This window comes from Alkalihalobacillus phoenicis, from assembly GCF_047302405.1.
Lineage (GTDB): Bacteria > Bacillota > Bacilli > Bacillales > Bacillaceae_D > Alkalihalobacillus.
Genome location: NZ_CP154853.1, coordinates 1,672,472 through 1,787,814, shown reverse-complemented (window position 1 = coordinate 1,787,814; position 115,343 = coordinate 1,672,472). Strand labels below are relative to the sequence as shown.

The window sequence follows — 115,343 nt, the reverse complement described above, 5'->3', positions numbered from 1 at the left end:
TCATGCTTGAAATGACTGTTTTATTTGTGACACCTTTCTTACTTCTAATAGTGCTAAGATTTTCCACAGATAACCTTGTTTTGATGGATTCCATCAAGCAATCCTTGACTTATATCATGCATTTACCAAGAATGAATTCGATTGTATCAAGTTTATTTGTTTTTACAGGATTTACAAATTTATTAGTCTTTAGTAAACATATCGAACCTTTTAGCAGGAAACATCTATTGATTATTTTTCCGGTTATTTGTATCGTGCTATATGCAGCTTATTTTATACCAATTGGATATTTCGGGCTTAATGGAGTAGGAGCAGAAAGCTACGTATGGGTCACAACAATCGATAGTATGCGGATTGATTACTTTTTTTTAGAGAGGCTAGTATTAATTTTTATTTTAATTCTCATTGGCGTAACTTTAGTCTATATCATCATTTCATTCCACTCATCACTAAAGTTTTTTCAGATAATGACAAGCGATTTTGGAGGTAATTTAAGATGGATTGTCCTATTCATTATTGTATTATCAGGATTAATGACTCAATATTATCTCGAAGAATTCAGTTTGTTAAAGTTCTTTCATTACTTTTTTATTTTCCGAATTATTTCAGACCTATCTTTATTAGGCCTTCTTTTTTACGCTTCCAAAAAGCAAATAAAAACATAATACTTATTCTTTTGTCATTACTGCTCATCCCGATTTTTTTAAATGGATGTGCATTTAAGGATATTGATAAACGTGCATTTGTTACGGCAATCGGAATTGATGAATCGGATAATATTGAAAAAAAATATAAAGTGACGCTCAAGATTTCACTTTCAACAGGTGATCCAGCGACTACGGGAGCCGAATTTACCTTACTATCCTTTGATGCCAATTCTATCTCAGAAGCTTTAAAACATATGAAGTCTATGTCAGATAAAGAACTATTTTATGGACATGCAAAAACGATTCTAATTGGTGAAGAAATTGCTAGCGAGGATATTCAACCTTTATTAGATTACTTTATAAGAAGACCAGATATACAAAGAACAGCTTATTTAGGTGTTGCTGTTCCAACCGCCCATCAAGTATTAGAACTTAGACCTAAAATAGAACAAATAGCAGGTAGTTATTTATTTTTAATGTTTGAAGAAAGTAGCACAGACTCGCCTTTTGAAAAAGCACTAACTTTATTTGATGCATATAGAAGGGAGACGGAATTAGGAATCAACATTGCCATGCCCATTGTGGAAGTGCAAAATAAAAACATTCAGGCTGACTCCATTGCTCTTTTTAGTAAAGTGGGAATGGAATCGAAACTTTCGCCGAGGGAATCTGAACTATTTAGACTTTTGACTTTAGGTATTAAGAGTGGAAGTACAAACATTTTGACAGAAGAGGGGTCTTATGCGATTGAAATGACAAAGGGAAGGGCTCATTTCAAAATTAGGCAAGAAGAAAATCGGAAGTTCACAGCGGTGATTAATATTAAATTAGTTGGAAATGTAGAAGAGATTATGGACAATCAATTAGGTCTTTCTAGAGAGCAAATGGAAGCCATACAAAATAAAGTCGAAAAAAAATTACAAGAAGAAGTTGAGACACTGTTAGATACTATACATAAAACAACATTAGATCCATTTGGATTAGGGCTCAAGTTCAATTCAAATAATTTTCATCATATAGAATTAAGTGATTTTTATTCTAATCTGAAGTTTGAAGTAAATGTGAATTGTCATATAAAAGAAGTTGGTTTAGTGGAATGAGCTTGGATTTACGGGGGTTCTCCAACATTACGTGGTTTGTTGGTAGAACCCCATATTTGTGTAACCAAATTGGGTAAGCTTAGTAATTTTGTTTTGTTTCTGGGCTGTAGATATGCTTATAGTGGTTCACTCAATGGACGCTGCTTTTTTCATTGGAAGAATCCATGGGAGTGCTGCTTGTAAATCATCAAAGACGGCATCTGCGTCATAGGTATCTTTACTACGTGGGTTTACTAATACCGTTTTGCAGCCGGCACTTTGTCCCGCACGTATGTCTGGCTCGCGATCCCCAACCATCACACTTGAGTGTAAATCCACTTGATATTTTTTGGCTAATTCCACTAACATATGTGCCTCTGGTTTACGACATGGACAGCCTTCATCAGGTTTGTGAGGGCAATAGGCAATGTCATCTACTGAGGCCCCAAATGTGGATAAATCCTCAGTCATTTTTTTGTGAATCTTTTGGAGCATAGTCTCTTTCATGTAGCCAAGCCCAACTCCTCCTTGATTTGTGACAACAAAGACGAGAAAACCAGCCTCATTTAGGAGCTTTATGGACTCTCCAACTCCCTCAAGTAAAAGAAAATCAGTTGGAGTATTGACGAATTTTACCCTTTTCGTTAACACCTCATTTACGACGCCATCCCGATCTAAAAAAACAGCTTGCCTCATCTGAGCACCCACTTTTAAATTTGGTTTGATGTTGCTCACTTTCTAAAAAATAGAAATGAACATTTTATCTTTAGTAATATGAGTAAATTGGAGTGGTTTTATGTGTATAAAGAAAGACTAACGCCTCCTGTTTTGGAGAGAAGAAAAGTTGAGCGTCTATTATAGATTTCGAGGAGTTGGTTGGTCATAGTTTTAAACGGTTTTTCCTTTATCGAAAACGAAGGGAGCTGCATACCTCCATCCCTGAGAGAGCTCATATTCCTCTACTAACTCTCTGTTCGTTTTCCTTTAAGTAAGCGGAGCAATGAAATATAATAGTAGAATAAATTTATATTTATAACATTTAAAAATTGTATGACTAGCTCGTATTGAGGAGGCCAACTATGATCGATTTAAGAAGTGATACAGTGACCAAACCGGATGAAAAGATGAGAAAAGCAATGTATGAAGCAGAGGTAGGAGATGATGTTTATCAAGAAGATCCTACAGTAAAGGCATTAGAAGAAAGAGCAGCAGACCTTTTAGGAAAAGAATCCGCTTTATTTGTAACGAGTGGTACCCAAGGAAATCAAATTGCAGGTTTGGTTCATTGTAAGCTGGGAGAAGAAGTGATATTAGAAGCACAATCACATATCTTCCTTTATGAAGGGGCGGCGATGTCAGCATTTGCAGGTGTTCAGCTTCAAACATTGACAGGGGAACGAGGGGCGCTGAATATCGAGGACGTTCGGAATGCGATTAGAAGTGATGATATTCATGAACCGAGAACGAGCCTTATTTGTTTGGAAAACACACATAATAAAGCAGGTGGAGCGATCATTCCACTTGAAAATATGAAAGAAATTTATTCACTGGCTGAGTCGAAAAGAATTAAAGTTCATTTAGACGGGGCGAGATTATTTAATGCTTCCGTCGCTTCAGGAATTCCGGTTAAAGATTTTGCTCATTATACGGATACGGTTCAATTTTGCTTATCGAAGGGATTAGGTGCACCAGTAGGCTCTATTATCGCTGGGTCATTAGATTTCATTGCAGAGGCGAGAAGATGGCGGAAACGACTTGGTGGCGGACTAAGGCAAGTCGGGGTATTAGCTGCTCCTAGTTTGATCGCTCTAAATGAAAATGTTGAGCGACTCCAGATAGATCATGAACATGCTCAGTTATTAGCAGAAGGCTTACAAAATATTGAAGGAGTTTCCTTAGAAAATAAGGTGGATACCAATATCATCTTAATAAGCCTAAAGAATAATAACATACCTGCTTTTTTAGAAAAATTAAGTAGCAAAGGCATCCGTGCAGGACAGTTTGGAGCAAATAAAATTCGATTTGTCACTCATAAGGATATTAGTTCAGAGGAGATTAATACGGCATTGCTGAAAATTCAACAAGTCTTACTTGATAGGTAGTCAACCCTAATGAAGAGCTCTTAAGTATAGAGCTTTTTTATGATCGAATTTGAGCAAATTTTTGTTCCCGCTCAAGTGGATGGGATAAATATAGTGTAAGTGGATGGTTTTTTATCGTTCGTTGCCTTGTATACTAATAGTAGGTGCAGTGCTTAATAATAATTGAGGTGATAGCATGGTCGATATCCACTCTAAAGGAAAAGTTGCTGTTATACAAGCGGCTTCTGTTATTTTTGATTTACATGGAAGTATTAATAAGGCGATAAGCTTAATAGAAGAAGCAAGCGAAAAAGGAGCAAAGATTGTGATTTTTCCTGAATCTTTTATACCTGCTTATCCGCGTGGACTTAGTTTTGGGACGAAAATTGGCAGTCGTTCAGCAGAAGGGAGAGAAGATTGGCTACGCTATTTAAATAACTCTATCATTGTTCCGAGTGATGAAACACGCCTTTTAGGGGACGCAGCAAAAAAGGCAGGTGTTTATTTGATAATGGGAGTGACCGAGCGGAGTAATGGTACCTTATATTGTACTGTGTTATTTTTTGGTCCTGATGGCACACTTCTTGGTAAACATAGAAAGTTAAAACCAACTGGGTCAGAAAGAATTGTTTGGGGAGAAGGAGATGGCAGTACACTTCCTGTATTCGACACACCTTATGGAAAAATTGGGGCTTTAATTTGTTGGGAAAATTATATGCCGCTCGCAAGGACCGCTATGTATCAAAAAGGAGTACAACTTTTAATTACGCCAACAGCGGATTCTCGAGAACTTTGGCAAGCGACCATCCGTCATATTGCGGCTGAAGGTAGATGTTTTGTTTTATCCTGCAACCAGTATGTGACGAAAGAGATGTATCCAACTGATTTAGTTTGTTATCATGAATTAGATGATTGTCCCGAAGTAATGTGCAGAGGTGGAAGTGCAATTGTGGGACCAAATGGCGATTATCTTGTAGAACCCGTCTTTGGTCAAGAAGAAATGATTATCGCGGATATTTCTTTAGATGAAATTGGAAAAAACCAACTTGATTTTGATGGAACTGGTCATTATTCTAGGCCTGATGTTTTTACACTTGTTGTTAATGAGAAACGACAAGAACAAGTTAAATGGGTGAGGGCTTAAAAACGGCTAAAATGCTTTCTTTTTTAAATTCGACTTATATAGAGGAGCATATTAAGAGGTTACGATCTGAACTTTTGAAAAGAAGAGATGAGCTTGACGTCAGTTTAAGAAATTTTTTGGATAACAAGGTATCTTATCATTTGCCTGAAGGTGGTATTCATTTATGGTGTAAACTGAATCAGCCAATTAATGAAAATAAACTGATTGAAGAATCGATAAAAAATGGTGTTGCTTTTGTGCCTGGCAAAATTTTAGGGAATATGGAAGGTAGCTATGTACGCTTTACATACGGAAGAGAAGATGTAGGGAGGGTTAGTGAGGGTATTTATAGGTTTTCTGAAACGATGAAGAAGTTAGTATCTGAATAAAAGCAAACGATTGGAAAATAGGAGATAAACATGACCTTTTTAATTATTTTTGCAGCAATTGTGTGTGTTGTTGGACTTGTTATTACTTTACTTGTGACTAAACAAGAAGACACAAGTTATTCTCAAAAAAAGAGCATTTCAAATCAACTTATTTTATATATTATTCTCATCCCGGTGATTGCGATTATTACGATTGCGACATTTTGGCTTTTAAGCTAAGGATAAAAATTGTAAAATGAATCATTGAGGAGTTGGATATCTCTTAATGGAGGGATATCCTTTTTTGAAATCTAGTGTTCTATAAGTAAGGAGGAGATTCTGTCTTTGATGACAGTGAATGATGTACATATTACAAGTTAGTTTACAAATAGGGTTTTTAATGGCGTTATCCGTGTTGGGTATGTGGATTAAAGAATGGTTTTCATTGCCGATTCCAGGCAGTATTATTGGTTTTATTCTCTTATTACTCTTATTAAGTTTTCGAGTGGTTCCGGAGCGGTTTGTTAGTAAAGGATCAGCTGTTCTCTTATTTTTATTACCGGTTCTGCTCATTCCATTTAATTTAGGGATTATGGAATACCCTGAACTTTTATCAATGGCTGGAGCTGTGATGATTTTTTCCGTTATAGTGAGTACACTTGTATCCATGATTATCATTGGGCATATCTGTCAGTCAATTGAGAAAAAGGCCACACGAGTAGGAGGAGTGGAAAGTGATTAATTTTCTCATTTCTTTTAGTATAATCTTTCTGACACTGGCTACTTTCTGGGGCATGCGTAAAATTTATTTGAAATACCCTCATCCATTATTAATGCCTGTGTTAACAACAACCGTTTTTTTATTCCTTTTGTTATTAATTTTTGGAATCCCTTATTCAACCTATATGGAAGGTGGCAGGTGGCTTAGTAAGATGCTAGAACCAGCGATTGTTGCCCTAGCCTACCCTTTATATAAAAATAGAAAAATTGTTTTACAGTATAAGTCGTTCATAATAGCTGGGGTATTAAGTGGCTTTATGATAAGCATCGGTTCTATGTATATATTAGCCGATCTTTTCGCAATCGAAAAAGAATATATGGCGTCAATGTTGCCTAAATCAATCACTGCTCCTGTCGCGGTAGAAATATCAAACTCTCTATCTGGTATTCCATCGTTAACCGCCGCTTTTGTATTAGTGGCAGGTTTTTCAGGCATTCTTATAGGCCCAAAAGTCATGGAGTGGGTTGGGATCAAAAATCGAAAAGCGATGAGTATTGCACTTGGAACAACTGCGCATGCACTAGGTATTTCCAAAGCAACTGAATATGGAGAGATTCCGCTTTCGATGAGCTCAATTGCGATGACGTTTAGTGCGATATTAGGGGCACTCATAACCCCTATTTTAGTTTGGCTTATTTGAAAATGAGTTGTTCGACTTAATGGTATGAGTCGTTTAATAACAAACGAGTGAATCGATGTTCAATCAAAAAAAAATTCGAGATTACGGTATCAAAATCGGACAGCTGGAACGGTGAATCCTGTCGTTGGTGAATGTAATGACATGATGTTAGAGCCAAGTTTGTACAGTCAGACGATATTTTTCAAGCAATAGAAAGTTAGTGAGCGGTCTTTCCTTTGATTGTACGGAACTAATTCATCGAATCCTTCCATAGACGTTTTCAACTCGATTTTGTAGACCACTCACCGAAACATACTACCCCTTTCCAGTGGCAAATTGCAAGTCATTAGAATGAATTATATTTTGAAGAGGAGTGCGTTGTTGCATTCCTTTTTGTAGTTTAAGCTTCTTCAATTATGATGTTTAGGAGCCGGTATAGTATATAAACCCCAAGATACCCGCCGGATGTTAAGAAAAAGGGGTTTAAGAAAAGCGAGTGAATATTGGTCATAAAAACAGTGTGATCTTTAAGAATAGTATGGATCGATAAAGAGGCAATGTTTCCAAACACAAGGGCTGATACAATAGCAAACAAGTTAAATAGAAGTCGCAACTTCATCCACCGTTTTTGAGAAAAGTACATGACCAAAGGAAAAAAAAGACTGGATAGGACTATAAATACCTTCATACGCTCACCTTTAAGTTAAGATTTTCAAATATTATGCCCAATATATTAATAATTGATTATGATCTATTAGTTAATCTTGATAGAATATTGCCTTTGTATATGTGTCTAAAAAAAGAAAGTTATCAAAAAGCCCTCCTTTATATTAGAAATAATCATTATTGGGAATTACAATTAGTAATGAATACAAAAGGAGGGGTTTCACAATGTTAAAGAAGATGCTCGCACAATATCGAAAAAATCTCCTCCTAATGGCTGTATTGGCATTTGGGGTGTCAATCGCGATTCTTGGCCAAGGGTATTTGATCGTGACGATTATTGATCGTATTTTTTTGCAAGGTGTTCAATTCGTTGATGTCATTTATTTAATCGGTATCTTAGTGTTCGCCTTATTGATTCGGACGATTTTACGTTCTTCTATTAATAAAATCGGAATGTCTGTGGCAACAGATGTCAAAATAAATCTTCGCGTGCAATTATTAGATCATTTTACGAATCGGCCAGCCATTGCGAATGTAAAAAGAAGATCAGGTGAAAGAACGAGTTATTTTTTAGATATCGTAGACGAAATTGATCGCTATTTTAGTCAATATATCCCACAAATGATTCAATCAATGATTATTCCGCTTGTCCTTTTAATCGTTATTTTTGTGGAGCATTGGGCGACAGGGGTTATCATCTTAATAACCGCTCCATTTATCCCCATTTTTATGGTGATTATTGGCGTCAAAACGGGCGATAAATCAAAAGAGCAATTAACGAAAATGGCGGCCTTTTCAGGTACTTTTCTTGATACATTGCAAGGTTTACAAACATTAAAGTTATTTGGGAGGGCGAAACAACAAAGAGAGCGTATTAAGCAAAGTAGTTTAAGCTTTCGAGATGCCACAATGGAAGTATTAAAGGTTGCTTTTACGAATTCATTAGCTTTGGAATTCATTTCGATGCTTAGTATCGGATTAATTGCTTTAGAAGTTGCGATTCGAATGATCATTATTCAAGATACATCTTTTGCAACAGGATTTTTAATGCTCATATTAGCCCCAGAATTCTTTAATAAGTTAAAAGAACTTGGCTCGGCGTTTCATTCAGGGAAAGCGAGTATGGGAGCTGCGAAAAAATTAGAAGAACTATTAGAGGAAACGAGTGAACCGGTGAAGTGGGGAGCGGAAGAACTAGATAAAAATCAGCCACCTACACTGGAATTAAGCGAAGCAGCATTTGGATATGACGAAGGTTTTCAATCGAAGCCCCTCTCTGTTTCCATTCAACCGTTCGAGAAAGTGGCGATCATTGGAGCGACAGGGGCTGGGAAATCGACTTTATTAAATGTTCTTTCTGGTTTATTTCCACTTAATAGCGGTTCTTATCTTATCAATGGTCTCTCGCAGCATCAAGTCTCAGAGAAAGCTTGGTTTGACAAGCTAAGCTATATTACTCAAGATGCGTATTTATTTTCAGGCACGATTGAAGAGAATATCTCATTAGGTTCTAGTCAAAAACATTCTCAACATGAAATTAAATTGGCCGCTGAAGAAGCGGGAATCTATGAATGGATTCAATCCTTGCCAAATGGACTGCAGACGAGCATCGGTGAAGGAGGGCGTGGCCTTTCTGGAGGGGAAAAGCAACGAGTCTTAATGGCGAGAGCCTTTTTGAAAAAACCAGCCATTATCCTCTTTGATGAACCAACGACTGGATTGGATTTACAAACAGAGCGGATTTTACAAACATCAATGCAAAAACTATCCGAACAATCGACCGTTATTACGGTAGCCCATCGTTTGTATACGATTCGTTCTGCCGATAAAATTATTTTACTTGAAGCTGGAGCGATTCGGGCAATCGGTACACATGAAGAGTTATGGCGACAAGATAAAATGTACCGAGAAATGGTTGATGTCCAGCAAGGGAGGACGATGTGATGCGACATTTAAGTATGGTCATTTCCATTATGCTTCAGGAAAAACGCGATATCCTCTTATCGATTGTCTTTGGGTTTGTAGCGGGAATCACGGCCGTTGGACTTTTTTCAGCTAGTGGGTATTTAATCTCACAAGCCGCTCTTGTTCCACCCATTTACACTTTGATGATCATTGTCGCTATTGTTAAGCTTCTTGGGATTACATCTGCTGTGAGTCGGTATGGAGAGCGATATTTTTCTCATCGTGCAACTTTTACGATGTTAAGTAATATAAGAGTCTTTGTTTATCAAAAAATTGAACCACTCTCTTCTACGATATTGCAGCGTTACCGTAGTGGAGATTTGTTAGCTCGAATTGTCGGAGATGTGGAATCTCTACAAAATTTTCTCTTGCGTGTTTTTTATCCACCTGTTGTGACAGCGACCGTTTTTATCGCCACAATCGCTTTTACAACGATTTTCTCAATCGGAACGGCGATTATTCTTTTAAGCGGGATGCTCCTGTTGACCATCATAATTCCAGCCTTATTTTTATTAAAACAAAGTCGTATTGATCAAGAAAATCGACAAATTCGCGGGAACTTGTCATCTGAATTTACGGAGTTCTTATATGGCTATAAAGATTTAAAAATCAATCAGCAAGCAACAAGCCAACGAGATCAATTAATCAAAACGGTAGAAGCCTATGAAAAAGAGCAGAAAAAAGCTCATGAAGTCCAATTATTTAATGAATCGGTTATTGGCTTTTTATCCTTATTTATATCGGTCATTGTGTTAGCTTTTGCTGGTTATCAAGTTGTTCAAGGGAATTTAGAGGGCATCTTATTAGCAATGCTCTTTATGATATCCATTACTGTTTTTGAACAGACCGCCCCTATGGCCCTTGTTCCAAATTTTTTACAACAAAGTAACGTGGCAACGAAGCGTTTAGTTCATGTATGGAATCAAGAGCAACCACCCGAGCAAGAATCCTATGTGAAATGGGAAAATGATCAAGTGCCTTCTATCCAATTTGAGGATGTTTCTTTTACGTATATGGATGAAACACGGCCAACGCTCGATCGGATTTCTTTTGAATTACCAGCAGGCTCTAAAACAGCGATTGTCGGAGCGAGTGGTTCGGGGAAAACGACGATCTTACAAGTTTTATTAAAGGTTCAGCCGTTAAATAGTGGGAAAGTGACTTTTAATGATTGGGATGTCGATAAAATAAATGAGGAAGAGATTTGGAAGGCAAGCAATGTCTCCTTACAATCCAATCACTTTTTCTTTGGAACGATTCGAGATAATTTAGAACTAGCCAACCCAGAAGCGAGTGATACCCAATTCACACAAGTATTACGAGATGTACAATTAGATCATTTGAAGTTAGAAGACGCCGTTCAAGAAAAAGGAGCCAACTTATCAGGGGGAGAAAAACAAAGATTAGCCCTTGCTCGCTTGTTCTTAAAGGAAGCCCAAATATGGGTATTGGATGAGCCGACCTCATCGATGGATGCCTTAACAGAGGAGAGAATGCTTTCGCACATTTTCAAAAAAGCAGGTTCGGCTACGCTAGTTATCGTTAGTCATCGGCTGACTGGGTTGGAGAAAATGGATCAAATTATCGTGATGGACCATGGAAAAATCGTTGAGAGCGGTAGTTACAAGGAATTAATGGGTAGAAACGGTTATTTTAAACAAATGAAGGATTTAGAAAAAGAAATCTTTATTTCGTGAAAGGAATTAAATTTTTATAAAACGAAGAGAGCTGTTCCTAAAGGTCATGAAAATTACCTTTGGGGAATCGGCTCTTTTTTCTTTATAAAGTAAGATTAGTTGATTTAGAATCTGAGTCGAGTAAAGAATAAATTAGTTCCAAGATTTTGGAGATCAGTTCTCTTATTCTCGTTCAAGGTATTTGGAGGTAACTTCATAAATTATTACAAATATTGCTTTGATATGGGATTTTTTGTGAGTTATACTTAGTATTACTAAATACTAGATAGGAAGAGGTAGTTGAGATGCTAGATTTATTGTTAATAGTTACTGTGTTTATCGTGGCGATTTTAACGGTGGTGACATTATTCGGTAAGAAAAAAGAGTCAAATTTGATAGAGGATACTTCTGATGATTATAAAAAAAGTCTAAAGAGGCAAGAAGAATCTTTGCAAATCCAAAAAGAAATGTTAAAAACAGCATCCATTGCTGGCACCGCCATTTTGAGTTTAGGTCTTGTTTTAGGCGGATGTCTTGCATCATCAGCTGTATCTTCTGATGATGCAGAAAGGAATCAGTTGAACGAGGAAGGGAGTTTAGCTGTCGGTGAAGGAATAGATAAAATAAAAATGGATTCGGGTCTAATGGTGGTGAAGAAGTCGATATAAGTTATATAGATGAATACATTTATATCCATGAAAAATATCTTACACAAGCTGTGAGAGATGGCGAATAAGTAGAAAGAGTTCTTGTAATTATTCAAAACAAGTTCTGATTTTGTACCTTTTCATTCTGTCTGCTAATTCTTCACACCTTAGTTATGGTATTGGTCGTTTAAAATTTATGATCTTGTCGCTACTCCAAGCGTGCTAAATTGTCCTATTTACATAACCGATTCAAATTGCGAAAAGAGGGTGATAACATGAATATTAGATTAATCGAAAAAACAGAAATCAATAAAATCGTAGAAATATGGTATGAAGGCTCTGTAATATCACATGATTTTATTGATAAAGATTATTGGGAAACGCAGCAAATAGAAATGAAAGAAAAGTATATCCCGATGTCTGAAACGTATGTTGTAAGTAATGAAAAAGAGGTAGTCGGTTTCGTATCTATGTTAGATAATTATTTGGCTGCCTTATTTATTGATGTTAAGCATCAAGGTGACGGATATGGAAAAGGATTGTTAAATTTTATCAAAGAAAAAAGGGAAATGATTCAATTAAAAGTGTACAAGAAAAATAACAATGCTGTTGACTTTTATTTGAAAAATGGTTTTATCATAACAGAAGAATCTGTAGATGAACAGACTTCCGAGAATGAATATTCGATGGAATGGGAAATGAGGTAATTATCGTTTGGACGATATTATTACAGTAAATGAACACATTTGTTGAACAACACAAACTTTCAGGCTCCTTAATTGAACCGGTAGATTAAAAAGCATGTTCGGTTCAATTAAGGTATAAAAATAACTGAAATTTCAAACATATTAGTAGAAATTATAGAAAAGATTGTATAATTAAAAGGTGTAATCAATGCGATAGGTGGATTTTTGTCTGACGTTTTTGTACAAGGACGTATGGATAATGTTCTAGAATCATAGATAAAAAATATCATTAGAGGATAGAAGGGAGTAATTTAATGGCCATATTAATTTTAAACGGTTACTCACACGAGCATATGCCTTACGAAAAATGGTTAAAGGATTCAAGTGAGGATTTGGTATTAGTCACCTGTCGTAAGCATATGAATGAGTTCCCAGCAGATAAGTATATAGAGATTATTGGGTTTAATAATTATGAAATAAACTCGAATGTCGAATTGACCGCAATAGAATTGAATAAAAAATATAATTTCACTAGAATTATTTCCACATACGAATTTGATTTAGTACGTGCGGCAAGATTACGTGAAGTCCTAGATATTCCTGGTCAAAAGTATGATAGTGCTATTTATTTTAGAGATAAACTTCTAATGAAACAGCTAGCTAAACAGAATCATTTAAAAGTACCCTTATTCACAGAGTTAGATTCTTCCATTTCATTATTAGAATTTATAAACCTTAATGGTTATCCAGTTGTGGTGAAACCGAGAGATGGTGCCGGAGCTGAAGGTGTGAAGATTATAAAAAATAATGATGATTTAACAGATTTTCTAAGTGAAGGCATTCCAAGAAACTATATGGTTGAGGAATTTATAGATGGACAAATGTTTCATATCGATGTTCTTACCTTTAAAGGCGATATCATATTTAACTGGCCAAGCACTTACCTAGTAAGTAATTTAGACTTTAATGATGGAGGGTATGCTGGTAGTCATTTAATAGAGGAAGGGCACGTATATTTCAAAGAACTAATTAATTATTCTACTCAATTAATTAATAGCTTTCCATCTCCTTCACATGGAGCTTTTCATATAGAGGTATTTGTAAATAAGGAGGAGGAAGTAATTTTATGTGAAGTAGCTTCAAGAGCAGGTGGAGGAAAAATAGTTGAACAAATTTATCATGCTTTTGATATAAATTTATGCGAAATCTCTGTCCGCTCTCAAAGTAATCTTTATTCAAAACAAGAAGTAACGATGATAAGGACAAGTCCTAAAAAAATGACAGGTTCCCTTTTAATTCCGCCATTCAACAAACACATTAATCGTTTGCCAAGGACAAATCCACCAGAAAATGTTCTAGAGTATTTAACTTATATTAACCTCGATGAACAAAAGAAGAAAGCAGATAGTTTAATTGACCGTATCGCTACTTTTGTGGTAGAAGCAAAGGATGATATGAGCATTCAAGACAGTATGAATATTGCATACAAGTGGTTTATTAATCATCTAGAAGTAGATGAAAAACAATCTTAATTCAATCCCATTAACTAGTTAAGACAGGCATATACGGGGAAACCAATTAATTAGTAGGAAAAGACTTGCTCAAAAATCAAGTTAACAATGGAGGATATAAATGGAACATACATTTACGGAAAAAGATGAGAAGCGATTAATAGCCTTGGAAGGAAGCTTTAACTTTCGTGATCTAGGTGGATACAAAACGAAGTCAGGTCGGACGGTAAAATGGGGGAGAGTGTTTCGCTCTGGTGATTTAAGCAAAGTAACAGCCAATGATCTAAAGAAGTTGGAGCAGCTGGGGATTAAAACTATTTGTGATTTAAGAAGTCAAGATGAAGTGGAAAAAATGCCGGATCCACTATTAGCAAATGTTCGTGCACTTCATGTTCCAGTTATTCCGAATGGTGACGAGACGATGGTACGGCAAGTTGGTGATTTAGCAGATTTACAGCGAGAATGGCTTACAAATCCTGGTGATATGCTAACATATATGAATAAAAAAATGGTCACATTTGCAGAGGTGTATAAAACGATCTTTCGCTCTTTGCTAAATTATCCAGAAGAGCCATTACTATTCCATTGTGCAGCAGGGAAAGACCGAACCGGTGTTGTCGCAGCACTTATTTTAAGTTTACTAGACATAGACCGCGAGACGATTCTAGAAGATTATTTGTTAACGAACCTTTCAAAAGAAAAAATGCGTCAACAGCTGGCCGGCAGCGATTTAGATGCCTTTTCACATCTAAGTGGAGAAGCGATAGAAGCGATGCTTGAAGCAAGAGCTGAGTACATCGAGGCATTCTTTGCCGAACTTGAACGCCACTATGGAACCGTTGAGCATTATTTCGAACGAGCTATCGGTTTGACAAAAGATGAAATAACTCAATTAAGAGAGAATTTGTTAGAAGCTTAGTTTTGTAGAAAGTGAGGATAGAATCAATCGAATAAGGGTGTTGTGCGACAAATTAAAATGAATCAGAAAAGCCGAGACAATGATCTAGGCTTTTTATTTTTTATTAAAGTAACCGAAAGCTACTGCTATTTATATTAGGCTATTTTCGTAAATTTTGTTGCTTGTGATTATTCATTTTTTGATTAATAGGAACAAAAGTTCTATAATGGAAATAAATAACTATGGAGGTGTAATATATGAGACCAAATCTAACAAAAGATATTAGTATAGATAGTTTTAAAGATTTCTATTGGTTGAAAGAAGAGTTACAATTTTTTTGCAGAGAAAATGGAATAAGTGCTTCTGGTTCAAAACTAGAGATTTCGGATAGAATCGAAACATTTCTTCGCACTGGTGAGATAAAAAAACCTATTAGAAAATTAAAAGTACATAGTAAGTCCGAGCCACAGGTCAATTTAAGCCTAGAAACAGTCATTTTGGAGAATCATCGTTGTAGCCAAAATGTAAGAGCCTTTTTCAAAACCGTTATTCCTGGTTTTCATTTTTCTACCTATATCCAAAACTATTTTAAAAACAACAGTGGAAAAACGTATCAAGATGCTGTAGATGCTTGGTATAAAGAAGAAGAACGAAAGAAAGACCCTGCATACAAGAAAAAAATTGCTCCTCAATTTGAATACAATCAATTTATTCATGATTTTTTTGCCGACCCGAATAATCAAGGGAAAAGTCGTGAAGAAGCAATTGAGGCTTGGAACAACATCAAAAAACTCCCTGGAAGCAATAAATATATGATTAAGAATTAGTTAAGCACATCAGGCCATTTCTCCTGTGGTGTGATTTGATAGTTTTAAGCTTATTTTTGGTTCACCCTTGAAAACGTTCTTTCCATTCCTTCAAATGTTTATGAGAGTTATTGCTGTGGTGAATACGATATATGCTTTTTTCACACGTTATTTTGGTGTTCAGTATGTGGAAAGGTGTATATGAAGATTTCAGCGATTTAACTAAAGCAGAGCAGTTAGCATTGTTTAACTCTATGAAAGAAGATTTTTTGCCAGAAGAACCAGACAAAATCACAAAATTGCTCAAAACCATTCGTAAGGCACGATTTGCTTCGGGTATGACTTGTGTTCATTGTGGTAGCACATATTTCTTATTCAACACGTTAATAACTCTCATAGTCGTCTAATAGGTTGGATGGATTGATTTTAAGGGGACGACTAAATATACTGAGATAACTACCTCTATTGGTTCCTTTGGCTCGAAATAGATAAAGACTTAGCAGGTTGAGAAACGAGTGGAACAAATGGAACAAATGCTTATGTCAGTGTATCAGAAATCCATTCACAGAACTGTTCAAATGTTAAGAAGCACTAAAAAAGACCCCGATTTTGAGGCCACTAACGATTCTTAATAGTTTTTCTTGTTCTTGTTGATATAAAGAAATACACTCCCGAAAACGCTCAACAAAAGTGTGAAATATAACAATATATCAGGAAGGTACTGGGTTGAAACAATTTCAAGCAAATGAAGTACAATCAATAAAATAATACCTAGATATAAGAAATTAAATAGCATATTATTTGTTTTATACGTTATCTCCTTACCTCTTTCATCTTTTGCTTCATCACTTGATTGGAATTTCAATATATATATTTGACTAAGAAATATTAAAACAATGAATAAAATCTTTAACATTAACATTCCTACACCTCTTCCTTATAATCAAAAACTTCAGTTAATGGCTTATCAAAAGCATTTGCAATTTTGAAAGCAAGGATAAGGGATGGGTTATATTTGTTTTTCTCAAGAGTTGCAATGGTTTGGCGACTAACACCAACCCTCTTTGCAAGTTGTTCTTGTGTCCATTCCTTTTCTGCTCTGAAAACTACTAACCTGTTTTGTAACAATAGCATCACCTCTGAAAATAATTGTAATCTATTTCTTACAATTTGTAAATTATTTCTTACAAAACTTTGGAGGCTCCATGTTCAAAAGATTTACTATAAAGCAACAATCTTTTAGAAAACAGCCTTATCTAAAAAAGATTCGAGAAGCTAAACTTCTCGAATCTTTTCTATTTAAGGACCTACCCTTGAATCAAATATGAATTTATTTCAAAGCGATATAAAACGATACACCTATCGCGGCAAATAAGACTAAAAACGGAGCAACAAATATTAAAAAGTTGTTTAACATCGTTTCATCACTCCCTTTTTCCTTTTATATATTTTTTGTCAAACAAGAACAAACGTAGTAGCAGGTACAGGGAAGGAATGAGTAACATCATTCCAAGTACAAAAGCAATAATTAAAGCAATCGCCATCGCTTCATTCGTGAATCCATCATAGATTGTTAAATACGGATACAATAAGTAAGGATAATGAGAAATACCATATCCGAAGAAAGCGAAAGCAAATTGTCCAATTAATAACCAAAGGGAAAGGGCATAATTTCTTTTTTTCCATAACAACCAAACGGTACCAAGCCATAAAATAAAGGAGATCGCGAACATCCACCATAAGTCGAGAATGCGAGTATAGTGCTCGAAATTATGGCCTCTTAGCTCAATGATAATGCCTGAAGCCGCCACAATTAATGGGATTGCCCAAATAAGAGCATATTTCCTCATCAGAGAGGTCGCTTTTTTATCGCCTGTTTCATTGGCATACCAAGTTAAAAAGACGGCCGAGATATAAAGAACAGCGATAATGCTCAGAACAACGATTGCCCAAGTGAGTGGACTTGTAAATAAGGCTAAATAATCAAGTGTAGGATTGCCTGTCTCCATAGAAACAAATCCACCTTCTGAGATCGTTAACACAATTGAAAGGGAAGCAGGAATGAGGATTCCAGAAGCCCCATACATAAAGGCGTAACCCTTATGTCCCTTTTTCCCATATGATTCAAATGCGTAATAGGAGCCACGTATCGCCAGTAATATTAAGGCGATACTTCCTGGAATTAATAAAATCGTGCCAAAATAGTAAGCTGTCTCTGGAAAGAAACCGACAATTCCTACAAAGAAAAAGACAAAGAAGACATTCGTTACTTCCCAGACCGGTGATAAATACCGTTGAATAACGTTAGAGACAATATGTTGTTTTCCAGTCAAAATGCTATAAGCATTAAAGAAACCCGCCCCATAATCAATCGAAGCGACAATCACGTACCCAAATAAAAATAACCAAAGTACGGAAACACCGATAATTTCTAAACTCATGATGGCTTCCCTCCTGAGTAACGTTCTAAGTCCTTTTCAATTGGGTTATCACGGAACATTCTTCTTAAAACCACAATTGTCCCAATTCCTAAAACGAGATAGAGAAGAATAAAGAGAATAAACATTAAACCAACATAATCACTCGTTGTAGCGGCTTCGTCGATCGTCATAATCCCTCGTAATATCCACGGTTGACGGCCAACTTCTGCCATCCACCATCCAGCTTGTATCGCAAGGAAGGAGAGCGGTCCACCCAAGACAATTAACCATCGATACCATCTTTGTTGAATAAAGGGCCATTTTCTCCAAGTTGCGACCCAATAAATAAAGGAGAGAGCTAACATAAAGACGCCAATCGTGACCATTGTGTCAAAGAAATAATGAATCACAAGTGGTGGTTGAACCTCTTCTGGGAATTGGTCTAACCCAATGACCTCTGCAAAAGGATCGCCATGAGCTAAAATACTTAAAGCATATGGGATTTCTATCGCAAATTGTGCTTCATTATTTTCATCAAGAACTCCCCATAAAATAAGCGGTGCTTCGGACGTTGTATCAAAATGCCATTCGGCAGCCGCTAATTTTTCTGGTTGATATTCCGCTAAATACTTACCAGATAAGTCGCCAATAAGGGCTGTAGCTAAGGCAAAAACAAAGCCAATTTTCATTAATAACGTTAAAGACTTCTTATGATATGTCTGATTCGCTCCTTGTAAAAGGCGGAAGGCTGCAATTGCTGCAAGCACAAAGGCAACTGTCATATAAGCCGTTGCTAGAACATGGGTAACCTTTGTTGGCATAGATACGGTAAACATAGCGGCTATCGGGTTTACATTGACGAACTCGCCATTTATAAGTTCAAAACCGCCTGGAGAATTCATAAATGAGTTCACAACGGTAATAAAGTAAGCCGACATCGCCCCTCCAATAGCAACCGGAATCAAAAGTAATAAATGCTTTTTCTGATTATCAAAACGATCCCAAGTATATAAATAAATGCCCAAGAAGATCGCTTCAAAAAAGAAGGCAAATACTTCCATAAAAAGTGGCAGGGCAATAATATTACCAGCTAGCTCCATAAAACTTGGCCATAATAACGCTAATTGCAGACCAATCGCCGTCCCAGTTACAACTCCGACAGCAACAGTAACGACAAATCCCTTTGCCCATCTACGAGCCATGAGCATATAGTGCATATCATTTTTTTTGATTCCAACCCATTGGAATATCATAATCATCAGTGGCAGCCCGACACCGACCGTTGCATAAAAAATGTGAAAGGATAATGTGAGTAGTGTAAGCATTCTACTCATAAATACTGGATCTTCAAATAACATCTAAAAAACACCCCTTTATATAGGAATAAAAATCTATGATTCACTCATCATAAAAAAATACCTGCTTATCGAATAGATTCCTTAAATCAGGTACCCTAACTTTTTAGTTATTAATCAAAAGTGTAATAAAATCCTAACATGAATTTAAGCTGATTTTATAAGGAAAATGTTAAATCTCTATGAAGTGAAGGTAAGGTTTGAAAATATGACACAAATAAGGAGAGGTGTAAAGGCTTACTTTATTTACATTCATTTATATCATTGAAAAGTGTTACTTTGTCCTTAAGTTTATAAACACTTATATAATTGATCTTATCCCATTTGGCATATCTTAATCAGTTAGAGGAGGACTTTATAGAGGAACATTAGAGGTTGTAGGCTAATAAAACATCTTAATTTTTTGTGAATTTTTAGTGACGAGATTCGACTAATACATAAATGAATGGGAAGGTGAAATCCCTCTAAGGAATGGTTCCTTAGAGGGGTTTTATCTAAAGTGTGTGGGTGCTGAATAGGTTGGTCAATCACACTTAGATGGAAATTATACCATCTGCTTTCTCTTCATTGCATATTGGATCGTATATTCTGCATGTAATTTCGTCGAGTCAAAAAGTGGAATTTCTGAATCGTCAGCGGATAATAATAGTGGAATTTCCGTGCATCCTAAAATAACCCCTTGTGCACCTTGTTCCGCAAGTCTTTCAATAATCGCTTGGTAGGAAGCTTTCGATTTTGGACAGATTCTACCTTGGCAGAGTTCCTGATAGATGACATTGTGTACAGTAGTACGATCTTCATCTGTTGGAATAATGGTTTTAATTCCATGTTTAGCAAGTCTTTCTTTGTAGAAATCTTTCTCCATAGTAAAACGTGTGCCTAATAACCCGATACTAGAAAGGCCTTGTTCCTTAATTGAGTTTGCAATGACATCAACGATATGAATGAGCGGCACAGAGATCGCAGCTTGCACCTCTTCTGCCATTAGATGCATGGTATTTGTACAAATAATGACAAGGTCAGCTCCTGCTTTTTCTAATGACTCGGCAGCATGAATCATTTCATTTGTTGCTTCCTCCCATAAACCGTTGTTTTGAAGCTCTACAACTTCATGGAAATTAAATGAATACATAAGGCATTTTGCTGAATGAAGTCCACCATACTGCTTTTTCACATATTCATTGATTGTTTTATAATAATCTGCTGTTGATTCCCAGCTAAGACCACCGATAAGTCCAATTGTTTTCATTATTTATCCACCTATCTTTCTAAGTCGTTTATGATATATCTAAATTTACCATGTTATACTGGTACGATATAGAGCCAATAAATAGATAAATTTATAGTACCAGATGAATAGGAGGGACCATAGATGCTCTGGTTTGAGGTAAATAGAAAAGGCGATATTAGCCTTACGAAACAAGTGTATCAGCATATTCGTCAATTAATTTTAAGCGAACAATTAACCGGACAATCCCGATTACCATCCACACGTGAATTGGCGAATCAAATAGGTGTATCTAGAAACACGGTGTTAGCTGCTTATGAGCAATTATTATATGAAGGGTATATTTATATGAAAGAGAAATCTGGAACGTATGTAACTCCTGGTATTGCTCTACAAATGGAGTCGCCAAAAGTTGTTGAGGTTCTGAATGAGCAACAACGAATTCAAGAAGAGATCATTGATTTTCGAGCTGCACATCCAGCGATGGATCATTTTCCGAGAAGAGTATGGGGAAAGTTAGTGAAGGAAATTTGTTACGATATTGATAATCAAATTTTTGGCTATGGTAACCCAAGTGGTGATGAGAAATTACAAATAAGTTTAGCAAATTACCTCTTGCGTACTAGAGGGGTAAAATGTCACCCGAATCAAATTGTCATTACCTCAGGGGCAACACAAGGGTTATACCTTATCACAAGGTTGTTAGATGGAAAGGAAAACTCAATTGCTGTAGAGGACCCAGTAACAGATGAAATGCGAGGGATTTTCTTACAAGCAGGTGCAAAGGTTTTACCGATTCCGATGGATGAGGAAGGGATAGTTCCGGGAAAACTTCCAAGAAACTATGCCCCTAACTTTATCTTTGTTATTCCATCTCATCAATTTCCAACGGGAATTACATTAAGTATTCAAAGGAGAATTCAACTTGTAGAATATGCGAGAGAAATGGGATGCTATATAGTGGAGGATGACTATGATAGTGAATTTACATATGAAGGGACAGCCGTTTCCTCTATGCAAAGTCTTGATTCTAATAAGGTTATATATGTAGGAACCTTTAGTAAAATCCTCTCGCCAGCTATAAGAATCGGATATGTTGTGTTACCCCCTGCACTCATTAAACCATTTCAAACGTTAAAGTGGTATGCAGATCGTCATACAAGTACGATAGAACAATTAGCAATGGTAAGGTTTATAGAGGAAGGGTATTTAGACCAGCATATTAGAAAAATGAAACGAATTTATAAGCGAAGAAGGGCGGCATTGGTCAAAGAACTTAAGCAACATTTTCCTTACTGTCATATTGTCGGAGAGGCAGCTGGCATGCATTTAGTCGTAGAGTTTAAACAGATCCAGTTTAATAAGGCTGTTTTAGACAAATTGAATGCCGCTTGTGTACAAGTTTATCCGGTTGAGCATTATTCATTAAAAAAGGGGAGTTATCAAAATCAGATTGTCTTAGGTTACGGGAGTTTAACGGAGGAACAAATAAGGGAAGGTGTTTTGCGTATTGCGGCCGCTTTGCAGGAATTTGCACAAAAACAATAATCAAAAACGGTAAGGGTATTAGATGAGCAGTTAATGAAATACATCAAGGTTGGATTCAAATAGGAAACCTTTGAAGATTCTCGTAAAATCATTCAAGCTTACGAGAATCAGAAATAGTGAACGAAATACAAAAGAAGGCTCCTACAAATTAGGAAAATGATTAATTTGTAGGGCTTTTGTTCACTTGTAAACACTCGGTCAAAGTAAGGTTGTGAAAACATGGGGATGATAATAAAAAAGGTCGTTTCAACCGACGTTATACTTATTCTGAACATTACTATTTTTTCTCAATAGTGGACTCGCTTTTCAGTTGGGCTACTTCTATGAAATTTATTTTTTTTATTAGTTGATGTATCAGTTTTGGAAAAAAGAAAGCTCCAAAGAAAGCACATATAAAGGCTTGCGGCCAAAGTTTTAACCAAGTAAGCAAAAAAGTATTACTAAAACCAAAATTTAATGAGACTAAAATAAATGTAATAAACAAAGACATAGAAAAAGCCATCAATAGAGCAAAAATAACGTTTTTGTATTTAACATTAATATTAATAAAACTCACCTACTTATTATTGAAATAGAACTTTCTCAAGAGTAATAATCATCATATACAATAGAATCATTTCTATATCTTTATGGGTAGATACAACCTTTGATACAGCTCATTAGAATTAAATCTTAGCATCCAATTATGTATTAGTAAAACAAATATTTATAATACAACCATTAGATATTCTAATGCCATTTGTTTAATAGTCACTTTTTTATTATTCGACATTTCCAAATATCCCTTCATTTACAAAATCGTTTCTATTTAAAATTTTCCATAATGTTAAATATACCATATTTTGATTAATTATTGACAAGAACTGACTTCCTTCGCTTCAATGAATTATGTTTTGGACTTTCATTTATTTTTTGTGAATTTAAATAATCAAATGTACTTGACCTTTCGTATAATCATGCATTAAAGGGAATTAAGCCAATCGTGCATTTTCATTTCCTATAACAATTAATATTGATTTACTTCAATTATCCTAATAGCTATAATAGGAAATTAGAATTATGAAAACAAAGGAGGTTGAGCATATGAATTCATATTATGCTTTTATTAAATCAATTGAAACAGGGAGTTTCACTAAAGCGGCGGAAGAACTGGGCTATACTCAATCTGCTATTAGTCAAATGATATATTCACTAGAGAAAGAGCTTTCCTCTACTTTAATTTTACGATCTAGAAAGGGAATTTCATTGACGCCAGATGGGGAAGAGTTTTTTCCATATATTAAAAAAATATATAATTCACATAGGGAACTATTAGAAAAACAAAAAGAGATGGAAGGACTACAAAGTGGGCTTATTCGCATTGGCACATTCACTAGTGTTACGTGTCATTGGCTACCAAAGTTAATAAAGGATTTCAAACAACAATACCCAACTGTTCAGTTTGAGTTAAATCAAGGGAATTATTCTGAGATTTCAAAATGGATTATAGAAGGCAGTGTAGATTTTGGCTTTGTGAATTCTAATACGGCATCAAATCTTACGACCACCGCCTTACAAGAAGATGAAATGCTTGTAGTAATGCCAGAAAATCACCCTCTAGCCGAACACAATAACATCTCAATAAAAGAATTAATGAATGAACCTTATATTTTATTAGATGAGGGTTTAGTAAATGAGCCATTAACAATTTTTAAACAAAATAACATTGAACCAAATATCCATTATCGAGTACATGATATTTTTGCCATTATGTCCATGGTTGAACAAGGTCTTGGTATTTCTATTTTACCAAGGTTAGTCTTAAATAGATGCCCCTATAATATTGTGTCGAGATCCATTTCAACACCTGTTATTCGGACCATTAGTCTTTCTGTTAAGGATAAAAAAGTTTTACCAATTTCAAGTAGATATTTTATTGACTTTATTATTGAAAGGTATGCAAGTTTATCACTTTAATAGTTCAAACAGAAGTCCCCCTGCTCAAAATAGAAAAGATTTAGGTGGGGGACGAATGCTTGCTCTTACATTTTCATTTTGTAGAATATATGTTCCATCTTCAGTTTCGTTAACATAGAAACGTTCTACAGTATCTTTACGTGTTTAGGTGAAAGTTCCGTAATAACCGTAAGATGTATAATATTATCGCACTATTCAGCGAGAGAAAAAACAAAACTTAGTGAATTTTACGATGCTAGGGCATATAGACAAAGTGGCAAGTTATATCGTAAAAAGGAGGGAGCTTGTGTTGAACACTGAGTAAATGAATTGAATCGCATCAAGAAACGATTACTCTAAGTACGTCTTGGATTCATGTACCGGGATTTTTTTGAAAACGAATGAATGGTGTTTGATTCTTATATTTAGTATAAAAAGATAGTTGAAATTTATAAACTCGTTATCCGGACGAGAAAAAGGCAATCCGAATTTTAGCGGACTTCTTTGGGGAAATTCACCACCATACTTATCAGAAAAATTAAGCAATTAAAACCGGAATTGAAATGTGGACGATTATGACGTATTCCTTATATGATATAGGAATACGAATCGATGATATGTTTGAAACTAGCATGGATATTTACCAGGAAATCAAGCAATTTCAGTCATGGGCTGAGTTGGAGAATTTTTTACAGGATAAAGTGAAAGTGATTTGTCATCACCAGCAATGGGATGAAAATTTAAAGCATCGACAACTAGTTGAGCAAATGGTAGATTTTGTTCAAAATCGTATAAGTGAGAATATAACGCTACAAGATATCGCGGATGAGTTATATATTTCGAGAAACTATTTAGGGCAAATTTTCAAGCGAATTGTTGGAGAATCATTTAAAAGTTATTTAACAAGAATTCGAATGGAAAAGGCTAAAAAAATGATTCAAGAAGGGAATTTTCTCATTTACGAAGTTTCGGAGATGGTTGGTTACATTAACCCTGCTTATTTTACTACAACATTTAAAAAGTATACAGGGTATACGCCTACTGAATTAATTCATCGGAAATTATCACAAACATAGTAGGGATTAATCGATAAAAAGATAACACAAAAAAGATATGAAACAAACTTTACCGAGTTTAATAACTGAATCGTAAATAGTTAAGAAGATTGTTTAGCTTTAGAGCGTACAACTTTTGAATTAAATGAAACAAACAGGAGCGTAAAGATGGAAATAATATATTTTGCAGGTGGATGTTTATGGGGAGTACAAGCTTTTATTAAAACGTTACCCGGAGTTAAGTTTACAGAAGCGGGAAGGGCTAATGGAACAAGTTATACACTTGAAGGGGATTATGATGGTTATGCTGAATGTGTCAAAACAGGCTTTGTTCCAACGGTTGTAACGATCAGGGAATTAATGGACTATCTATTTGAAATCATTGATCCATACAGTTTGAATCAACAAGGCGAGGATGTAGGGGAGAAATACAGAACAGGAGTATACAGTGAAAACCCTGAACACTTAAAAGAGGTACAGGCTTTTCTTAATGGGAGAAAGGATAAGGAGCGTATCGTTGTTGAAGTAATGCCTCTTACAAATTATGTGAGAAGTGCTGAAGAACATCAAGATAGGTTAACTAAATACCCAAATGATTATTGTCATATTCCAGAAAAAATATTAACTAAATATAAGTAAGGGATCAAATATGACAGTTGTAAGCTAATCTCCTATAAAAAATATAAAAGTTCATTTAAACCTCCATTATAAGAACGTATGTTTGTTACAATAAGAGTGGAGGCGCTTTTATGAGAAAAATAAAATGTATACTTGCAAAAGAAGAAATTGTAAAAAGATATCTAGAAGGGGAAAGCACATTAGAGATTAGCAATATTGCTAATGTATCACAAAGAAGGATACGAACCATTTTAAACGAAATGAATGTTCAATTTAGACCAAGAGGCAGCTGAAAAAGAAAATATCCATTAAATGAACATTTCTTTAAAGAATGGTCAAACAATATGGCTTATATTCTTGGCTTTTTCGTTGCAGATGGAACTGTAAATGAAATAACTCAAACTGTGAGCTTTGCACAAAAAGATCCAAACATATTGTTAAAAATAAGGGAAGAAATCGGCTCCAATCAACCATTGTATTATAATAAAAAGACAAATGTTCATTTATTAAACCTTAATAGCAAAATATTAAAAGAAGATTTAATGTATATTCATGGGATCCTACCCAATAAATCAAGAACAATCGAGTTTCCAAAAGTTCCAAAAGAGTACTTGAGCCACTTTATTAGAGGATATTTTGATGGCGATGGGCATATTTATCCGTCTAGACATTATTTATGTTTTGTTGGAGGATCTAAAAGCTTTATGAATAGCTTAGTGAATATTTTTAAGGAAAAAGGATTTAAACATAAGTTAATTGAAGTGGATAAGAATTATCGTTTGTATATCACAAATACTAAATCTGTTCTTAATTTTGGAAATTGGATTTATCAGGATAAAGAACTTTATTTAGCCAGGAAATTTGATAAATTCAGATTGTGTCCGTCGAAGACAATATCATGACAAGAAGATCCTTATGTAATAAGGTTTTTTTTAGTTTGTCATAACATTGTCTTCAATTTTTTATTGAAGACAATGTTATGACTTCTCGGTTAATGAAGACAATGTTACGACTTCTCAAATATAAATATGCTTGTTTTTGTATTTTTATACAACGGTGATAAGTTGAAGCGTTTTTGTTATTTAAATGCTTATTCCCTTTAGAAATATTCCTATAATTGAAATAAAATTTATTGTATTTATTCAACAATTCCGAGACAATTATACTAGCCGTTTAGTTGTACATTAACTATTAAGAGGATTATTATGCTAGATTTACCAAAGTCATTAGACCTAAAAGTAAAACGATGTTTACTAACATCATTTAGGGAGGTGGTAATAAACCTTAGGATTGTTTGCAAGTTAATCAACATTTGTTCTTGTCTATTAAAAAATCTTTAATGGAATTACGCTTTGTTGTTTTTTTGAAAAAAACTAATTAACGAAGTTTAACATAGGTCGCTTCCGTTGAGAACAGGCTTCTTTCAAAACTACTTTATGAAGCGTAATATAGTTGACGAATAAAAAGGTATAAAGATATAATGGTAGAATAGAAACGCGATCATACGTTCTTGTCGTTCTGCCATCTAGATGAATTTCTCTTCTCACTTAGCTTTTTGAATAAACCTACACCAAAATAAAAACATCCCAGAACATAATATGAATTAGGAGGTACAAAGGATGAGGAACCTGCAATCTTATTTTCTTGATTTTCATGGTGCAATCAAGTTAGAAATCGATGATAACACAGTCCTGCGTGAAAAACGTGAGGAGTTGCTTGATGTCTTAAAAGAAAACATCGATTTTGAAGAAGGCAAGTATGATATTTTTCATCAAGGTAGTTATACAATGCACACTGGAGTTAAGTCATTAGAGGGCGGCGATTATGATATAGATGTCGGCCTTTTGTTTAACATCTCGACTGAAGACTATCCAAATCCAGTTGTAGCAAAGAAGCTTGTATATAATGCATTAAAGGATGATTATGAAGACACTGAGATGAAGTATCCTTGTGTGACTGTAAAGTTCGAAGGGGAAGGTGATGAAGAGGACCTAAATTATCATGTGGACTTTACGATATATTCAACTGAAAATGATGATGGTCAAACGTACCTTGCAAAAGGGAAGCTCGGAAGTGGGAGTGATAGCAGGATCTGGGAGCATTCTGATCCAAAAGAGTTGGTAAGAACCATCAAAGAAAACCTTACCGATAAAGAAGACCGTAAGCAATACAGAAGGGTTATTCGATATTTAAAGCGATGGAAAGACTTGAAGTTTAAGGGTGTCGTGAACCGTCCTTCAGGAATTGGGTTAACAGTAGCTGGTTTAACTCACTTTCATCCGCATTTTTCTTATAACGCATTTACTAAGACATACGATGACTTGGACGCAGTGAAATCGTTTGTTCAAAATATGATTAACTCATTTAGTTATAGGTTTAATGATGACTCTGAATTGGAAGAGCGGTTAGAGGTGAATCTACCTACTCCTCCATATAACGATATTTACGAGAAGATGACAGGCGGCCAAATGAAGAATTTCAAGACCAAGCTGGAATCCTTGCGTGATATTTTGAAAGAGGCAAGAGATGAAACGGACCCAGTAAAGGCATGCGAAATATTACAAAAAGAGTTCGGAGAAGACTTCCCTGTTCCGACCAAGAAGGAATCCGCTCAGCAGAGAGGACCAGCCATCATGGTAGACCATTCTTCTGCATGAGGTGTGTTTATGTCAGATGTTTATACTATTGAAAACCTGGACTTGGGGAAGCTCTTTGCAGAAGTGCAGGTAGTAGATGTACAACAATTAAAAAGTGAACGGAGTCAGTTTCTCTATGCATTTGAGGGGAAGATATGCGTGTTGGATGACCAATTTACGATTCAGCTTGCTCTTCCTTCTCACTTTCCTTTGAAAAAACCTATGTATTTCTTGAAAAATCGTCAAGAAGCTGGTTTTATTCCTCATATAGAACCAGATGGATTTATATGCTATTCACATGACGAAGGTGTACTGCTCGATAGGAACAACCCTAAAGGGATTATATATGAATCGTTTCAGCGTGCAAAAAGAACGCTGGAAGAGGGCGTTCTTAAATTGAACTCAGAGGACTTCTTGATTGAGTTTGAAGCATTATGGTCAAGGCAGGAAGGGATTTGCCGTACTGATGCTATTATCACTCCTGAAGAACACTTTAAAAAGATATTGGTTTTTCAGGATGAGAAGCGAAGAAAATCAATTTTATTAGATAGCATTAATGATAGTACAGTTCAATATATGAACAATTTATATAGCAGCAGAGTGTTAGATGAATTTAAAGAGAGCAAAGGAATATATATTCCCTTGAGAAAATCTTCTTCCATAAGACCACCTGCATTTTGGGATACATGGGATATAAAGGACTATCGTCAGCTTATCAACAACAACATTACGGCTTCAACCAAGAAGAGCCTCAAACAATATTTGAAGAAGAAGTTAATGCAAAAGGGGGATGAAGAGTATATTGTACTTGGAATTCCTATTCTAAAAGAGCAAAGAGCTCTTATAGGGTTAAGGCTTTCTGCTTTCCGTGCTGAAAAGGGAAAAGGAAAAAATTTTCCCTTTCTTCACCCTTTGAGAAAAAAACAGGCCGCATTTGAAATTACTCCATTGGATATTAAACGACATGATAAGGGTTACTTGCTAAATAGAACCCAGGGGCATAGTAGAATTTCTGATAAGAGAGTGACGGTCGTAGGGATCGGTTCATTAGGAAGTAGGATATGCTTTGAATTAGCAAGAGCGGGGATTGGTAGGTTTACTTTGGTTGACAAAGACAGCCTAGATATCGATAACATTTATCGGCATGAATTAGGTATAAGTGATGTTTATTTTAAGGGTACTGATAGATATTATCATTTTCCTAAGACAGAAGCGATGAAAAGAGCTATGGAGAATAAATTTCCGTTTATCGAGGTTGAATATGAAACCTCGGATATTCTAGAAATCCTTTACCGAGAACCTCAACTATTGCTTGAATCTGACTTAGTTATCATCGCTCTCGGCTCCCCGACGGAAGAGCTATTTGTAAATGAATTGATGCGTCAAATGGACGGTGCGCCACCTATCATTTTCACATGGCTGGATCCCCTTGGATTAGGCGGGCATGCCTTATCAACAAAAAAAGGAACAAAGGGGTGCTTTCAGTGTCTATTTTCTCGACCAGATGCTCCGCGACGATTAATTGCAAACCAAGCGTCCTTTGCAGCCCCAGATCAATATTTCAGAAAATCTTTGGCAGGATGTCAATCTGTTTTCACTCCCTATGGTTCAATAGATGCCCTTGAGACTGCCGTTATGGCGACTAGATTGGTTTTAAGGGTTTTGACAGGTGAAGAAAAGGACAACCCTCTCATGTCTTGGAAGGGTGATCCTTCGGAACTCCTTAGTCAAGGGTATCACTTAAGTCAGAGATATGAATTTTCTTCCAAAAGGTTGTTTGATACTCGTTATCTATATAAGAACGAAAATTGTGCAATATGTCAGGCTGGTGAAACACCATGATTTTCTCCTTAAGTCCAACCTCAAAATTAAAGATAAACGATGATGTTCTAGATAGGTTACATGTGTATCGTCAACTAGGAAGCACGGATACGGAAGCAGGCGGAGTTTTAATGGGAAGATTTTTAGAAGGCTCTGATAATATCATCATTGATTTAATAACAGAACCGATGGAAAAAGACACACGAGAAAGATGCTTCTTTAAAAAACACCTAGCAATCCATCAGGAAATTGTTGATAAAATTTGGGGAGAAAGTGATGGTACCTGTAATTATGTGGGAGAATGGCATACTCATCCTGAGAAGCACCCTTCCCCTTCTTTCCACGATAAAAGGGAGTGGAAGAAAGTGTTGAGAAAGACACAGTGTGAATCAACATTTCTTTTTTTCTTAATTATTGGGACCGAATCTATCGGAGTTTGGGTAGGTAATCGGAAGAATGAAAAAATAAAAAAGTTAGAGGTGTGGAACAAATGAGCAGAGACCCTTTTAAATTTTCCACGGTGGATGACCGTTCTTTATGGGTAAGTTCAGGTGGAATGTGTGCCAAGTGTAAGACAGCCTTAATTCTGGATGATGTTGATGCAAAAGTAAATATTGGAGAGAGAGCTCATATTATTGGTAAAGCAAAGGGGAAAGGAAAGAAAGGTGGACCGAGGCGAGAATTTGCTGAAGAATTCAGCATAACGGATGAAAATGTTGATTCTCTTGAGAACCTTATGCTTATGTGCAGTCCATGTCACCATACAATTGACACAAATGTTAAGGCGTACCCTCCTCAAGATTTGTTTGATATGAAAGAAGATCATGAAAGCTGGGTGAGAGAACAGCTTTCTAAGAAAAATAAGGCAATCGTGGTGGTTCACAAGCGCAAGAACCCGATGCCCGTCGATTCCATCCTTTTGTCAAAGGAGACGAACTGTTTATTGTTGGATGCGGTTTCTTTTCAGGAGGAATTTATTGATTTTACTGATGAAGGGTGGGGTGCTGGCAAAAAAGATAATGAAGATTTCTTTCATAAAGTGGTGAATTCAAAGAGAGAAAATGAGGGTACCTATCTTTATGTTTTCCCACTATCTCCGATTCCGTTATTAATTCATTTGGGAAGTTTAATATCCGATACAACAGCTGCTGTCGTTCATCAGTTTGATAGGGACACTCAAATGTGGTGTCATGAAAATATGAATCCTGATAAAAATGTCCGTTTGCCAGAAGTTAAGATAGCGGAAAACGTTCATGATAAATTAGTGGTCACTGTTCAAGTGAGCGGAAATATTAATGAAAAGGATATAAAAGATACAGTTGAAGGTTCATTCCAAAGGTTTGATATCAAAATTGATGAGCCTAAATTAAATGCTGTTTTATATGAGAATGATGTTGAAGTTCTGAAAAGTGTCTTCCGAAAAGAAATATACCGATTACAAAATGAAAATCAGTATTCAGAAATTCACTTGTTCTATTTCGGTCCAGCAGGGTTGGCTGTGGAAATCGGCCGCTGCATTAATCAAAACATGCTACCCGAAGTTCACTTGTATGAATATAACAATAGGTCTGATACAAAATATCAAAGAGCAATCACTATTTAATGAGTATTAAAAGTCCCACAGGATCTTTAATTGAGTAAGAGTTATGTTTTAATACTGCATTTTTTGATTCCTAGTACAATGATACTATTCAATATAAATGGATATTCCTTAATTGTCGCGATTGTGGAAGAACAAAGCCTAATTCCTTGTTAAAACTAAGAGAAATAGGCTTTTTTACTTAAAAATCGTTGACGTTCTTCTATTAGTAAACCTGTTGACATTAAGTGGTATATTTGAGCAGTTACCTAATGAAGGGGATCTATTACTGCTCTTATATTATTAACAAATTTAAAGAGGTAATGTTATTGGAAGTTATATAGAACCTGAATTTATGCAAATATGCAGGTAAGATTAAATTAATAAACGCTATATTATTCTAAAAAATATTAAGCTTGGATTAAGATAAAAGTTTATATATTTTGGTATTAAATTGAATTAAACGGTTCACACTGTTCTATTATAAAGGTGGTGAACCGATGATAGTCATTAAGCAAAATAAAATTACATTTAATAAAAATTGGATAAATAAATATGAATCTATTTGGTGTATTCTGGAGAAACTCTCCTGGGCTAATATGGTTAAGACAGCAGAAATTGTAGCACTATTTGATAGAAATAGTCTTCAGTTAAAAAAGAGTGCAACCCTTCTAACAGTTGATAGATTACCTTCATTTATAAGAGAACACCAACAAAATATCATAAATGATTTATTTGGAAGAAATTACATCCTTAATAAATCAGATTTTTTTAGTGGTCATTTAAAGTATTGTCCTAAATGTATTTTAAATGGATATCACAGCATTTTTCATCAATTGATTTTCTTAAACAAATGTCCATATCATAGTACAGAAACACTCCAAACTTATTTAGGCAATGGTAGTTACTCTTTAAGTAATAATCCTTTGAATCTATTTTATAAACATAAAAATATATTATTAAAGATACCAGATTGGTTTATAACAAAAAAATTGCCTTTAATTAATAAAGAAGTGTTGGATTTTTTAAGAATAACTGATAAAAAACAAAAATATTCATTAGTTTATGCAGTCCTGCCACCAAAACATAATATAACTTTATCTCTATTAAACAAAAAGTTTAATAAAGTTACAGAAAATAGGGTAGTTAAAAAAAATAAAAAGATAAATTATGGTAAATATCATTTTCATTATGAAAAAAATTGTAGTAACTGTCAAAAGAAATTATTTGATGCTACATTTTCTGTGTTTAAATGTTATGCAAGATTTTTAAGAAAGAAATATTTATTACAACATAAAAAGTGTATTCATTTTATTACACGTTTACACCCTACATTTAGCGGTTGTAATATAGCATATGCCTATTTAAAATGGAGAATGATTAATGAGAATAGTAGTATTTATAACATACACAATAAAAAAACAAAAAGACAAATGCACAATATAAATCAACAGATTTTCACTAAAAACTATAATAATTTCATTATGAACATCATTACAAATATTACAGATATCGACAATGATATTAAATGGAGCTTTCAAACTGTTGAGTGGATTATTAATAATGTTTATTTATTATCTTTAGAAAATGAGTGGGAAGAAATAAAAGGTTTAGAAAGCTTATGTACTAACGAAGAAAAGGGAAGGGCTAGTGAAAATTTCTTATTAATTGAGGTTAATTTATTTAAAAATTCAATCACGATTCACTAAGAAATCTATACACAGGAAGGCAAGTGAAATTTTGAAAGTCAAAGAGGTCTTTCAATAAAAACATTAAACGACAAAGCCAAGAAGTTTATTGAAAGATTAATGTAAATCAACCAAATTCACCTGTTTATTATGAATAATTAGTATTATTGATTAAAATGAGTTTAAAACAAACATACAGAAAAAAGGAAGGAGGGTGGTAAAATAAAATTTTGTTTTCAAAACGATACTGAGAGATTAATATCAATTCATCCTGCGACATTTACTTCCGGCTGTACAACAGATAATAGTCCAATAAAACACTTAGATGAAAGAGAATTTATTCTGCCATACAATACTTACCCTAAAGTGAAATTATGGGATTACGGAGATGAAAGGGGTCTTCAAATATTAGTTACACCTGTGAAGAATTAAAGTAATAATTTCTTGCTACAACATTTTACATGTATCAGTAGTACTGAATCAATAAATAATAAACTATAAATAATCTCAAAAAGGTTGTCAGTTTAGTCTCGACAGCCTTTTTAATGTTTCATAAATACCTAACAAAACTATTATCTATATGCTAAAATTAGACTAATTTCTAAATATTCTTTCATTTAATTTGTGGTTAAGTTTTGTAAAACCTGATCACATATTAGTAAACAAAAGTACCAAATAAACCTTATAAGGTTAGTCTAGTCGTTTATTATAATAATAGGAGAAGGGTAAAATTAATGGAAAATAAAAAACAATATACTTGGTCAAATAATTGGATACAACCTTATGAATCGCCTTGGGGAATACTAGAGAAATTTATGTGGGCTAATGTTATAAATGGAAACTCAGTTTTAGCGTTAATTGGGAACGAGAAAATTCAGCAATTAAAAAACATTTCAAGAGCAAGTATCCATCAACGAGATTTGATTAATTTTTCCAGCATTGATTCAAAATTGAGTCAAAAGATAATTGGTATAGACTTAAAAAAATACCATAACAAATTAACAGATAAAACACTTCATCTTATTCCAAATATTGATCATGAACGTAGTTATTTTCACTCTTATATAGCATACTGCCCTCTTTGTTTAAGTAAAGGATATCATAGTATTTTACATCAAATTAAACTTTTTGACCACTGTGCTTTTCATCCATCTCAAATTCTATTGGACAGGTGTGTAAAATGCGATCAATTAATGCCAGAATATCTTATAAATAGAGGCAACCAACCGGCTTTTCATTGTGCCTGTGGCCACAATTTTTTAAATTCAAATATAAGTTTAATATTTTTTTCGTGGCAAAAACATCTAAAAATTAAGAACAGGATCATAAGTGCTTGGCTTAAATTACCACGCAATGAAGTTCATAAATATCATATAATTTACCCTTTTGATAATTATAATATAAGTTTTGAAGTCGATAAAAAAGAGACGGATTATCTAAGACTAATACCAAAATTATTAATTAATGCTTTTAATGAAGATATTCTAAACAATGAAGTAATAAAAATTTCTTCTAAGGTTGATATCTTTAAGATTAAAAATAATTATCAACAATTAAAAGATAACTATATAGATGCTTTTCCTACTCTATTTCCACTTTATAATTTTACAAAAAAAGATAGAATTGACAGTGTTTTTTTTGAAATTTATAAACAAACGAGAATTATTTATAAAGCAATAACTCGATTTATTCTCCAAAAAGTGATTAAAGACCATAGCAAATGTGTAAAAATTTTTAATAAAGCAAGGCAAGCCGGCGATTTGTGTCCTCATGCGTATGCTTTTATATTATGGAAAATGGAATGTGAAGGCATCGATGCTTTTTGGAAAATTCGATATTTTAGTAAGACATCTAAAAATCATGAATTTAAGTGTATGAATAAAAAGTTTAGTATTTTTCTTCAGGGTACTTTTATCTCGCATTTAGAAGAAATATTAAATCCTTTCGGAAGAAAAAACGGATTTAATATCATGGAGTGTAATATTAGTGGTATTAAATATATTGTTGACAAAATTATTTCTCATTTGTTAATTGAGCGATATGTTAAATGGCTGGAGCTAGTACAAGATCCAGAAAAATATAAGAATCCTGATGATTCAATACCAATGTATATTGCTAAAATTCCACAAAACTTAAATGGAGAAGTAAGTTTTCACTTTCAAAAAAGTAGAATCGATTACATGAACTACATTGTTAAGGATTTAAATGAAAAATTCACTTGTCCTTTTAACAAGCGGACTAAATATCCAACTTATGAATCTCCATTAAAAATTCAAATAGATGCATTGGATTTTTAATAATACATGGGAAATGAGTTTAGACTATTCCAAAAGTTTAGTACCATAAAATTGTAAAAGAACTAAAAAATTAATAGTTAGCCACCTTTTATATTATTAATCTAAGTTGCGAATTTTCATTAACTTCACAGATACTTTACAACCTTCATTTATAATTATCTTGAAATGGAGATTGTTTATGAACTAGTCAGAATAAAAGATGACTATGAAAGCAAAAGCATCAATTTATCAAACAGTTGGTGTTGGTGCTTTTATGCAGGATTAATTTTTGCCCCATTTAATTTTATCTTAGTATTTAGTGGGAGGGGAATTTATTCAAACTACAGGTTGAAGCATATCTATATCAAGATTTAATTAATGTAAGTGAAGAAGGCGAAACGAATTATCTTATTGTAACCACTTGTTAGGGCCGCTTAGTTACTTAGTACTTATTTTGACCTTCATCAGTTAGGAGCTCCTCCACAATCAATAAATAACAATTAATTATTGGCGCTTGGTTAATAATGCTTGTTTGGGGGCTTTTAATACCATTACTTCTAAGATTAAGACATGCTAAATAAAGTACTGGTGAGGTGAATTGAGTTGAGGCGACATCATTTTATATGTTTGTTTTTGGTAGTAATTGCTATTAGTGGGTGTTCTGAAGAAAAACAAGATTTAACTCGAATTGATACACCACTCGCGGTTGTCAGTCATGCCAAAGAACCCAAATTAATGTATTTAGATCTTGAGCAAGGCAAAGTTGTCAATGAAGTAAACACAGATATAGTTGTCTCCTATATGATTAGAAAAAATCAACATCAATATCTAGCAATTAATCAATTATCTGACCATATCTATATATTTGATAGTAGAGATCAATCATTTCAGCCTTTCGTAACCATTAATCAAGGGTTAAATAAAATAGTTATAAGTGAAGTTGGAAATAATTTATTTATAGCTGATAAGAAAAATAATGTTGTTCATGTTGTAGATAGTAATAATGGAATTCGGATTCAATCAATTCCTATCGCCGAATACCCTTCCGATATGATTTTAGATGAGAACAATAACCGATTAATAGTTCTAAGTGTAATAGATCCAACAATAAGTATCATTGATTTGAATACTCTTACGGTTGTTAATGATTTCCCCGTTAATGAATATCCAGCTGGTTTGTTTTACGATGCTGATGAGGAATTCGTATGGACAGGTGGGCACGGAACGTTGGAAAAAAGGAACAATTTTATTTATGCTTATAACATCCAAGAAGGACAGTTAATGAAAGAGGTTTCTATTGGGTTTATGCCTATGTATATAACAGGAAACCCAACAGGAAAGTACTTCTATGTACTAAGTCATGGTGATAGGATGCTAACAAAATTTAATAAGGTTGAAAGAAAAACAGAAGCTAAGGTTGAAGTTGGACAGAACCCTAATTATGTTTCGATTTTTAGTGGACAGATTTTTGTAACCAGTTTAGATGACAATGTGATAACGGTTATTGATGAGCAAAAAATGAATATCATAGAAAATATTAAAGTTGGTCAAGGGCCTTATTCCATAGTTTTTCAAGAATAACTCATATCATGGTGGAGAAGCCAGAAAAGAATAAAATATAGAAAAGAAAAGAGAAATTGACCAACTCTTTTCTTTTTTTGTCATATATTCAATTATTAACGATTTAGATTTAACATCCAATTGTTGGACTATTTTTTTAAAATTTTTTTAAGTACAGCAATCAAACTTTAAAACTAATAGCCTCCATACTTTCTATACAGTTGGGATTTATACTGATAAAAAGGTTAGCAGGAGGAGGTATGAAATGAATCAAAAAAAGAATAATATTGTGATATGTAATTTAATAAATGGAACTTCAGTAAGAATTCCTAAAATAATCAGAACGAGATTAGGGATTTCATCTGGTGATGAGATTGTTATTAAGACTAATAATAAGTTAGATGGTCTAATTCTCTTCAAGTCTGGTGGTAATACGAAAGAAAACCAAGTAGTTTTAAGCGAAGACGGAAGAATATGGATTCCCGTAGAATTAAGACGACAGTTACAAATAGAAAAAGGAACCGATTTTGAAATTCATATAAACTATAATCATGAGATTACTCTAAAAGTTATAAAAATCAAATAATATTTATTCTCAAAAAGCATTTAAAGAGGCTTATAAAAAAATAGCCTCTTTAATACAGTCCATTCTACATTGAAAGTTCTTCACCTCTATTTTGTTCTTCTTCTTTTTGTGCTTCAATAAAAGCAATTCCTATCATAAAACAATAAATCAGCATTTGCATGATTTTCATGGCTACTCCACCAGCCTGTTGATCATTTAGTAACAGAGTTTCAGAAAGGTTTGTAACACTATACGTATTATATAGAATCTGATTTGTGAAAATCAAAAAAGCAGCAAGCGGAGTCATAAATGCACCCATTCCAACTATGTAAATAATCTTCATCAATGGTGGGAGTGTTGTACCATTTTTAACAGGTGCTGCGATAGGCCACCACATAACAAATGATAATAGAATAAAAATAATTGTTAGTATTATTGTCAATAAAGGACTACCCATGACCGTATCAAAAATAGCTGGAAAGAAATAAAGGGAAAATAAAATATTAAACAAAGGCAATGAGATAAAAGGATTTGTAATTATTCTCCATATTTTATTAATATGTGGATGTATATGAAAATTCATCAATAAACTTTCATTTAGTCCAAATAAAATTAGTATCGGGACTAAGAAATAAAGGGTAGTCTGCTGAAGCATATAGACCAAAAAATACGATTGACTGAAATTTAACATAGGATAAGAAAAAATGAATACTAAGAGAAAAAGCCCCGATATGAAGGAGACTTTTCTTGCAATATTAGTGTCATTTTTTTTTCGTTTTGTTAAATTGTGATAAAACTTTAATGTAGTAGCAAATAAGAGTAGTTGAATAACAGTCCACATAATACTCACTTATTCATCCTCCAATATATCAGTAGTCGTTTTTTTGTTTTTTATAAAGATAAGTAGTAATGTAATAAGTGAGAATGCTACTAAAGCTAAAAATGGGATGGTAATAAATCCAAACCAATTAATGTATTGAACATTACAAGGTACACCATTTGCACAAGGCTTTATGGCTCCGATGGAAGGTACTTTTTGCATGAGATAATGATAGAAAGAAATTGACCCACCGATTATTGAAAGGGGTAGCACATATTTTTTTATGTTGAAATCACTGTTAAATACGGCAATTCCAAGAATAATTGATAAAGGATACATAAAAATTCGCTGATACCAACAAAATTCACAAGGAATAAAACCTCGTATTTCACTAAAATATAGGCTTCCTAAGGTAGCCACAATGGAGACTACCCAGGATGCATATAAAAGAATTTGATTTTGTTTGTATTTATTCACGTTCGTTTTCCTCCAAATTCTCCTCTATTAATTTCACAATCGTATCATAGTCAAAAGGATCCTCTACCATGGTGTCGTTAATGAAAATACTTGGTGTTAACGATACGTTGAATTTTTCAACTTGAGCTTGATCATTTAGAACTTCATCTACGTATGTTTGATTTACAATGTCATTCATTAGCTGGTCTAAGTCTACATTTACATTTACTTGCTCTGCTATTTCTATAAGCTTCTCAGGTGTAATCCAAGCATCATCGTGGTTTTGTACATCAGGCTGTTGTTGGAATACTTCTTTATGGAAATTCCAGAATCCTTCTGGGTCCTGGTCCCAAACAGACTCACTTGCTAGTGCAGCTAAAACTGATTCTTCACCATGGAAAGGAGTATTAATGTAGGAATAGTTGACTTTCCCTGTATCAATATAACTTTCTTTCAATAGTGGAAAGATAGATTCATCCCAAGCTTTACATGCAGGACATTTGTAGTCACCAAATTCAATTACTGTTACTGGAGCACCTTCATTACCTAGTGTTGGTTGCCCCTCTATATTAGGTATTTCCTCAAACTCGTTGGTTGGTGCTACGGCATCATTACGAGTTAATGAATAGAATGTTGCAATTACTAGTCCTACGATAATTAATGTAATTACAACCATTGTTTTAGGGAATTTGTTCTTCTTATTTGTCATATGTACACCTCTAATGTTTATTGAAACTTTGAATAAGGTAAAGTTCCTTTTTTGAATTTACACTTTAAGTGTGTAGAAATCATGGAGTTTTATTATCAACCTTAATATTAAACACAAGTAATTGTTTTGTAACAAAATCGTAATTAAAATTACCTACATACTTAGCCTCGTATTCTTTTATATTAAGAAATGTAGCCGACAAATTTTGCAAAAGTTTAACTTAATAATAGTAATTGTTATTGAACGGAGGATATTTTGGTGAATTTAAATAGTCTGAAGTTAATACTACTAATAATAGTATTAGTCATGATAAGTGCGAATGCAGTTTATGCTGATGATGTACAGAGAGTTAGTGAAATTAAGGAAAAACAACAAAAAAATCAAGAAGAAATGGATGTTGCCGGTGAGGAATTAAAGCAAATTAGGGAGGAAATTAAAGAAATCGACCAAGATATAGAGCTCATGGATAGAGAAACAACGGAGTTAAATCAAAATATAAGAGATAAAAATAGTGAAATTGAAAAGTTAAATAATGAAATCGATAGTCTAAATGATGAAATTGAGGTATTAGAAGAAAGAGTTGTGGAACGTGAAGAGTTGCTAAAGAGACGTGCAAGAGTTCTTTATCAAACAGAAGGGTCTAACAACTTCCTGGCAGTCATTTTAGGTTCTGAGAGTTTTTCAGATTTTATTAGCCGTGTACAAGTTGTCACAAAAATAGCTGAACAGGATAGAAAATTGGTTGAATTATATACAAATGATGTTGATGCTCTTACTATCAATAAACGCCAAGTTGAGTTCAAAAAAACAACAAATGAAAATATGGTATATGAATTAACGGAAATGAAAAAGAACTTAGAGTTACAACGTCTCGAAAAAGAAGATTTGTTACTAACGGTAGAAGAAAAAGAAAAAAATCTTATTAGTAAATTAGAGGATTTAGATCAACAAAAAATATTACTACAAGACGAAGAGATAAAAGCTATCCAAGCAGAATATAGAAGTGTTCAATCAACAAGTGCACCTGTATCTGAGCTTCAAACGATTGTTGATAGTACGGAGTTCATGAGACCCACCACTGGACGTTTGACTTCGGGGTACGGACCTCGTAGCGGAAGCTATCATTATGGGGTTGATATTGGTAAAAATGGCCGTACTGGAGATGTTCCAATACAGGCAGCTAATGAGGGAGAAGTAACACTTGCTCAATATTCTACGAGTTATGGAAACTATGTTATTCTTACGCATCAAGTTGATGGTCGACAAATTCAAACATTATATGCACATATGGATAGGCTAGATGTCTCAAAAGGAGACTATGTATCAAAAGGTCAACAAATTGGCTTGATGGGGAATACCGGTCGGTCATTTGGTGCACATCTTCATTATGAGGTTCATTTGGGTGGATGGAATAATGCTAAATCTAACTCGGTAGACCCACAGAAGTTCATTCCTTAACAGTACAGTCAATAAAAAAGACGTTTGTGTAAAGATAACTACACAAACGTCTTTTCCTTTAAATATTTGGATGTTCAAACTCCCTCATATCATCAGTTTCAATTTGAATCGTACTGTGTTTTATGTCAAGCGTTTCTCGTACATACTGATTAGCTTGGATAAGAGCGTCTTGTTGACTGATATATTGAGGATTAACAATAAGGTGCACGGTTAAACTATTAATTCCAGATGTGATGGTCCAAATATGCAAATCATGTACATTTTCAACACCTTTCATTTGTAGTAAATCTTGTTTGACTTGTTCGATATCAATATGAGCTGGAGTTCCTTCTAATAATACATGGACAGTGTCTTTAAGTAATCGGAATGCTGAGAAAGCAATCATGAATGAAATAAGAATACTTAGAATAGGGTCTGCGATGTTCCAGCCAGTAAAGTAAATGATAAGAGCAGCTATAATGGCTGCCACTGAACCTAATGTGTCACTCAATACATGTAAATAAGCTCCTCGCATATTTAAATTGTTCTTAACATCTCCTCGTGTTAAAGCAAACATAGCACCAATATTGGCGATGAGACCGATTATGGCGATAATCATCATGGCACCGCCCATAACATCTTGAGGAGAAATGATACGATCAATCGCTTCTTTAACAACAAAGAAAGCAATAGCTAACAAAGCTAAGCTGTTTAGCAGAGAAGATAGTACTTCGTAACGATGATTACCAAACGTTCGTCTTTTCGTGGCTGCTTTTGCTGCAAGGATAATGGCAATCAAGCTAATAAATAAATTAGAGAAATCATTAAACATATGGACTGCATCGGCTAATAGTGCCAAACTTCCTGTCCAAAGTCCTCCTAAAAATTGAATGAACATCCAACTTCCTATAATGATCATGGCTATAATAAGTTTTTTTTTGTTCGCCTGACCAGTAGAATGATGGTGGTGGTGTCCCATAGTTCCAACTCCTTTAAATCATTATATGAACATATAATCATATAATGAGTGTATCACAAATACTTTTCTTTTGAACACTTTATTTCAAAATTTCATTTTTACTTTTAATCATGAGAAGAGTGTTGAATCGTTTTTTCAAGTAAATTAATAACATGTTCATCTTCCGGAGAATAATACATAGAAGTACCAACTCTACGAGATTTTACCAACCTTAAGTTTTTAAGAAATCTCAATTGATGTGAAACGGTGGATTGGCCTAGGGAAAGTTGCTCGACAATTTCACCTACAGAACATTCTCGGTTAGCTAACAAGTGTAAAATTCTAATTCGAGTAGGATCTCCAAGGGCTTTAAATGTTTGTGAAACTATAAATAAGGTTTCTTTATCAAGATCGTTATATTTGTTGTGCATAAAATCATTCTCCTTTAGCTTTGTGATAATATTTATGTTGTAATCATTTTTATATCTCCACGTTTTTTACACATTTATACTATATGTTAGTTTGAGATGATAATAAAGGAGATAGCGTGATGAAGGCTAGAAAAAATATATTAATTATTGATGATGAATGGACAATGCGCAATTTGTTAAAAATTTACCTTTCTGATAATGAATATAACATATTTGAAGCATCCAATGGAGAAGAAGCATTAGAGCAAATCAAATTACTATCCGATCGATGTGATCTTGTTATATTAGATTTAATGATGCCGATCATGGACGGTTTTGAGTTCTGTCAAAAAGTAAGAATGACTTCTTCTATCCCTATTCTCATGTTATCTGCAAGAAAAGATTTACACGATAGGGTGATGGGGTTAAACCTAGGAGCTGATGATTATATAGTTAAACCATTTGAACCTGAAGAATTAGTAGCAAGAGTACAAGCACTCTTGAGGAGAGTATCTTATCAGAATAAGAATGAGGACAGAGGAGATTTGATATTAACAAACGGATTACAGGTTTTATTTAAAAAACGACAAGTTTATTATAAAAATAATCAGATCACCTTTACGGCAAAAGAATTTGATTTGTTATATAAGCTTGCTTCAGCTCCAGGCAGAGTCTATTCTAGGGAAGATTTACTTCAATTGATTTGGGATGACGAATATATAGGTGCTACACGAGCAGTAGATTCCCACATCAAAAATATTCGTTCTAAGCTAGAATCAGCAGGTATTTTAGAAGAGATCATTACCACAGTTTGGGGAATAGGTTATAAATTTAATTAAAGAAGTGATATCTATGAATCGAATTAACATAAAACTAAGTGCTACAATGATTATATTACTCGTCTCAATCTTATTTCCTCTAGGTTTTGTTATTAATCAAATTTTTTATCAATTTAATTTACAGCAAGCTCAAGATGAGTCTCTTTATCTAGCCACACAATATGCATCTTTAATTAGTGATAGCGGTGTTGAAAGCCGAATGGAAGTTGTCGAAGTTTCAGCAAAATTAGCCAACCAAAAGTTAATTGTTATGATGGAGGATAACGAGATTTTGGCTAATGCTAATATTGCGTTAGATAATGAAAGCATCCTTTATTTGTTCAATTTACTTGAAAATGAACACCACTCATACTTAACAAACTCTTTCCAAACACCAGATGGATTGACGTATTTAGCGACAGCATCACCCATTTTATATAATAATGTAAGAGGACATGTTATTATGTTTTCATCGCTAGAAAGTATTTTACATTCTATGGAAACTATACAGTGGTTATTAATGATTGCCATTATTGGCTCAATCCTTTTAGGTGTTGGGTTCGCTATCTTCTTTTCAACCAAACTTTCACAACCGCTAGTGAGCATGGAAAAAGCAGCCCGACAAATGGCTAAAGGTGACCTTGCTATAAGAGTTCGAGAAGAATCAAACGATGAAATAGGCTCATTAGCTGGTGCTATTAATGACCTAGCAGCTGAATTAGAAAGAGTTAATGACCAAAGAAAAGAATTTATAGCCAATATTACACATGATTTACAAACACCCATTACTTATTTAAAAGGATATACAAAAGCTCTAAAACAAAAACTTTGGAAATCTGAGATAGAACAACAACAATATTTTGAAATTATTGAAGAAGAAGCTAATCGTTTGTCTTCATTAGTGAATGATTTATTTGATTTAACTAAAATGGATGAAGGACGGCTTACACTTCATAAGGGGCAAGTAAATGTGGATGAATTCCTACATTTTGTCGTAAAGAAGCCATCTTTACATGCATTAGAACGCAATACTTCTATACAAATTAATAATCATATAAAGCAAAACATATATGTGTACGCTGATCCATTACGTTTAGAGCAGGTTTTTATTAATCTATTAGAAAATGCTGTAAGGTATACAAAAGATGGCGTAATTACCTTATCCGTTCATGCTGATGAAGAATTAGTCCTTATTGAAATTACTGACACAGGTGTAGGTATGCATAAAGATGAGTTACCTTTTATTTTTGATCGATTTTATAGAGTAGAGAAATCTCGTAATCGGAAATATGGTGGGTCTGGTTTAGGGTTACCCATTGTTAAACAATTAATTGATTTACATGATGGTGAAATATTCGTTACAAGTGAGCTTGGTAAGGGAACAACGGTCTCTATTACATTACCACGGCAAAACAAAAAACTGGAGATTTTTAAAGATGAATAAAAAAGAATTGACCATTGTAATCGTATTTATAGTAGCAGGATTAGGGTGTTTAACTTTTCCTGCTGTTTGGCTCTTTCCGGACTTTCATAGGCAAGTCAGTTTTATGTTTTTTACTATTTGTGTATATGCACTCGTACCACTTATTATTGGTTTTAGTTTCTTTTTCTATTTTCGTTTACGCCGTAAAAGAAGTAGTGATTCATTAAAATAAAATGATGAAAATGTACCTGAGAAATTACTTCTCAGGTACATTTTTTGTTTTAGGATCTCTCTTAAAATAATTATGCTCGTAAAAATATAGAAATTTTTTGGTATATGAATTTTTTATCCTCCATATTTTTTACACATTCTTTGCTTACCATAAAAATGAATAGGTCATAAGAAGTTGGAGGTATGAATGAAAAGGAAAAAAAGATTAGTTATTCGGACTATTGTCCTTTTAATTATTGCCGTAGCGGTTGGTTATATGCTTTACACTAGTATGAACTCAAACAAAGCTTCAACCGTTAGAGTCGGTGACCAAGCACCTAATTTTATTCTGTCAGACTTGGATGGAAATGAAGTTGAATTAGCCGACTATCGAGGTATGGGAGTATTTCTCAATTTTTGGGGAACATATTGTCCACCATGTGAGCGTGAAATGCCGTATATGCAAGAGCAGTATGAGGTTTACAAAAGTCAGGGTGTTGAAATATTAGCTGTGAATGTTCGGGAAGGAAAATTACCAGTGAAAAGGTTTGTAGAGCGGTATGGTTTAACTTTTCCAATCCCTATGGACCCGAATGCTGATGTAGTCAGAAAATACGGCGTTATTCCATTACCAACAACCTTTCTCATTAATGCTGAGGGAACGGTGACCCAAGTCATTACGGGACTAATGTCAGAGAGTGATATTCAAGAATATATGGAAAGCATCAAACCTTAGGAGTGAATGATTATGCAGCGTTTATCCTGTTCATGTGGCCATACAAATCCAAAAGGAACCGAACTTTGTGGAGGGTGTGGTAAGCCTATTTCGGAACAGGCAAATAATGAGAAGACTTTGAATATGCGATACGAAGGGGCAGCGAGACGTTCTCAAACTTACCATAAATCGGTGGTGGACCGTATATGGAATTTCTTTTCATCCGTAAAAGTAGGGGTTTGGATCATTGTGATTTTATTGATTGCCTCTTCAATAGGAACCATTTTTCCTCAACAAATGTATATTCCTACAAACATTAATATTGGTCAGTATTACGAAAACGAATTTGGATTTTTGGGGAAGCTTTATTATGATTTAGGGTTTCATAATCTTTACAAGTCATGGTGGTATTTATTGCTGCTAGCAGCCTTAACTATTTCATTAATTATTGCGAGTGTAGATCGTTTTTTTCCACTATATCGCTCCTTGAAAAATCAACGTGTGAAGAAACATGTTAGCTTTATGAAGAAACAAAGGCTTGTGAGTGAAACAAACAACAAAGAGTTTAATTTTGTCAAAAAAACTATGATTAAACAATTAGAGGAAAAGAAGTATAAGGTGACTACGGACGGAGATGCATTACTTGCAGAAAAAGGGCGTTTTTCAAGATGGGGACCGTACGTGAACCATATTGGCTTAATTACTTTCTTATTAGGAGGAATGCTTCGATTTTCACCAGAGTTGTTTGTAGACGAGTTTATGTGGATTAGAGATGGGGAAACGAGTTCAATCCCAGGAACAAATGATGAGTACTATTTAGAAAGCGATCAATTTTTACTGGAGCTATATGATGAGGATGATGAAACATTTCAAAGTGCAATCCAAAGAGCTGGAGGAACTGTTGTTAAAACATACCAAACTTCTGTAACTTTGTACCGGAATCAAAATCATGATCAATTTGGGGGAAGTGCCAATCTTGAAGAGTTAAAGTCCTACGAGATACGTGTGAATGAACCTTTGAAGTTTGATGATTTTGCGTTATATCAGCTTAACTATCGACTAAATGAATTTGCTGCAATGGATTTCATATTAATAAACGAAGAAACGGAAGAAGAAATAGGGCAGATTCGTGTTGATCTATTTAATCCTGAAATGAATTACGAAATCAATGATTACACGATTACATTGAGAGACTACTTTCCCGACTTCTATTTAAATAGCGAGGGAGTTCCAAGTACGCAAACAAGTTTACCTAATAATCCAGCTTTCATTTTTGAGGTGAATAGTCCCGAAAAAGAAGAGCCTGAAGTGAGTTTTTTATCAATAGGATCTAATTTTGACCCTAATGAGTCGAATACCTATATACTCAGATTGGCTGGGGTTGATATGAATCATGTTTCAGGTTTAACCGTAAGAAAAGACTTTACCTTGCCATTTTTAGTGGTAGGAGGAGCCATTTTTATGATTGGACTCGTGCAAGGAAGCTATTGGACTCATCGACGAATTTGGATAAGACAAGAAGCGGATGGTGTCATTTTAGCGGCACATACGAATAAAAATTGGTTTGGATTGGCTCGAGAGGTTAATGCAATGGCAGAAAAAGTGAATCTCAGTCAAATTACTGATCAAACAAATATAAGTGAAGAGAAAGAGAGGAAGAAAAATGGCGGAAGTGAGTAGTAATTTTTTAATGGTTGCCTTTTTTATCTATATCGTTGCATTAGTAATTTTTTCATTAACACTTTCCTTTGAAAAAAAGAAAGAGGTGACAAAGAGTAAAAAATGGGGACGGGTTGGCTTTACTGTGGCAAGTGTAGGGTTCTTGTCTCAACTGGGCTATTTTATTACTCGCTGGATGGCAGGAGGACATGCTCCAGTTAGTAATATGTTTGAATACATCACGTTTTTAGGTATGACGATTATTTTAGCGTTTCTTATTCTATATTTAATATACAAAAAATCTGTACTTGGTATATTTACGTTACCGGTAGGCATTATTATTATTGCCTATGCATCGGTATTTCCGAGTGATATCTCACCGTTAATCCCTGCTTTACAGTCTAATTGGCTACATATACATGTCATCACGACAGCAATAGGACAAGGGATTCTAGGAATAGGGTTTATTGCCGGTTTGATTTATTTAATTCGAGTTGTTGATCAATCGAAAAAGTCGAAACAAACTTTTTGGCTTGAGACCATCATCTATACAATGATCTGTGCTGTCGGAATTGCTCTTACTGTAGGGGTGTTCTCAGCCATGAATTACGCAGTAACATTTGATTGGGTGAATGAATTAGAAGTAGAAACCCAAATAAGCTACGATTTACCGGCGATTGTAGGACCAAATGGAGGCGAATTAGTTCCCGCTACTCAAGATAAGTTTGGTCCATTACTGGAAACACCAAGTTGGATGAAAGGCGTTGATGCACCAAGGAAATTGAACACATTTTTATGGTCAATTTTAGCAGGGAGCTTATTGTACATTGTATTAAGATTGACATTAAGAAAGCGCCTCTCGGCGGCATTGCAACCATTAGTGAAGAATGTAAATCCACACTTATTCGATGAAGTAAGTTACCGATCTATTTTAATCGGCTTCCCAATTTTTACACTTGGCGGCCTAATTTTTGCGATGATTTGGGCTCAAATCGCCTGGACCAGATTTTGGGGTTGGGACCCTAAGGAAGTATGGGCTTTAATAACGTTTCTCTTTTATGCGGCCTATTTACATTTACGCTTATCAAAGGGCTGGCACGGGGAAAAATCAGCATGGTTATTAGTGATTGGCTTTGCTTTGATTATGTTTAACTTACTTGTGGTTAATCTAGTTGTGGCCGGGCTTCACTCTTATGCTTAGGAAGGAATTCATATGAATGAAATAAATATCTTTTTGGCTTTTAGTGCAGGGGTTTTATCTTTTATCTCCCCGTGTAATTTACCTTTATACCCTGTTTTTATCTCATATATTACAGGTGTATCGATTGAAGATCTAAAGGAAAAGGGTAGAAATATTTCACCGATCGCTATGTTACACACTCTTATTTTTCTATTGGGTTTCTCAACGATATTTGTTGTTTTAGGCATGTCAACCTCATTAATTGGAGAATTGTTTATCACGTATAACCAATTAATAAGGCAAGTTGGGGCAATTGTAATCGTCATTTTTGGTTTAATTATACTTGGTCTATTCAAACCATCATTTTTGATGAAAAACCATCAGCTACAATTATCGAAAAAACCAACTGGCTTTATCGGTACCTATTTTATAGGGATTGCATTTGCGGCTGGATGGACACCATGCATCGGTCCAATCTTAACCGCGGTTATTACTTTAAGCCTTACAAATCCAGGCTCCGGCATGACCTATATGAGTGCCTATAGTATTGGATTCGCTCTTCCATTTTTTTTTATGACCTTCTTTATTGGAAAATTGAATTGGATAAAGAAGTATATGAATCTCATGATGAAAATTGGTGGAATACTTATGATTTTATTTGGGATTATGCTTTATTTTGATTGGATGACAAAAGTAACTTCTTTTTTAATAAATAACTTATTTGGTGGATTTATGGGATTCTAGACAAGGAGGTAAGAAATGAGTAGTGAAATGATGTCGCAAATAATGATTATGCTTATTATTGCTTTACTTCTAGTTTCATTTCTATTTTTGGTGTTGAAGTTACTTTTTCAGCAAGAACAAAAGTCGAAATCTCCTTATAACATTTTAGAGGAACGTTTCATTAATGGAGAGATTACTGAAGAGGAATTTATAAAAAGAAAAAAAGTCCTAAAGTAATTAGTGAAATATTTAATATGCTCATAGATAAAATGAAAGAAATCGAGGTTAAAGGTGCTTACTATTCAGCACCTTTTTTCAATTGAATACCTTAATATAGATATTGTAAAAGGATATGTGCAAATGTATGTATTTCAAAACTATACAAAATTAAGATTAGTTTGATTAAACAAGATAAACTTATCAAACATTCAAATAAGATTTTGAATATTTGATTGACGTTTTGAGATACTTATCATAGAATAATTATATAATCAAACAAATATTTGAATGAAGGTGATTAAATGTCTGAGAAATTAAAATCGCAACATGACACATGTGATATTTATTGCTATGACGAAGAAAAGGTTAGTCGTGTTAGTTCAATCTTAAACAAAGAGAGCTTTTATCCTGTTGCCAGTATATTTAAAGCATTAGCGGATGAAACGCGTTTGAAAATAGCATTTTCTCTTCTACAAGAAAATGAATTATGTGTATGTGACGTGGCTAATATCATTAATGCCACAACAGCAACTACATCACATCACTTACGGCTTTTACGTAATTTAGGAATCGCTAAAAGTAGGAAAGAAGGTAAGTTGGTATTTTATTCTTTGGATGATGAACATGTAAAAATGCTTATTAAAACCGCAATGATTCACGGAAAGGAAGTTGAAGACCGTGGATGAACATCAAGAAAATAACAATAAACACGTATATCGTGTAGACGGATTCAGTTGCGCAAACTGTGCTGGAAAGTATGAGCGAAATGTAAAGAAGCTTCCCGGTGTTGAGGACGCAAAGGTTAATTTTGGAGCTTCTAAAATTGCTGTTTATGGAGATACAACTATTGAAGAGCTAGAAAAAGCAGGGGCCTTTGAAAACTTAAAAGTCTCACTGGAAAAGCCAAAGCGTACTCAACAACATGTATACCGTGTTGAAGGGTTTAGTTGTGCTAATTGTGCTGGGAAATTTGAAAGGAATGTGAAAGGAATTCCTGGTGTCGAGGACGCGAAAGTTAATTTTGGGGCCTCTAAGATTTCCGTTTATGGTCAGGCATCGTTAAAAGACATAGAGAAGGCAGGTGCTTTTGAAAACCTGAAAATTATCCCTGAGAAAGCCAATCAACAAAACTCCAAACATTCTCAAGACGATGAAACCGTTGAAAAAGTGCCTTTTTTCACAAAATATAGTAAATTGTTATATGCTGCTCTATTTCTTATAATGGGATTTCTTTCTCAATTTGTGAATGGAGAAGAAAACCTTGTTACAATGCTATTATTTTTAGCCTCTATGTTAGTAGGTGGTTTATCACTCTTTAAAATTGGTTTGCAAAACTTAACACGTTTAGAATTTGATATGAAAACGTTAATGACTGTAGCGGTTATTGGGGGAGCCATTATAGGAGAATGGGGAGAAGTTGCTATTGTTGTTATTCTCTTTGCCATTAGTGAAGAGTTAGAAAGATTTTCGATGGACAGGGCAAGAAACTCAATACGAGCTTTAATGAAAATTGCTCCAAAAGAAGCCCTCATTCGACGTAACAGTCAAGAGCTAGCTGTTCATGTAGATGACATTATGGTGGGCGATATTATGATTGTTAAACCCGGACAAAAGATAGCAATGGACGGGATCGTTGTCAATGGTCATTCTTCTGTGAATCAAGCTGCTATAACTGGAGAATCAGTACCAGTTGAAAAATTAGTTAATGACGAAGTATTTGCTGGTACTCTAAATGAAGAGGGTTTATTAGAAGTTGAAATAACTAAGCTTGTTGAAGATACTACGATATCTAAAATTATACATCTAGTTGAAGAAGCTCAGGGAGAGCGGGCACCTGCACAAGCGTTTATTGATAAGTTTGCTAAATATTATACGCCAATTATTATGGTTGTAGCAGCTCTCGTAGCTACTGTGCCACCACTCTTTTTTGACGCAAGCTGGGAAACATGGGTCTACCAAGGTTTAGCTGTACTCGTAGTAGGGTGCCCTTGTGCATTGGTTATTTCCACACCGATATCAATTGTTTCAGCGATCGGCAACGCAGCTAAAAAAGGGGTACTAATTAAAGGGGGAATTTATCTCGAGGAAATTGGCTCTTTAAAAGCGATTGCCTTTGATAAAACAGGTACATTAACGAAAGGGGTACCCGTTGTTACAGACTATAAAGTTGTCGATAACCAAATCGGAGCTGATGAAGTATTATCAGTTATTACAGCTTTAGAATATCGTTCACAACATCCACTTGCATCAGCGATTATGAAGAAAGCGGAAGCAGAAAATATTCGTTATGAAGAAGTACAGGTCGATGATTTTACATCGATTACTGGTAAAGGGATTAAAGGAACAATAGATGATATCACGTATTATATTGGTAGCCCTAAATTATTTAATGAATTAAATATACAAACTTTTGATAAAACTTTTGAACAAGATATTATAGCTTTGCAAAATGAAGGAAAAACGGCAATGATTGTCGGTACAGATTCCAAAATACTAGCCTTTATTGCTGTTGCAGATGAAGTAAGAGAATCAAGTAAAGAAGTAATAAGAAAACTGCATAAAGCTGGGATAAAAGAAACAATTATGTTGACAGGTGATAATAAAGGCACCGCTCATGCAATAGGAAGTCATGTTGGGGTTTCTAACGTACAAGCAGAATTGATGCCTGAAGACAAATTAAACTTTATTAAATCACTAAGAAATAAGTATGGAAAAGTTGCCATGGTAGGAGATGGTGTCAACGATGCCCCAGCTTTAGCTGCTTCTACTGTAGGAATAGCTATGGGTGGTGCAGGTACAGACACAGCTTTAGAAACGGCTGACGTTGCTTTAATGGGGGATGACTTAAAGAAACTACCATTTACTGTGAAATTAAGTAGGAAAGCACTAAATATTATCAAAGTAAATATTGCGTTTGCTATATCGATTAAGTTTCTTGCCTTGTTATTGGTCGTGCCAGGTTGGCTAACTCTATGGATTGCGATTTTATCTGATATGGGTGCTACGATATTAGTAGCTTTAAATAGTATGAGACTTATGAGAGTAAAAGAAGATGAATAATGTTTAGAACTAAGAGCGTTAAAATATCTTAACGCTCTTTTTGCTAAATCGCGTAATTAAGAACAGTTATTCAAAAAGAAAAGTAGAAGGGTGATTACATGTTATATGATGTAGTTGTCATTGGTGGTGGTCAGGCCGGATTAGCAGTAGGGTATTATTTGAAACAAACAGGCCATCATTTTCTAATTATTGATGAGAACCTACAAACAGGGGATTCTTGGCGGTTGCGTTATGATTCATTAACTTTATTTACACCAAGGTTTTATAGTACATTACCTTTTTTACCTTTAGAAGGCGATCCGAATGACTACCCTTCTAAAGATGAGATGGCCGATTATTTAAGTCAATATGCGAAAGTTTTTGAACTACCTATCTTACATGGAATAAAAGTACGACGGCTAACTAAAAAGAAGGAACTTTTTAATATAGAAACAAATGATCAGGTATTCCATGCAAAAAAAGTTGTCATTGCTACAGGTGCCTTCTATTCTCCTTATATTCCATCGATAAGTAGTTCTATAGAGGGAGACCAATCGATTTTTAGTATCCATGCAGCTCATTATAAAAATTCACTTCAAATTCCTAAAGGGACGGTTTTAATTGTTGGAGCAGGAAATACAGGGGTACAAATTGCTGCTGAACTAAGTCATTCTCATCAAGTTATCTTATCAAGAGGTCATAAAATGAAATTTTTACCAGGAAAGATACTCACTAAAAGCATCTTTCAATGGTTCGATTGGAGTGGGTTATCAAAAGTTAATGCAAACTCTTTTATAGGTAGATGGTTACAAAAGAACGATCCCATCATTGGTGGAGATATAAAAAGAGTAAAGAAACAAGTTATATTAGCTGAAAGGTTGAAAAGTCTTCAGCAAAATGTCGCCACTTTTATTGATGGAAGAACAATAAAATTTCATTCAATTATTTGGGCTACGGGCTATAAGAATACGTATGAATGGATTCAAGTGAACCAGGCTTTGGATAAAAATGGTCAGCCATTACATAATGAAGGCATTTCACCAGTAAACGGTTTATATTTTATTGGATTAAGCTGGCAAAGAAAACGAGGATCTGCATTAATCCACGGAGTAGAGGAAGATGCTGAATTCATAGTTAAACATATCGTATTAACTTAATTTGTCGAGCTGTATTCCTAGTAAAAAAGTTAGTCGTAATGACACTACCACTATGTTTGTCAAACAGTAATAAAGTGATTTAGTTTACTAAAAAATAAACAAAAGCCTTACTACGTTAAATTTGTAATAAGGCTTTTAAGGTTACTTGAAATTGAATTCAATCTATAGTCTTCTTATTTGAAAGATACCATGAGCCCTGCATAGGCTGAAAATATACAAAGCAGACTAGTAATCAGAGAGAATATAGGTGGTACTTTTCTTTGAAGCGAAATAATTAACATAATAAAGAACACGATAGCCAAAAATACAAAAATCAGACTTAAAACATTTAGTGACATTTGGAAGTCGCTCAAAGATAAAACACCCCCTCCGTAAAAAGATTCAAAGAGCGGAGAAACACCACTAGTCCGTATGGTTGATTCAATATCATGCGGTGGTGAATTTTGTCCTAATACGGCTGTTGCTGTAAATATAAAAAGTAATAGTAAGCTTTCTATTTTTGCCCAAGGTTTTGGGTTGAACGACGGATTGCTCTTCAATCTACGTTTCATCAAGTAGCCATTAAAAAAAGCAAAGACAAGTAACGGAATGATAAGTAAATGTTTGATGACTAATGCTTGACCGTAGTTTAATAACCATGAAGTTGTATAGTCTTGTAAATCTACTACTAAACTCATCATGAATAAACCACTAAAGAAAGTCATGGAAAAGCAAATGATTGCCACTGGCGTGAACCAAGTAAGAAAACTAGCCCAATTTTTTATATCTCGAGAAAACCAACTAATTACCCAAAGGACTCCAACCCAAATGCTTGTAGATAAAAAGTGAATCATATGATAGACAAGTCCAGTCCACTCGGTCAATGAAGCAGCGTGGCTAGCCAAACTAACAGCTAAAATCATTGCGAGTAAAAGGAGCAACGATATGATCGAGTAAATTCGATTTTGTTGGACGGGTAAAATGGAGATAATCAAATAAAAAAAGATTGAAAGGCCTAAAATTAATCCCCAAGCTTTACCTACTTCAAAATTGTGAAGCACATTAAAAATGGTTAATGACAACCCTATTCCATCATAAAGATAAACCACTACTTGGACGATCGGCATCGCTGAAGTAATAACAATACTGAGTAAAGCCAATTGTAACCAACGCTTCCGAACAAAAATTGTCGGTTTCTTTTCGCTTGGCACAAGAGCTAAAATTAATGTTCCAGTTAACAGTGCAAAAGAGAGATATAAAATGAGTTCACTGACAAAATATACAATCATTGGTTCTTTCCTTTTCTAAATAAATAAAATGACATGATAATCGCTAAAATAGCTAAGAGTACAGCAATAATATAGAAAATAAAGTGTGGACTATAGTCACTGTTCTGTAAATTAATCTCTTCTATGTTTGAGCCTTGATTTTCAACCTTATCTTGATTAGAGTTTATCTTTTCTTCACTTTGGGCTGGTTTAATCTCTTCTTCACTATCTGTTGTATTATTGTCACTTATGATAAGAAATGAAAAACTACCTTCAATTGGATGTCCATCAGCACCAATGATTTCCCAATATACCGTATATTCACCCTTAACTAGTTCAATTGGGAGTAAACCAATCAGCGTATCACCATCAATAGAAGTTTCACTAAAAATGACTTCTCTATTATCCTGGTTAAACAACTTTATACTACTTGTTTGTTCAATACGAGTGTTAAATTTTATTAGTATTTCTTGTGGTGCTTCTTCCAGCACACTTTGATCAGCAGGAAAAGAGTGCTCTACACCAGTATGTGCAAAACTTGTACTAGAGAAAAGAAATACAAACATGACAGTGATAGTGATAAGTCTTTTAAACAAAAAAACACCTCCAAAAAAAGAATTAGACCAATGTAGTAATAAAAGTATTCATTACTTTAGCTAGTTTATCGATCAATTGTGGAGAAATTATGTAGAGGTAAAGATTTGTTTGACTTTCATATTAGCCGTTGCTAATATAACACTCGGATCTACATAATCAAGGAGAAATTATGGACGATAACCAAATGGAATTGAGAGTTGCGCTGATCAACGTTTTTTCAAGCAAAACAAGGTTAAGATGACTTCATGTAAAAATCATATTGTTTAAAGAGGAGAGAGAAATCATGATTGAAAAAAGCTTCAGGTATGGAATAATGTTTTTTATTTTAGTAGCCTTAAGTGGTTGTGGTTGGTTATATGAACTGGGAAATAAAGCTGATGAGTATGATGTCTCACAGGCAGAAATGGTCGTGTCTAATTTTGAATACGTCAATCAAAATGGAGAAGTTGTAAGCCTTGAGGACTTAAAGGGTCACTATTGGTTAGCTGATATGGTCTTTACAGCCTGTCCAACCGTTTGTCCAATTATGACACCCAACATGAGGGATATTCAAGACTATGCGATTGAAGAGGATATTGAACTGAAATTCATTTCATTTACCATTGATCCAGAGAATGATACGGTAGACCATTTAAAAGCTTATACGCAAGGAATGAAATTCAATGATGATTATTGGAGTTTTTTAACTGGGTACACCATAGAAGAAATTACACAATTTGCGAAAGAGAGCTTTCGTTCACCCGTTCAGAAGATGGAGGATGACTTTGTACATAGCACAAGGTTTTTTCTAGTAAACCCTGAAGGTCAAGTCATAAAATCTTATGATGGTATGGCTGTTGATTTAACTGATATTAAAAGAGATATTCAACGTACGGTTCAATAACATCCTCCATAGAGAAACAACAGCATAAAAAGAAAAGTTAATGTGGGGAGTAAAAAGTTCTTAAAGAAATAAAACAATATTTTAATGAATTGGATGCTATTGAATCTTATTTCCCTCCTAATAATAATATTAGGAGGGAAACGAAAACTTACTGTCTTTAAAGTATGCTACAAACGCATATGAAAAGATTGAAAGATAATAAAAAGTGGCCCTTAAAATACACGAGGCACCTCGTGGAGATAATTGACTGAAACATAAATATTAAAAGAAATACAAGAAACAAATGATTAAACTAACTTGTTAATTTAATTATTTATAAAAGAGGATACTACATTGAATATATTAAATACTATTAAAATTAGTAAAAGAGAAAGTTGCCCATGTGGTAGTGGAAAGTTATATAAAGACTGTTGCAAGAATATAGGAATCATACAAGTTCAAGAATCCAAGAAGCCTTTGGAAGTTCAAATAATGGAATTGATGAAAAAGTCTATGAAAAAATGCTGTTTGTACCCGGAGCAGAATAATTGCAAAGGTGATATTAAGAATGCTCATGCTTTGCAAAATAATAAAATAATATCTTTACTCGGAGGTAGTGAGCGGCATGTTTATTTATTAGACCCCAAGAAACGTCCTTTGTTAGTTCCTCTTAAGAATGGAAAAAAGGAACTTTTCGTTGAAGTAAGTAAAACGAGTGTAAAAGCAGCAACTACTGAAACTTGCTTTTGCGACTTGCATGATAATATAGTTTTTGCTGCAATTGAAAAAGGAGCACCTGACTTTGATGGTTCAAATGAGACAATGAAATTTGTCTATGCTTATAAAGCTTTTATATTTGAATATTATAAGCAATGGATGGCTATCAATATTTTTAGAACAAATTTTAAAAAGCAGCCAGTGGTATTCAAATCATTTAATATGGTTAAAAGATATCGAATGTTACAGTTGAAAATGAAAGAATTTCAATCAATAAAAGGACATTTTGATAAAAAAATTCTCAGCGGAAAACATGATGGTATAGAAACTTGTATTGTAAAATTACCCGAACAAATAAAATTTGCAAGTTATGCTTATATTGCTCCAGACTACGATTTGGATGGTAGAAAAATCAAACATACAGCAAAAGGAGTCATGCATCGTATAGCTGTTACTGTTTTTCCAGAAAAAACACAGTCTTATATTTTATTAAGTTGTTTGGAAAGTGAGAAAGCGGCATATCTAGACTTATTTAATCAAATACAAAGTTCAACTATAGATAAAATAAAGTTTTATTTTTCACTAGTCTTGCCATTATATTCTGAAAACATGGTGTTAAGCCCTGATATTTGGAAGAATTGGGATGAAGAAACTCAAATAGCGTATACCTTCTATGCAAATCTACAAGGAAGTGATGCATCAGTTTATAGTAAAACGATTGGAATGGTTTTACGAAACGCTGGAAAAAGCACTACTTTTGATTATAGTAACAGAGGAAAATTAGATTTATTTGTATAAGAACATATTGGAAACCTGATACAAAGTAGGTTCGATCCCAAAATAGGATTACTAAGATATTACTATTAGCCATGCAAGGGTAGATGGCTCCAGCTAATAAAAGAAAGGATTCTACCGCAGACTTTGAAATTTTTTTGAAAGATCCTTCAATTGATATTAATGGTCTTTTAATTTTACTAATTGAATTTTGTATAATCAGATCGAGGTGAAATAAAAATGAACAAAGAAGTAGAAGAATACGATTATAGTGATGATGCAACCTTAAAAAAAGCAATTGGACTTATTAAAAAAGGAAGCACAGAGAAAGATGTTCGGGAAAAGTTTAATTTGTCAGATGATGATATGGAGTTGATTGATTTCGTTATTAACGAGTTTTAACCGCTTCTAATAACATAAATCAACAATAAGGAAAAAACAAAAAAATGCAAGCAGTTCATAGAAACTTGTATTTTTTTTGTTTTTTCCTTATTGTGTTAAATCTCCAACTCCCTCTAATATGTATCTTCTTTTGTGAGAAGAGTCTTCTTGTGCGTCAATATCAATCCCACAACGGATCTCTATACAAAATAATGTAAATTAAACTTTACTTACAACCGATTGTAAAGCTGACTTTACAAAAATAATCAGAGGAGAGGAAAAGATGAGAAACCGAATCAAAGATCTGCGCAAAGCTAAGAAGGTGACTCAAGAGGGGCTAGCCATACAGGTAGGTGTCTCGAGACAATCAATCATTGCCATCGAATCAGAAAAATATAATTCATCACTTGAACTGGCATACAACATTTCGAAGGTATCCGATTGCATAATCGAAGAGGTCTTTACATTGGAAGAAAAGGGAGAAGAATAATGGCGGTACAATTAGTTGAGTTGTTAGTATTATATGGAGGAGCTGTATTATGATGATGGTTTGGATGAACTCCATGAACATATTTGGCAAAAGGCTCGATCCATTTCTTGGTTCTTCACTCTTGCTTCAATCTATGTTTTATTTACTTTGATAATATTCGGAATTGAAATAAGAGCCGCAATGGTATTAGCAATTATTTTGACTGTTCATACGATCAGTTGGGGTATTACAGGCATAATTTTGTCTATCAATATGAATAGGACAGAGCCTTTGAAATCCTCTAGAGTTAAATTCGGAATTTCGATTGTGGCATTGTCACTTATTATATTCGCAATCTTATCAATTACTACTAGAAACTGGTGGTTTCTGATTGCTAGCATTCCACCCAAACACTATTGGGCTAATCAGTGTATTAACTAGAGCACCAAGGGGACTTTAACGAGCTACTAACTAAAATTCAAGCAGCAGGTATTACGAAAAAGCAATAGTCCATAACCAGGGCAGGGGCTATGCCCCTAGCTTTCCACTTTTTTCAATATCAATTCTCCATATTTTTTTAAAATTAGTTCCTCAACTTAACTGCTTCGAGGAACAATAAGAACATCTGAGGAAATAAATTACGAAGATAGCCAGGATGATTTAGCAGACAATAATGATGATTCTTAATAGTGGGGAAACCATTATAAATATTTATAATAATCCAACAAACAGAGAATTTTTAGAGAAACTTCCCTTAACACTCACATTTGAGGAAACTGAAGGAATTGAGAAACTTAGTTATCTACCAGAAGAATTAACTAGGGAAGGGAAACCTTCTGGCTTTGCACCTGACTAATCGCAGAACGTTCCTACGCGACTGCTTCTGCTGAACTCTAGGACGCTGTGACGAATCGAGAGCTCGGTGGTCGATATCAAATTGAAGGTGACGCTGATGGCACGATCACCGATTATGTTCAATCGAAGTTTTCGCTGCGGCATGGGAATTTGGAGGTGAAATGAGGAGCTAGGTTGGAATGCACCGCATATCGCTACGGAAGGGCATACAAGATCCTAGTATTTGCCCAGTAGACGCTGACTGGTAAAAATATGAACCGAGTGGTGCTGTCGGTGTTAACTGAGATCTGGTTCACCGGTCTTAAAGGCACACTACGCGGATGGAGAAGCCTTGCTGGTCTTAGATGAAGGCAAGGCTTTCATGGACGTTACTAACGGTGATATCCTTTTGAAGTGATTCAGAACTCGTTCTGAATTATTGGAAAAATTATTGAATTCATTGTATTTCCCTGATTAATTTTAATGAAAAATGGAAACTATGAATCTATCAAAGTAGAAAAGAGGAGAAAAAAGTGAAATTCATCTACATTAAATTGCCCAAATGCCATATTTATTTAACACAAAAGGAAATCACAACTTTATTGCATCAGAATCCCGAAATTTTTAAAGCTGCTTTAGCGAGAGGGAAAACTTTCAGAAGGTCCAAAGACATAAGAAATAGAATAGATAAAAAGATAGAGCAAGAAAAAAATAACTTTAATTTATGAAAAATTTATACTATTCTAAAAATGGAGGTGTTGAGATGTATGATTCTTACCCTGCTAGTAAATCTAAAATCATGAATAATAATTGCTGGTATACTTACAGTCCAAAATTGAATAAAGATATCATTATAACAAGTAATCAAGAGTATAATTACTGGCTTTTATTAGAAATAGATTTAGATGTTGAACTATTTGTTATACGTCCAGTTGTCCTAAATATTCCAAAGAAATATTCTCCACAATTTTTGGTGAGAACAGTAGATGGAGTAGAAAAAAATGTTTTTCTAAGATACAAAGAAAATCAAGGTTCAACTAATATCTATAAATGTAACAATTCATTAGTAATTACAAATGAATATGTAGAACATAATGAATCTATGATTGCACTTGCCAAATTTATATTACCGTACCTTGGTAAATCTCCAAATGAAACCGATGTCTATATTATCTTAAAATTCTTGAAGAATAGGCAAAAAGTAAATGTAAACAACCTAATAAAAAATATAAGTAACTTAGCGCCTACAAGAATACAGAGAGCAACTTTTCACCTTATATTAAAAGGAAAGATAAATTCTAATATCAAGTTAATAAACGATATAAACAAGTTGGAGGTGTGGGTCCATTGAGTAGTCGATTTATTGACTCGTTAAATATAACACCAGAATTATTAGAATTGAAAAATTGGCCAAAAGTAAACACAAATCACTTTAACCAACAAGAGCTAGAAATATTTAGAAATAGAAGAAAAGCTGTTGAACTTTACTTTAACAGTAAGCCTCTTAAAGAAATAACTTTGGAAACAGGCATTGCTAAACAAGATTTATATCGTTTTATTCGCCGATGCCTGAAAGAAGATAAGTTTGGAGTTATTTGGGGATACCGAGCATTAATTCCTAATAAGACACTTAAGGAATACAGAAAGAAAGCTGATAACCATTTAAATTCTAATAAAATGGTTGGGCCGGGAGCATTTACCTTATTGTTAATTACTTATCCTGAATTGGAAGAAGTGATTACTGATTTGTTGTTTAAAAAAAATAATAAGGTGCCCACTGATAAAATAATGGCTAAAAAATATATCCACAAGCATTTCATTAAGAAATGTAAAGAATTAGGATTAAAAACACCTTATGATTATCCATTTACATCAAAAGATTTAGGCCAGAGAATCATTATATAATTATTTAAGGAAAATAGAAGAAGAAAACATTAAAAGTACCATGTTAAGAAATGGAGTAGATGTGGACTCAAAATTTGATATATATAAAAGAAATAACCTGCTTAAACCTTATCAGGAAGTTCAATTTGATGGTCATAAAATTGATGTTATCATATCAATGGAATTAACAGCTCCTGATGGCACTTCAAGATTTGTTCCACTAAGTAGAATATGGATACTAACTATAATAGATGTGTCAACAAGAGCAATAATTGGTTACCACCTATGCCTTAATAGAGAATATAGTAGTGAGGATGTTCTTCAAACTATAAAAAATGCAATTATACCTCAAGAAAGACCTGAATTAACTATCCCTAAATTAGAATATCCAGCGGATGGTGGGCTGCCCTCTATGTTGATTCCTGAAACTCAATGGGCATTGTGGGATGAGCTCTTTTATGACAATGCTAAAGCCAATCTCTCATACATAGTGAGAGATAGATTAAAAAGAATTGCGGGTTGTAGAGTTCAGGCTGGACCAATTAAATCCCCCTTAAAAAGGGCTATAATTGAAAGATTTTTTGGTAAATTGGAAAAAGTAGGATATCATAGGTTGCCTAGTACTACAGGGAGTAATGTCTCAGATCCCCGAAGGAAAAATAGTGAGAGTGATGCCATTAAATTTGAAATTACCTTTGAAGAACTAGAAGAAGTTACTGCTGCAGTTATAGCTCAATATAATTCTTCTTTTCATGAAGGGCTTTATTTTGCTTCTCCTCTTGAATCAATGAAACAAAAAATTAACAAAGGGGCAATGATTAGAACTATGGATGAGAATCAGAGAGAAGATGTTAATTTTTTTTCAATGGAGACGTTTCGTACCATTAAAGGAAATATAACTAAGGGACGAAGACCACATATAAATTTTGTGCATGGAAAATACACAAACGAATTATTACTCCGTAGTCCAGGATTAATAGGGAAGAAATTAATTTTGACAATTGATATTGAAGATATACGCTTTTTAGATGCTTATTTGGAGGATGGCTCAAGTATTGGGAAATTAAGAGTTTCAGGACAGTGGGGATTAACTAAACATTCATTAAAGTTAAGAAAAGAGATATATAAATTGGCAACAAAAAAATTGATACAATTTACTTATCAGGACGATCCTATTATCGTATATCAAGAATATCTAAAAGAAAAAGCACAAACTAACAAAGCAGCACGAAATAAATTAAAATCGATTCAAAACAGCCTATTAGAAGAAGTTGAAACTGAAATAAAACAAAAGGACTTATCTAAAAATATTGCTTCTAATAAAATAGAAAATCCTTCAGAGAATACTCAACAAAAACTTATAGAAGATTTTTTGAATAAAAAATCAAATAAAACAACAAAAAAAATTAGAAGAACAATTACTTACTAAGGAGAGTGCTAATCATGAATGACTCTCATAAGAGACCAAATATATTGGATAATATGCATCCCATTGAGACTGGAACATATATTATACCAACTAACGAAATTGACAGGTTATATCAGAAAATATCACAATGTTTAATAAATCGTTCACCTGGAGCCATAATTTATGGCAGACCTCGTTTAGGTAAAACAAGAGCAATTAAGTATTTACAAACAATACTCCCTTTAGAGTTCGAGGAGATATCTACGTATTTTATTATGTGTAGAAGATATAAAAACCCAAATGAGAACACTTTTTTTGAAGATGTTTTGACTGGGGTTGGACATGCTTTGCCTCATAACGGAAAAGCATGTCATAAAAGAGAAAGGTTATTTAAATTTTTAATAGAAGAAGCCGTAATAAAAAAAAGTAATCGAATAGTTTTTTTTATTGATGATGCTCAACGATTAAGTGAAATACAATATGATTGGCTAATGGACATCAATAACGAATTGGATAATTACGGAATATCTTTTACTGTATTTTTATTTGGTCAAAACGAACTTGTACACCAAAGATCTGTCTTCGTTGAACTAGGAAAACATCAAATTATAGGTCGTTTTATGGTGCAACACCATCAATTTAATGGAGTGAGTAAAAAGAATGATTTAAAAGAATGTCTAAATGGCTGTGATGAAAATTGCGAATTCCCTGCAGGCTCTAACTACTCCTTCACTAGATATTATTTTCCTAATCAATTTAAAGAGGGGTTTCGTTTAAGTAATTTTTCAGATGAATTATATAGTGCTTTTAAGGAATTGAGAAGCGAGTCAGGGATAAAAGAAAAAATAGAGATACCAATGCAGTATATAACTTTAACTGTTGATTATGCTTTAAAAGAATTCGGTATAGATGGACAGAATTTGTATCAAATAGACCTTGAAAATTGGAGGGAGGCAATAATTAGTTCAGGCTATATAGAAGCAGAGTTATATGGAAATATACAAATGAAATTATCCTCCAAGAAAAATTAGCGTGGAAGAGGCGATAGACTTTCAAATTACTTTTGAAGAATTTGAACAAATTACGGCGGTAATTGTATTTGGCAAGTGAGAAATGTATAAAACGGCAATTAAATATGTAACCACTTGCCAATCTTTTTTATTGATGTATCATCGATTCCTTATAACGGTGACTTTCCCCGTTAAAGACGACTAAATGAGAGTGATGGATGAGACGATCGATAACGGCTTCCGTTAAAATAGGGTCTCCAAAAACATGATTCCACTCCCCAAACGTCAAATTACTCGTAATGATAATGCTCGTTTTCTCATAACACAATGAAATGACTTGAAATAATAACTCCGCCCCTTGTTTGTGTAAAGGGATATAACCTAGCTCGTCTAAAACGAGTAAATCCAATTTCTCCATTTGCTTAAATACTTTGCTTAATGTCCCTTTTTCATGAGCTTCTAGTAGTTTGTTCACCAGCGTCGCTACCGTATAAAACTTGACCGATAACCCTCTTTGTTGAATCAACTGTAACGAAATAAGGGAAGATAAATAGGTTTTACCTGTGCCTACTCCACCATAAAAAATTAAGTTCTCCTGCTTCTCCAAGAATAATCCTTCTAGTAAATAAGACTGCGTTAATTGTGGCGTTAGGACAACATCTTTCCAATTAAAAGGCACTCCGCTCATCTTAGGAAGAGTCGCTTGCTTTAATAAAAGGTTTACTTTTCGCTCCTCTCTTTGCTCAATCTCCTTTTCAAACGTAAGCGTCAAATAGTCCCCACCTATTAAAGAGATGGGGACTAACTTATAATCTACTTATCATGTTGAATACGACAGTGAGCCGGAAGACTGTTTGACCAAGGAAGCAATTGATCAATGGCGTTTTCATCACTCACATCAATATTGGGAAGCTCCTCAAATAAGTGCATTAAGTATTGATAAGGATTGAGGCCATTTTCTTTGGCTGTTTCTACAATACTATAAGTGACAGCACTTGCCTTTGCTCCTTTCGGAGTGTTGGCAAAAATCCAGTTCTTTCTGCCGATTACAAACGGCTTAATGGATCTCTCACTTCTATTATTATCAATCTCTAGTCTACCATCCTCTAAGAAAGCCTCTAGCTTATCCCATTGATTACGGCAGTATTTGATCGCTATTCCGAGTGCACTCTTTGGTAACACTTTTGGCGTTTGCATGCGAAGCCATGCTGAAAAAGCGTCAAGAAGTGGTCGACTTTTTTCTAGACGTACTTGATGGCGGTCAGAGAATGATAAACCTTTGATTTCTCGTTCAATCGCAAAGAGTTGGTTACAGAATTTCAAGCCTTCTTTGGCTGTGACATCTTTCGACTGTTGTTCTTTAGGCAAGGCCTTTAAAGCTTCATCAAATTTTCGACGAGCGTGTGCCCAACAACCAACTAACGTTACGTTTGGAATTCCATTGTATCCAGCATATCCATCTACATGTAAGTACCCTCGGAAAGGGGATAAAAACTTTCTAGGATGTTTACTTGCTCGTGTTTGCTGGTAGTCAAACAATACAATTGGGGGACCTTCCTGTCCCGAACGATACAACCATAAAAAAGAAGTTGCCGTTGATGGTCGATCTGGCTCTCGTAGCACTTGCAGCGTCGTTTCATCCGCATGAACAATATCAAGCTTCATCAGAAATTGATACATTCGATCATAGATGAGGTTTAACCATGTATTAGCACCATAAAGAACCCAATTAGCTAATGTTTGGCGTGACAAAGAGACACCTAAACGAGCGAATTGTTGTTCTTGACGATACAATGGAAGTCCTTCTACATATTTTTGATTTAAGATGTAGGCCATCGCAGATGGCGAAGCTAGACTTTTAGGGAATACTGATTTAGGCATGGAAGCTTTAACAATAGGAGTCTCTGTACTTTCGCGTTCACAATGGCGACACGCATAGACATGTTGAACATGTTCAATGACCTTCACTTCCGCTGGAATAACTTTTAATTCACGACGTACCTCCGTCGACATTTCGTGTAGATTTCCATTGCAGCACAAACAAACCTGATCTTCTTCAGGTAATCGATACTCAATAACTTCCTTCGGAAGGTTCTCAAGTTTACTATCACGTTGACCTTTGGTTTTTTTACGTTCGTACGTAATGGTTTCAACCGTAGGTTCTTCAATCGATGGGTCAGCCGTAATTTCTACCTCATTAAAAAGAGGCAATTCTAACTGATCAGCATTTGTCTTCTCACTTGAAGTACCAAATTGGCGTTGCTTACTGAGACGGAATTGTTCTTCATACCATTTAATTTTTGCCGTCAGCTCTGCGTTTTGTTCCTCAAGTGATGAGACACGTTTTTCTAAATCTTCAGTTGTAGGTTGAGAGGTGGTTTCTGTTGTTTTCATAGCTTCATTATACATTACCTCTCATCCATTTGCTTATCATTTATTCATTAAATGACACGTTGTGCAGTAACTTTTGGATGTGCTGATTTTTGATCAATTGAAAGGCCGTCAAGTAACCAACGGAACTGACGATGGCTAATCATTTGCGGAGAAGAAGATGAATCTTCTGGCCAAGGGAACGTACCTTTTTCTAAACGGCGATAATAGAGCCAAAATCCATTATGTTCCCAGTGAAGGATTTTGATCTTATCTCGTTGTCTATTACAGAAAACAAATAAACACGGGGAAAATGGATCTAATTGAAAATTTTCTTGTACGATAGCCGCGAGGCCATCAATGGATTTTCGTAAGTCTGTATTTCCTTTTGCAAGGTAGACTTTATCAATGGAGCGTTGATTGATCATCCATGTCTCAGCACGCGTAGTACACGAGATAAATGGTCTTCACTCACATTTTCAGGAATATAGACAGACAGGTCATCTATTCTCACTTCAATGGATGTGGTGGGGAAGGTAGGGACATCAAAAGATGTCCAAATCTGGCTTGCCTCATCACTTGAATCTGAGTTTACTTCTGCCTTGATCTTCTTTCGCCAATAGTGGAATTGATATTCTGTAATGTCATCTTGTTTAGATACCCATTCTTGTATCGTCTCCCCGCTGTCTTCGTATGCCTCCATGCGTTTTTTCCACAAATCGTGTTTTTCTTTACGCTTCATAGCGACACCCTTTCATCATTATTGATTAAAGTATCGCATGGGACCAGGGTTATTGGAATGTGGGTATTATTTGACGCTTACTTAGATTCTATAAATTTTCAAAAAGGTGATTAAGAAAAATAAACCCATTTCTCTTATGAAAAGAGTGAAAATAGGGATTGCCTCTTTGTATAATTAAATCAAACTACATGTATATTTACATGTATAGAAAACTGTTAGAAATGGACTTTCCCTAAAGAATAGAAGCTCAGATTTAACCGGTCTTATAAGGTGGGACCGGTTTTTTTGTAAAGAGCTATAAATTTAGCTCTATTTTCATTAAGAGACATGACATAATTATAAAATCTACCTTAACCAGAATATCCTTTTTTGAAGTAAACTATGCTACTGAAATAATTAAGCCTTAAACTTAAATAATTCATGTTAATTTGTTAAGATAGAGTAGAAGAGATGTTAAAGGAAACAAATATTTAGACCCACATTACATTATTACGTAAAATATAAATTTGACGTAATAAAAGTCAAGTTTTATAATAATATATATAATTGATACAAGGAATGATGATAATGAGTAAACACATTAAGGGCAATTTCCTTAAAATTGAAAAACAAATGAAATCCTTACCTTGGTATGTAGAAGAATACATAGACCACAAATCAAGAAGATTATCATCTGCTTCATTATTAAATTATGTCCATGATTACAATATTTTCTTTGACTGGATTACAAGTGAAGAAATATTTAAAGGTAAGCCAACTGAAGTTACTTTAGATACTTTAGAAACACTTACAATAAGGCAAATTGAATCATTTTTAAAGTTCTTAGTGCATCGATTGGATAATAAAGAAGTTACTGTGAATCGAAAAATATCGTCACTAAAATCATTATTTAACTATTTACAAAACATAGCAGAAACTCAAGAGTTAAAACCTTATATCCAACGAAATGTCATGGCCAAAATTGAATTTTACGATTTGAAAAATGATCAAGAAACGCTAGCTAATAAGATGGAAGGAAAGATACTACAAGGAAAAGAATATAGTGACTTTAGAATGTTTATTGCTTATGGTTATGGTCAGTTACACAAAAATAATAAAAAGAAATATAACTTTCACTTACAAAATAGAGAAAGAGATACTGCATTAGTATCGTTAATATTGGGTTCAGGATTACGCCTGTCTGAAATAGCAAACTTAGATATTGATGATATTGATTTCAACAAAAACACCTTAAGAGTTATAAGAAAAGGAAATAAAGAGCAATATGTCTACTTTAGTACCCAAGCAATGAGCGATTTAAACTCATATCTAGATATTAGGAAAGAAAAATACAAAATTGATATTAAAAACAAAGCTCTTTTTATTGCTGCTTCTATGGGACCTCAAGGAACTACACGTAGATTATCAGCAAGAGCTATCGAAAAACTTGTAGAAAAATATGCTAAAGATTTTGGTAAGCCAGCATTGACGGTACACAAGCTAAGACATTCATTTGCTTCAAAGTACCATTTAGAGATAAATGATGTACCTAAATTAAGAAAACAACTTGGTCACTCGTCAATTCAAACAACCATGATATACACCCATTTTAAGAATACAGATTTAAAAGATGCTGTGGAGAAGATGGATATTTCTGATAATAATAAGTAAGAAAAGTACAGCGGCATTGTTTTATACACCAATGTCGCTAAATTAATTATCAATTAGTACGTGTTTAAGACATGATATTTAGTCGTCGTACAACTGAGTCGTAATTAAATGATAAAGTGGGACTCATCGAATAAAAAATGACTTTTATTTGAAAAATCTTCTAATTAAAAGTTTAGCATTGTCTTCATTTCTTCATGAGACGACCGAGAAGTCGTAACATTGTCTTCGACGGATAACGTGGGACTTAATTTATATGCTTATGCTTGTCTATTAAGCCAGCAATTAGGTTTCGAAGGATTTGTTGCTTTCATCCCAAAAACAAATCTAGTTTCATATTACCCAAATGCTTTATAAGCTCAATTGAGTGGACGCAATATGATTATTGATGACTTTGCAGTAGATCAATCGATTAAGCTATACTTGTATTAAGGAAGGTGATTCAAATGAAAAAGAACCATGATAAAATTTGGGATAAAATTGACCAAATAGCTGATGAAAATGGTGGACATTACGTGGTTCCGACTAAGCCTGGCAAGGTGGATACTTCTGATGTAAGTGAATTTATAAGAAAAACAAAAGCAAAACGTGCTAAGGAGAAAAAGAAAGCCTAGTAAGAAATTATTTTTCATAAGATGAAGTTACATTCTAAGTATATAATCACTCCTACAACAAGATTGCAGGAGTGGTTATTTTTTTCGGAGTGTTCGTCGAAGACAATAAATTGAGACGTTTTTTTCGATAGATGTTGTACCAAAGCTTAGGAGGCAGCTAGGTCATTCAACTATTCAAACAGCCATGATATACACACACTTTGAAGAATACTGATTTTAAAGATGCTGCGGAGAGGATGGATATGGATATTTTAGTTGACTAATGAACTTTAACTCTAAGAATGTGATACTGATTGGTAAATTAAATTGTATTCATCAAATAAATCTTCATTTTTTTCATAAAATGACCGAGAAGTCGCAACATTGTCTTCATTTTTTCATGAGACAACCGAGAAGTCATAACATTGTCTTCATTTTTCTATGAATAATTATTCAAAAAAGCAAGAAGTCATAACATTGTCTTCATTTTTGTCATAACATTGTCTTCGACGGACAGATTGGAAGAAGATACTTAAATTATATCTGCTTTCTTTTTTTTGATTTAGAAGTAGACATAATATTTATTATAGGAGTCAATTAGTGAAATGAAAATCCAGTCTCAATTGCAAAGTATACTTTAAGTTTTGAGACGGAATCGATCTTTTTGTGAAACGAGCAATATTTATTAATTTTAATTTTTATCCCAGAGATCTTCTTAATAAATTCTGGGCTGTTTTGGCGTGAAATAATTTTTCCTGTTCGATTAAACCTTGTTCTAATTGCCGTTCGATCTGTTGAATTCTGTGTCTAATTAATCCTTTAAAATCCTTGACTTCTTTATATAAATCAGTTTGAAAATGTGTGACTTGAACACCAAATCTGTTGGCTTCTCGATAAATTTCACCGATTGGGTCTTCATCATTTACAATTTGTTGGAAATATTCATCAAAGGTTTCGACCGTTCTCAATTTTACTACTTGTTCCTCAAAATCATTAAATAAGGCTTTGAAGTCGTTTACTACTTCTTTTAAAAATTGTTCATAGAGCATAATTTACATAACCTCTTTTCACTTTAATCGTTATTGTGTTATCGTTCTCTAATTTGATTTACAATAATTGATTCTTTTGCAAAATAACGATATTATGTATGTACTACCATTTTTATGTAATAAGAAATTTATTGTGCTTTTTAATCCTATATTTTCGTTCTTTTTTAACATGATTTTGAGAATCATTCACTTTTTTTAAAGTGCTTTTCATGTTAAAGACGAATATAATAAAATAAAGGTTACTACTATTATACATATATCTATTTCAACTTTGTTGACTAGCAAGAGAGGAGTTGTTTTATGACTCGACAGCATGCATGGATGGCTTTACGTGCTGTTCTATTAGCCGTCGCTATATTTATCATTGGTTGGCTATTTATCAAATTATTTTCCATTACGTACCCATTTTGGTTTGCGGCTTTATTTGCTTGGTTTTTACAGCCGTTCGTACGTTTTCTTCAAGAAAAATTACGATTAACTTCTGGATTTGCGAGTCTGTTTGGACTATTAGGTGGCGTTTTGATCATTAGTAGTATTATTACAGGCATCGTCTTTTTACTCATCTACAGCTTCCGCAATTTCTTTATGCAATTTCCAGAATGGATTGAGATGGCTTCAGTAGGTATTCAAAACTTTTTCAATAATGTTGTCTTCCCTTTTTGGCAAGAGGCGTTAGGTATTTTTAATAGCTTTAGTATAGAAGAACAAGAAGCTTTAAAGCAGAGTATTCTTCAACTCGGTACTCAGCTTGGTGCCTTATTAGGTCAATTAGGACAAGGGATTGTCGATCGATTTACTCATTTGCTATTAGGTTTACCGACCTTTTTTGTTGCCTTTTTGTTTTTCCTCTTGAGTATTTATTTTATGGGTAAAAGCTGGGCACAGTATCAAACCTTTTTTAAAAAGACAATTCCATACGCGGTTAGATTAAGAGCAAAGGATTTTAATGCTGCTATCAAAAATCGCCTCTTTGGATTTATTCGAGCTCAATTTATTATTATGGCCGTCACTGCTTTTATTGTTATGATTGGTTTAACCATTCTAGGTGTTGATTATGTATTTACATTATCAGTTGTGATCGGAATTGCCGAATTATTGCCTTATTTGGGCACTGGTACGATTCTTATTCCGTGGTTTATTTATTTATTCATTGCAGGTGACGTTAGTTTAGGAATAGGTTTAGCGGTTTTGTATGCGATTATCGTTATCATTCGTCAGCTATTAGAGCCGAAAGTTTTATCGAGTAGTTTGGATTTAAATCCGGTAGCCGTTCTGATTTCCTTTTTTGCGGGGCTTCAAGTATTCGGGGCGATTGGATTATTTATTGGTCCGGTAGTTCTTGTTCTTGTTATCATCTTACATGACATCAAAGTCACGCATGATATTGGCCGCTTTATTCGAGATGGTTTCTCTACTTAAAAGCATTGAACACTTGCTTCCTTTCAAGAATTGGTAGTATAATACAAGTAATTAATCACATAAACTAAAAAAACCATAGGTGCTGAGAACACCTATGGTCACCAATAGCTTATTTCCCTCTAAGGGGGTACGGCTATCATGGCAAAAATAATCCACCATGGCCTGTTCAGCTCAAGGGTGGATTATTTTTTTTCGTAAAAAGACAGTATCGCTACAATTAGACTAGCAAAACTAATCATTAAAACTAACGATTGAAAAACTGTCATAAGCACCACCTCCCCTCAAATGGAGATGATACCATACCACCCTTGAGTTATATTAAGCTATTGTTTGTCTATTATATCATGAATGAACTGGGAAATGGTTCCTATTTTTCTTCATTTGTTTACATAATGTTATTATCGTCTATTTATATGACTTGTACTCATTTCCCTTAGAAGAAAAGTATCGCGGCGTTAATCACTGTATACGACATGACATATGAAATTAAGCTCATTAGCCTGACGGAATACGTACTATACTGCGTCTTAAATACTCACCAGAAAAAACATAATCTCTCTTGCTATCTCCCACATACGTGGATATCAAAAAAAGAACCGAAATACTAAATTCGGTTCTTCTAGAGAGATTGTTTATTCACCTATCTCTTCCCTTTGTCTATCTTTCCATACTTCTATAACGGTTCCCTCTGTAGCTGTGTCAATTGCAAATGAGCCATTGCTATAGCGATCGCTATTTCGGAAGCTCTTCACGGCCACATTGGCGGTTGAGCCTTTATCAGTAGTAATAATGTATTCTTCATTCGCATTTAGAACCCGTTTGCAGCCTACTAAACGATGTGGATTCGATTTTAATTCTCTTAACATCACTAATCCCCGTTTCGCCCGTGACGATTTATCGAATTCAGAAATCGGCATACGTTTAACGGCCCCACGTTGGGTAAAGATAATAAATTCAACTTTTTCATTTAAAGTAAACGACGTAGCATCGACGACAAAATCATTTTCTTTTAAATTGATTCCTTTAACACCGGAAGCTCTTTGACCGACCAGTGTTACTTCCTCTTCACTAAACCATAATCCATAACCTAAATGAGTCGCTAAAAAGAGTTCGTCTGTTCCCTTTGTTCGCATGACACCAATTAGCTCATCGTCTGCCTTTAGTTTTAAAGCCATTAACGGTTTAGAATAACGTTGAGCCTGATAGAATGATAGCTGTGTGCGTTTAACCATACCTAGTTTTGTCACAAATAATAATGACTCTTCCTCGTCATCAAATGATCGGACACATATCGCATCAATTACTTCATCATCACGGTCAATACTTACGATATTGGCGACGTGTTGGCCATTGTCCTTCCAACGAATATCAGGCAATTGATGAACAGGAATGTAGAGATAATTTCCTTGTTTTGTGAAAATTAAAAGCGTATCGGTCGTATTCATTTCCAGCCTCTTTAATAAACGATCGCCTTCTTTCATTCCAGGATCATCGCCATTAGAAGCCGAGTACGAACGTATGCTCGTTCTCTTCACATACCCTTCATTTGTGACCGTCACCATGACGTCTTCAGCTGCAATCAAGACTTCCATGTTAATTTTCAAGTCTTCAATCTGGTGTTCAATAATCGTTCGACGTACATCAGAAAATTGCTTCTTAACAGATAAGAGCTCTTTTTTGATGACACCGATTAGCTTTTTCTCACTCTCTAAAATTGCTTCTAACTCATGAATACGACGCTCAAGCTCTGCCGCTTCCTCTTCTAATGTCGTGATATCCGTATTCGTTAAACGGTAAAGTTGTAAAGTGACAATCGCTTCTGCTTGAGGTTCTGTGAACTGATATTTTTCGATTAAATTCGTTTTGGCATCCTTTTTATCTTTAGATGCACGAATCGTAGCAATGACATCGTCGAGAATCGAAACAGCTCGAATAAGACCTTGTACGATATGGTGACGATCGCGAGCTTTATCTAGCTCATAGGTCACTCTTTTCGTAACAACAGATTTCTGGTGGTCAATATAGGCTTGAATAAGTGGTTGCAAGCCCATAAGTTTAGGTGTTTTGTTATGAATGGCCACCATATTAAAGTTGTAGGTCACTTGTAAATCTGTGTTTTTTAATAAATAGTTCAATATCGCGGTCGCGTCTGCTTCTTTTTTCAATTCCACAATAATACGAAGACCCGTTCGGTCGGTATCATCTCGAACTTCGGCAATACCGTCGACCTTTTTATCAAATCGAAGTTCATCCATTTTTTTGACTAGATTGGCTTTAACAATTTCATAAGGAATTTCCGTAATCACGATTTGCTGTCTGCCACCACGTAGCTCTTCAACCTCCGCTTTAGCTCGAATGACGATTTTTCCTTTTCCTGTTCGGTAGGCTTGTTTAATTCCTTCAATACCTTGAACGGTTCCACCAGTTGGGAAATCAGGTCCTTTAATAACCGTCATTAAGTCATCTAATGTCGTTTCAGGTTTTTCCATTTGCATGATGACACCATCAATCACTTCTCCTAGGTGATGTGGCGGAATATCGGTCGCATAACCAGCGGATATTCCGGTTGAACCATTGACAAGAAGATTTGGAAACATCGCCGGTAAGACAACTGGCTCCATTTCAGAGTCATCAAAGTTTGGAATGTATTCCACCGTTTCTTTATCGATGTCTTTTAAGAGCATAGCAGCAATTTTTGATAATCTTGCTTCCGTATACCTCATGGCAGCTGGTGGATCGCCATCAATCGAACCATTGTTCCCATGCATATCGACGAGTAACTGACGAACCTTCCAATCTTGACTCATACGTACCATCGCATCATAAACAGATGAATCGCCATGTGGATGATAGTTACCGATCACATTACCAACGGTTTTAGCAGACTTACGGAATGCTTTATCCGCCGTATTTCCTTCACGGTACATCGCATATAAAATACGTCTTTGTACCGGTTTTAACCCATCTCGTGCATCAGGTAATGCTCGTTCTTGAATAATGTATTTACTATAACGACCAAAGCGATCACCAATTACTTCTTCTAAAGGAAGATCTAAGTAACGTTCTACTTGTGACATCGCTTATTCCTCCTCTTCTACTACAGCTAAGTTTTCGTTTTCTAAAATGTTTGTTTCTTCTTCTAACCCGAACGCAACATGGCTTTCAATCCATTTACGGCGTGGTTCTACTTTATCACCCATTAAGGTTGTGACACGTCTTTCCGCTCGTGCTGCATCATCAATCTTGACACGAATAAGCGTTCTTGTTTCCGGATCCATAGTCGTTTCCCATAATTGCGTCGCATTCATTTCTCCGAGACCTTTGTAACGCTGAATCGTATAACCTCGGCCAATTTTTTTTATCGCTTCTTGAAGCCCTTTTTCATCCCAAGCGTATTCAATTACTTCTTTTTTCCCTGAGCCTCGACTTACTTTATAAAGAGGTGGTAAGGCAATATACACTTTTCCAGCTTCGACAAGTGGTTTCATATAGCGGTAAAAGAAGGTTAATAAAAGGACTTGAATGTGAGCACCATCCGTATCGGCATCCGTCATAATAACGACTTTGTCATAATTAACGTCTTCAACCGTAAAATCAGCTCCGACTCCGGCTCCAATTGTATGAATGATGGTTCGAATTTCTTCATTCTTCATAATGTCGTCGATTTTCGCTTTTTCCGTATTGATAACTTTCCCTCGTAGTGGCAATACGGCTTGGAATTTTCGATCGCGCCCTTGCTTAGCAGAACCACCGGCCGAATCACCCTCCACAAGATATAATTCATTCCGTTTCGGGTTTTTCGACTGAGCAGGTGTTAATTTCCCACTTAATAAAACGTCTTTTCGTTTGTTTTTCTTGCCATTACGAGCATCTTCACGAGCTTTTCTGGCTGCTTCTCGTGCTTGTGATGCTTTGACTGCCTTTTTAATTAAAAGAGAGGCGATATCTGGGTTTTCTTCAAGGAAATAAGAGAGCTTTTCAGACACGAGGCTATCAACAGCCGAACGTGCTTCCGGAGTACCTAATTTTCCTTTGGTTTGTCCTTCAAATTGTAATTTAGCTTCTGGAACACGAATCGAGATGATCGCTGTAAACCCTTCTCGTATATCGGAACCATCTAAATTTTTATCCTTATCTTTAAGAAGCTTTACTTTTCGTGCGTATTCATTCACGATTCTTGTCATCGCAGCTTTAGCCCCAAGCTCATGGGTCCCGCCATCTTTTGTCCGGACGTTATTGACGAATGAGAGAACATTTTCTGTGTAGCCGTCGTTAAATTGGAAGGCTAATTCCATTTCAATTTCATTGTTCTCTCCCGTAAAATAGACAACTGGAATTAACGTTTCTTTGTCTTCGTTTAAATATTCTACAAATGCTTGAATTCCGGTATCATAAACGAATTGTTCACTAGATGTTTCCCCACGTAAATCGACTAATTCAATTTTAATTCCTTTAAGTAAAAAGGCAGCCTCTCGTAAACGCTCGGTTAACGTTTCTAAATTATATGTAGTCATACTAAAGATTACAGGGTCTGGCTTAAAGTGAACAACGGTACCACTTCTACGAGTATTGCCAATCACTTCAAGAGTTGTGGCTGGTTTACCACCATTTTCAAAGCGTTGGCGGTAGCGTTTTCCATCACGCATAATTTCAACGACAAGCCATTCCGACAAAGCGTTCACAACCGAGGCGCCTACCCCATGAAGTCCGCCACTTGTTGCATAACCACCTTGTCCGAATTTCCCACCCGCATGCAAAATCGTAAAAATGACTTCTGGTGTCGGCTTCCCTAATTTATGAATCCCTGTTGGCATCCCGCGCCCTTCATCAGAGACGGAGATGCTGTTATCAGGATGAATCGTGACATTTATGTATTCTCCAAACCCCGCCAATGCTTCATCGACGGCATTATCAACAATTTCGTAGACTAAATGATGAAGTCCTCTTGCATCTGTACTACCAATATACATCCCTGGTCTCTTCCGTACAGCCTCGAGTCCTTCTAATACTTGAATGGAATCGTCGTTATATTCCAGATGATTTTTATTAACCACTATATAGAAACTCCTTTCAACCGGCTGCTCCCCAAAAACAGCTTATCCCACCTTTACAGAAAATAAGAGTGTTCACTGCTTCATTGGTGCTCTGTATTTGTATGTTTTGCCATTTTTAATTGTATCGATATTTTTAAGATTCGCAACTGTTTTTCTGAAAACCTCTTATTCTCATGAAAAAGTAACAGAAAGTGGTTCGTGATGATGATTAAAACACCTCTTCCAACTTAAGAAGAGGTGTAAAGCCATCTCCTATTTAAACTTTGCATGTTCCACTTTAATACAACGATCCATAACTGCCGTGATGTTATGTTCTTTTAAAAGGTCTGCAGCGGCAGCGTCAAATACATCTAACTGTGTCCAAAATACTTTCGGTTTGATTTCTACAGCTTCTTTAGCCAAGTCATAAACAAACTCACTTCTTCTAAATACATTAATGATATCGACCTCTTTGTCGATATCTTTTAGTGATGCGTAAGATTTTTGGCCAAGAACAGAATCGACCATTGGATTAACCGGAATAATCTCATAACCAGCTTTTTGCATCGCTTCTGAAACCATATATGATGTTCTAGCTGGGTTATCAGACAAACCAATAACAGCAATGCGTTTATACGTATGCAAAATCTCTTTTATCTGTTGATCAGTTGGATTCGTAAACGTCATGATTTTAACTCCTTTGGCCCACTTGTTTAATAAGGGTACCTTTTTTTAGTTATTTCTGCAACTTTCAATCAAATTCTCTCGCATGCTAGCTTACTTCGCTTTTTTTAGTCGAGATTCCTTCTTTTGTCATTCGTCTAAATAAATGAATACATGTTTAACCAATGTAAAATTATCGTTCCCAACCTTATCTTATCTCAAACCTTTTTGAACATCAAGACAAATGAGATCGTACGTTCGCTCTCTTGTGTCATTTATAATTAAATCCCTTTTCTTATTTGAAGACACAAGCTAAAATGAAAACAAGTTCAGAACAAGCTTTTTTTGCAGAGTGCTTCACTAAAGGAGAAGATGTCGATGGTGTTAGGAACCGTAATTGTAACAGGGGCAAACTCAGGAATGGGTCTTGCGACAACGATCGAGTTAGCTAAAACAGGCTATCATGTTGTGATGGCTTGCCGAAATGAACAAAAAGCAAAAGAGGCACGGAATGTGGCGGTTACCGAAAGTGGCTCTGATTTAATCGAAGTGCTCCCTTGTGACCTTGAGTCGATAGATAGCATTGTCGAATTTGTAAAAGAAATTGAAAGGCGTTATGAACAAATCGATCGACTCATTAATAACGCTGGGGTTGTATCACTTAAAAAAGAATATACAAAAGAAAATTTCGAAGCGATGATCGGTGTCAATCATTTAGGGCACTTCTTATTAAGCAATCTATTATTAAATGTTATGAAAAAATCAGCAGAAGCTCGGATTATCAATGTTTCGTCTGGGGCATACAAGGCTGGAAAAATTGATTTTGAAGATGCTCATTTTAAACAACGTTCCTTTAATGTTGTGAAAGGCTACAGCCAGTCTAAATTAGCAAACATTTTATTTACAATCGAATTGTCTAAAAGGTTAGAAGGTTCGACAGTTACAACGTATAGCTTACACCCTGGAGCCGTTTCAACAGGCCTTGGAGTCAACCGAAGCACGGGGTTTGGGGAAACTATCCACCGCTGCCTAAAGCCTTTTTTCCTTACGCCGAAAGAAGGAGCTGCCACTGCTCTTTATTTAGCAACAGAACCTAATTTAAAAGCCTATTCCGGACAATTTTTTTATAAGAAACAACCACAAAAACTTACGAGCAAACAAATCACTACAGAAGATGCGAAAAAACTTTGGGATTGGAGTGTCGAGCAGGTTCAGCTTGAACGATACTAGATAACAACAGAACAGCTCCAATGACTTTATTAAAAAAGTTCAGTGTTTATAGCTCTGGGCTTTTTGTTTGTTAGTTGCACCTACTAGATGTGACGGGAAATCTATAACTCAGGCTTAATATCTAGTCCATAAATGTTGCTCCCTCTTCTTATTTAGGCGTCTCAGGACAATCATTATCTAAAACGCCTAGAAGACAACTTTCGACTCTAACTCCCTCTCGATATTATTTCATGTCCAATTTAACGTTCCATGAAATAACTATTTCACAGAACGTTAAATTTGCGGTAAAATAAGGATGAGGTGATGATAATGTCGTTATTTGCAAAAATTAATCAAAAAAATAAGCATACATTACATAACAATCAAAATCATTCTAATTCATTAAAAACATTCAAAAAAGCAGAACAACTGCCACTATTCATACAGGAGTATATGGTTAACCGACTATCCCTTGGTTATTCAAAAAATACAATCCAACGATACATCTATGATTATTTTGCTTTTTTTCAATTTATAGAACGAATCGTGGGAGATGATGCTTTTTCTCCTCAAACGATTACATTAGATGATTTTTTAGAAATAGAAAAAGAAGGAATTGAGCATTATATTTCTTACTTAGCTCTAGAGCTTGAAAATGAACCGACCACCATTAATCGAAAAATTTCCGCTTTGCAGTCATTATTTGATTTTTTAGTCAAACGAGGAGATGCCCCCTCTAATCCTGTACTTTCGGTACAAAGGCCAAAAAATGGAAAACGAGAGCCTGTTTATTTAACAAAACCAGAGCTTCATTCTTTGTTGAGTTGGTTAAAAGAACCGCATTATTCCACAAAAAAACAAGCCTTTTATCAAGAGAAATTAAAATATAGAGATTATGTTACGTTCTATTTACTGATGACCACTGGACTACGGATTTCTGAACTGGCTTATTTATCGATTGGACAAATTGATTTCAGCCAATCGCGACTGAAGATTAAAGGAAAAGGAAATAAAGAACGATCGATCCCTCTTTCAGCAGCAACGATCAACGTGATGAAACAGTATTTACACGATATTCCGATTGCTCAAAGGCCAAGTGATGCGGATGACTATTTTATAGTAGGCTATGATTTCACGAAGAAAGCTTATACAAACGGGGTGTCCATTAGTAGCTTACAAAAAATGATTAAACGGACGATCGAGCAAGCCAAACATCAGCTTCCCTTTTTAACTTTCAAAAAAATAAGTGCTCATAAACTGCGTCATAGTTTTGCAACGGAGCTTGTCGCCTCTGGAACCGATGTCTTAACCGTTCAAAGTTTACTCGGACACGAGTCGGTATCAACCACTCAAGTTTATGCCCATGTTCAGCAGGAAGCTCGCGAGAAAGCGATTGCAAATTTATTGATCACAAATGAATAAAGGTCATTTATAATAAATAGAGTAAAGGGGGAAGTTCAATGGAAATCAATGTTGAAATCAATATGCCATTAGATAGATTAGAGGTGCCAACATTACGAGAGAAAATAGGCTGGGGTCGTCGCGAGCAAGACTTTCCAACTCTTTTGGAGCGCTGTAATTTTTGGGCGGGTGTTCGTAATGATGAAAATGAACTGATTGCTTTTGGTTATGTATGTGGAATGGGTTTAGAGCACGGCTATTTAGAAGACATTATGGTGGACCCGCAGTATCAGAACCGAGGAATCGGTGTCACACTTGTGCAAGCTTTAATTGAAGAAGCAAAAAAGTTTGGTTTAGAGATTTTGACCGTTACTTTTGAGTCTGGAAATGAGAATTTTTATCGCGTTGCTGGATTTAATGCGAGTAAGGGTGGCGTCTTATACTTAGATGCTTGAGATAAATGAAATAAGACCGTAAATAGAGTTTTCCCCTATTTACGGTCCTTAGACCAACAATAAGTTAACATAATATTAATATCATAAACTTATTCTCATAATTGATATAAACGGCTATATTTTTCTGTTAAATAATGGACGAGTGGTTCCGAATTAATGCCACCACCTGTAATATTTTCAATAATTTCTGCTGGTTTTTTCATCCCACCATGTTTGTGTACTTTTTCAGTTAACCAATTGCGGATTTTCGAGTTATCACCAGAAAGTAACAATTCGTCATAATCAGGGATATCTTTGATGATTTCTTCTTTCATTTGGGCAGCGTAGATGTACCCTAAGGCATAGGATGGGAAGTAACCAAATGACCCCATTGACCAATGTACATCTTGTAGAACACCTTCGCCATTGTGAGACGGACGAATGCCTAAGTACTCTTCCATTTTATCATTCCATGCATTTGGTAAGTCTTTTACTTCAAGCTCTCCGGAAATTAAAGCTTTCTCTAATTCATAACGAAGGATAATGTGTAAACAATACGTTAACTCATCCGCTTCAATTCGAATGAGTGAAGGTTTTGCTTCGTTAACGGCAAAGTAGAAATCTTCAAGTGTGACCTCATCAAATTGTCCATTGGAGCATTTTTTAATGACGGAATAATTTCTTTCTAAAAACTTTTCATTTTGCCCGACAAATTTCTCTAAAAATAATGATTGGGATTCATGAATGCCCATTGAAGTTCCGCCACAAAGAGGTGTCCCTACTAAATCTTCTGAAATGTTTTGTTCATATAGAGCATGACCACCTTCATGGATCGTTCCGTATAAAGAGACTCTGAAGTCATTTTCGTTATATTTTGTTGTAACACGTACATCACCAGGGTTTAATCCCATTGCAAATGGATGAACGGTTTCGTCTAATCGTCCTGCCTCAAAGTCAAAGCCAATTTCTTTTAAAATGGCTACACTTAACTCGTGCTGTTTTTCTTTCGGGAAATGAGCAAATAGAAAATCATTTTTGGGTTGATGCTTAGACTCCGTTACTCCTTTTACTAATGGAATTAATTTGCCTTTTAAATCACCAAACACTTCGTCCAAAGTATCAACAAATACACCTGGCTCGTAATCATCTAAGAGAGTGTTATATGGATGACCCTCATAACCGCGATAGCCAATAAACTTCTTCTGAAATTCCACGATTTTTTCTAAATATGGCTGAAACATGGAGAAATCATTTTTCTCTTTTGCTTCCTCCCACGCATTTTCCGCTTTTGAGCGTAAGACGATAAAATCTTTAAATTCATCTTTAGGGATTTTCATATTTTTGTCATAGCTCTTTTGCATTTCTTCCACACTTTTTTGGGTAACCTCAGAAAGACCTTCGAAAATTTCAGGTTGCTGTAGCTCTTTTAAAAAGTTCGCCATCTCATTGGATGTGGACATTTGAAAGAGTTCAGATGATAAAGTCCCAATGACTTCAGAGCGATGAATCATCCCTTTTTTCGGGGCTCCAGTACGTGAATCCCAGCCTAGAAGACCGAGTGCTTGACGATAGCTATTCATTTTCTTTAAATAATTTCGGAATTCAATTTCCGTTTGCTGTTTAGTTGTTTCCATATGTATCTAATCCTTTCTTCTCTAAAAATAACGTTCATTAATTATTTCGACAATCGAATCGTTTTCCCTTCTATTTTGGCTATCTTTTTTCAGAATAACGATTTCATGGTATAGTATCGTTAGGTAGGAGGAGAAATAACGATGAATATAACATTAACAGAATCAGCAGCTCGTTTATATATAAAAGAGATGGAGCTCAATCAAGGAGATAATTTAAGGTTATTTGTACGTATCGGAGGGGTTGGATCTGGTGGATTCTCGGTTGGAGTCATGCGTGATACACCTTCTGAACGGGCTTATGTCATTAAAATAGATGATGTTATCTTCTTTGTAGAAGAAGATGATTTCTGGTATTTAAATGGGATGAGCATTGACTACAATGTTGATTTAGGCTATTTAAAAATAGAGCATCCAACCTTTGATAATATCGACCACCCAGAAGATAAAAAAGAATCATGACTTAATGAAGGTCATGATTCTTTCGCTATTTAATCTTTTTTCTTCGCTTGAGTTAATTGTTGCTCTGCCCGACCAAGAATTTCAGAAGAAGTTTCAAAAAAATAAGCATTCATCCCATTTTGGTGGCTAGCAGCTTTTTGATATTGTTCCTTTGCTTGATTCAGAGCATCGGTTGCTGCTTTTAATTGCCCCTCATCCATATTAACGGTTGCTTGCCCAACCATATGTTGAGCTGACTCAATCGCCATCTGTACTTGAGCTAAATCATTGTACCCTTGATCATGCTGCTCGCGATTTACCATACATTACCCTCCATTATTAAAAAACGATATTATTTAACAATATGAATAATGTATGTTAGTTTTCCCTTTTTTATACGTCAGTAATTTAAGTTTACATAATAATATTATGTTCTTCTTATCTGTCGTTAGTTGGAATCTGAAATTCTAAAAATGATTTCCCCTTCTTCTGTTGAGATGAAAGTGATGAACCATTCTCCCGTCTCCTGATCATAATCCACCTGTTGAACCGTGACGTAATGGAGGCCTTTATAAGTCGATTCTAAACCTAAATTTTCTAAAACATTTGGGTAAGCTTCTTGAATCGCTTCTTTCGCATTTAGGATCGCTCCTGCTGGATGTTCAGGTTCAACGATTTCAAAATCAAGAGGGTGCGCTTGCCCTGGCCAAGATTCCAAGATTGCTTCTACTTCTATTCGAATAAAGTCTCCAAGTTCCGCTCCACTCACTCCAGAAACAAAAACAAGACCACTGTTTTTAAAATGAATTAATGTTCCCGAGCTAGAGGTCGAGCTAACATATCCTTCAATCCAAAAAGAGCCAGTTTGATGCGGTAAAGAGGCTAGTACTTCTCCAGTTATTCCATCAACTTCTTGCTGAATGTCTCCGCTCTCTGACGATAAAAAGGAGACAACCCAAATATTACGCTCTTGCTCGTAAAAGACATCATGAACACTAACTACTTTAGTTCCTTCAAAATAGGAAGCCATGCCTAGCTCTTCAAGAACAGCTGGGTAAGCAATTTGAATCGCTTCTTGACTACTAATAGATGCCGTTTCAGGTAAGTGTGGTTCCTCGATTTTGTAATTGGTTACGTTTGCTTGATAGGGGTATGATTCCATTAGTGCTTCAATATTTACCTTTAGATAGTCACCAATTTCGCCACCTTCAATGTTAGAAAGGGAAACAAGTCCGAGGTCTTTTTCGTTCATCATAACCCTGTCGTCCACTGCTAGAACAAAACCCTCAAGCTCCCAATCTTTTGCATCACTTCCCCCAGATTGATTGCAAGCCACTAATATAAATATTCCGAATAAAAGCCAACTTAATTTTTTCATTTTTTCTCCCTCCATTGTCTTTTTTGTTTACTTAAATTTACTTTTTTAATTTTAAATTTTTAACCACATAATTTGTTCAAGTATAGAAATACTAATGATGAAAAAGGAGGAGGTTAATATGGCAAAATCAGACGACCGTTCAAATAATGCTGAAAGAATTGAAAACACAATCGGGCATACTTTGCAAAACATCGATAAGACCCGAGAGTACATGAATGCACACTCGAATGATCTAAGTGATGAGGAAAAACAACAACTTGAGCAAAAGAATCAAAATCGTAAAGAAAGTATTAATAGTTTACGAGAAGAAATTAAAGACGAAGTCAACCATCATGAAAACGAGTATAAATGAACATTTGTAAGACAGGGGCTTTTAGTGCTTGTTTTACTTATTTTAATAAAGACTTACACTACATCCATTTAATGAAAACACCCTCAATTTATTAGACTGACCTAGTCATTTGAGACAGTAATAAAACACCTTCTTAGGCTGCCATATCACCAAACTCTATTGGTGTGTGGTAGCCTAATTTTTCTTGGATACGCTCTTCGTTATAATACCTCATAAATTGATCTACACGATCCTTTACTTCTTCTAAAGACAAAGAATTGAATTTAACATACTGAAATTCTTCTGATTTCAGGTTCGAATGGAAAGATTCAATGACAGCGTTGTCCCAACAGTTTCCCCGGCGTGACATACTACTGACTAAATGCTTTTCTTTTATCCGATTTTGATAAGCATAAGAAGAATAGACACTTCCTTGATCGGAATGGATGATGACTCCTTTAGGGTTCCCTCGCTTTTCTAGTGCTTCATCCAAGGTATCAATCACCAAAGGGATTTGTTGATGAGTATAAAGCTTATAAGCAACGATTTGATTATTAAACAAGTCTATGATCGTTGATAAATATAAGGTGTCTGGACCATATTGAATGTAGGTAATATCCGTTACCCACTTTTGGTTAGGCTTGCTTGCGTGAAACTCTCGCTGTAATAAGTTTGGCGCGATAACGACAGATTCCCCTTGAGCTTTCCACCTTCTTTTTTGCTTGACTCTACATTGAAGGTGGTATTTCTGCATGATCCGTTGAACGGTATTGCGGTTTAATTTGATCAGATAGTCACGTTTTAGTAGCTCCTTGATTTTACGATGACCATATCGATACTTTGTTTTTTCACAAAGGTAAATAATCGTTTCCTCTTCCTTAGACAACTCGACTGATTGCGCAGATGCCCAGCGATAATAGGTGGATCTGGGAACATTTAAAGCTGATAAAATAGCTGATACTGTATATTTTTTTCGTAAAGTCTGGACTAGTTGGAGGACGATTTCTTTCTCAACTCCTTTTCGATCTCCAAATACTTTTTTAAGATTTCATTTTCCTGTTTTAAGTGATTCATTTGACGTTCTTTCTTCTCTTCATTACTTGAACTGTCAGGCCCATGACCATATGAATATTGTTTTCCTATTGGTTGTTCGAATCGATGAACCTGATTTTCACGATACCACTTCATCCACGTTTTGATTTGGGATACATTTTTAATCCCATACTTCTCCATGATCTCACGGTTAGTAAACTGACCACTCATCTTATCTTTCACAACTGACCACTTAACCTCATTTGAATATACGTTTTTGCCCATGCAAAAACACCTCCGAATTAGTACTTTGTTTAAGTGTACCATTTCGAAGGTGTTTTATAGTGTCCCAATAATTTAGGTTAGTTTATATTCACATTTATCATTTGAGGGTGTTTTCTTTGTTGTTTAATTAATTGACTTTTCTTTCCCAAAAACGATGAGCCGCAATGGCTTCGACAAAATCACTAGCAAAAACATTGCTTTCCTGATTATCAAAAAGAAGGACACCTGCTTCTCTTGCTAAGTTTTGAGCTTCAAACCACTGCTTGCCTTCATTACTTAATGCAATCGGCTTATAATGAGTGAAGGCTTCTTTAAGAAACATTTTCGCTTCCATTTCAAAGCTCGTATTCGCTTTATTTCCACCATTTACATAAATCGCATCAAATGCAACTGAAGCATCGGTCAAAAAAGTGTGTTTTGCTTCCAGTTTGCTATTGTCTGAACCTTTAATGATGCCGAGTTTATCGCTTAAAATAGCGGCTTGGACTCCCGATGTTTGTAGGTTTTTTAATACCTCATTTACAATTGCTCCATCATATCCTTCTGCGATCACAACGGCAACCTTACGTGTCAAGGCTGTTTTCGGTGTTAATTCTTGACTGAGAGCAGGCGATGATTTCGTTATATCTGTACCATCTGATTGTGGTGGGATTGTGTCAATTGTTTGAGCGAAAGCGGTCGTCATTTCTACGCTTACATTGCCAAACATATCGACCACACTTTGTCTAATCGCTTTGCTTTTTACTTTACTAAGTTCAAATCGAAAAGCATCGACGATATGTTGCTTTTCAGAAGCACTCATACTGTTCCAGAATAGAGTCGCTTGCGAGAAGTGATCCTTAAAACTTTGAGCTCGAGCACGAATTTTTCTACCTTCGACTTTTTCTTGGTAATGAACGTAACCTCCCTCTGCCCCACCCACTGTTTTTGGTGAATTATTGGCCAGAGCATTATTATGATACGTTACTTGTCCTTTGTTAATCGTTTGACGTCCGAACCCGTCGCGTTGATTATTAAAAAACGGACATACTGGCCGATTAATCGGAATTTCATGAAAATTAGGTCCCCCGAGTCGAAGTAGCTGAGTATCTGTATAAGAAAATAAACGAGCTTGCAAGAGAGGATCATTTGTAAAATCAATTCCTGGGACAACATTTCCAGGATGAAAGGCGACTTGCTCTGTTTCCGCAAAAACATTGTCCACATTTCGATTTAAGGTCATTTTACCAACAAGCTTTACAGGTACATCTTCTTCTGGCCATATCTTCGTTGGATCAAGAATATCAAAATCAAAAGCGAATTCATCTTTTTCTTCAATGATTTGTAACCCTAATTCGTATTCAGGATAATTCCCCGTATTAATCGCGTCCCATAAATCTCTCCGCATATAATCGGGGTCTTTTCCTCCTAACTTTTGAGCTTCATCCCAGACTAAAGAATGGGTCCCTAAAACCGGTTTCCAATGAAATTTAACAAAATGAGCTTTTCCTTCCTCGTTTATCAATCGGAACGTATGTACCCCAAATCCTTCCATCATTCTAAAACTTCTTGGAATCGCTCGATCACTCATTAACCACATAATCATGTTAGCTGATTCTTGGTTTTGTGAAACCCAATCCCAAAATGTATCATGTGCAGCACTTGCTTGAGGCATTTCATTATGAGGTTCTGGTTTAATCGCATGAACGACATCAGGGAATTTAATCCCATCCTGAATAAAGAAAACAGGGATATTATTGGCGACCAAATCATAATTTCCTTCTTCGGTATAAAATTTTGCCGCAAATCCCCGTGCATCTCTTGGTGTATCAAGGGATCCGCGTGAACCAACCACTGTTGAAAAACGGACAAAAACAGGTGTTTTCTTTTTCGGTTTTTGTAAAAACTTCGCCATTGTAAAAGGTTTCAACGATTCATAAACCTCAAACTCACCATGTGCGGCAAACCCTCGTGCGTGCACAACTCGTTCTGGAATACGTTCATGGTCAAAATGAGTTATTTTTTCTCGGAAATGAAAGTCCTCCATAAGAGTAGGGCCACGTTCTCCTACAGTGAGAGATAGTTCATCCTCTGATAGTTTTAAACCTTGATTTGTCGTCATGACTTTATCTTGATTATCTTCACTTCGAAATAACTCTAACTGTTCATTTTTACTATTTTCATTTATTTCCTTTTCCTCATTCATTTTAAAACGACGCTCCTTTTATAACTTTGTTGTTTACTACCCTATTGTTTGTTAGGAGTTTATCTTTTATGTAAGAATGATAAGGAAAAAGGCATGGCTTTTGTCTAATTTAATGGGCATTTTAGATAAAAGTAATATATCAATTAGAAATGTGCCAAAATGAGCGAAGTAAACTTTGAGACTGTTAGAAAACTTTATAATAATGAAGTAAATGTTAGGTAAGGGAGCATAAGTTCCCTCCAGTTATGTATTACTTTATTTTGTTAAATTTGTCTTTAATAATGTTTTTAATAGCATCATCTAACTCAACTTCAATTTTTCTACGTATAGGTCTACCCGTACTATCTTTACCAATGATTTTTCCATCAATCTCAAATTTAAGTTCATCATATTGGAACTTGATTGATAGCATATCAATCTTAACAATCCAAAACACAATACCATCAACAAACTCGACTTCACAACTAGCACTGACTTCTTTCCCCATCTCACTTAAGGCTTCATTGATTGCATTTGTAACCTCTTCAACTTGATTTAATTTACCCATAACAATTTCAATCCATTTTAATTTTTCGCTCATTCTAATTCCTCCAATAATTTTATAATTACAAGACTTTGGTATTGACGAGCAAGTAGATTTACAGCATTCTTAGTACCTCTAATACATTATCGGATATTTTATGGCCTTGTTTATTAATTAAAAATAGGCTATAGTCAATTCCAATCTGCTGACAATACAACTTATACTCAGTATTTCTCGAAATGATTTATTAGAGATAGGCACAGTTTCCATCTTCTGCTTTTTACCAAATGCATGCATTACACTGCCTGGTCACAAAAAGCCACATCCCTTCTTCATAATTTGATGAAAAAAGAATATGGCTCATTAGATTAATACTGTAAGTCATTCACAACCGCTCATCAAATCACTATCAAACCCTTGGTATATCAACACTCTTCGGAGGTCTTGGCCCAAAAAATTGATAAAAATCGGTTTTGATATTCCCGTTGTATAATTTACGCTTTTTTGATGCTTTTTTTCCGTAAATCTCTTCAAACGATTCATTCGATGTGAGCATATAAACCGACCATGTATCATATGCTGTGAGTGCTTGCCCCATGTCTCGGTACATTTGTTCAACTTCTTCTCGTTCACCTAAACGTTCTCCATATGGAGGATTTCCAACAATCACACCATAACTACCTCTATGACTAAAATCCTTTACTTGCATCTGTTTAAAGGTAAGCATATTACCAAATCCGGCTTCCATTGCATTATTTGTCGCTAATTCAACAGAACGGTGATCGATATCAGAGCCAACGATATCGAGCTTTTGATCATAATCGGCCAAATCCTCGACTTCTTGGCGAGCTTTGTCCCAGACATCATTTCCAATCCAGGCCCAATCCTCAGAAACAAAATCACGATTAAATCCTGGAGCAATATTTTGACCAATCATTGCTGCTTCAATTGGAATTGTCCCCGAACCGCAAAATGGATCAACAAATGGTCGGTCAGGTTTCCAAGTTGTTAACATAATCATCGCGGCTGCCATCGTTTCTTTTAATGGAGCTTGATTATGTAACGAACGATAACCACGCTTATGCAAGCCTACTCCACTAGAATCCAATGTTAAAGTGGCGACATCTTTATGCAGGGCAACTTCAATTCGATAAAGGGCGCCTGTTTCGTCAAACCAAGTCGTTTTATATTGTTTTTTTAAGCTTTCAACAACCGCTTTTTTGACAATAGCTTGACAGTCTGACACACTAAACAATGTTGATTTTACGGATTTACCGATAACAGGAAATTCCGCATCAACTGGAATATAGTCTGCCCATGGTAAGGCTTTTGTTTTTTCAAAGAGCTCATCAAAAGTAAAAGCTTTAAATTCCGCTATTTTTACTTTGATCCGATCAGCTGTACGAATCCACAAATTGGCTCGTGGTATCGCTGAAACGTCAGCTGTAAAGGTTACTTTTCCATTTTCCACTTGGACATCTTCATATCCTAAGCTTTTGACTTCTCTTGCGACAATGGCTTCTAATCCCATAGTAGCCGTTGCAATTAAGGTTACTTTCTTCATAAAACTCTCCTTCAATCCGAACTTTTGACTTCGCTTTATTATAAGCTTTATCGGTCAATCACACAACCAATCGGACATCTGTTCATCTATGAAACGCAAATTTAGTTCTAAAGGTTTCAAAAATAAAAAATCGCTGAAAACGGTCTACTTGTTAAAATAAGGTTACATGTGTTAGCAAAAAACGACTTGGTCCGATTACGAGTAAATGATCTTGGAAGCAGTTAAGCTAAAATAACTTATCATTTATTTAAAGTATTTTCCTTTGATATATGCGTACGGATAAGAGCCAAGATATGAAGTAAACAAGGATTGAAAGAGGCACAATGATCGTAAATAACTCTTGTACTGACATTTCGATTAGAAAAGCAACCCCACTTAGTAAACTATTTATCGTTTCGGCAGGTAAAAATTCAGCAATGGCAAATATTCCAACAAATAGAACGACACAAGCAACCGTTAACTGTTGATGTGTAAATTTAAATAAAAAATCAACTATTTTTTGGTAATTATATAAAAAATAAAGAAAATGATACGGAGGTCAAGGTAGTATTTTAGCAGGCTTGAACTTTTAGGAGATAAAGATTGATGTAAAGGAGGAGCTCCATTAATTGATGCTGTTTTTCGAAGCGTCTTAGTTTTAGAACTTACTTTACATGCTTTAATCAATATAAAAAAGTCCAATTTCTCAGTAGTAAAGTTGAGAAATTGGACTTGCATCATTACATCGGAAACATGATCGTTTGTTTACCTTGTAATCTAGTTAAGTCAAGCTTGAATGAAACCATCCTGCACTACGTTACGTAAAAATGGGCTCGGTTCCCCTACGCTATAAAGTTGCAAATAATGCATCGCTCTTGTGCAGGCCGTGTAAAAAATTCGACGAAGACTCTCATCACCGTATACATCCTCAGAAGCATCATAAATGATGACGGCATCGAATTCGATACCCTTAGCCAAATACGACGGTATGACAACGACCCCCTGCTCATATTCCATCGAGCTATTTTTTATGAGTTTAATTTCTTCGATGCTAACCAGAGAATCATACGCTCTTCTACTTTCCTCAGCAGATTTGCATATTATCGCAATACTATGAAGAGCTAGACTTCGCAAATCTTCAATTTTGGAGTCGATACAATTATGAAGTTCTAAATGATCGTCTAATTGTTGCAGTGCGGGTCGTTCCCCATCTCGTTCAAAAGGAATAATCGTTTCTCCATTAGGAACGAGTCTTCGTGTAAATTCAATGATCGGTTTAGTCGAGCGGTAACTCCGAGCTATATTGATCAATTCTGTTTCATCTGGTCCGTAAAGACTGGTAAGAGTGTTAAAATTAACTGCCTCACTAGCATGGGCAAATATCGCTTGGTTAAAGTCACCGAGCACGGTCATCCTTGCAGCTGGGAACAAACGCCTCAAAAATTCAAACTGAAAAGGGGAGTAGTCCTGCGCCTCATCGACAACGATGTGCTTAATCGCTCGGTTCGTCTGAAAGCCTAGAATCAGCTCCTTTAACAGTAAAAAAGGAGTAGCATCCTCATAAAATAGTTTATCTCCCTCCATCCTTTCCAGTGTCGTTTGACAAATCTCCATCCAATCAGTTGGGGTCTCCCCATTGAGCCAATGTTCGATATGCAAGGGATTAGCAAAAAGCTGTGTGTAGATACCCTGAAAGTCGACAAATTGAAATGCTCGGATTCGTTTTCGTAACGGCTTCAACTTTTGGTGAACAATCAAACGGGCAAGCGCTTCTGGCTCGATTTCATAATCAGCTATCGCTTCTCTTTCAAAGCCTCGTTTTTCTGCTAAATAGCGGTGAGCCTTATGATACTCTTCGTTGCTAAGGAGCTCAATTTCCTCCTGTACCCAAGCCTTAGTCCTTTCTTCCCTTTGAACCTCCTTTATTTTAATAATGAGCCAATCCTTTATTTTTTCCAGTCGATTATGAAAGCGAAGGGAAATGTCATGATTGTAAAATCTTTCTCCTATTTCTTGAGCCGGAATGATCGGTTTCCCTCTGAACATAATATCTTTAAATAGCATTCCCGATAATTCTAGTGACTGTCTATACGATTGGATCGCTTCAAAAAAGCGAGTTGAGGCTTTAAAACGGATACTCTCAAGCCTCGACCTATACGCCTGAGTATTTGCCGCCGTTAACACATACTCCAATTGGTCGTACGGATTTTCAACTTGAAACTCTTTACTTAGGCGATGGACTAAGTATTGCTGAAATGTGACCTGTTGCATATTCTCTTCACCAAGTTCTGGGAGTACATTGGACACATAACTGCTAAACATCGAATTTGGTGAAAAAAGAATGATTTGATCCGCATTAAGGCGATCTCGATATTTGTAAAGCAAATAAGCAATTCTTTGCAAGGCAGCTGATGTCTTTCCACTACCTGCTGCTCCATGAACAATGAGCAGCCTCCCATGGTCATGACGGATAATCCGGTTTTGATCCTGTTGAATGGTCGCTACTATATTATGCATCTGTTTATCGGTACCTTTGCCGAGAACTTGCTGTAAAATCTCGTCTCCAATGGTGAGGCTCGTATCGAACATCGATTGAAGAACGCCGTCACGAATAAGATATTGCCACTTTTTCTCCAATACACCTTGAATGGAGCCTTCCGGTGTTACATACTGAGCCGCTCCTGGCTGGTAATCATAGTAAACACTTGAGACAGGAGCCCTCCAATCATAAATCAGAAAATTTTCTCCACTAGTATCACTAAGTGAAGAGATCCCAATATAGATTTGTTCTTCGGTTGAATCTCCTTCTTCCATAAAATCGATCCGGCCAAAATAAGGAACCTCGTTCATTCGACGCAACGTGGATAAACGTTTGGATGCATGTCTATGGGTGCTTTGGTTTACAGATAGAGCTTGAGCCTCTTGTCGTAAGCCGATGATGGTCTCAAGATAATCATCAAAGGTATCTGTATTCACCTTGACTTCATCCCAAAAGTGTTTGCGGATATGAACCACTTCGTTCCTACGCTTGGTCGTTTCTTCTTCCAATCTGCTGATTTCCTCCGTAATGGTCTCCATTACACGGTCGACTCGTTTTTGCTCCTGCTGAAGTTCTGAATTCATAGAACACGCTCCTTAAAAAAAATGATAAAAGGGTTGACTAACGTACTGATCGCATTGTATAATTAAAATAGGGATAATATATCTAAATTAATTATACAATGCACATCTATATAAATTTACCACAAGTGCTCACTTTTTTCAATGATTCTCTCACACAATACTGGTTAACAAAATACAGATTTATGTCCATATTCTCCTAAAAAAAAGATTCGAGAAGTTTTAACTTCTCGAATCTTTTTTTATTTAAGAGCTTTTAAGGTAGCCCCGTCCACTCCAAATGAAGGAGCAGCTGCGTTAGTTTCCTTTTAAAAAGTAAACTAAAGATTGATAATCTCCACTACGTTCGGCTTTATTTGAGTTTACACCATTAAATTCAATTGATAAAGGTAAGCCTCTATACATTAATTCATCCCCATGAAAGGATTGCTCTGTCCCCTCGATTGTATAAAGGATGTCATCATCAAGACCTTTTAAGCTTAGTATTTGTTGTTTTTTTGAATTTGGAGTAGTCAGAACTTTATAATAACCGACTAATGCTTCCTTTTTATCCTTTGAAACAATCATCCACGCTGTTTCATTTTCTTCAAATGGACTTTGAAGGCGATAAAAATCGCCATCCCTAACTAGGCTTCGATATGTTTTATAATGTTTAATTTGATCTTTAATGATGCTTCTTTCTTCTTCATTCAATTCAAGTGGATTAAGTTCATATCCAAATGTGCCAAAATAAGCGGTGTTTGCTCTTGTCTCTAATGAAGTTGTTCGTAATGTTTGATGATTCGGTGAGGCCGAAACATGTGAACCCATACTATAAATTGGATAGACAAGAGATGTCCCATATTGAATTTTAAGTCTTTCTACCGCATCTGTGTTATCACTTGTCCAAGCTTGTGGAGCATAATAGAACATTCCAGGGTCAAAACGTCCTCCTCCGCCTGCACATGACTCAAACAAAACATTCGGAAATTCATTCGTTAGCTTTTCATATAAGGCGTAGACTCCTAAAATGTAGCGGTGGAAAAACTCACCTTGCTGATCGATTTTCAATGCGGCCGAAAAAGCATCTGTTATATTTCGGTTCATGTCCCATTTAATATAAGATAATTTCGTTTTTATAATGATATCTTTCATTTTTTCAAAAAGATATTGAACAACCTCTTCTCTCGAGAAATCAAGGACCAGTTGATTGCGACCGAATGTTAAGTGTTCTCCTTGTCTCCCTATAACCCACTCAGGGTGGGATTGGTACAACTGGCTACTAGGATTAATCATTTCAGGTTCAAACCAAAGACCGAATTGCATCCCTAAATCGGTTACTTTTTTCGCAAGTACTTGTAAGCCATTAGGAAGCTTTTCCTTATCTTCATACCAATCACCTAGAGAAGAGGTATCATCGTTCCGTTTGCCAAACCATCCATCATCTAAAACAAATAGTTCAATGCCTAGTTCACTTGCACTTTCTGCGATCCCAACTAATTTCTCTTCATCAAAATCAAAATAGGTGGCTTCCCAGTTGTTAATTAGAATGGGTCGTTCCACTTTTTTCCATAGATCTCTTATTAAGTGATCGCGATAAAGATTATGAAACGATTGACTCATCCCATTCAATCCCTCATCCGAATAGACCATAACGACTTCCGGAGCTTGGAAACATTCATTGGTGGCTAATTTCCATCTAAATTGATGTGGATGAATACCAACCATCACTCGTGCTACTTCGTAATGATCGACCTCCACTTGGGCGAGAAAGTTGCTACTATAGACAAAATTAAATCCGTATACCTCATCTTCATGCTCGGTTGTCGTTTTACGTTTGAGAGCCATAAATGGATTATGATGATGAGAGCTTGCTCCTCGAATACTGGCAATCGATTGGATACCTTGTCTCAAATCATGTGCTTCGATATGTCTTTCCCTTGACCAAGTCCCTGCTAAATGAACCATTTTATAATCTGAATCAGGGAAATCAATAGACGAGCTCATTAATTTTTTTATATAAAGGTTGTCTGTACTCACATTTTCTACTTTCACGCTTCTTGTGATAACTGGATGGTTCAAAAAAATCGTATACGATAAATAAAGATTTGTCTGAATGTCCTCATCAACTAGCTGAATCGTTAATGTACTCGCCTCTTTTTCATTGGCATACGTTGCAGGTAAGCCATTGAATTTTGGTTTTCCAAGTGATACTTCAAAACCCTTATAAACGAAGCCATTTCCGATTCGCCCATCTGTTGTTTCTAGTTCAATAGCTGCATCACGAAAATCACCTTTACCGTATACTGGATATTCATGATTCACTGTTTCGAGCGAGAAAGCAGGATCATCTTGGTAAAAATGACAGCTCGCCGCCGTTGGTATATCGATTCTTATAAAATGGGAAAAATCATCCCGGTTCTTCATTGCCTTCCCAAAATATAAATGTCCAAGACTTCCATTTTTTAAAACATTAAAAATATAACTGATCTTTCCGTTTGTTAAATGAAATTGTTTGTTTTTTTCGTTAACAAAAATATTCATATAAAAAACTCCTATCTATGGTCCTTAAATATTTTCATGATTAGAGCGGTGAGATGATAAATTCAAATTCTTTATCTTCATTTGCCTTAATTAAATGTTCCTCATGCACCGGTGCTCCCCAACTATCATCTCCTCCGACTCCCATTTGCTTCCCAGCTACTGTGATGACGGTATAATGGATAGGAGGAAGTTCATAGATATGCTGAGCATTCTCTAGTTCAAAAGCTGTATAAGGAGAGAAGTTGCACTCTAATGGCTCGCCAGTCGATGCGATTTTTATTCCTTCCCCTTCTTCGTTCGTTAGCTCCACCCACCGAACATCTGTACGATTGTCTGATTCTTGTGGTCTTACATAACCAGTAATATTCTCGCCAACTTGCGTTTTAAAGCGGCCTAATCTAGCACCATTACTTCGGTCAGAATAATTTTCTTCTGGTCCTTTCGCATACCACTCTAATTGATTGTAATCGGCAGATGTTTTGAATGATAAGGAATAGATAGGCATTTGCGGTAAATGATCCGCACCACGGTAGTTGAATTTCACTTTCACTTTCCCATCCTGTCTAACGGTGTACTCCACTTTCACTTCAATATCGCTATTAATTGATAATTGATATAAGAAAGCGACTTTTATACCATTTGGTTCTTCCTGTATATTGACCCCTACACATTTACGGTTAAGGCTAGCGGTTAACCAAGCTCCTGAATGATAAGTTTGGGCATATCCTCGGTCATTATCAGTTGTCGCCCTCCAAAATAGCGGACTAGGAGGTTGCTCGATCATTTCTTTCCCTGCATAATTTAGCGAAATTAAACTCCCTACTTGTTTAGAGAAAATAGCAGAGAAGTCTCTTCCATGTACTCCGATATTGACATCTCCTTCTATGAGACGTAACGGATTGTTTTGTTCCATTGGTGGCTCACTTAGCTTTTGGTCCACCGTAAAAATAAATTGACCAAAGGCTATTTCATGTTGAACTGCGGCCCATTTTGTTTCATTCTTTAAACGTAAAGAGACTAGGATGTTATATTCACCTGATTCATCCATTATCTCAGATGGCCAATTAAACTCTTGTCTCCCTTCTGTTAAAGGAGGGACAGAAACCAAAAGGTTATGACGGTAAATTTCTAACCCTTCGCGATACAATATATACTCAAAATCATAAATAAATGTATTCGTGAATAAAAGATCATTCACAATCGTTACTCCTGTTTGATCAGGGAGCAATTTGATCGGCTGATATAAAAATTTGACTTCTTGCATTTTAGCCGATAATTCACGGTTTGCGTAAACGATACCATTTGTACAAAATTCATAATCGGTTGGTCGATCGCCAAAATCTCCACCATAGGCTAAAAACTCTTGGCCATATCGATCTTTCTTTATAAGTGCTTGATCGATATAGTCCCAAATGAAGCCACCTTGGTACATAGGATACTTATCTACCAGTTCCATATATTTATCCATACCGCCTAGTGAATTCCCCATCGCATGCATATATTCACAACTTATAAAAGGTTTTTGGGGGTCTTCATTCAAATATTTTTCAATATCCTTTGGTTTCGCATACATTCGACTTTCCATGTCACTCGTTTCATCAAATTCACGATTGTGGAAGACGCCTTCATAATGAACAAGACGACTTGGATCAACCTGTTTAAAATACTTTGAAACACTTAAAATCACTTCACCTGCATACGATTCATTTCCACATGACCAGATTAAAATAGAGGGATGATTTTTATCTCTTTCAAACATGGAAACGGCACGATCCAACACAATATCATGCCATTCTGGAAGATTACCAGGAATATTCCATGAAGGTTCAACGGCCCCCATTTTCTGCCATGATCCATGAGTCTCTAAATTCATTTCATCCATCACATAAAGCCCATATTCATCACAAAGCTCATACCATAGGGTTTGGTTAGGGTAATGGGCCGTTCTCACAGCATTAATATTATTTTGTTTTAAGTTTTTAATATCCCAAATCATATCTTCCTTCGTAATCGCACGACCAGTTCGACAATTAAATTCATGGCGATTCACTCCATTAAATACGATTCGTTTCCCATTGATCAGCATCATTTTATCAACGAGTTCAAATCTTCTAAATCCGACACTTTGTGGAATGACCTCTACTAGTTCACCAGATTCATTAAATACTTGAATATAGAGTTTATATAAATACGGATTTTCTGCACTCCATAAATGAGGTTCCTTTAAGGTCATCAAAAAGGAATGATTTTTGTCTATAAAATCCCCCTTTTGAGTTAATATAAGTTTTTGCTCAGCATCATATAATTCAAATTGTAAGGAAATGTCTCTATCAAAAGCGTTTAAAAAATTAAGGTCAATTTGGAGTTCCCCTAACGTCAAAGACTGATCTAAATCAGCTCGAACATGAAGATCTTGAACATGAAGAGCTGGAACGGTATAAAGATAGACCTCTCTAAAAATACCTGAAAATCTCCAGAAATCTTGGTCCTCTAACCAAGAACCTGTACTACGTTGATAAACCTCAACAGAGAGCTTGTTGTCTCCTTCTTTTAGATAAGGAGTCAGCTCAAATTCAGCTGGTGTAAAGGAGTCTTCACTATACCCGACAAATTCCCCATTCAACCAAACAAAGAAAGCTGATTCTACTCCTTGAAAAGAGATATAGACCGGTTTTTTCTTCATTTGGCTAGGAACCGTAAAATATTTTACATAGTTACCAACTGGATTATGATCGGTTGGTATATGTGGAGGACGAATGTCATGAAGCCCATCCCACGGGTACATCGTATTGACATATTGTGGACTTCCATATCCCTGTAATTGAATATGTCCTGGTACTTTAATATGACTCCAACTCGTACAATCAAAGTCTTCCTCATAGAATTTTTCTGGTCTAAGTGCGGCATTTTTTGAATAACTAAATTTCCAATTTCCATTTAATGAAAAACGCATATTCATAGCTGCTTTTACTTTCGCTTCTTCCATTGTCTTATAATACAAATGATCCGAATGGGCAGGGATTCGATTCACGGCAAACACAGATGGATCTGATAACCAATTTATCGTTGGTTTTATTGACATCATTTTTATACACTCCTTCTTTAACAAATCAATGATGAATTATCTTTTGCTCTTTCCTTATTTCACAGAACCCATCATTCCTTCAACAAAATGTTTTTGCATTAAAAAGAAGATGATTGCTGCAGGTAAAGTAGCAATGACAATGGCTAACATTATAACGCCATAGTCTGGTGTATAACTTGAACCTAAATTAGAAATAAGTAAAGGTAATGTTTGATTTTCTGGTGATTGTAACACGACTAACGGCCATAAATAGTTATTCCAGCTGGCCATAAACGTAATAATAGCCGCTGCGGCATACGTTGTTTTCATTGTAGGGATATAAATTTTGAAAAAGAGTCCAAGTTCACTTACCCCATCCATTCTTCCTGCCTCTAGTATCTCTTTTGGAAACATTTTAGTACTTTGCCGAAAGAAAAAGATGAGAAAAGCCGTTGTTATCGTCGGTAAAACGACAGCTGTTAATGTATCAATTCCCATAAATGGAGCCGTCTGAGAAATGGAGCCAAACATTCTAAATAGTGGTACCATCAGGGCAGCGAAAGGAATCATCATCGAAAGCAACAAAATATTAAACACAATATCCTTCGCTTTACTTTTATAAATTTCAAATCCGTATCCAGCTAACGAACCGATTAACAAGGCTAACACTGTAGTAGATACAGAGATTTTAGCCGAATTTATAAGGGCTGGAACTAAGTCAACGGTACTTAATAAATGACGAAAGTTCTCAATTAAATGCGTCCCTGGTAAAAACGTACCTCTTGTGACATCAACAGATTTATTTGTTGCACTAATAACCATCCATAAAAACGGAAAAACGGAAATAATGGTTGCGATACTTAAGATCACATAACAAATGATCCGATTGACTTTACTCATTTTTATCACCTGCCACTTTAAACTGAATTATCGAGAAAAAGACAATCATGATAAGGATTGCATAAGAAACCGTTGCTGCATATCCAAAATCTGGTGTGTACTTAAAGGAAAGATTATAAATATATTGAGAAATTGTTAGAGTTGAATTACCTGGTCCTCCACCTGTAATATTCATTACTTCATCAAATAATTGGAGTGTTCCAATGGTGGACATAATAGAAGTAAACAAAATAATCGGTTTTAATAATGGAACGGTTATTTTAAAAAATTGTTGAATAGGTGTTGCCCCATCAATTTTCGCCGCCTCATAAATAGAAGGGTCAATATTTTGTAAAGAGGATAGATAAAAGATCATATTATAACCTGTCCATCTCCAAGTAATCGCAATGATAATCGCTATCTTTGCCCAAAAAGGATCAGTAAGCCATTCAATTGGTGCTGAAATAATCGATGTCTTTAAAAGCATCATATTAATCATACCGTCTGCCCCAAATAAATATTTAAACACAACGGAATAGGCAACTAGTGATGTTACAGCTGGTAAAAAGATAGCTGTTCTGAAAAATCCTTTAAATTTCAAAGTTTTTTCATTGAGCATAACGGAAAAAACAAGTGCTAATAAAATCATTAATGGTACTTGAATAATCAAATAAATGACGGTATTAAAAACCGCTACTTTAAATGTCGGGTCTTGTAGTAATCGTTTATAGTTATCCAAACCTACAAAGGTTAAATTATTGCCACTCCCTGTTTGAAAAGAAAGGATGAGTGCTTGTATCATTGGATAAAAATAAAACCAACAAATCATAAATGTAGCTAAACCAATAAATCCCCAACCAGCAAATGCCGCTTTAGACTGAACACCTTTTTTCGACTTAAGTTTAAGAAAAGGACGTTCTATGTTTGGCTTCTTTGAAATCATCTCTCTCACTCCTTACTAAAAAAATAGATGCCCCAAAAAACTCGACTAAATTTGTAGATAGTTGAGAGTTCTAGAGGCACCCAATTAAGAGTATTTAATATCGTTACTGTACTTGAACCTCTGCTTGCTTCTGAGCGTCTAATAATGCATCTTCTACACTTTTACCTTTTAAGTAGTTTTGCATCTCAACAACTAAGATGTCTTCAATCGCATACGTATGCAAGCCATAATTTACTTGTGGAATTTGTTCCGTCCATGTAGAGAAATCGGAAACAATCGTTTGACCTCCAAAATACTCATCTTCTGCTTGATAAGCATCACCTTCTGTTGCTGGCATATACGTACCAATTGCTCCAATTTCGGTCACTAGATTTTGATATAAGTCAGTATTTGAACCGAATGTTTTCGCTAAAAAATTTACGGCACTTTCTTTCCCTTCCACATCAAGGACATACCAAGAACTTCCTCCCAAGTTAGAAGCATTTACAGCTCCTTCAATACCCGGAAGAGTTGGAAATGGAACGACGGCCCAATCACCTGATTGTGAATCTTCCGCTTTAATTGACGCGGTAATCCAGTTGCCCGTTGGAACGGATGCGACACTACCATTATTAAATTCAGCTAAAAACTGACTCCAATCTGATACCGGTTTCACAATATCTGCATCTAAAATTGCTTTATATACTTCAAAAGCCTTCTGAAGTGCTTCGTTGTCAGCTAAGTAAGGTGTAACACCATCTTCTTCCACATACCAAGAACCACTTGACTGAATCATCATCCGAATTTGGCCTAAATCATTTGGATCGAGCGTTAGCATCGCCTTTCCAGTTGCTTCTTTCACGTCCTTGCCAATTTCAATGAATGTATCCCAATCAATATTGGTTATATCCTCAACTGTGTATCCAGCTTCTTCTAAATAATCTGTGCGCACATACAGTCCCGCAACTCCCGTATCAAATGGCAAACCAAAGTTTTTATTCTCGATACTTGTTGGCGCCAGTTTGTATGGAGCAAAATCTTCTACATTAAATGTACCAGTAATTTCATGAAAGGAATCTGGGTACGCTTGCAAGAAACTTTGAGCACGATAATCTTCTATTAACACAATGTTTGGAAGACCTCTTGTAGTTCCTGAACTTAATGATGTATTTAATTTTTGAATAATGTCATCTTGTGCGTTTTCAATAACTGTAACAGTTAGATCTGGATTTTCACTTGCATAATACTCTTTGGCTATTTCCATTGCTTTAATATTAAAATTAGGATCCCAAGTCCAAACAGTAATTTCGTCCGCCTCCGTAGAACCTTCTACCGATTCATCTGCTCCACCAGATGAACAAGCTGATAATAGTAAAAAACTGACTAATAGAAAAGCTAACATTTTCTTCATTGTAGTTCCCCCTTGTCTTTTCTTTTGTAAGCACTTTCTTCTTACAAATTTATCTTATCACCCGTCCACTTTTATCAGTTAGGACAATTTTTAATAAAATTTGGATTATCTTTGGTGATTGTATTCGCTTTCAAAAAGGGCGTTTGTATTTTTTTTAGATTTTAGTATTATTTTGTGTAAAGAGTGGATATCTTAAGTGCTGTTTTTTCAGAAATTCCAATCAGTCGATAGAAAATCTTATTTATAGAAGTGGTACTCATGACTTGGAAAACCCCTCTGCTTTTTCTTGTTGAAATATCAGATGTGGGTACTTGGATTTGTTTACTTGCATTAAACTTTCTTTTCTTTCAAGTAATTTACATACATACTGTACGTATGTTAAAATCAAGAAACAAGATAAAGGAGTGTGATTTTAATGGCCGTGACTGGATTCTACCCTGTAATTCTTACCGATGATGTATCTCGAACTGTAGATTTTTATAAGGATCACTTTAAGTTTGAAGCTGTGTTTGAAATTGATTGGTATGTGAGCTTGAAGTTGGATTCTTTTGAGCTAGCCGTGCTTCATAACTGTCATCAGACAGTGCCAATGGACATTCGGCAAAAGGTTACGAGTGGTCTGATTTTGAATCTTGAAGTTAAAGACGTTGATGTTCTTTACCAGCGCTTAATTCATGAGCAATATTTGCCCATCGTACTCGATATACGGGATGAAGATTTCGGTCAGCGTCATTTCATTACCTCTGACCCGAACGGAATACTAATCGATGTCATTCAAGAAATCCCACCATCCATTGAATTCCAAAAACATTTTAAGAATACACTGTCATGAGCAGTTACACTCCTTTAAAAAACTACTTTGATGCTGATTTAGCACAATTTCTCGCGGAGCAAATCTCTCCTGTGTATTCAGGATTTGCTCGTGATTCTTTTATAGAAAGAGTGAATGATTTAGTCGAAGGATTGGAACTGAAAGATAGGGTAGCTGTCATCTCTAAAGAATTGCATCGAGCCCTCTCCTTGCCTTATATTGATGCAATAAGGATATTGAAACAAATTCTTGGTCCAGAAAACGAAACGGAAAAAGGAATGTTCACCAATGGTTATTTTTTAATGCCAATTGCGTATTATGTCGAAGTGTATGGACTGAATGACTTTGAAGAGTCGATGTACGTTTTGTATGAAATAACGAAACGTCATACGTCCGAATATGCAATTCGCCCTTTTTTACTACGTTATGAACGTCCAGTATTAGAGAAACTAAGTGTATGGGCACACGATGAGAATGCACACGTCCGTCGACTTGTTAGTGAGGGAACTCGTCCTCGCCTGCCTTGGGCAAAACGAATCAATGTGCTCAGTAGTGATCCGTTTGTGAACCTTTCTTTACTCGAGCCATTAATCAACGATCACTCCAAATATGTTCAAAAATCTGTTGGAAACCACTTGAATGACTTATCAAAAATGTATAAAGAGGAAACAATTGAATGGATGAAAAAGATGCATAAACTGCATGGGAGCAAGATTAATTGGACCTTGAGGCATGGACTACGGTCATTGATAAAAGCCAATGACAATAATGCTCTTAAATTTATGCAGAGGGTTGGTGAATAACAAATGAAGAAGACAAAAGCAGAAGCGGAGGAAACTGCACAATTACTCCTCCACACGGCGAAACGACATTTTGCAAAACATGGGTATGCCAAAACAGCACTTGAAGATATTGTGAATGATTCAGCTTTGACACGAGGGGCATTATATCATCATTATAAAAATAAAAAGGGAATTTTCTACGCTGCTGTTGAATCCATTCAAAAGAAAATTGCTCAAAATATCAAGCAACAGGCAAGCATGAGTTCAGATCAATGGGAACAGCTATCTCTTGGATGTAGAACGTTTATCACATCTGCCGTTGATCCTGATCATAAACAAATTATTCTCATTGATGGTCCTGCGGTCATTGGTTGGAGTCATTGGCGACAATTAGATGCCAACCACTCCATGAGCCTTCTATACAGTCAGCTTGAACAAATGCAGAAGAACGGTTGTTTTTCGTCTCTTTCAGTAGAATCACTAGCCCACTCTTTATCAGGAGCTATGAATGAAAGTGCCTTATGGATTGCTGAGCATGGTTCCAGCGATTCACTTGATGAAGCGATGCGTGTGCTGGATGTCTATTTCGAAGGGTTAAAACAAACGAAATAACATATGATCTTAGTTTTTATACGTGAGGAATATTGTGCTTAGCTTGAATCTCACGTTTATAATCTATATAGCCTTGGTCAAAATTCGGATTTATATTTTCAAATTTACTCATGAGTTGACCCCATTTTTTATATTGAAACTTAAAAATGTTATTTCTCACGGCCGGATCATTTTGTATGAAGGTAATCAGACTGTCTTCGTTATCAACATCCAAATGGACCTGCAAATATGACATCACCTTGATTGAATCGTTTTTGTACGTAAACAGCATGTTCAGGCATATGGGGCTGATCAGGTAACCTTATATTTTCTAACCAATTATCTCCCCTTGAAAAAAGCCTATTTCCTGTACGTTAAGGAAATAGGCTTTTAGTTTAATTATTAATTTACGGTATAGGAATTAAACACCAGGTCCACCTGCAAATTTAAAAATACAGATATACCCAGAACTTGTAGCTGTTCCTGTCGAACCTGGTGGCTAGCAGCTGGAGGCTAATATAACAACATTATAAAGGTAACATAATTACATCGTGTTACCTTTATTGAGTGATATGTCCTTCTCAGCTTTCCTACTTGTTTCTTTGTAAGGTAACTTAATTTAAATGAGTAACACTATTTGTGAATTTTATGAATTTGTATTGTTCGCTATATTCAAGGAGATGAATTCCAGTATCCCCTGTTTTGAAGAATATATTATGATTTACAGGTAATTGAAGAAAACTTTCAATTAATCTTGAGATCATTCCCCCATGAGTTACAATAGCTATTCTTTTGTATTGATTACTATTTTTTAGGATATAAGATAGAATATGTTCTCCTCTAGCTCTAAACTCGATTTTTGATTCTCCGTATTCTCCCCATTTGTCATGTGGTAACAACCAAGAAGGAAATGGGACTTCGTCTAGAGGTTTTCCGGCTATGTTTCCGTTGTCATGTTCTCGGAGCTCTGCGGTAAATTCTATTGGACAGCTAATAACATTAGCTAATATTTCAGCTGTTTGTTTAGCCCTTATCATGGTACTTGACCAAATGAAATCTGGTGAGAACTCTTGTTTTACTCGGTTTGCCATCTTTTCCGCTTGATTAATTCCATTTTCAGTCAATGGGAAATCGGCACTTCCCTCATGTACATTTAGTATATCTGCTTCTGATTCCCCATGTCTGATTAGTAGTATTTCCATGTTATTTATCCCCCTATTGTAATATCAATATCTAAATTATAGATATTATGAAATTCAGAAAAAATCATACCACATATATACTATAATAAGAATTAATACCACTCTTGTTATAAGAGGTTAACATACAGTCCTATTGGTAGTATCCAAGAAAGCAAGAATTTTTCGTTTTGGGGTAATTCTGAATTCTTAAGTTAATGGGCATGGTGTACTGTGCCAACATTTCAGCAAGAATCATGCTAATAAAATAAATACCAAAAGTAATTCTTTATATATAGATAGAATTAGCTTTCTAAAGGCTTTAAACTAGGTGACTGTTCTTTTTGTTCTACTTAGTTTGGAAGTAGTAAGGAGCCACTAAGCCTTTTTCTAATAAACTTTGAACGCCATTAGGAAAGTAAAACATAATTTTTTCAGCTTCCTTCATGTTTATCCAAGCAATATCAGTAATTTCATCTTGGTCTTGAATAGATATTTCTCCACCGACTATTCTAGCTACAAAGGTGAAGATTACAGCATGCGTACATAGGGAAAATTTCTTATTAATAGCAAATATAACTTTAATTTCAACTGTTAACCCAGTTTCTTCAAATGTCTCACGGATAACTGCTTGTTCCAATGTTTCTCCACTTTCTCTTGCTCCTCCTGGAAGGCTCCATTCACTACCATTTTCACGTTTGTTTCCAACCATAAGAATTTTTTCATTTGTATCATCATAAATAAGCACATATAAGGGTAGCGTCAGGAAAATGCGGATTTACAACGATAAGGAAATTCCAAATTAAAAAGCCCAACTTCTCTACAAATCAAAATAGAGAAATTGAGCTTTTCAGTTACTTCATTTATTTATTGAATTCATTAACTCGAAGAAGTATTCAGGTTTATGAGTCTTATTTAGGTTATACCATGAATGTAATGCATCTGGTGTAAATACATCTATTTTTTTCAGTACCTCCATTGCAAATTCCAGAGGAGCTATTCCTGATGCAGTAACTAAATTCGCATCAGATACCGCAGATTCCAACTCATAGAACTTTTCTCCTTTATAGTTAGGACATACCATTTTAGTATATTCTAAGTTATTACTTGTATGCTTTCTAGTATCTAAGTATCCCATATTCGCGAGGCCCTCAGTTGCACCACAAATTGCAGCAACAATAGTGCCAAGCTTTAAAGCTTGTCCAATTCTTTCCAAGATAGGTTGATGAATTTCTTCACTCCAAGTAGCCCCTCCTGGTAAAATTAAAAGATCCTTACTCTCAAGAGTACATTCATCAAGGGAAATATCTGGTTTTATGCTCAGTCCTCCCATAGTAGTAATCATTTCTTTATTAGCTCCTACTGTAATTACTTTTAAAGGTGCTAAATCTTTTTTGAAATATCTTCCTGAGTTTAGTTCAGCAATTAAATATCCATATTCCCAGTCCGACATTGTATTAAATACATATAGAAAAACTTTTTTTGTTTGCATCCATTAACACTCCAATCACAATTGATATAGCCAACTATAACATTAATTCCCTGACACCTAGCGTCAGGGAATTAATCAAATTTGATAAAATTTTATTAATTCCGACAAAACCTCAATCATTCTTTTCTTAAGGCTGATTGGCTCAATAACTCGAATAGATTTACCGTACGTTAAAAGTAAATAAGGTACATATGCGTTTATCATATCTTTCTCAAGAAGAAATACTGCTTCATTTGAAGTCCACTCTTGTAAATAATGTCCTAAAAACCAATGTTGGCAAAGATCATCCAATACACTTTTATCCCCATTAATAACCAAAGAAATAATCCCTTCCTTATCTTCTATAGTTGGAAGAAGATTTTTCATAAAAAAGTCACGTGCTGAAAAATTCTCTGGCCGGTAAAACTTATTTTCGGTTAGCATTAGACTTTCAATTCGATCTACTCTAAAACTACGGATAGCATTCCTAAGATGACAAAATCCAATCACATACCACTTATTATTCCAATAGATAATTTTGTACGGATCGACCAATCTATAATTTAATTGCTTTTCGCCACTTTTATGGTAAAGAATTTTTACAGAGTACCCATCAGCTACGGCCTGCTCCAACTCCTTCAAAAAAGGTTCCATAGAGAGTGAACTTAATCGACTTATTACTTCAAGACTAGTTAAATGTTGGTTTATCTTTGTTTCCTGCTCTTGATTTGAGTATTTACTTAGTTTTGAAATGGCCCTATTTAGTGCTTCACCTCCATAATATCCGGCTTCTTCTGCAAAAACAGCAGCGTGAAATAGTGAAGTTTGCTCCTCAAAATCAAAAAAAAGAGGAGCCTCAATAAAATTGTTCAATAAAGTGTATCCACCGTTATGTCCTGGTTCTGAAATTATAGGTACGCCACTTGTTGAAATTGTATCAATATAACGATACACAGTCCTTATATTCATCTCTAACTTTTCTGAAATTTGTTTTGCAGTAATTTTTTCACCTGAACGAAGCATCCATAGAATTGCTAACATATTGTCAATTTTAGGCATATAATTCCACCTCTATATGAAATTTATTTTCTATTATATATTGCCGATTTTTGGTATAACTCATCAACTGTTCCTTTCCGATAGCTTTCTATATAATGAGGCCCTAGACACATTTGTAATTTCACAAATTTGATTTACAGTCATATCAAACATTCATACATTATATATCGAAACAAATCGGTTCCAGTCCATCTTCGCTTAGTCTTTATCCTCAAAGAGAAAATACACTTTGGGATCATTTGAAAGAAATTCGAAGTGAATACGACTTTGTAACTTTTACTCTAATGGGGCGAGTTGAAAAAACTTTATTTATTTTAGATTATATTTCTAGTGAAACGTTACGGCGGCGCATTCAAAAGGGATTAAATAAAGAGGAAGCCATGAATGCCTTAGCAAGAGCTATCTTCTTTGGAAAACATGGTGAACTTCGAGAGCGTGCACTGTAAGACCAATTACAGCGTGCTAGTGCATTAAATCTTATCATAAATGAATTAGCATTTGGAAGACAGTCTATTTATCCCGAGCGATTGAGCACATGAAAGAAGTAGGAAAACATCAGGAGTCTTTACTTGCTCATATTTCACCTTTAGGTTGGGAGCATATAAATTTCTTAGGTCAATATAAATTCGATACTAACAGTTCTCATTCTATTCAATCATTACGCCCCCTTAGAACATAAATAAAATCCTTGATTTTCTGCTTAGCGTAGACAAATCAAGGGTTTTTCTTTCAAAATCTTTCTTAGCGTATAATTCCCGCGTTTTGTCGGCAGGACCCCAAAGAGAAATTTCAACAGTGGAAAAATAACTACAGTAAATATGTATTACTAAAATTATTAGTGTACATGAGCAAATTTACCCGGCTTTTTCCTGGAATCCCCCAAGAGTTAATGGTATTTTATGTTAAAATAATAAAGAACTCTTAAACTAACTATTCAGGATTTATGTAACAAGTTAGATGGACAGTTATAGTAAATTCACCGGATAAAAAGGGGGAGGAAATTATTTTTACTTTAATTGCATTTTCTACTTTAATTCTAGCAATAGTGTCGACTTTTCTCGCTACTCGAGGTAAGTATCAATTTTACTGGTTTTCAGCCATTGGAATTTATATTTTCAGTTTTATAGCTGGGTTTTCGATAGGGCAAATAACAGTTGGTTTAACCTTCATACCATTAACTTTAGCGATTGGATATTCTTTTGGTTGGATACAAAGCAAAACACATAGCATTATTTTTCTTTGTTTCGGTATTCTAGTTGGATTCCTAATGGTTTTTTATTTAGATGATGCTTGGTTGTTTTATCCATTACTCCAGCTATTCAATTAATGAAGCATTAGTTTAAGAAGGAGAGAAATATAAGTGAAAAGGAGCTGTCTCAAAAGGTTATGAAAGTGCTTTTTGAGTACAGCCTCATCGATATTATCTAAGCTGTTATGGCAGCTTCTGCATTTTTTCAACAGGTAGCTCAATTCTTACTTTTGTCCCTTTCCCTATTTCACTAGAAATGGATACGCCGTACGAAGGTCCATAATGAAGCTGTATCCGTTCATCGACATTCCTTATTCCTATGCCTGTAAAGCGACCGTGCTTTCTTTTCGATATCGGGAGTTCGTCGCTTTCGTCGAGGTTCATACCATCCCCATTATCAATCACTTCACATATTAAATATGGTCCTTGGTTCCAGACGAATACTTTTATAGAACCCTCTGGCTTAAGATTGAATCCATGAAAAAAAGCATTTTCAATAAAGGGTTGCAAGATTAATTTTGGAATCTTATACTCTTCAGTATCCTTTGCGATAAAATAACTGACAGCAATGCGATTCCCATAGCGCTTTTGATTGATCAGAACATAATCCTTTAAGGTCTCAATTTCCTGAGTTATTGTAACGGTTTCACTTCCATTTCCAATTGTATTTTGGAGAAGTGAGATAAAAGCATTCATCATATCTTCCGCCTCTTTTTTACTTCCATGCTTCACTAAAAATTTAATAGATGTAAGTGTGTTGTACAGAAAATGCGGATTGATTTGTTGCTGAAGCGCAGCTAGTTCTGCATGTCTTATTTGTTTCTGAGAATCAACAAGCTGATCGACATAATCATGAAGCTCATCTAACATGGAGTTAAAGGCCAGTCCCAGTTCCTTTGTTTCATATGTCCCTTTTACGGATACATATTGATCAAAATTATGTTTTCCAGCATTTGAAATTTCTTTCACAAGAGTTGATAAAGCATTCGTTAATTTCTTTGACATCAGGAAAACTAAAATGATGGCAACTAAAATGATGACCATAAAAATAACGGTCATTTCTTTTGTATTAATCAATCCACTCACTGCAATTTCTTGATCAATAACATTTAAAATATACAAGTCGAATGATTCTAAGTACTCTCCAACAAAGATTTGCTCTTTTCCTAAGAACTCGTTAATAACATATCTATCTTCACTTCCTTTAAGAGCTGTCGCATATTCTTTTAGTGCCGGATCGCGTTTTCCAATTAAATTTCCTCGATTACTGGACACGATTCTTCCAGTTGAATCAATAACAAAAATATCGTTACCTGGACTCGTATAGTTGGAATAAAACCTCCGAAACTCTTCCTCTTGAATCGCAAAATACATGATTCCATACACTTCCTCAGAAGGACGATCTACTAAAGCACGCGTTGCGATTACATATGGACTAAGCTCTTCGGAAATTGAGCGCTGATCATATTGATAAGTTAGCCTCCTAAGATGATCCAACGTATTATTAGTCAAATGACTGTCCCTTAGCTCTTCATCAGAAATTGGCCAGTATGCCCTGTTTGTTGAAAAGCTAATATCATTGATTCCGGTAACCATTATGCTAACATCATAAGCATCAAGATTAGGCTCTGTACGTCTAACTAACTGTTTCAGATCAAAATAACTCTTCATTTTTTCTAGGTTTGTTTGCTCTTCTGTAAGAATCGTTTTTAATGCTCCACTTTGTGCTAAATTATTTGAGGCCATGATGATCGAATAATGAAAGGCTTCAAAACTATCAGTAACTTGATCTAATACTTTTGCATTCGTAATACTAAATTTATCAATAAAAAATTGTTCAGACATACGAAGTGTTGTCAACGTTGTTACCGTAGCAACTGAAATGATGCTAACAACCGTTAAAGAGAACAAAATTAAAAATAAGCTATTATGTTTAAGACGATAGTTTTTGTTTTTCATTTTATTCCCTACTTCATGAATTTTCTTCGATAAGCACTTGGTGACATACCTTTTACTTTTTTAAACATTTTCGAAAAGTAACTATGATCCGTATAGCCGACCATTGGACCGATTTCTGAAATGGAATGATCACTCTGAATCAGCAATTTTGTCGCCTCTTCAATTCGGATCTTGTTGAGATAGTCAACAAAACCTTCTTTATTATGAACAGAAAAATAATTAGACAAATAAGAAGGATTAAAATGAAAATGATTGGCCACACCTGTCAGCGTAAGGGATTCTGCATAATGCTTTTGGATATATGCTAATAGCTTACGCATATTGGGATTCCCTAATTGATTCCGTTTAATAGCTATACAATGATAGCACTCTATTAAAAACTCATTTAGATGCTCGACCACCTTAGACGCGCTATTGGATTCCTCCACGAATTGGAGCGATTCATATTTCACTTTTTCTAATTCAGTGACGTCATACTCCATATTTCTAAGAAGAATGGAAATATTAAAAATGATATTGTTAAAAAAAGATTTATATTCCGTTACTTTTGTTGTGTAACAAGTTGAAAACACCTTCGCATAATCTCGAACATATTGAATAGCTGAATCGAAACGCTGTTGAGTGAAATCCTCTGTAAATTGATCTAAGTTAAAAGCTTCTATGCTTGGAGTTTGCTTCGGCAAATCTAATTTCTGTAACAATGTAATATCTGGAAAATAAAAATGACACTCCTGCAACAAACGGATTTCTTCTATGTAAATACCGATATCGCTAAAGTTAGAAAAAGACTCCGTTAAGACAAAACCAACTTCAGTTATTCTTTTCGTATTTTGTAACAGCTTGTTTTTTACTTTTTCTTCATCTGCTTTGCAAAAATTTAGAATGACGACTTCTAGATTTGTTTTTTGATCATGGTATGGCAATTGAACAATAGAATCTAAATTAAAATCAGTTAAAGTATTCTCATAAAATTTTTCTTGATAACTCGCTCCTTTTGTATCTATTCCTACTAAATAAAAGGTATCATAGGGAAATGTATCTATGATGGCATCCTCATCCAAGTTGATTTCATATCCTTTCAAGATTTTTTCAACTATGTTACGGATTGAATTGTTTTTGGGGGAATCATTTGTTGCATGATGATTTAGCGAGATTCGCTCATTCGCCCTTTTTAAGACCTTCAAAAGCCCTTCTGTATCTAAGTTAGGCTTTAATATATAATCAACAACACCACTTTGGAATGTTGAACGAACATAATCAAATTCACCAAAACTACTTAAAATAATCACTTCGATATCTGGATATTGCGCCTTTATTTCTTTAGTCAATTCTTCCCCATCCATAAGCGGCATGACAATATCAGTCATGACAATATGAGGCTTTATTTCCTCAATGATTTTAAGTGCTTCTCTACCATTTGAAGCTTCTCCAACAATTTGAAAACCCTCTTGTTCCCAATCGAGATAATGTTTAATTCCTTCTCTTATTAAGATTTCATCATCCACAATCACAACTGTGCATAATTCATTAGCTTTCAATGTAATCACCCCAAATAAACAACTATTTCTATTAATAATATATTGAATTACTTTAAAAAAACAGTTTTTTTCCTATACAAAAAAATGAACTTTGATTATGAGCATGTACTAAATGACTAGAAACTTAATCCTGAAACTTCAACTTATGAAAGTATGTAATCAATAAAACTATGCCTAAATTAGACTTCCTTGGAATGGCCTTTACATGATGAAAGGTAGAGATGATATCATTTTTTGGGGAGTTTTCTTTCTAAATCTAGAGTCAAAAAGCCGGAGAATTTTACTGCACATTGTAAAATTTCACCGACTTTCATTATTTTTATTGGAGAGAAAATGGATAGCCATGTGTTGAGCTTTATTCCCCGCTCCCGAAAATCATGATCCGCGTCCTACGGGGTGGCGCCGAACTAACCGGCCAAGCCGGTGGATTTCTGCTCTGCCACTACTTCCCGCGGGAGTCTCCGCATGTTTTCGTACGCTAGGGCATATGGTAATCCCATTTTCATCTTTGTAGGTAATGGTATAAAGTAGGAGCACTTCTGAGAAAATGAAATAAATCAAGTGGTTATCATTTCATAGTTAGGGGTTTGTCCCAGCCTCGATAATTCTATTACTATAAAGATCAATATGATCATCCCAAAATCGCTCGATCATTTACCATTTGCTCTCCGCGAATACGTTGGAATTCATGTAAGAGCTTCTCGATCGTCAGTGCTTTTTTGTCTTCTTCATTGACATCTAAAATAATTTGGCCTTTATCCATCATAATTAATCGGTTGCCTAAATCAAGGGCTTGCTGCATGTTATGGGTAACCATTAAGGTCGTTAGTTGATGCTTTTCAACAATTTCCTTTGTTAATTTAGTAATTAACTCCGCTCGAGATGGATCGAGTGCCGCCGTATGCTCATCTAATAATAAAATTTTCGGTTCTGTAAATGTGGCCATTAACAGCGATAATGCCTGTCTTTCTCCACCTGATAATAGTCCAACTTTAGCATTAAGACGATTTTCTAACCCTAGATTCAAAGATTCTAAATGGGTTTTGAACCTCTCTTTTCGCTTTTTCGTCACTCCAAATTTGAAGGTTCTTTTTTGATTTCTTGAATAAGCAAGGGCTAAGTTTTCTTCGATTGTCATTGATGGTGCCGTCCCGGCCATTGGATCTTGGAAAACACGACCAATTAATTGTGAGCGTTTATATTCAGCTTCAAAGGTAACCGTTCGACCATCAATCTTCACATCCCCAATATCTGGTGTTAGGGCACCAGATATCATGTTCATTAAGGTTGATTTCCCTGCGCCATTACTGCCAATAATCGTAACAAATTGTCCAGATTGCAAAGAGAGGTTTATGTTTTGTAACGCTTTTTTCTCATCGGGGGTTCCTTCATTAAAAGTGACAGATAATTGATGAAGATCAAGCATGGTTTTGAACCTCCTTTGCTTGTTTTAAGCGTTTTTGCTTTCTTCTTTTTTGTTCACGATTTTTTTGAATCATTTTAGGGGTAATAAGAGCGGCGATGACAATAACAGCTGTAATTAAACGGACATCACCCGCTTCTAAAAAGTCTGCTCGCAAAGCTAAAGTCACCACAATCCGATAAACGATCGCTCCACCGATAATCGCCAAAGTTGCTCGGAAGATGGTCTTTGTCCCAAATAAGGCTTCTCCAATAATAACAGACGCTAAACCAACAATAATTAAACCAACACCCATTCCAGCATCCGCAAACCCGCCTTGTTGGGCGATTAATGCACCAGAGAAGGCGACGAGACCATTTGATAAACCTAAGCCTAAAATAATTAACCAATCCGTATTAGCAGAAAAGCTACGAATCATTTTTGGGTTATCTCCTGTTGCCCGAAGCGCTAAACCGACCTCGGTTTTTAAGAAAAAGTCTAACAGAAACTTAATGGTCAATGTAATGAGAATCATTACAAGAATAATTCCCCAACTGCGGTTTAATCCTAAAAAGAAAAAAATCGAGTTTAATAGAGAATCGATTCCGGTTGAACTCGTAAAAGATTGTGTTTGTTTAAAAAACGTTTCTTGACTCATTAGACTAATATTGGAACTACCCATAATTCGTAAATTGATCGAATAAAGGGCAATCATCATTAAAATCCCTGATAATAAGGCATTGATTTTTCCTTTTGTATGAAGAATTCCAGTAATCATCCCAGCCACAAAACCAGCCACAAATCCATATAAACTGGCAAGGAACGGTGGCACCCCGGCAATAATAGAAATCGCTGCGATCGCCGCCCCTGTTACAAAGCTACCATCCACTGTTAAGTCAGGGAAATCGAGTATGCGAAAAGTTAAATAAACACCAAGTGCCATAATCGCATAAATGATTCCCGTTTCAAAGGCACTAAATATTGCATAAGACATCCTGCTTCCCCCTTTGTTAGTCCATTTCCTGATGTTTATAGGTCAAAAGAAAACCGACGTGCCCAAATTTCTGCAGGTCGGTCCATTTTATACGTACGAAAGTATAAATTGATAGCGGTGTAGAAGGTCATCGAAGAAGACAATTTGAAAGGCAAAGTTAAGACTTATTAAGACTACTTATCTTCTTGTGTCCTTCAATCGACGAGCTTTCTTTCTTATTCTGCTTCTACGATTTCTGCATCTTCATCCCAGTCACTATTCCATTCGACCCCTTGTGCGTCAGCAGCATCTTTATTAATAAAGAGCTGCATGTCTGAAGGGTATTCAACAGGTATATCTGATGTTGTTTTTTCACCTTGTAGAATTTCTGCTGCCATTTCCCCTGAGCGATATCCAATTGAGAAGTAATCAATGCCAAAAGTAGCAAAGCCACCTTTTCCTAATGAATCTGGTTCCCCTACAAATAACGGAATCTGTTCACTATTTGCCACTTGAACGATCGCATCTAATGCGGTAACAGCTGTATTA

The 115,343-nt window shown here is 35.2% G+C and carries 107 protein-coding genes and 5 pseudogenes (2 of these 112 running past the window's edge); 65 read left to right on the top strand and 47 right to left on the bottom strand.

The window, feature by feature from the left end; genetic code table 11:
- A protein-coding gene (locus AA0017_RS08490; protein ID WP_413380902.1) for a hypothetical protein crosses the window boundary here: on the top strand, positions 1-665 show its 3' portion. It extends 406 nt beyond the left edge of the window; 665 of the gene's 1,071 nt are visible here — the last part of the coding sequence; its start codon lies off the left edge, out of view; its stop codon occupies positions 663-665.
- An 11-nt stretch (positions 666-676) separates the two neighbouring features.
- Positions 677-1,747: a Ger(x)C family spore germination protein gene (locus tag AA0017_RS08485; protein ID WP_413380900.1), complete on the top strand. Its 1,071-nt coding sequence runs from the start codon at positions 677-679 to the stop codon at positions 1,745-1,747.
- Positions 1,748-1,873: 126 nt separating this feature from the next.
- On the opposite strand, the gene AA0017_RS08480 is transcribed toward AA0017_RS08485, so the two are convergent.
- Complete coding sequence (locus tag AA0017_RS08480) at positions 1,874-2,422, bottom strand: D-glycero-alpha-D-manno-heptose-1,7-bisphosphate 7-phosphatase (protein WP_413380898.1); 549 nt, start codon at positions 2,420-2,422, stop codon at positions 1,874-1,876.
- Between the two features lie 383 nt (positions 2,423-2,805).
- On the opposite strand from AA0017_RS08480, the gene ltaE reads away from it, so the two are divergent.
- From ltaE to AA0017_RS08410, 14 genes and pseudogenes are all read left to right on the top strand, one after another.
- On the top strand, positions 2,806-3,828 hold the full coding sequence (gene ltaE / locus AA0017_RS08475) for a low-specificity L-threonine aldolase (protein ID WP_413380896.1): 1,023 nt from the start codon (positions 2,806-2,808) through the stop codon (positions 3,826-3,828).
- A gap of 175 nt (positions 3,829-4,003) precedes the next feature.
- Positions 4,004-4,951: a carbon-nitrogen hydrolase family protein gene (locus AA0017_RS08470; RefSeq protein ID WP_413380894.1), complete on the top strand. Its 948-nt coding sequence runs from the start codon at positions 4,004-4,006 to the stop codon at positions 4,949-4,951.
- Complete coding sequence (locus tag AA0017_RS08465; protein WP_413380892.1) at positions 4,936-5,319, top strand: hypothetical protein; 384 nt, start codon at positions 4,936-4,938, stop codon at positions 5,317-5,319. Before AA0017_RS08470 ends, AA0017_RS08465 begins: the two co-directional genes overlap by 16 nt.
- A 30-nt stretch (positions 5,320-5,349) precedes the next feature.
- Positions 5,350-5,538 carry a BshB3 potential contributor to bacillithiol synthesis gene (locus tag AA0017_RS08460; protein ID WP_413380890.1) on the top strand — a complete coding sequence of 63 codons (189 nt, stop codon included), beginning with the start codon at positions 5,350-5,352 and terminating at the stop codon, positions 5,536-5,538.
- A gap of 121 nt (positions 5,539-5,659) precedes the next feature.
- On the top strand, positions 5,660-6,040 hold the full coding sequence (locus AA0017_RS08455; protein ID WP_413380888.1) for a CidA/LrgA family protein: 381 nt from the start codon (positions 5,660-5,662) through the stop codon (positions 6,038-6,040).
- On the top strand, positions 6,033-6,719 hold the full coding sequence (locus AA0017_RS08450) for an LrgB family protein (RefSeq protein ID WP_413380886.1): 687 nt from the start codon (positions 6,033-6,035) through the stop codon (positions 6,717-6,719). Before AA0017_RS08455 ends, AA0017_RS08450 begins: the two co-directional genes overlap by 8 nt.
- Before the next feature lie 870 nt (positions 6,720-7,589).
- Positions 7,590-9,308 carry a thiol reductant ABC exporter subunit CydD gene (gene cydD, locus AA0017_RS08445; protein WP_413380884.1) on the top strand — a complete coding sequence of 573 codons (1,719 nt, stop codon included), beginning with the start codon at positions 7,590-7,592 and terminating at the stop codon, positions 9,306-9,308.
- Entirely contained in the window at positions 9,308-11,026 is a 1,719-nt protein-coding gene (gene cydC / locus AA0017_RS08440) for a thiol reductant ABC exporter subunit CydC (RefSeq protein ID WP_413380882.1), read from the top strand. Before cydD ends, cydC begins: the two co-directional genes overlap by 1 nt.
- 284 nt (positions 11,027-11,310) lie before the next feature.
- On the top strand, positions 11,311-11,673 hold the full coding sequence (locus AA0017_RS08435; RefSeq protein WP_413380880.1) for a hypothetical protein: 363 nt from the start codon (positions 11,311-11,313) through the stop codon (positions 11,671-11,673).
- A 254-nt stretch (positions 11,674-11,927) separates the two neighbouring features.
- Positions 11,928-12,359, top strand: a complete 432-nt coding sequence (locus tag AA0017_RS08430; protein WP_413380878.1) for a GNAT family N-acetyltransferase — start codon at positions 11,928-11,930, stop codon at positions 12,357-12,359.
- Positions 12,360-12,652: 293 nt separating this feature from the next.
- Positions 12,653-13,870 carry an ATP-grasp domain-containing protein gene (locus AA0017_RS08425; RefSeq protein WP_413380876.1) on the top strand — a complete coding sequence of 406 codons (1,218 nt, stop codon included), beginning with the start codon at positions 12,653-12,655 and terminating at the stop codon, positions 13,868-13,870.
- Between the two features lie 100 nt (positions 13,871-13,970).
- Positions 13,971-14,768: a tyrosine-protein phosphatase gene (locus AA0017_RS08420; RefSeq protein ID WP_413380874.1), complete on the top strand. Its 798-nt coding sequence runs from the start codon at positions 13,971-13,973 to the stop codon at positions 14,766-14,768.
- A gap of 236 nt (positions 14,769-15,004) precedes the next feature.
- Complete coding sequence (locus AA0017_RS08415) at positions 15,005-15,574, top strand: DUF6434 domain-containing protein (RefSeq protein WP_413380872.1); 570 nt, start codon at positions 15,005-15,007, stop codon at positions 15,572-15,574.
- 164 nt (positions 15,575-15,738) lie between these two features.
- Positions 15,739-15,915 (top strand): annotated as a pseudogene (locus AA0017_RS08410) (IS1595 family transposase); the annotation flags it as partial.
- A 266-nt stretch (positions 15,916-16,181) separates the two neighbouring features.
- On the opposite strand, the gene AA0017_RS08405 reads toward AA0017_RS08410, so the two are convergent.
- The 6 genes from AA0017_RS08405 to AA0017_RS08380 all read right to left on the bottom strand — a co-directional run bounded on the left by AA0017_RS08405 (position 16,182) and on the right by AA0017_RS08380 (position 20,577).
- Complete coding sequence (locus tag AA0017_RS08405) at positions 16,182-16,475, bottom strand: hypothetical protein (protein WP_413380870.1); 294 nt, start codon at positions 16,473-16,475, stop codon at positions 16,182-16,184.
- Positions 16,476-16,477: 2 nt separating this feature from the next.
- The gene (locus AA0017_RS08400; protein WP_413380868.1) at positions 16,478-16,681 is read right to left on the bottom strand and encodes a helix-turn-helix transcriptional regulator; all 204 of its coding nucleotides are present in this window, start codon (positions 16,679-16,681) and stop codon (positions 16,478-16,480) included.
- A 202-nt stretch (positions 16,682-16,883) separates the two neighbouring features.
- Entirely contained in the window at positions 16,884-16,970 is an 87-nt protein-coding gene (cydS, locus tag AA0017_RS08395; RefSeq protein ID WP_413382486.1) for a cytochrome bd oxidase small subunit CydS, read from the bottom strand.
- Positions 16,971-16,977: 7 nt separating this feature from the next.
- Positions 16,978-17,994: a cytochrome d ubiquinol oxidase subunit II gene (locus tag AA0017_RS08390; RefSeq protein ID WP_413380866.1), complete on the bottom strand. Its 1,017-nt coding sequence runs from the start codon at positions 17,992-17,994 to the stop codon at positions 16,978-16,980.
- Complete coding sequence (locus AA0017_RS08385) at positions 17,991-19,331, bottom strand: cytochrome ubiquinol oxidase subunit I (protein WP_413380864.1); 1,341 nt, start codon at positions 19,329-19,331, stop codon at positions 17,991-17,993. The genes AA0017_RS08390 and AA0017_RS08385 overlap by 4 nt, the downstream gene beginning before the upstream one ends.
- Before the next feature lie 541 nt (positions 19,332-19,872).
- The gene (locus tag AA0017_RS08380) at positions 19,873-20,577 is read right to left on the bottom strand and encodes an aspartate/glutamate racemase family protein (RefSeq protein WP_413380862.1); all 705 of its coding nucleotides are present in this window, start codon (positions 20,575-20,577) and stop codon (positions 19,873-19,875) included.
- A gap of 123 nt (positions 20,578-20,700) precedes the next feature.
- Here AA0017_RS08380 and AA0017_RS08375 point away from each other — a divergent pair, with 123 nt between their 5' ends.
- The gene (locus tag AA0017_RS08375) at positions 20,701-22,104 is read left to right on the top strand and encodes a PLP-dependent aminotransferase family protein (protein WP_413380860.1); all 1,404 of its coding nucleotides are present in this window, start codon (positions 20,701-20,703) and stop codon (positions 22,102-22,104) included.
- A gap of 277 nt (positions 22,105-22,381) precedes the next feature.
- Here AA0017_RS08375 and AA0017_RS08370 read toward each other — a convergent pair whose 3' ends face one another.
- Positions 22,382-22,606, bottom strand: coding sequence for a DUF2798 domain-containing protein (locus AA0017_RS08370; protein WP_413382483.1), 225 nt, complete (start codon positions 22,604-22,606; stop codon positions 22,382-22,384).
- A 581-nt stretch (positions 22,607-23,187) separates the two neighbouring features.
- Here AA0017_RS08370 and AA0017_RS08365 point away from each other — a divergent pair.
- The 13 genes from AA0017_RS08365 to AA0017_RS08305 all read left to right on the top strand — a co-directional run bounded on the left by AA0017_RS08365 (position 23,188) and on the right by AA0017_RS08305 (position 37,858).
- Positions 23,188-24,060: a LysR family transcriptional regulator gene (locus AA0017_RS08365; RefSeq protein WP_413380858.1), complete on the top strand. Its 873-nt coding sequence runs from the start codon at positions 23,188-23,190 to the stop codon at positions 24,058-24,060.
- 554 nt (positions 24,061-24,614) lie between these two features.
- Positions 24,615-25,115, top strand: a complete 501-nt coding sequence (locus AA0017_RS08360; protein ID WP_413380856.1) for a helix-turn-helix transcriptional regulator — start codon at positions 24,615-24,617, stop codon at positions 25,113-25,115.
- Between the two features lie 147 nt (positions 25,116-25,262).
- Positions 25,263-25,733, top strand: a complete 471-nt coding sequence (locus AA0017_RS08355) for a peptide-methionine (S)-S-oxide reductase (RefSeq protein WP_413380854.1) — start codon at positions 25,263-25,265, stop codon at positions 25,731-25,733.
- 110 nt (positions 25,734-25,843) lie between these two features.
- A complete protein-coding gene (locus AA0017_RS08350) occupies positions 25,844-26,005 on the top strand; it encodes a hypothetical protein (protein ID WP_413380852.1) in 162 nt (53 codons plus the stop codon).
- A gap of 51 nt (positions 26,006-26,056) precedes the next feature.
- On the top strand, positions 26,057-26,614 hold the full coding sequence (locus AA0017_RS08345) for an LAGLIDADG family homing endonuclease (RefSeq protein WP_413380850.1): 558 nt from the start codon (positions 26,057-26,059) through the stop codon (positions 26,612-26,614).
- A gap of 717 nt (positions 26,615-27,331) precedes the next feature.
- Positions 27,332-28,369, top strand: coding sequence for a nucleotidyltransferase (locus tag AA0017_RS08340; RefSeq protein ID WP_413380848.1), 1,038 nt, complete (start codon positions 27,332-27,334; stop codon positions 28,367-28,369).
- A 9-nt stretch (positions 28,370-28,378) separates the two neighbouring features.
- Complete coding sequence (locus tag AA0017_RS08335) at positions 28,379-30,190, top strand: ThiF family adenylyltransferase (protein WP_413380846.1); 1,812 nt, start codon at positions 28,379-28,381, stop codon at positions 30,188-30,190.
- Complete coding sequence (locus AA0017_RS08330) at positions 30,187-30,663, top strand: Mov34/MPN/PAD-1 family protein (RefSeq protein WP_413380844.1); 477 nt, start codon at positions 30,187-30,189, stop codon at positions 30,661-30,663. Before AA0017_RS08335 ends, AA0017_RS08330 begins: the two co-directional genes overlap by 4 nt.
- Complete coding sequence (locus AA0017_RS08325; RefSeq protein ID WP_413380842.1) at positions 30,660-31,772, top strand: SAVED domain-containing protein; 1,113 nt, start codon at positions 30,660-30,662, stop codon at positions 31,770-31,772. Before AA0017_RS08330 ends, AA0017_RS08325 begins: the two co-directional genes overlap by 4 nt.
- Before the next feature lie 476 nt (positions 31,773-32,248).
- Positions 32,249-33,457, top strand: coding sequence for a hypothetical protein (locus tag AA0017_RS08320; protein WP_413380840.1), 1,209 nt, complete (start codon positions 32,249-32,251; stop codon positions 33,455-33,457).
- 713 nt (positions 33,458-34,170) lie between these two features.
- Entirely contained in the window at positions 34,171-35,733 is a 1,563-nt protein-coding gene (locus tag AA0017_RS08315; protein ID WP_413380838.1) for a hypothetical protein, read from the top strand.
- A 582-nt stretch (positions 35,734-36,315) separates the two neighbouring features.
- Entirely contained in the window at positions 36,316-37,293 is a 978-nt protein-coding gene (locus AA0017_RS08310; protein ID WP_413380836.1) for a hypothetical protein, read from the top strand.
- A 244-nt stretch (positions 37,294-37,537) separates the two neighbouring features.
- Complete coding sequence (locus tag AA0017_RS08305) at positions 37,538-37,858, top strand: hypothetical protein (RefSeq protein WP_413380834.1); 321 nt, start codon at positions 37,538-37,540, stop codon at positions 37,856-37,858.
- A 64-nt stretch (positions 37,859-37,922) separates the two neighbouring features.
- Here AA0017_RS08305 and AA0017_RS08300 read toward each other — a convergent pair whose 3' ends face one another.
- Genes AA0017_RS08300 through AA0017_RS08290 form a run of 3 tightly spaced genes read right to left on the bottom strand, consistent with a single transcriptional unit; the run spans position 37,923 to position 39,822 of the window.
- Complete coding sequence (locus AA0017_RS08300; protein WP_413382479.1) at positions 37,923-38,678, bottom strand: cytochrome c oxidase assembly protein; 756 nt, start codon at positions 38,676-38,678, stop codon at positions 37,923-37,925.
- Between the two features lie 9 nt (positions 38,679-38,687).
- Positions 38,688-39,134, bottom strand: coding sequence for a disulfide oxidoreductase (locus AA0017_RS08295; RefSeq protein ID WP_047989146.1), 447 nt, complete (start codon positions 39,132-39,134; stop codon positions 38,688-38,690).
- Complete coding sequence (locus AA0017_RS08290; protein ID WP_413380832.1) at positions 39,127-39,822, bottom strand: DsbA family protein; 696 nt, start codon at positions 39,820-39,822, stop codon at positions 39,127-39,129. Before AA0017_RS08290 ends, AA0017_RS08295 begins: the two co-directional genes overlap by 8 nt.
- 258 nt (positions 39,823-40,080) lie before the next feature.
- Here AA0017_RS08290 and AA0017_RS08285 point away from each other — a divergent pair, with 258 nt between their 5' ends.
- Positions 40,081-41,280, top strand: coding sequence for a murein hydrolase activator EnvC family protein (locus AA0017_RS08285; protein WP_413380830.1), 1,200 nt, complete (start codon positions 40,081-40,083; stop codon positions 41,278-41,280).
- A gap of 58 nt (positions 41,281-41,338) precedes the next feature.
- Here the strand turns inward: AA0017_RS08285 and AA0017_RS08280 are convergent, their stop codons facing one another.
- Both AA0017_RS08280 and AA0017_RS08275 read right to left on the bottom strand, forming a co-directional pair.
- Positions 41,339-42,238: a cation diffusion facilitator family transporter gene (locus tag AA0017_RS08280; RefSeq protein ID WP_413380828.1), complete on the bottom strand. Its 900-nt coding sequence runs from the start codon at positions 42,236-42,238 to the stop codon at positions 41,339-41,341.
- 104 nt (positions 42,239-42,342) lie between these two features.
- A complete protein-coding gene (locus AA0017_RS08275) occupies positions 42,343-42,648 on the bottom strand; it encodes an ArsR/SmtB family transcription factor (RefSeq protein ID WP_413380826.1) in 306 nt (101 codons plus the stop codon).
- Between the two features lie 119 nt (positions 42,649-42,767).
- Here AA0017_RS08275 and AA0017_RS08270 point away from each other — a divergent pair, with 119 nt between their 5' ends.
- The 11 genes from AA0017_RS08270 (at position 42,768) to AA0017_RS08220 (ending at position 53,770) form a co-directional block, all read left to right on the top strand.
- Positions 42,768-43,466: a response regulator transcription factor gene (locus tag AA0017_RS08270; protein ID WP_047989150.1), complete on the top strand. Its 699-nt coding sequence runs from the start codon at positions 42,768-42,770 to the stop codon at positions 43,464-43,466.
- 13 nt (positions 43,467-43,479) lie between these two features.
- Positions 43,480-44,889: a sensor histidine kinase gene (locus AA0017_RS08265; RefSeq protein ID WP_413380823.1), complete on the top strand. Its 1,410-nt coding sequence runs from the start codon at positions 43,480-43,482 to the stop codon at positions 44,887-44,889.
- Positions 44,882-45,100: a hypothetical protein gene (locus AA0017_RS08260; RefSeq protein ID WP_003321435.1), complete on the top strand. Its 219-nt coding sequence runs from the start codon at positions 44,882-44,884 to the stop codon at positions 45,098-45,100. Before AA0017_RS08265 ends, AA0017_RS08260 begins: the two co-directional genes overlap by 8 nt.
- 186 nt (positions 45,101-45,286) lie before the next feature.
- Complete coding sequence (resA, locus tag AA0017_RS08255) at positions 45,287-45,814, top strand: thiol-disulfide oxidoreductase ResA (RefSeq protein WP_413380821.1); 528 nt, start codon at positions 45,287-45,289, stop codon at positions 45,812-45,814.
- Positions 45,815-45,826: 12 nt separating this feature from the next.
- Positions 45,827-47,473, top strand: coding sequence for a cytochrome c biogenesis protein ResB (locus tag AA0017_RS08250; RefSeq protein WP_413380819.1), 1,647 nt, complete (start codon positions 45,827-45,829; stop codon positions 47,471-47,473).
- The gene (gene ccsB, locus AA0017_RS08245) at positions 47,457-48,653 is read left to right on the top strand and encodes a c-type cytochrome biogenesis protein CcsB (RefSeq protein ID WP_413380817.1); all 1,197 of its coding nucleotides are present in this window, start codon (positions 47,457-47,459) and stop codon (positions 48,651-48,653) included. The genes AA0017_RS08250 and ccsB overlap by 17 nt, the downstream gene beginning before the upstream one ends.
- A gap of 12 nt (positions 48,654-48,665) precedes the next feature.
- A complete protein-coding gene (locus AA0017_RS08240) occupies positions 48,666-49,376 on the top strand; it encodes a cytochrome c biogenesis CcdA family protein (RefSeq protein WP_413380815.1) in 711 nt (236 codons plus the stop codon).
- A gap of 15 nt (positions 49,377-49,391) precedes the next feature.
- Complete coding sequence (locus tag AA0017_RS08235; protein ID WP_413380813.1) at positions 49,392-49,592, top strand: SHOCT domain-containing protein; 201 nt, start codon at positions 49,392-49,394, stop codon at positions 49,590-49,592.
- Between the two features lie 284 nt (positions 49,593-49,876).
- The gene (locus AA0017_RS08230) at positions 49,877-50,260 is read left to right on the top strand and encodes an ArsR/SmtB family transcription factor (protein WP_047989158.1); all 384 of its coding nucleotides are present in this window, start codon (positions 49,877-49,879) and stop codon (positions 50,258-50,260) included.
- Positions 50,253-52,634, top strand: a complete 2,382-nt coding sequence (locus AA0017_RS08225) for a heavy metal translocating P-type ATPase (protein ID WP_413380811.1) — start codon at positions 50,253-50,255, stop codon at positions 52,632-52,634. Before AA0017_RS08230 ends, AA0017_RS08225 begins: the two co-directional genes overlap by 8 nt.
- 98 nt (positions 52,635-52,732) lie before the next feature.
- Positions 52,733-53,770: a flavin-containing monooxygenase gene (locus AA0017_RS08220; RefSeq protein ID WP_413380809.1), complete on the top strand. Its 1,038-nt coding sequence runs from the start codon at positions 52,733-52,735 to the stop codon at positions 53,768-53,770.
- A gap of 173 nt (positions 53,771-53,943) precedes the next feature.
- Here AA0017_RS08220 and AA0017_RS08215 read toward each other — a convergent pair whose 3' ends face one another.
- Together AA0017_RS08215 and AA0017_RS08210 are read right to left on the bottom strand one after the other, a co-directional pair.
- On the bottom strand, positions 53,944-55,038 hold the full coding sequence (locus tag AA0017_RS08215; RefSeq protein WP_413380807.1) for a copper resistance D family protein: 1,095 nt from the start codon (positions 55,036-55,038) through the stop codon (positions 53,944-53,946).
- Positions 55,035-55,613 carry a copper resistance protein CopC gene (locus AA0017_RS08210; RefSeq protein WP_413380805.1) on the bottom strand — a complete coding sequence of 193 codons (579 nt, stop codon included), beginning with the start codon at positions 55,611-55,613 and terminating at the stop codon, positions 55,035-55,037. Before AA0017_RS08210 ends, AA0017_RS08215 begins: the two co-directional genes overlap by 4 nt.
- Before the next feature lie 284 nt (positions 55,614-55,897).
- Here AA0017_RS08210 and AA0017_RS08205 point away from each other — a divergent pair, with 284 nt between their 5' ends.
- The 9 genes from AA0017_RS08205 (at position 55,898) to AA0017_RS08165 (ending at position 63,974) form a co-directional block, all read left to right on the top strand.
- Positions 55,898-56,497: an SCO family protein gene (locus AA0017_RS08205; RefSeq protein WP_413380803.1), complete on the top strand. Its 600-nt coding sequence runs from the start codon at positions 55,898-55,900 to the stop codon at positions 56,495-56,497.
- A 333-nt stretch (positions 56,498-56,830) separates the two neighbouring features.
- Complete coding sequence (locus AA0017_RS08200) at positions 56,831-57,991, top strand: YecA family protein (RefSeq protein WP_413380801.1); 1,161 nt, start codon at positions 56,831-56,833, stop codon at positions 57,989-57,991.
- Positions 57,992-58,207: 216 nt separating this feature from the next.
- Entirely contained in the window at positions 58,208-58,369 is a 162-nt protein-coding gene (locus tag AA0017_RS08195; RefSeq protein WP_413380799.1) for a hypothetical protein, read from the top strand.
- Between the two features lie 262 nt (positions 58,370-58,631).
- Complete coding sequence (locus AA0017_RS08190) at positions 58,632-58,838, top strand: helix-turn-helix transcriptional regulator (RefSeq protein WP_413380797.1); 207 nt, start codon at positions 58,632-58,634, stop codon at positions 58,836-58,838.
- A gap of 655 nt (positions 58,839-59,493) precedes the next feature.
- Complete coding sequence (locus AA0017_RS08185; RefSeq protein ID WP_413380795.1) at positions 59,494-59,673, top strand: cyclophilin-like fold protein; 180 nt, start codon at positions 59,494-59,496, stop codon at positions 59,671-59,673.
- A gap of 741 nt (positions 59,674-60,414) precedes the next feature.
- The gene (locus AA0017_RS08180; RefSeq protein ID WP_413380793.1) at positions 60,415-61,002 is read left to right on the top strand and encodes a hypothetical protein; all 588 of its coding nucleotides are present in this window, start codon (positions 60,415-60,417) and stop codon (positions 61,000-61,002) included.
- Positions 60,999-61,556 (top strand): hypothetical protein, encoded by a 558-nt coding sequence (locus AA0017_RS08175; RefSeq protein ID WP_413380791.1) that lies wholly within the window; start codon positions 60,999-61,001, stop codon positions 61,554-61,556. The genes AA0017_RS08180 and AA0017_RS08175 overlap by 4 nt, the downstream gene beginning before the upstream one ends.
- 61 nt (positions 61,557-61,617) lie before the next feature.
- Positions 61,618-62,964 carry a hypothetical protein gene (locus AA0017_RS08170; protein WP_413380789.1) on the top strand — a complete coding sequence of 449 codons (1,347 nt, stop codon included), beginning with the start codon at positions 61,618-61,620 and terminating at the stop codon, positions 62,962-62,964.
- Positions 62,965-62,978: 14 nt separating this feature from the next.
- Positions 62,979-63,974 carry an ATP-binding protein gene (locus tag AA0017_RS08165; RefSeq protein ID WP_413380787.1) on the top strand — a complete coding sequence of 332 codons (996 nt, stop codon included), beginning with the start codon at positions 62,979-62,981 and terminating at the stop codon, positions 63,972-63,974.
- Positions 63,975-64,101: 127 nt separating this feature from the next.
- Here the strand turns inward: AA0017_RS08165 and istB are convergent.
- The 4 genes and pseudogenes from istB to tnpA form a co-directional block, all read right to left on the bottom strand.
- Positions 64,102-64,731, bottom strand: a pseudogene (gene istB / locus AA0017_RS08160) (IS21-like element helper ATPase IstB); the annotation flags it as partial.
- A gap of 35 nt (positions 64,732-64,766) precedes the next feature.
- Positions 64,767-66,347, bottom strand: coding sequence for an IS66 family transposase (tnpC, locus tag AA0017_RS08155; RefSeq protein WP_413382470.1), 1,581 nt, complete (start codon positions 66,345-66,347; stop codon positions 64,767-64,769).
- Positions 66,348-66,394: 47 nt separating this feature from the next.
- Entirely contained in the window at positions 66,395-66,751 is a 357-nt protein-coding gene (gene tnpB / locus AA0017_RS08150; RefSeq protein ID WP_413378286.1) for an IS66 family insertion sequence element accessory protein TnpB, read from the bottom strand.
- Positions 66,748-67,065 carry an IS66 family insertion sequence element accessory protein TnpA gene (gene tnpA / locus AA0017_RS08145; RefSeq protein ID WP_413378284.1) on the bottom strand — a complete coding sequence of 106 codons (318 nt, stop codon included), beginning with the start codon at positions 67,063-67,065 and terminating at the stop codon, positions 66,748-66,750. The genes tnpB and tnpA overlap by 4 nt, the downstream gene beginning before the upstream one ends.
- Positions 67,066-67,632: 567 nt before the next feature.
- Between tnpA and xerS the strand changes: the two genes are divergently transcribed.
- Both xerS and AA0017_RS08135 read left to right on the top strand, forming a co-directional pair.
- Positions 67,633-68,715, top strand: a complete 1,083-nt coding sequence (gene xerS / locus AA0017_RS08140) for a tyrosine recombinase XerS (protein WP_413380785.1) — start codon at positions 67,633-67,635, stop codon at positions 68,713-68,715.
- 443 nt (positions 68,716-69,158) lie between these two features.
- On the top strand, positions 69,159-69,326 hold the full coding sequence (locus tag AA0017_RS08135; RefSeq protein WP_413380783.1) for a hypothetical protein: 168 nt from the start codon (positions 69,159-69,161) through the stop codon (positions 69,324-69,326).
- Between the two features lie 677 nt (positions 69,327-70,003).
- Here AA0017_RS08135 and AA0017_RS08130 read toward each other — a convergent pair.
- Positions 70,004-70,354, bottom strand: coding sequence for a hypothetical protein (locus AA0017_RS08130; protein WP_413380781.1), 351 nt, complete (start codon positions 70,352-70,354; stop codon positions 70,004-70,006).
- Positions 70,355-70,654: 300 nt separating this feature from the next.
- Here AA0017_RS08130 and ytvI point away from each other — a divergent pair, with 300 nt between their 5' ends.
- Positions 70,655-71,773: a sporulation integral membrane protein YtvI gene (gene ytvI / locus AA0017_RS08125; RefSeq protein ID WP_413380779.1), complete on the top strand. Its 1,119-nt coding sequence runs from the start codon at positions 70,655-70,657 to the stop codon at positions 71,771-71,773.
- Between the two features lie 182 nt (positions 71,774-71,955).
- On the opposite strand, the gene AA0017_RS08120 is transcribed toward ytvI, so the two are convergent.
- The 4 genes from AA0017_RS08120 to AA0017_RS08105 form a co-directional block, all read right to left on the bottom strand.
- Entirely contained in the window at positions 71,956-72,039 is an 84-nt protein-coding gene (locus AA0017_RS08120; protein ID WP_327857078.1) for a putative holin-like toxin, read from the bottom strand.
- A 366-nt stretch (positions 72,040-72,405) separates the two neighbouring features.
- Positions 72,406-74,850 (bottom strand): DNA topoisomerase IV subunit A, encoded by a 2,445-nt coding sequence (gene parC, locus AA0017_RS08115; RefSeq protein WP_413380777.1) that lies wholly within the window; start codon positions 74,848-74,850, stop codon positions 72,406-72,408.
- Between the two features lie 3 nt (positions 74,851-74,853).
- The gene (gene parE / locus AA0017_RS08110) at positions 74,854-76,827 is read right to left on the bottom strand and encodes a DNA topoisomerase IV subunit B (RefSeq protein ID WP_413380775.1); all 1,974 of its coding nucleotides are present in this window, start codon (positions 76,825-76,827) and stop codon (positions 74,854-74,856) included.
- A 252-nt stretch (positions 76,828-77,079) separates the two neighbouring features.
- A complete protein-coding gene (locus AA0017_RS08105) occupies positions 77,080-77,493 on the bottom strand; it encodes a CoA-binding protein (RefSeq protein ID WP_413380773.1) in 414 nt (137 codons plus the stop codon).
- Positions 77,494-77,847: 354 nt separating this feature from the next.
- Between AA0017_RS08105 and AA0017_RS08100 the strand changes: the two genes are divergently transcribed.
- The 3 genes from AA0017_RS08100 (at position 77,848) to AA0017_RS08090 (ending at position 80,534) form a co-directional block, all read left to right on the top strand.
- Complete coding sequence (locus tag AA0017_RS08100) at positions 77,848-78,699, top strand: SDR family oxidoreductase (protein ID WP_413380771.1); 852 nt, start codon at positions 77,848-77,850, stop codon at positions 78,697-78,699.
- Positions 78,700-79,008: 309 nt separating this feature from the next.
- The gene (locus AA0017_RS08095; RefSeq protein ID WP_413380769.1) at positions 79,009-80,100 is read left to right on the top strand and encodes a tyrosine-type recombinase/integrase; all 1,092 of its coding nucleotides are present in this window, start codon (positions 79,009-79,011) and stop codon (positions 80,098-80,100) included.
- Between the two features lie 38 nt (positions 80,101-80,138).
- Positions 80,139-80,534, top strand: coding sequence for a GNAT family N-acetyltransferase (locus AA0017_RS08090; RefSeq protein WP_413380767.1), 396 nt, complete (start codon positions 80,139-80,141; stop codon positions 80,532-80,534).
- Between the two features lie 95 nt (positions 80,535-80,629).
- Here the strand turns inward: AA0017_RS08090 and AA0017_RS08085 are convergent, their stop codons facing one another.
- Positions 80,630-82,147, bottom strand: coding sequence for a carboxypeptidase M32 (locus AA0017_RS08085; RefSeq protein ID WP_413380765.1), 1,518 nt, complete (start codon positions 82,145-82,147; stop codon positions 80,630-80,632).
- Positions 82,148-82,288: 141 nt separating this feature from the next.
- Here AA0017_RS08085 and AA0017_RS08080 point away from each other — a divergent pair, with 141 nt between their 5' ends.
- Positions 82,289-82,606, top strand: coding sequence for an iron-sulfur cluster biosynthesis family protein (locus AA0017_RS08080; protein ID WP_413380763.1), 318 nt, complete (start codon positions 82,289-82,291; stop codon positions 82,604-82,606).
- A gap of 29 nt (positions 82,607-82,635) precedes the next feature.
- On the opposite strand, the gene AA0017_RS08075 is transcribed toward AA0017_RS08080, so the two are convergent.
- Positions 82,636-82,908, bottom strand: coding sequence for a DUF2564 family protein (locus AA0017_RS08075; RefSeq protein WP_003321418.1), 273 nt, complete (start codon positions 82,906-82,908; stop codon positions 82,636-82,638).
- 125 nt (positions 82,909-83,033) lie between these two features.
- Complete coding sequence (locus AA0017_RS08070) at positions 83,034-83,963, bottom strand: hypothetical protein (RefSeq protein WP_413380761.1); 930 nt, start codon at positions 83,961-83,963, stop codon at positions 83,034-83,036.
- Positions 83,964-84,081: 118 nt separating this feature from the next.
- Here AA0017_RS08070 and tlp point away from each other — a divergent pair, with 118 nt between their 5' ends.
- Positions 84,082-84,315 carry a small acid-soluble spore protein Tlp gene (gene tlp, locus AA0017_RS08065; RefSeq protein ID WP_413380759.1) on the top strand — a complete coding sequence of 78 codons (234 nt, stop codon included), beginning with the start codon at positions 84,082-84,084 and terminating at the stop codon, positions 84,313-84,315.
- 133 nt (positions 84,316-84,448) lie between these two features.
- Here tlp and AA0017_RS08060 read toward each other — a convergent pair.
- From AA0017_RS08060 to AA0017_RS08045, 4 genes are all read right to left on the bottom strand, one after another.
- Positions 84,449-85,611, bottom strand: a protein-coding gene (locus tag AA0017_RS08060; protein WP_413375637.1) for an IS3 family transposase whose coding sequence is annotated in 2 segments (ribosomal slippage) — positions 84,449-85,335 and positions 85,335-85,611 — 1,164 coding nt in all. Because the reading frame shifts where the segments join, the coding sequence is not laid out codon by codon here.
- A 127-nt stretch (positions 85,612-85,738) separates the two neighbouring features.
- The gene (locus tag AA0017_RS08055; protein ID WP_413380757.1) at positions 85,739-87,796 is read right to left on the bottom strand and encodes a catalase; all 2,058 of its coding nucleotides are present in this window, start codon (positions 87,794-87,796) and stop codon (positions 85,739-85,741) included.
- A gap of 250 nt (positions 87,797-88,046) precedes the next feature.
- The gene (locus AA0017_RS08050) at positions 88,047-88,376 is read right to left on the bottom strand and encodes a hypothetical protein (protein ID WP_413380755.1); all 330 of its coding nucleotides are present in this window, start codon (positions 88,374-88,376) and stop codon (positions 88,047-88,049) included.
- A 352-nt stretch (positions 88,377-88,728) separates the two neighbouring features.
- Positions 88,729-89,883 (bottom strand): THUMP domain-containing class I SAM-dependent RNA methyltransferase, encoded by a 1,155-nt coding sequence (locus AA0017_RS08045; RefSeq protein ID WP_413380753.1) that lies wholly within the window; start codon positions 89,881-89,883, stop codon positions 88,729-88,731.
- 323 nt (positions 89,884-90,206) lie between these two features.
- Here AA0017_RS08045 and AA0017_RS08040 point away from each other — a divergent pair, with 323 nt between their 5' ends.
- Entirely contained in the window at positions 90,207-90,350 is a 144-nt protein-coding gene (locus AA0017_RS08040; protein WP_413380751.1) for a hypothetical protein, read from the top strand.
- Between the two features lie 298 nt (positions 90,351-90,648).
- On the opposite strand, the gene helD is transcribed toward AA0017_RS08040, so the two are convergent.
- The 6 genes from helD to AA0017_RS08010 form a co-directional block, all read right to left on the bottom strand.
- A complete protein-coding gene (gene helD / locus AA0017_RS08035) occupies positions 90,649-92,985 on the bottom strand; it encodes an RNA polymerase recycling motor HelD (RefSeq protein ID WP_413380749.1) in 2,337 nt (778 codons plus the stop codon).
- Positions 92,986-93,279: 294 nt separating this feature from the next.
- Positions 93,280-95,505, bottom strand: a complete 2,226-nt coding sequence (locus AA0017_RS08030; RefSeq protein ID WP_413380747.1) for an alpha-galactosidase — start codon at positions 95,503-95,505, stop codon at positions 93,280-93,282.
- Positions 95,506-95,545: 40 nt separating this feature from the next.
- The gene (locus tag AA0017_RS08025; RefSeq protein WP_413382476.1) at positions 95,546-98,587 is read right to left on the bottom strand and encodes a glycoside hydrolase family 2 TIM barrel-domain containing protein; all 3,042 of its coding nucleotides are present in this window, start codon (positions 98,585-98,587) and stop codon (positions 95,546-95,548) included.
- A gap of 57 nt (positions 98,588-98,644) precedes the next feature.
- The gene (locus AA0017_RS08020; protein ID WP_413380745.1) at positions 98,645-99,469 is read right to left on the bottom strand and encodes a carbohydrate ABC transporter permease; all 825 of its coding nucleotides are present in this window, start codon (positions 99,467-99,469) and stop codon (positions 98,645-98,647) included.
- On the bottom strand, positions 99,462-100,391 hold the full coding sequence (locus tag AA0017_RS08015; RefSeq protein ID WP_413380743.1) for a carbohydrate ABC transporter permease: 930 nt from the start codon (positions 100,389-100,391) through the stop codon (positions 99,462-99,464). The genes AA0017_RS08020 and AA0017_RS08015 overlap by 8 nt, the downstream gene beginning before the upstream one ends.
- A 103-nt stretch (positions 100,392-100,494) precedes the next feature.
- Positions 100,495-101,781: an ABC transporter substrate-binding protein gene (locus AA0017_RS08010; RefSeq protein ID WP_413380741.1), complete on the bottom strand. Its 1,287-nt coding sequence runs from the start codon at positions 101,779-101,781 to the stop codon at positions 100,495-100,497.
- Between the two features lie 415 nt (positions 101,782-102,196).
- On the opposite strand from AA0017_RS08010, the gene AA0017_RS08005 reads away from it, so the two are divergent.
- The 3 genes from AA0017_RS08005 to AA0017_RS07995 are packed head-to-tail and all read left to right on the top strand — an operon-like array spanning position 102,197 to position 103,986.
- On the top strand, positions 102,197-102,613 hold the full coding sequence (locus tag AA0017_RS08005) for a VOC family protein (RefSeq protein WP_413380739.1): 417 nt from the start codon (positions 102,197-102,199) through the stop codon (positions 102,611-102,613).
- Positions 102,610-103,395, top strand: a complete 786-nt coding sequence (locus AA0017_RS08000; protein ID WP_413380737.1) for a DNA alkylation repair protein — start codon at positions 102,610-102,612, stop codon at positions 103,393-103,395. The genes AA0017_RS08005 and AA0017_RS08000 overlap by 4 nt, the downstream gene beginning before the upstream one ends.
- Positions 103,396-103,398: 3 nt before the next feature.
- Positions 103,399-103,986 (top strand): TetR family transcriptional regulator, encoded by a 588-nt coding sequence (locus AA0017_RS07995; RefSeq protein ID WP_413380735.1) that lies wholly within the window; start codon positions 103,399-103,401, stop codon positions 103,984-103,986.
- A gap of 593 nt (positions 103,987-104,579) precedes the next feature.
- On the opposite strand, the gene AA0017_RS07990 is transcribed toward AA0017_RS07995, so the two are convergent.
- The 5 genes and pseudogenes from AA0017_RS07990 to AA0017_RS07970 form a co-directional block, all read right to left on the bottom strand.
- The gene (locus AA0017_RS07990; RefSeq protein ID WP_413380733.1) at positions 104,580-105,167 is read right to left on the bottom strand and encodes a histidine phosphatase family protein; all 588 of its coding nucleotides are present in this window, start codon (positions 105,165-105,167) and stop codon (positions 104,580-104,582) included.
- Positions 105,168-105,492: 325 nt separating this feature from the next.
- Positions 105,493-105,891 carry an NUDIX hydrolase gene (locus AA0017_RS07985; protein ID WP_413380731.1) on the bottom strand — a complete coding sequence of 133 codons (399 nt, stop codon included), beginning with the start codon at positions 105,889-105,891 and terminating at the stop codon, positions 105,493-105,495.
- A gap of 111 nt (positions 105,892-106,002) precedes the next feature.
- On the bottom strand, positions 106,003-106,635 hold the full coding sequence (locus tag AA0017_RS07980; RefSeq protein ID WP_413380729.1) for a type 1 glutamine amidotransferase family protein: 633 nt from the start codon (positions 106,633-106,635) through the stop codon (positions 106,003-106,005).
- Between the two features lie 75 nt (positions 106,636-106,710).
- Positions 106,711-107,673 (bottom strand): helix-turn-helix transcriptional regulator, encoded by a 963-nt coding sequence (locus AA0017_RS07975; RefSeq protein ID WP_413380727.1) that lies wholly within the window; start codon positions 107,671-107,673, stop codon positions 106,711-106,713.
- A gap of 63 nt (positions 107,674-107,736) precedes the next feature.
- A pseudogene (locus AA0017_RS07970) lies at positions 107,737-107,820 on the bottom strand (helix-turn-helix domain-containing protein); the annotation flags it as partial.
- Between the two features lie 8 nt (positions 107,821-107,828).
- Between AA0017_RS07970 and AA0017_RS07965 the strand changes: the two are divergent.
- Positions 107,829-107,900 (top strand): annotated as a pseudogene (locus tag AA0017_RS07965) (hypothetical protein); the annotation flags it as partial.
- A 57-nt stretch (positions 107,901-107,957) separates the two neighbouring features.
- Positions 107,958-108,352: pseudogene (locus AA0017_RS07960) on the top strand (Tn3 family transposase); the annotation flags it as partial.
- 753 nt (positions 108,353-109,105) lie between these two features.
- On the opposite strand, the gene AA0017_RS07955 reads toward AA0017_RS07960, so the two are convergent.
- The 5 genes from AA0017_RS07955 to AA0017_RS07935 all read right to left on the bottom strand — a co-directional run.
- Positions 109,106-110,881, bottom strand: a complete 1,776-nt coding sequence (locus AA0017_RS07955) for a sensor histidine kinase (protein WP_413380725.1) — start codon at positions 110,879-110,881, stop codon at positions 109,106-109,108.
- An 8-nt stretch (positions 110,882-110,889) separates the two neighbouring features.
- Positions 110,890-112,428, bottom strand: a complete 1,539-nt coding sequence (locus AA0017_RS07950) for a response regulator (protein ID WP_413380723.1) — start codon at positions 112,426-112,428, stop codon at positions 110,890-110,892.
- Positions 112,429-113,050: 622 nt separating this feature from the next.
- The gene (locus AA0017_RS07945) at positions 113,051-113,845 is read right to left on the bottom strand and encodes an ABC transporter ATP-binding protein (protein WP_413380721.1); all 795 of its coding nucleotides are present in this window, start codon (positions 113,843-113,845) and stop codon (positions 113,051-113,053) included.
- On the bottom strand, positions 113,838-114,815 hold the full coding sequence (locus AA0017_RS07940; RefSeq protein WP_413380719.1) for an ABC transporter permease: 978 nt from the start codon (positions 114,813-114,815) through the stop codon (positions 113,838-113,840). Before AA0017_RS07940 ends, AA0017_RS07945 begins: the two co-directional genes overlap by 8 nt.
- A gap of 215 nt (positions 114,816-115,030) precedes the next feature.
- A protein-coding gene (locus AA0017_RS07935; protein WP_413380717.1) for an ABC transporter substrate-binding protein crosses the window boundary here: on the bottom strand, positions 115,031-115,343 show its end. The gene runs 668 nt beyond the window's last position; the window shows 313 of its 981 coding nt (coding positions 669-981); its start codon lies off the right edge, out of view; the stop codon is at positions 115,031-115,033.

Excerpts from the sequence above, each read along its gene's own strand:
- AA0017_RS08250 (WP_413380819.1), top strand. The coding sequence starts at position 45,827 with ATGCAGCGTTTATCCTGTTCATGTGGCCATACAAATCCAAAAGGAACC.
- AA0017_RS08275 (WP_413380826.1), bottom strand. The coding sequence starts at position 42,648 with ATGCACAACAAATATAACGATCTTGATAAAGAAACCTTATTTATAGTT.
- AA0017_RS08205 (WP_413380803.1), top strand. The coding sequence starts at position 55,898 with ATGATTGAAAAAAGCTTCAGGTATGGAATAATGTTTTTTATTTTAGTA.
- AA0017_RS07995 (WP_413380735.1), top strand. The coding sequence starts at position 103,399 with ATGAAGAAGACAAAAGCAGAAGCGGAGGAAACTGCACAATTACTCCTC.
- AA0017_RS08300 (WP_413382479.1), bottom strand. The coding sequence starts at position 38,678 with ATGTGGACTGTTATTCAACTACTCTTATTTGCTACTACATTAAAGTTT.
- tnpC (WP_413382470.1), bottom strand. The coding sequence starts at position 66,347 with ATGAAAACAACAGAAACCACCTCTCAACCTACAACTGAAGATTTAGAA.
- AA0017_RS08005 (WP_413380739.1), top strand. The coding sequence starts at position 102,197 with ATGGCCGTGACTGGATTCTACCCTGTAATTCTTACCGATGATGTATCT.
- AA0017_RS08055 (WP_413380757.1), bottom strand. The coding sequence starts at position 87,796 with ATGAATGAGGAAAAGGAAATAAATGAAAATAGTAAAAATGAACAGTTA.
- AA0017_RS08325 (WP_413380842.1), top strand. The coding sequence starts at position 30,660 with ATGAGCAGAGACCCTTTTAAATTTTCCACGGTGGATGACCGTTCTTTA.
- AA0017_RS08290 (WP_413380832.1), bottom strand. The coding sequence starts at position 39,822 with ATGACAAATAAGAAGAACAAATTCCCTAAAACAATGGTTGTAATTACA.
- AA0017_RS08090 (WP_413380767.1), top strand. The coding sequence starts at position 80,139 with ATGGAAATCAATGTTGAAATCAATATGCCATTAGATAGATTAGAGGTG.
- AA0017_RS08330 (WP_413380844.1), top strand. The coding sequence starts at position 30,187 with ATGATTTTCTCCTTAAGTCCAACCTCAAAATTAAAGATAAACGATGAT.
- cydS (WP_413382486.1), bottom strand. The coding sequence starts at position 16,970 with ATGTTAAACAACTTTTTAATATTTGTTGCTCCGTTTTTAGTCTTATTT.
- AA0017_RS08180 (WP_413380793.1), top strand. The coding sequence starts at position 60,415 with ATGTATGATTCTTACCCTGCTAGTAAATCTAAAATCATGAATAATAAT.
- parC (WP_413380777.1), bottom strand. The coding sequence starts at position 74,850 with ATGTCACAAGTAGAACGTTACTTAGATCTTCCTTTAGAAGAAGTAATT.
- AA0017_RS08230 (WP_047989158.1), top strand. The coding sequence starts at position 49,877 with ATGTCTGAGAAATTAAAATCGCAACATGACACATGTGATATTTATTGC.
- AA0017_RS08350 (WP_413380852.1), top strand. The coding sequence starts at position 25,844 with ATGAGAAAAATAAAATGTATACTTGCAAAAGAAGAAATTGTAAAAAGA.
- AA0017_RS08380 (WP_413380862.1), bottom strand. The coding sequence starts at position 20,577 with ATGAAAACAATTGGACTTATCGGTGGTCTTAGCTGGGAATCAACAGCA.
- AA0017_RS08000 (WP_413380737.1), top strand. The coding sequence starts at position 102,610 with ATGAGCAGTTACACTCCTTTAAAAAACTACTTTGATGCTGATTTAGCA.
- ccsB (WP_413380817.1), top strand. The coding sequence starts at position 47,457 with ATGGCGGAAGTGAGTAGTAATTTTTTAATGGTTGCCTTTTTTATCTAT.
- AA0017_RS08215 (WP_413380807.1), bottom strand. The coding sequence starts at position 55,038 with ATGATTGTATATTTTGTCAGTGAACTCATTTTATATCTCTCTTTTGCA.
- AA0017_RS08390 (WP_413380866.1), bottom strand. The coding sequence starts at position 17,994 with ATGAGTTTAGAAATTATCGGTGTTTCCGTACTTTGGTTATTTTTATTT.
- AA0017_RS08010 (WP_413380741.1), bottom strand. The coding sequence starts at position 101,781 with ATGAAGAAAATGTTAGCTTTTCTATTAGTCAGTTTTTTACTATTATCA.
- AA0017_RS08305 (WP_413380834.1), top strand. The coding sequence starts at position 37,538 with ATGAATCAAAAAAAGAATAATATTGTGATATGTAATTTAATAAATGGA.
- AA0017_RS08355 (WP_413380854.1), top strand. The coding sequence starts at position 25,263 with ATGGAAATAATATATTTTGCAGGTGGATGTTTATGGGGAGTACAAGCT.
- AA0017_RS08085 (WP_413380765.1), bottom strand. The coding sequence starts at position 82,147 with ATGGAAACAACTAAACAGCAAACGGAAATTGAATTCCGAAATTATTTA.
- AA0017_RS08105 (WP_413380773.1), bottom strand. The coding sequence starts at position 77,493 with ATGACGTTTACGAATCCAACTGATCAACAGATAAAAGAGATTTTGCAT.
- tlp (WP_413380759.1), top strand. The coding sequence starts at position 84,082 with ATGGCAAAATCAGACGACCGTTCAAATAATGCTGAAAGAATTGAAAAC.
- AA0017_RS08420 (WP_413380874.1), top strand. The coding sequence starts at position 13,971 with ATGGAACATACATTTACGGAAAAAGATGAGAAGCGATTAATAGCCTTG.
- AA0017_RS08260 (WP_003321435.1), top strand. The coding sequence starts at position 44,882 with ATGAATAAAAAAGAATTGACCATTGTAATCGTATTTATAGTAGCAGGA.
- AA0017_RS08465 (WP_413380892.1), top strand. The coding sequence starts at position 4,936 with ATGGGTGAGGGCTTAAAAACGGCTAAAATGCTTTCTTTTTTAAATTCG.
- AA0017_RS08365 (WP_413380858.1), top strand. The coding sequence starts at position 23,188 with ATGAATTCATATTATGCTTTTATTAAATCAATTGAAACAGGGAGTTTC.
- AA0017_RS08455 (WP_413380888.1), top strand. The coding sequence starts at position 5,660 with ATGTACATATTACAAGTTAGTTTACAAATAGGGTTTTTAATGGCGTTA.
- AA0017_RS08075 (WP_003321418.1), bottom strand. The coding sequence starts at position 82,908 with ATGGTAAATCGCGAGCAGCATGATCAAGGGTACAATGATTTAGCTCAA.
- AA0017_RS08190 (WP_413380797.1), top strand. The coding sequence starts at position 58,632 with ATGAGAAACCGAATCAAAGATCTGCGCAAAGCTAAGAAGGTGACTCAA.
- AA0017_RS08265 (WP_413380823.1), top strand. The coding sequence starts at position 43,480 with ATGAATCGAATTAACATAAAACTAAGTGCTACAATGATTATATTACTC.
- AA0017_RS07955 (WP_413380725.1), bottom strand. The coding sequence starts at position 110,881 with ATGAAAAACAAAAACTATCGTCTTAAACATAATAGCTTATTTTTAATT.
- AA0017_RS07945 (WP_413380721.1), bottom strand. The coding sequence starts at position 113,845 with ATGCTTGATCTTCATCAATTATCTGTCACTTTTAATGAAGGAACCCCC.
- AA0017_RS08220 (WP_413380809.1), top strand. The coding sequence starts at position 52,733 with ATGTTATATGATGTAGTTGTCATTGGTGGTGGTCAGGCCGGATTAGCA.
- ltaE (WP_413380896.1), top strand. The coding sequence starts at position 2,806 with ATGATCGATTTAAGAAGTGATACAGTGACCAAACCGGATGAAAAGATG.
- AA0017_RS08340 (WP_413380848.1), top strand. The coding sequence starts at position 27,332 with ATGAGGAACCTGCAATCTTATTTTCTTGATTTTCATGGTGCAATCAAG.
- AA0017_RS08375 (WP_413380860.1), top strand. The coding sequence starts at position 20,701 with ATGCTCTGGTTTGAGGTAAATAGAAAAGGCGATATTAGCCTTACGAAA.
- AA0017_RS08095 (WP_413380769.1), top strand. The coding sequence starts at position 79,009 with ATGTCGTTATTTGCAAAAATTAATCAAAAAAATAAGCATACATTACAT.
- AA0017_RS08460 (WP_413380890.1), top strand. The coding sequence starts at position 5,350 with ATGACCTTTTTAATTATTTTTGCAGCAATTGTGTGTGTTGTTGGACTT.
- ytvI (WP_413380779.1), top strand. The coding sequence starts at position 70,655 with ATGACTCGACAGCATGCATGGATGGCTTTACGTGCTGTTCTATTAGCC.
- AA0017_RS08430 (WP_413380878.1), top strand. The coding sequence starts at position 11,928 with ATGAATATTAGATTAATCGAAAAAACAGAAATCAATAAAATCGTAGAA.
- AA0017_RS08050 (WP_413380755.1), bottom strand. The coding sequence starts at position 88,376 with ATGAGCGAAAAATTAAAATGGATTGAAATTGTTATGGGTAAATTAAAT.
- AA0017_RS08315 (WP_413380838.1), top strand. The coding sequence starts at position 34,171 with ATGGAAAATAAAAAACAATATACTTGGTCAAATAATTGGATACAACCT.
- AA0017_RS08240 (WP_413380815.1), top strand. The coding sequence starts at position 48,666 with ATGAATGAAATAAATATCTTTTTGGCTTTTAGTGCAGGGGTTTTATCT.
- AA0017_RS08020 (WP_413380745.1), bottom strand. The coding sequence starts at position 99,469 with ATGAGTAAAGTCAATCGGATCATTTGTTATGTGATCTTAAGTATCGCA.
- AA0017_RS08345 (WP_413380850.1), top strand. The coding sequence starts at position 26,057 with ATGGCTTATATTCTTGGCTTTTTCGTTGCAGATGGAACTGTAAATGAA.
- tnpA (WP_413378284.1), bottom strand. The coding sequence starts at position 67,065 with ATGAAGCGTAAAGAAAAACACGATTTGTGGAAAAAACGCATGGAGGCA.
- xerS (WP_413380785.1), top strand. The coding sequence starts at position 67,633 with ATGAGTAAACACATTAAGGGCAATTTCCTTAAAATTGAAAAACAAATG.
- AA0017_RS08195 (WP_413380799.1), top strand. The coding sequence starts at position 58,208 with ATGAACAAAGAAGTAGAAGAATACGATTATAGTGATGATGCAACCTTA.
- AA0017_RS08030 (WP_413380747.1), bottom strand. The coding sequence starts at position 95,505 with ATGAATATTTTTGTTAACGAAAAAAACAAACAATTTCATTTAACAAAC.
- AA0017_RS07975 (WP_413380727.1), bottom strand. The coding sequence starts at position 107,673 with ATGCCTAAAATTGACAATATGTTAGCAATTCTATGGATGCTTCGTTCA.
- AA0017_RS08135 (WP_413380783.1), top strand. The coding sequence starts at position 69,159 with ATGAAAAAGAACCATGATAAAATTTGGGATAAAATTGACCAAATAGCT.
- AA0017_RS08130 (WP_413380781.1), bottom strand. The coding sequence starts at position 70,354 with ATGCTCTATGAACAATTTTTAAAAGAAGTAGTAAACGACTTCAAAGCC.
- AA0017_RS08100 (WP_413380771.1), top strand. The coding sequence starts at position 77,848 with ATGGTGTTAGGAACCGTAATTGTAACAGGGGCAAACTCAGGAATGGGT.
- AA0017_RS08070 (WP_413380761.1), bottom strand. The coding sequence starts at position 83,963 with ATGAAAAAATTAAGTTGGCTTTTATTCGGAATATTTATATTAGTGGCT.
- AA0017_RS08320 (WP_413380840.1), top strand. The coding sequence starts at position 32,249 with ATGATAGTCATTAAGCAAAATAAAATTACATTTAATAAAAATTGGATA.
- AA0017_RS08120 (WP_327857078.1), bottom strand. The coding sequence starts at position 72,039 with ATGACAGTTTTTCAATCGTTAGTTTTAATGATTAGTTTTGCTAGTCTA.
- AA0017_RS08015 (WP_413380743.1), bottom strand. The coding sequence starts at position 100,391 with ATGATTTCAAAGAAGCCAAACATAGAACGTCCTTTTCTTAAACTTAAG.
- AA0017_RS08405 (WP_413380870.1), bottom strand. The coding sequence starts at position 16,475 with ATGTTAATGTTAAAGATTTTATTCATTGTTTTAATATTTCTTAGTCAA.
- helD (WP_413380749.1), bottom strand. The coding sequence starts at position 92,985 with ATGAATTCAGAACTTCAGCAGGAGCAAAAACGAGTCGACCGTGTAATG.
- AA0017_RS08080 (WP_413380763.1), top strand. The coding sequence starts at position 82,289 with ATGAATATAACATTAACAGAATCAGCAGCTCGTTTATATATAAAAGAG.
- tnpB (WP_413378286.1), bottom strand. The coding sequence starts at position 66,751 with ATGATCAATCAACGCTCCATTGATAAAGTCTACCTTGCAAAAGGAAAT.
- AA0017_RS07980 (WP_413380729.1), bottom strand. The coding sequence starts at position 106,635 with ATGCAAACAAAAAAAGTTTTTCTATATGTATTTAATACAATGTCGGAC.
- AA0017_RS08270 (WP_047989150.1), top strand. The coding sequence starts at position 42,768 with ATGAAGGCTAGAAAAAATATATTAATTATTGATGATGAATGGACAATG.
- AA0017_RS08235 (WP_413380813.1), top strand. The coding sequence starts at position 49,392 with ATGAGTAGTGAAATGATGTCGCAAATAATGATTATGCTTATTATTGCT.
- AA0017_RS08415 (WP_413380872.1), top strand. The coding sequence starts at position 15,005 with ATGAGACCAAATCTAACAAAAGATATTAGTATAGATAGTTTTAAAGAT.
- AA0017_RS07990 (WP_413380733.1), bottom strand. The coding sequence starts at position 105,167 with ATGGAAATACTACTAATCAGACATGGGGAATCAGAAGCAGATATACTA.
- AA0017_RS08480 (WP_413380898.1), bottom strand. The coding sequence starts at position 2,422 with ATGAGGCAAGCTGTTTTTTTAGATCGGGATGGCGTCGTAAATGAGGTG.
- cydD (WP_413380884.1), top strand. The coding sequence starts at position 7,590 with ATGTTAAAGAAGATGCTCGCACAATATCGAAAAAATCTCCTCCTAATG.
- AA0017_RS08385 (WP_413380864.1), bottom strand. The coding sequence starts at position 19,331 with ATGTTATTTGAAGATCCAGTATTTATGAGTAGAATGCTTACACTACTC.
- resA (WP_413380821.1), top strand. The coding sequence starts at position 45,287 with ATGAAAAGGAAAAAAAGATTAGTTATTCGGACTATTGTCCTTTTAATT.
- cydC (WP_413380882.1), top strand. The coding sequence starts at position 9,308 with ATGCGACATTTAAGTATGGTCATTTCCATTATGCTTCAGGAAAAACGC.
- AA0017_RS08280 (WP_413380828.1), bottom strand. The coding sequence starts at position 42,238 with ATGGGACACCACCACCATCATTCTACTGGTCAGGCGAACAAAAAAAAA.
- AA0017_RS08470 (WP_413380894.1), top strand. The coding sequence starts at position 4,004 with ATGGTCGATATCCACTCTAAAGGAAAAGTTGCTGTTATACAAGCGGCT.
- AA0017_RS08165 (WP_413380787.1), top strand. The coding sequence starts at position 62,979 with ATGAATGACTCTCATAAGAGACCAAATATATTGGATAATATGCATCCC.
- AA0017_RS07940 (WP_413380719.1), bottom strand. The coding sequence starts at position 114,815 with ATGTCTTATGCAATATTTAGTGCCTTTGAAACGGGAATCATTTATGCG.
- AA0017_RS08045 (WP_413380753.1), bottom strand. The coding sequence starts at position 89,883 with ATGAAGAAAGTAACCTTAATTGCAACGGCTACTATGGGATTAGAAGCC.
- AA0017_RS08425 (WP_413380876.1), top strand. The coding sequence starts at position 12,653 with ATGGCCATATTAATTTTAAACGGTTACTCACACGAGCATATGCCTTAC.
- AA0017_RS08360 (WP_413380856.1), top strand. The coding sequence starts at position 24,615 with ATGACGTATTCCTTATATGATATAGGAATACGAATCGATGATATGTTT.
- AA0017_RS08335 (WP_413380846.1), top strand. The coding sequence starts at position 28,379 with ATGTCAGATGTTTATACTATTGAAAACCTGGACTTGGGGAAGCTCTTT.
- AA0017_RS08185 (WP_413380795.1), top strand. The coding sequence starts at position 59,494 with ATGATTCTTAATAGTGGGGAAACCATTATAAATATTTATAATAATCCA.
- AA0017_RS08370 (WP_413382483.1), bottom strand. The coding sequence starts at position 22,606 with ATGGCTTTTTCTATGTCTTTGTTTATTACATTTATTTTAGTCTCATTA.
- AA0017_RS08040 (WP_413380751.1), top strand. The coding sequence starts at position 90,207 with ATGATCGTAAATAACTCTTGTACTGACATTTCGATTAGAAAAGCAACC.
- AA0017_RS08435 (WP_413380880.1), top strand. The coding sequence starts at position 11,311 with ATGCTAGATTTATTGTTAATAGTTACTGTGTTTATCGTGGCGATTTTA.
- AA0017_RS08025 (WP_413382476.1), bottom strand. The coding sequence starts at position 98,587 with ATGTCAATAAAACCAACGATAAATTGGTTATCAGATCCATCTGTGTTT.